The following is a 115,343-nucleotide window of genomic DNA, read 5'->3' as shown; positions in this document are numbered from 1 at the left end:
TGGCGTGAGCGATCGTGATTATTTGCTTGAACTTATGTCGAGCTTTTCTATCGCAATGATGCACTTAAGTAGATTAAGCGAGGAACTTATACTTTGGAGTAGCCAGGAATTTCAGTTTATTGAAATGGATGATGCATATTCAACAGGTAGTAGTATTATGCCACAGAAGAAAAACCCTGACGCTGCAGAACTTATTAGAGGAAAAACAGGAAGAGTTTATGGCTCCCTTTTATCCTTATTAACAACTCTTAAGGGTTTGCCACTCACATATAATAAAGATATGCAAGAAGATAAAGAGCAATTTTTCGATGCCCTAGATACGGTTATGGATTGTCTAGAGATAATGTCGAAAATGATTGACACTCTCCATGTTAAAGAAGATAACATGAAAGCAGCCATAAAAGCTGGCTTTCTAAATGCTACTGAGGTTGCAGATTATTTAGTCAGTAAAGGAATTGCCTTTAGGGATGCGCATGAAATCGTAGGGAAAATCATTATCTATTGTGAACAGAACAAGAAAGGCATTGAAGATCTAACAGTGGATGAATTAGCTACATTCAGTAGTAATATTTCAGATGATATCTATGAATATATCGATTATGATAATATCCTAAACAAAGGAAATAAAAAACAAATAAAGCAAATAATAAAATAAACTATTGATAAAAAATGGACTGCACATTGCAATGCAGTCCATTTTATCTATTAAAATAGTTGGTTAGTGTCCTACTTACTAAGCAACTATTATTCTAAAATCTTAGGGGCTAAACTGAACTCTACAATCTTTTTCGCCAAGATTTCTGTAGGATCAATCACTTTAATCCCGTCTACTTCAGTTAAAACAAGTGGAATTTCAGTGCATGCCGCGATGATTGCCTCTGCTCCTTGATCTATCACTGTTTTTGATGCTTGGAGCAATAACTTCTTTCCTTTTTCTAGCTTCCCACTTTTTACTGCATAGATTCCCTCCATCACATTTTCTTGTGTCAATTTATCGGGCTCTAGAACAGCAATTCCTCGTTCGTGTAAGGACTCTTGGTATAGATTCGTTGCCATTGTGCCGTCAGTAGCTAACAATGCCATTGTTTTGAAGCCTATTTTCTCTATAAATCTGACAGTTTCTTTTGGCATATTCATAAGTGGGATTTTGACCGAAGCCTGGATATCATCTACATAAAAATGAGCAGTGTTACAAGCTATCGCTATCCAATCTGCCCCAGCCGTCTCTAATCGTTTTGCAGATTCAATCATAAAAGGAAGAGGACTTGGTCCTTTTCCTACTATCGCGGATGTCCGGTCTGGTATTTGTGGGTAATTGTCAACAATCATATGAATGTGACCTTGGTCTACCTGGGCAGGTGTTAATCGAATGATTTTTGTCATTAAATCAACTGTTGCAAGGGGTCCCATTCCACCTATTATTCCTAGTGTTTTTGTCATGTTTTACTCCGCCTTATAAAAACTGGTTGTTGAAGATTTACTCCCAAATCCCCAACAACCAGTTCATTTAATTTAATTCGATAGATTTATACACTTACTTCATTCGATACTTTTAATTCTCGTTTTTCTTCAATGGCATTCACTACAACTGCAGCAGAAGCATCACCTGTGACGTTTACAGAAGTACGAATCATATCCAAGATTCGATCAATACCTGCAATAAGGGCAATACCTTCTACTGGAAGTCCAACTGAAGTAACGACCATCGTAAGCATAATTAAACCAGCTCCTGGTACCCCTGCTGTACCGATGGAAGCAAGAGTTGCCGTTAATACAATGGTTAACTGTTGTGCAAAAGAGAGATCTATACCAAAAAACTGTGCAATGAATAAAACACATACACCTTGATATAAGGCGGTTCCATCCATATTAATAGTTGCTCCCAATGGAAGAACGAAGCTGCTTACTTTTCTAGAAACACCGAGGTTTTCTTCCGTGTTTTTAATGGTTATTGGCAAAGTACCCGAGCTACTTGTTGTACTGAATGCTACCAAGCTAGCTGGTGCAACTCCTTTGAAAAACTTCAGTGGATTCATCTTTGCGAAAACCTTGACAGAGATCGAATAAGTGATTACAGCGTGAAGTATGCATCCGAGATAAACGACTAATATAACTTTTAAAAGTGGAAGAAGTACAGATACTCCGTATTCTCCGACAGTTGGTGCGATTAAACCGAAAACCCCGATTGGAGCTAACTTCATCACAATGGCAGTTATTTTATACATAATTTCAGCAAGTTCATCAAAGAAATTATAAACTGTCTTTGCCTTATCGCCCAAAATCGTAATACCTAGTCCGAGGAAGATGGCAAAGAAGATGATTTGAAGCATATCCCCATTTACTAATGAAGCAATTGGATTCGTAGGGATGATATTTAATAAGGTATCAATTACTCCTGGAGCCTCTGCTGGATCTGCCTTTTCCGTAGTAGCGACAATATCCAAGCCTTTACCTGGTGAGAAGATATTTGCAATAATTAATCCGATGGTTACTGCAAAAGCCGTAGTTAATAAATAATAGAAAAATGTAATTCCGCCCATTCGTCCAATCTTCTTAATATCCCCCGTACCTGCAACACCCACAACAAGAGAAGCTAGAACCAAAGGAACGATAATGAACTTAATCATACGTAAAAATAAATCACCAAGAGGTCTAACAACCTCAACGCTAGGCCCAACGATAGCCCCAACAATAATAGCTAGAATAAATGCAATTAAAATCTGTGAAAGCAAACCAATCTTTTTCATAATAACCTCCTTTTTAATTAGTCAAACAAGTCCTATCTTTGTAAAGATTCAGAAAGATAGAGTTAAAAAATATAAAAATTTATAAATTTCTTAATCTTTTTATATAAAAATTAATAGAAATAGTCAATAGTCTTTTGTGAAATAAATGGAAAACGAAGGTATAAAGGATTGGCTGTATAAAAAGTTATTGATTATATATAAAAAATTATATATATTTTAATTAACTCGACAATGGAAAGGAATTTTTTAATGAATTCAATACATGAACAGTACATTCCAGTAGCAGAGGTGATCGCCAAAACATTTGGGCATGATTGCGAAGTTGTTTTGCATGATTTAACTGTTCCTCAAAGCTCTGTTGTATACACTGTCAACAATCATGTAACCGGAAGGCAAGTGGGACAAAGCTTTAACCATCTCATTACGGATGTGTTGCTTTCTCAAAACTTTACGAATGATTATTCAGCAAATTATTATTTTCAGACTGAAGATGGTAGATTAATAAAATCTTCTACCTTGTTAATTAGAAATCCTGACAAAAAAGTGATTGGTGCACTATGTATAAATATTGATACGACTCGAATTACAGAAAATATCAACTGGCTAAGCAGCTTGATTCCTCAAAATCCTGACTTACCACCAAATCAACATTACCAGCGTGACCAAACGAATGAAACGGAGCATATACAGGAGATTGCTCATGATTTAATCGACAAAATTATTGGTAATAAGCCGGTTGAAAAGCTCAGACGTGATGAAAAGGTAGAGATGGTTCGGTTTATGGAGCAAAAAGGAATCTTTTTAATCCGTGGAACGATCGATAGAGTTGCGGAGAAATTAAATATCTCCAAAGTCACAGTTTATAGCTATATCGAAGAAATTAAAGAAAAAAGTAATAAAAGATAGGTTACGTACCTGTCCATTTACTATATAAAAATTTCTAAGCTCTAGGAGGAATTCGTATGAAGTTCATTTCAATTAAGGGTGCAAAGCCAAACCCTGGGCATTATTCCGCTGCAACACAAAAGGGCAATTTCCTCTTTATTTCAGGACAGCTTCCGGTTGATCCTTTTACAGGTGAAGGGACGAGTGGTGATATTACTGCCGAAACAAACCAAGTGTTGGCAAACTTAGACCATGTACTAGATTCAGCAGGTGCAAAGAAAGAGGATATCATGAAGGTCACCATTTATATTTCAGATATTTCGTTATGGGATACTGTCAATTCCATCTATAAACAGTACTTTGGTGACCATAAGCCAGCACGAGCTGTTGTTCCTACTAATCAACTACACTATGGATATTCAATTGAACTTGAGGCCGTTGCCTATATTGATTAAGAAAAGGAAGAGTGAAGATGAACTATATTTGTAAGGAATGTCATTCAACATATCCGTTGGAAAGTAATAAATGGAAATGTGATTGTGGAGGTCTACTAAACCTTGAATATGAGAAAAAGGCCGTTGATTTTACGGAAACAGCCACTTCTCGAAATCACTCTCTTTGGAAATATATCGATGCACTCCCCTTTGAAAAGGAAGATGTATGGCAGGAGATTACGCTTGGAGAAGGAGATACTCCACTTATCAAAATAGCTGAAAATGTCACAGCAAAGGCTGACTATTATATGCCTACGCTATCATTCAAAGATCGTGGTGCTGTCCTTCTCATTGCCATGGCGAAAAAGTTAGGTATTAAGAGAGTTGTTGCAGACAGTAGCGGAAATGCCGGAACTGCCATTGCGGCATATGGGGCAAGGGCTGGAATCCAATGTGATATTTTCGTTCCTGCATCGACCTCTAGTAAAAAAATAGCACAGATTGAAGCACATGGTGCGGTCATTCATAAGGTACCAGGAACGAGAGAAGCTACAGCGAGTGCCGCGATTGCCATGGTGGAAAGCACAGGTTCATTTTATGCAAGTCATATATATAACCCGATTTTTTGGGAAGGTACGAAAACGTATGTGTATGAAGTGTTTGAGCAGATGAATAACAAAATGCCTGAAGCGTTTATTATTCCGGTAGGGAATGGAACCCTCTTAATGGGAGCGTATATTGCTTTTCAAGAGTTAGTGGCAAATGGGCAAATCGAGAAAATGCCTAGAATCCTTGCCGTCCAAGCAGAAGCTTGTGCTCCAATAATGAAAGCCTTCGAGGAAGGTCAGGATGCGGTTGAACCTATTGAACATACAGGAACCTTGGCCGAGGGTATTGCAATTGCTGCACCGGCAAGAGGAACAGAAATCCTACAAGCGATACGAGCAACAGAAGGAGATATAATCGGTGTGTCCGAGGAAAGTATCATAGAAGCCAGGAAGCAGCTCGCATTAAAAGGCATTTATGTGGAGATCACTTCCGCGGCTAATTACGCTGGATACTTACACTATATTGAGAAATACCCTGAATTAAAAGACCAACAAATTGTTTTTCCTTTATGTGGGGCAGGTCTTAAAAGCAATTAGACTTTTACATTGAGAGAATCGATTTTTTTAAGGAGAGATAATGATGAAAAAGAATCAATTAGATACGCCATCCTTACTTATTGACCGTGAAATCATGATGGATAACATTGAACGAATGCAATCCTATGCTACTAAATATGGTGTTACCCTTCGTCCACATACAAAGACGCATAAAATGCCTGCTCTTGCGAAACTACAAGTAGATGCAGGTGCCAAAGGCATTACCGTCGCAAAGGTTGGAGAAGCAGAAGTCATGGCTGAAAATGGATTAAACGATATTTTTATTGCGAATGAAATCGTCGGGGAAGTTAAATTAAATCGCATCAAGAAGCTCGCAGAAACCATTGATATTTCCTTTGGTGTGGACAGTATTGAACAGTGTGAAACGATAGAAAAGGTGTTTGGTGACAGCAAAAAGCCAGCGCAAGTTCTGATTGAAATTGAAGTGGGGGAAAACCGCTCTGGAGTAATTGAAGAAAGCGATTATATACGTTTAGTAGAATATATTAAAAATTGCTCCCATGTGAATTTAAAAGGAATCTTTTCGCATGATGGCCACACATACAAAGCAAAAGACTTAGAGGAATGCCGCGAACTATACAACGCAGCGCAAAAACGTACTCTTCATTTTGCTCATCTTGCGCAAAAATTAGGCTGCCCATTGGAAACGGTCAGCATTGGTTCTACACCACCGCTCATGCATGATTTTGGAGTCATGGAGGGAGTAACTGAACTCCGTATCGGAACGTATATCCTTATGGATGTCTCACAAGGAAATGCAATTGGTACATATGATAGATGTGCAGCGAGTGTCCTAACAACAGTCATCAGTAAACCAACAAGTGAACGAGTCATTACCGACGTTGGGGCAAAAGGAATCACGATGCAGTCACGAAGCCAAGGAATTTGTGCAACTACTGGTTTAGGCTATATTAAAAACTACGGTGTACATATTGACCAAGTGTATGATGAACATGCAATCATCTATAATGAAGAATTCAGAAATCAAGTTGCAATTGGTGAAAAGCTTGAAATCATACCAAATCATATTTGCCCAGTCTGTAACCTCTATGATCACGCCTATCTAGTTTCTGGAGATGAGGTAGTAGAAGAAATTTCAATCTTATGTAGAGGGAAACTGCAGTGATGAAGGTATTAGAGATAGCTTAAACTATTGCTATTATTCTAGGAAATAAGAGGAAAGAGGGTGTGCCCGATTAGATGGGGCTACCCTCTTTCTATTTTAATCGTATAATTCCCAAGCTAACTTTAATGATTCGATAATATAATCTGCAATTTCCTCAACATCATGGTTGTCAGTATTTAATTTGGAATGGTGTAATGAATATATTTCTTGTCTTTCTCTAAATAGTTCTTCAATTTCTTGTAAAGTGCGACCTTGTAAAACGGGCCGGCTATCAATCAATATGTCGATTCTTTCCTTCCAAGAATCCCAGGAAACGTCTAAATAAAAGATAATACAGTTTTTCAAACAAATATCTCTAATCTCCTTTTGTAAAAAGGCACCACCACCAAGAGAAATAATTTTTAACTTTTGAGTGCAATAGTTTGATATAACTTCTTTTTCTTTTTCTCGAAACGCCTTTTCTCCAATTTGCTTAAAAATTTTTGAAGTTGGCATATTGTATTCTTTTTCAATCTCTTGATCAATATCTACAAAACTTCGAAATAATTTTTGGGCAACGAGTTTACCAATCGTTGTTTTTCCAACGCCCATAAAACCGATGAAAACGATACTCTTTTCTCTTAATGAAATACTTTGATTATTCACTTCGGCACTTCCTATTGTTAGTTTCATATACTTTAATGGTTTATTTTAATAAATACTATCATATGTTTTTTGATTTTCAAAAGAAAATATCAAATTCGATCTTGATTATTTTGAAAATTCATAATGGAACTTGATGGATTGAGCAAAGATAAATCTCTTTTTATTGCCTGAAAATTCTATTACAAGTTATACTTAGAGGGTGTTTAAAAACTCTAAATTCATTGGTTAGGGGAAGAAGAAATGAAAAAAATTCTGATGCTACATGGAATTAATCATAACATGTTTGGAAAAAGAGACCCTGTTCAATATGGTACGGTGACGTTAGAGGAAATTGATGCAGGACTTAAAGAACTGGCAAACGAGCTTGGCGTCGAGATCGAAAGCTTTCAGACCAATCATGAAGGTGAGATGTGCGAAAGAATCCATAGGGCTTATTTTGAAAAAAAAGATGCAGTGATGATAAATGCAGGAGCATGGACGCATTATAGTTACGGATTGAGGGATGCACTAGAGATTCTCGAAGTGCCGATCATTGAGATTCATATGTCCAATATTCATGCTCGAGAAGAATTCAGGCATCATTCTGTTTTTGCAGAAATTGCAAAAGGTCAAATTTGTGGATTTGGAATTGACAGCTACTATCTTGGCTTACGCGCGGCTGTATCACTGATTAATAAGTAGTTTTTTTACAACTGAATGAAAACCAAAAACGGCACTCAACGTCCTTCGCTGAGTGCCATTTTAATTAAAGTATCAACCTATTTGCCGATGAACATCTGTGTCCAATAGTTACCCTCTACATGTCCAACGCCAATGTGAGTAAAGTTTGAGCTTAAAATGTTCTTGCGATGCCCTTCACTATTCATCCACCCATTGACAACTTCTTGTGGGGAACGTTGCCCCTTCGCAATATTTTCACCAGCCGCACGGTATTGAATGCCAAATTGTTTCATCATATCAAATGGAGATCCGTAGGTTGGGCTTGTATGAGAAAAATAGCTATTCTTCTTCATATCAGAAGATTTTGTTCTCGCCACCTCACTTAATTTCAAATCAATTTTGAGGGGCTGTAAGCCGTATTTTGCACGTTCTTTATTTGTTAATGTGACAACTTCCTGCTCAAACTGGCTTAATGAATAAGTAGCTTGTTTTGTTGTTTCCTTTGTTTGTTCTGCTGGTTGCTGTTGGACAGGCTGTTGAGCAACAGGAGTTTCCTGAACAGGCTCTTCTACTTTTTGTTCTGTAGGCACTTTAACTGGTTGTGTAGGTTGCTCTACTTTCCCTTGAGTTTGTCCGTATTGAGAATAATATTTTTTTAGTAAGTTTTGAATGAGATCATTCCAATTTGTAGAGTTGTTAACAGATACAACATAACGACCTTCATATACATTTTTAGTAGAACCATCTACTTGTTCCGCAGAACTAGCTAATGGTCCAGTTACTAATAACGCACCTGCTACTGCTAAAGATAGTATTGTTTTCTTCATTTTTAGTCCTCCTTGTTGTGTATCAAGATACAATAAAATCATAGCATGTGATTTTTGTAATATTGGAGGAAGACATTTCCTTCTGTAACAATCCTACTATTTTAACAGCAAACGAGAGTTGAAAATAAATAGATTTGATGAAATGAGCTTGTTGTTCATTTTTGTCATTATAGGAAAAAACTACTCAGATATACCTATTGACAGGATTGAATCCAAGGTTGTTTTATGACGTATATTACTGAAAAATGACGAATATGACTTTTTGGGACATAGGGACAGGTACCGCGTCCCACCCGTGTTGTGGACTGGGATCACGCACCTGTCCCTAGTTAGATCAATCTTCTGAGTCATCTGCTTTTCTAGCAGCTGCATCGTCAGAGAATTTGTCAGAGAACTTGTCAGAGAATTTATCAGAGAATTTATCAGAACCTGATTGTTGAGATAGTGTTGTTAGACTTTCAGAAAATCCGGTTGAAAATGCTTGTGCAAAGGATTCAGCAATGACTGGTGCAAGCGCATTTAGTTGCGCTAATGCTGGATTGTTTTTTTCTGCTGCGGCTGCTTTTTTAATGCCTTCTGCAAAGGAGTTCGAAAAGGCCTCAGCAAATGCTGTTGCAAAGGAAGAAACAGAAGCTTCTACCAAATTCTTAACTTGTTCTCTATTGATTTTTTTATCCACAATAATCCCTCCCTTCAAATGGATTACTCTATCTTACGTATCCGTTCAATGACTGTACACGCCATTTACCTTACTGCAAAAACACATTTTTTTAACAAAAAGCTTTTCCTTTCATATAGTGAAAACAAAAATAGAATAGGAGGGGAAAACAGTGGAGGTTCGTACTCGAATACCTGAAAAGGATGATTCTCATATCATTGCAATGGGTTCTGCCATTTTTGGAGTTGATGCCGGGTTGATTGAAAATAGGTTGAACCTAGCGGAGGAAGTTTTACTCGTTTGTGATGATCAAGATAAAATAGTAGGCTTCTTAAGCTATCGCCTAAAAGAAAAAAATGAATTTTTCATAGATATGGTTGCTTTTGACCCATTCTATCAAGGTAGAGGGATTGCACAGTCTTTTTTGCCAACCTTACTTGATTATGCGAAAGACAAAGGAGCCTTAACAATTGGAGGAATGGTCTACAAAAAGAATGAGCGTGTTTTGAAATTATTCAAGCATTGGGGCTTTCGCATTAAGAGATATTATGTTGATACTGTCTATATAGAAAAGGTCATTTAGCAGGGGGGAAGTCATGAATATTGATTGTTCCAAGATGCTTATGGAGCATTATAAGCTAGTTTTGGAAAGCTACGAAATCATCCGTAAAACAAAACGTTCATTAGTAATAAAGTGTAGGACCAATCAAGGTCTTTTCATGTTAAAACAAGTATTGATAAGTTTTGAGAGGCTTCATTTTCTTTTGCAAGCAACGGAGTATTTAAGGGGAGTAGGCGTTCTCATTCCTAAACTAGTAAAAACGATACATCAAAACGATTATGTTAGATGGGAAGGAAACATCTATTATCTTCAAGAATGGGTACCGTCCGTCTCACCACTTGTTGTTTCAGTAGGTGACCTGATTGGACTATCAAAACAAATTGGAATGGTTCACAAGTTGTCGTTGAACTATCATTCTCCCAACGCACACATATTCTTTAAGGAAATCAACTGGGAAGATAATATGAAGCGGGCTCTTATCCTTTTGGAGGGAATGCGTCTGGTGAAGTCCAACAGGGAGGAGGTTGATTTCTTTTTAGATGCTGGGAAAAGGGTTGTAAACGAATTGGACAAATCATCCTCCTTTCAGTTTTTGAAGAACCTTCCTTTAGATGAACAGTTTTTGTGCCATAATGATCTCCACGTTGGTAATCTATTAAAAAGTGAAGCGGGGCTTTTTATCATTGATTGGGATTTAGCAAAATATGATATTCCTGCTAAGGACCTGAATGGAATAATCAAAATAATGGGGAAGGTAACAGGGAAGTGGGACAATGCTGTTTTCGAATCCATTCTAGAAGCATATACTCAAGAAAATCCAATAACCGATCAAATGGTATCTCTTCTTATTTTGTATCTCACATTTCCACATAATTCCTTACATCTATTTGTAAAAGAGCTTACTCAAACCGAATCCCCCCAGCAAATCCAATCACTACTCCAATTTGAAAAAGAAAAAACCGAATACTTGTTAAAGGGACAATGGGACAGGTACCGCGTCCCACCACTATAGGAAAATGGGACAGTGAACCTGTCCCTAAAATATGTCACGCATTAATTTTTCCGCAATTAATCGATATTTTTCTGCTTTAAAGTGAATTCCGTCATAAAGATTCCCGTTGATGGAAATATCATCACCATCTACATATTGAATTTTTTCTTCTTGGGCTAAGGATTTAATCGCCGTTGAGTAGTATACTTGTGTTTTCTTTCCGTTATTTTTGTTGTTCGTGATGGCTGTTGGGGAGATGACGACAACTTCAATCCCATTTTCTTTGAGTTTTTGTAGTATTTGTCGGTTGTTTTCTTTATATTGCTCAACAGGGACGGGGAGCGCATTTGGACTATATTTCATATGACCTCTTGCATCGTTTATACCAAACATCAAAATGACTAAATCCGGATGAATCGTAAGAACTTCCTCATCAACATTTTTTAGAGCTTGAATAGAGGTCCAGCCGGGATGCCCATTATTGATCACTTTTATTTTATTGTATCCGTACTTTTTTCTGAGTTGTGTTTCTAAGACTTTTGGATAAGGATTTTTAACCTGATTCACTTTGCCTCTAGTATCTCGTTCATATCCCCATGTAATGGAATCACCATAGGCGACAATGGTAACAGGTTGTTTATAAGTAAGTTTTTCAATAATTGAATACTCGTGTTCTGAAATGGATACTGGTTTTGCTGCTTTACTTTTCTGTTGAATGGTTAGCAGCACAACAAATACACATATAAGTGCAGATATAAAATAAAATAGGTAAATTTTTGGGGGATTTCTCATCTAAAATCTCCTTCACATTTGGGATGCAGGTTCCGCATCATACAGCTTTTATAGATTATCGTTTATGAACCTCTCCGTTATTACTATTTTAGCAAATACAAGAGATTTACCACATAAGAGAATTTGTATTTAATAATAAATTCTCTTTATATTATGTGGAATTTTAGATATAAAATTATACAAAATAGACAATCCATCAGCGGTGATTGGACTTTTGGTCAAAAGATATTAACCTATTTGCAGGAAGTCATGGTATGCCTGAATTCATTTCAGTGACAGTCGTTGCCATGCTCCACTTTTGGAAAAGAAATATGCTCCTCTCCATTGCAGGAGGAACAATCGTATATATGATCTTGGTTCAAATGATCTTTTAGGGACGCGGACAGGTACCGCGTCCCTATTTTTTGGGATTGATAAAAACGGGGACAATGAACCTGTCCCTCTGTCCCAGTTGACTAATGAAACATTATAAATTATGATTAGTGCATAATAATTCACTTAAAAGCATAAAAGCTTTAAAGTGATAAAGTATTTTGGGATCGATACTAGTTGACTGGTGGGGAAAATGGTGAAGTCAAAACTTACAATTTGGAAATCTATTATTCCATTGTTGGGATTAATTATAGCTGCGGCATGCTCGATCTTTATCTGGAAAGCAGGAATGAATTTTCCGTTACTGGTTGGAGTGATTTTAGCTTCCATCGTTGCGAGTAGCTGCGGATGGAGATGGAATGATATTCAACAAATGATGGTCAATGGAGTAACAAGGGCATTACCAGCAGTGTTTATTTTAATGGTCATCGGGACGATTATCGGTTCTTGGATTGCGAGTGGTGTTATTCCAACTATGATTTATTATGGCATTTCAATAATAGATCCATCCTGGTTTGTTCCGATTGTTGCTCTTGTTACGGGGATTGTTTCGATTACTCTAGGAACATCCTTCACATCGATCGCAACTGTAGGACTCGCATTCATGGTCATTGGTGAGGGGTTAGGATTTTCGCCAGCTCTTGTTGCGGGGGCAGTTATATCTGGTGCTTATTTAGGAGATAAGCTATCTCCATTATCCGATACGACCAATATCGCTGCTGCACTAGTTGATACGGATTTATTTAGTCACATAAAGCACATGCTTTGGGACACGATCCCTGCATTTTTGCTATCCCTATTATTATTTTGGGTGTTTGGTAGTTTTGAAGAGTCTAGCACGAGTTTTAGTTCTGGAACCATTGAAACTATTATGTCAGGTTTAGATCATGCTTTTGTAATTCATCCGTTATTGTTGTTGCTACCGGTTTTTACAATCTTTTTAATGCTAAAGCGGGCTCCTGCGTTACCTGCATTAATGGGTGTAGGTTTACTAGGAGCAGTTATAGCTGTTGTGGTGCAAGGAACCTCGGTCAGTTCAATTGTTCAGTTTATGACAAGTGGTTTTAGTATCGAAACTGGAGTAGGTGAAATTGATTCATTGTTAAATCGAGGCGGACTTGCTTCTATGCTTGGAACCGTCGGAATGCTTATGATTGCTACTGCCCTCGGTGGGATATTAGAAGAAACGGGAGCATTTGAAGTCTTAACAGGCAAAATGTTGAAGAAAGTGAAATCCACTGGTTCACTAATCGGTTCTACTCTTTTAACGACATTTGTTGTTGCGCTAGCAAGTGGTGCTCAGTTTTTGGCGATTATTCTACCGGCAAGGACCTTTGTACAGAAGTATAAAGATATGAACATTGATACGAAAAATCTTTCTAGAACAGTTGAGTCGATGGGAACTGTCGGAATTAATCTTATCCCGTGGAGTGTTCCTGCCGTGTTTGCCTCAAGCATTTTAGGTGTGAGTGCATGGGAGTTTATCCCATATGCATTCTTTATTTATCTTGTACCACTCGTAAATCTACTGTTTGGTTTTACAGGATGGACAATTGCTAGAAAGGATTACAGCCAAGAAAAAAAACAGGCACATGTAGAAAGGGAAGTTGTATCGTGAGTGAAGTCATTTTAAGTGTGATTGGTACTGCTCAAGATGGAGGGTTGCCACAAGCGAATTGCTTTTGTGAAAATTGTAAGAGGGCAATAGCGGATCCGAGGTTTAAAAGAACGGCCGCCTCCTTGGCGATTATTTTACCAGAAGAGAACAAATGGCATTTAATTGAGGCTACACCTGATTTGCGAGAACAAATGGCACGATTACAAATGAGATATGGGATGGAATCAAAGTTGATGAGTAGTATTTTTCTATCACATGCTCATATCGGTCACTATCCAGGTTTGATGTATTTAGGGAAAGAATCAATTAATTCCCGTCAATTGCCCGTGATGGCAGGAACAAAAATGAAAAAGGTGTTGGAAAATAATGCGCCATGGAGTCAGTTAACGACACTTGAAAACATTGTTGTTCAAGAAATCCATGATCGACAGCCTGTAAGCATTTCTTCGGAAGTTACAGTTACTCCGGTTATCGTTCCCCATCGAAATGAGTTTTCGGAGACTTTTGCTTTTTGGATCAAAGGTCCGAATAAAAAGGTTTTATTTATTCCAGATATTGATCGTTGGGATGAATGGGATATCGATATTCGTGAAGCGGCGAAAGAGGCAGACATTTGTTTTCTTGATGGCACGTTTCATTCTCCACAAGATCTAGAAAAGATTGGTCGTGATTATCGACAAATTCCCCATCCGGTCATGACGGAAACGATGGAACTGCTTCCAGATTTAGTAGGGGAAACGAAGATTTATTTTACACATCTTAACCATTCAAACCCGGTATTGCAAAAAGATGGAGCATTAAGAAAAGAAATTGAGGCAAAAGGTTTTTATATTGCTGATGAAGAGATGGAATTTAGAATATGATAAAAAAGATGTTCAAGAAGAAAATTTCCTTTTGAACATCTTTTTTTTGTAAAAAATGGTGGGACGCGGGTCCCCGTGTCCCTTTCTTTATTCCTCCAGCCATTTGTCTTCGACGAATTTGCGGTTCATGTCTTTGTTTAGTTTACGGTATTCTTTGCTTTTGAAGATGATGTCAAAATCGTAATCTGGTGGGTAGAGCTCTTCAGCGGCAATTTTCAGCTCCAATCTTTTATAATTAATCGTTCTTTTTTCTCCTTTGATTTGGACAATGTAATCACCACGATCGTTTGGTCCTTTGTACACAATGCCTGTTTCACCTGTTGCCAGGAGGAGGACATTATCGCCTTGGTTATAGAGAGTTGCTTTATTTACAGGTTGCTCTAGTTTCTGTTTTTCTACATTCCTTCGTGCATATTTATTTACAATGACCTGCCTTTGATAGGAAGGAGATTGTAATGTTTCGTGTGTCATGTTTTGATGAAAATCCTTTTGTTCTTGGTATGCTTTTTGATGTGCGCGTTCAAGAAGTGAAGGATGCATCCCTAGTTTTGCTGCGATATCGAACGCTTGACTCTGTCCGCTCCTTCCAAGTAAAAGTCTATACGTTGGTTGTAATGTGTCGATATCAAACTCCATTGACCCATTTAAAAAACCTTCCGTTTCATCGGCAAACTTCTTCATTTCACTATAATGGGTAGTCGCAAATAATGTAGCGCCTTTCTCATATAGTTGCTCTAATATAACAATGGCGAGGGCCATTCCTTCCCTCGGGTCAGTACCAGACCCAAGTTCATCGATTAATACGAGTGACGCATCGTTTGTCTTTTGTAAAATGTCAATAATATTTACCATGCGTGAGCTAAATGTACTTAAGTTTTGCTCAATGCTTTGACCATCACCAATATCGACAAAGATATGTTGGAAGATGGCTATTTCACTCCCTTTTTTGGCTGGAATAGGGAGACCGGATTGTGCCATTAAGGTTAGGAGCCCGACTGTTTTTAATGTCACAGTTTTTCCGCCAGTGTTTGGTCCCGTAATCACAAGGGCTCGTTCCTTTTCACCAATCGGAATCGTGAGCGGAACCGCCTTGGTTCCAAGCATTGGATGACGCGCTTCCATTAGTTGAATCCGAAATTCTTCATTGATTATAGGTATGTCTGCTTGAATCATTTGACTGTATTTCGCTTTTGCGAAAAGAACATCGTAGTGATGCATCGTCTCAATGGCAATCTGGATAACTTGTTCATATGAAAGAAACAGCTGAGTCAGTTCATATAAAATCCGCTCTACCTCAGTTTCTTCCGCAATTTTTATAAGTTCAATATCCTCCTGAATGGCACTTAATTCAACAGGCTCGATAAAGAGGGTGGAACCAGAAGCAGAAGTATCTAATATCGAACCCTGAATCTTCTTTCGATATTCTTTTTTTATGGCAAGAACATAACGACCTGACCTTTCAAAAACGTTCGTTTCTTGCAGATACGGTGAAATTCTTCCACTTTTCACTAATGATTGTGCTTTTTCCTTTAATTTATCTTGTAGAGTCGCAAGGTGCCTACGTAAATAGTTAAGGTCACTTGATGCGTAATCATCTACTTGGCCATTTCGTAAACAACGGCTAATTTCTGCTTCTAATTCTGATACATCACCAATCGATGAAGCATACATACTGACCATTGGACCGGCATATTCCTTATCTTTCATAAACTGCTTTAGCTTTTGGCAGTGGTCTAGGAATGAGACAATTTGCGTAAATTGGTCTACTTTTAGAGCCATACCTTTATTCGCTTGTGTAATGTAGTGCCCGATTTGATCCAACGAATGAATAGGTATACTTCCACTGATTGCTAGGATGTTCATCGCTTCTGAAATTTCATGTAAAGAAAGCTCGATTTTCTTTTTGTCTTTTATTGGTCTTAACGAGAGAAGTGTTTCTTTTCCTCGGATTGTTCTAGCAAATTGTGAGATCTCATTTAAAACTTGATAATACCCTAGTGCTTCCATTGTTTGAGTATTCAATGGTAAATCCTCCTTTTTAATATGTGTAAAATTTCATGAGGACTTGTTCACGAGGCCATATTCAAAAAGCCGTCATGAACAAAGCGCTCATGACGGCAGAAGATAGACCTTGTGCTTGAGATGTTTGACTGGTTTTAGACACAAAAAAACCATGACAAACATGCCATAGCAGGATCTATTTTTCATAGCTATGATGCGTGTTCTTAACTTTCCAAAAGAAGCCATAGTGAAATAAACATAGCGTTTGCTACGTTTTTGCTTCTTCCAGCTATCCAATTATGGATTAGTTAAGAACCACCGATAACATAAACTCATACTCCTTTAGATAAGGAATTTTTTTACTTACTCTTTCTTTATATCCTATGTTCAATTTAGAAGTCAAGTGCAAAAGAAATGCTCCAAGATATAATTGGGCAAATGAGGAAATATACACACGAAAGATATGGAGCTATGTTGAGCAAACTATGTTTGAGGGAAATGTGAAGTTCAAAAGCATTTCCTACACGAGGAGGTGGGATATTTGGCTGACAATAAACGAAATCGCGATGATATCAATACTGGTGAAGCATTAGGAACGGGTGCTGGTGCCACTGCTGGTGCTGTAGTGGGATCTGTGTTAGGGCCACTTGGAACTGTTGCGGGTGCTATTGCTGGCGGTGCACTTGGCAACAAGGCTGGCGAAGGTGCCGATGATGCTGCGGACCAAGAGGAAAAGTAAATGATACACCGATACTTAATTTAGATTCAGCAGAAATTAGACTCCCATGGCATGGGGGTCTTTTCATGCTGGAACAGATCTAACATTTTTCGATTAAATCACAGAGAATGAAGTTGAAAAATGTGTTGACAACGCAATAAAACAGGAGTAAATTCTCATTATTAATTCAAATAAATAATCCGAACACCTTTTATTCGCTGAATCATTTTGAGCGGGGGAACCAATTTTTGATAGGTAAGTCCTATCTTGGGGTGAATCTTACATAGTAAGAAGGGATACTCTCAATTCCTAATCCGACAGCTAACCCCGTAAGCGTTAAAGTATCCGTATCGAGAGAAAGGTCAAAGGTTTAGCCTAAGACCATTCTATTTGTGATGGTCTTTTTTGTGGTGTTATGGAGAGAAAAGAGGAGAACCTGTTGAAAAAGTCATTCGTGGTTATTGGATTAGGTCGTTTTGGAAGTACAGTGTGTAGTGAATTGATCATGTTAGGTAATGAGGTATTAGCAATTGATATAAATGAAGACAGAGTTAACAATATAGTAAATGATTCAACAACAGCATTAGTTGCAAATGCAACGGATGAAAATACGCTTAAATCCCTGGGAATTAGGAACTTTGATCTTGCCATAGTTGCTATCGGGGAAGATATGCAATCAAGTATTCATTGTACTTTATTACTTAAGGAGATGGGAATTAAGGTTTAGGTAAAAGCGCAAAACACCTACCATCAAAAGATTCTTGAAAAGATTGGGGCGGATCAAGTAATCCATCCTGAAAAAGATATGGGAATAAGGGTCGCTCACCAACTAAATTCTGAAAAGATTATTGATTTTATTGAGCTGTCTAAAGACTACAGTATTGTCGAGTTAAAAGCTACGGAAAAAATAAATCATAAAACGTTAGTTCAGTTGGATATACGTGCAAAGTATGGTTGTACAATACTAGCTATTAAAAGGGAGGACTTCATCAATATTTCACCTTTACCCAATGATATCATTCAACAAGGTGATACATTGGTGGTTATGGGAAGTAATTTAGATATACAACGTTTGGAAGAAAAAGGATTGTAGATTCATTGAATGATAGGAGTAGTGTGATAATGTATGAATATTAAAACACATATAAATTTGTCTCCTTACCAGCTTTTAATACTCATTTTTTTGTTTTTTATAGTAGTTGGTGCCATATTGTTAAAACTACCAATAGCAACAACTACATCCATTAGTTGGATTGATGCTTTATTTACAGTAACATCCGCAATGACCGTGACAGGACTCGTTGTAGTGGATACACCGGTAGCTTTTACGACGTTTGGTGAGATTGTAATCGTCTGTTTGATACAACTTGGTGGATTAGGAATCATGTCTTTTGCTGTCCTATTTTATATGATGCTTGGTAAAAAAATTGGTTTGAAGGAACGAATAGTTATTCAACAGTCCTTAAATCAGACTTCAATTGGAGGAGTTATTAAACTAGTTAAAAACCTGTTTATTTTTTCCATATCAATTGAATTCGTCGGCTTACTTATTTTAGCGATTAAATGGGTTCCTGAGTATGGATGGCAAAAGGGGATTTACTATAGTTTTTTTCATTCCATATCTGCCTTCAATAATGCTGGTTTTGCACTATGGTCAGATAATTTAATGTCATATGCAGGGGATCCAATCATAAATATAGGGATTAGCTTACTATTTATTACCGGTGGGATCGGATTTACGGTATTGATGGATGTGTGGCATACTAAAAATTTTAAAAAGCTAAGTTTGCACTCTAAACTGATGATTATAGGTACTTTTATTATTAATTTGGTCGCTGTATTTTTGGTATTTGTATTAGAGTATCATAATCCAAAAACATTGGCTGGTTTACCTTCATTGACAGAAAAAATATGGGCAGCCTATTTCCAAGGTGTTGTACCAAGAACGGCAGGTTTTAATACCTTTGATACAGCAGGCATAAACGAATCGACTGCTTTTTTAATGATCATCTTAATGTTTATTGGGGCGGGGAGCGCCTCAACAGGTGGTGGAATCAAATTAACAACGTTTCTTGTGATCATTTTTGGTGCTTTGTCCTTTTTAAAGGGTAAACAAGATGTCGTTATTTATAGAAGGACATTATCTGGAACAATTGTATTAAAAGCATTAGCAATTTCGACTATGAGTCTTTTATTTGTATTGGTAGCCGTGTTCATATTAAGTATTTCAGAGGATGCACCATTTTTAGTTTCATTATTCGAAGTAGTATCTGCTTTTGGTACGGCTGGAATGTCAATGGGACTAACATCTTCATTATCTTTTGTCGGAAAAGTAGTGATTATATTCATGATGTTCTTTGGGAAAATAGGACCGCTAACCCTTGCTTTCTCTTTAGCAAAACCTAAAGTGGATAAAATAAGGTACCCCAAAGAAGACATTCTAACTGGTTAACGAAAATTTTTAAGAGACCCTGAACCGTGAAAAAAAATTCCGGTTTCAGGGTTATTTTATTTATCTTGAAATAAAGCTGTTTACACTTCTTTACAATGGATTTTAATTTTTATATAAGGGCATTTCGTAAATGGTACATTCGTCACGTTTATTGTAAAAATAAGATTAATTTCAACAAATAAATGTTAATTAATTAAGGGAATATAAGAGTTTGTCAAAAAACAGTAAACAAGCATTTTTAGAGCGCCAAATGTGGTTAAATGGTTTTGTAAATTGGAAAGGAGGCTGGGCATGAGTCAGGTTGAGTTGACTGATATCTCAAAATCATACGATAAACAAAAGGATGTCTTGAATGGAATCAATGTTTCGATTGAGGAAGGTGAATTCTTCGTACTTGTTGGTCCTTCTGGTTCTGGGAAGAGTACATTGCTTCGGATGATAGCAGGGCTTGAAGACATTTCTGGGGGGATCCTCAAAATTAACAATGAAGTCGTGAACCATCTCCCACCAAAGAACCGAAATTTATCGATGGTTTTTCAAAATTACGCATTATATCCACATTTAACAGTTGAGCAAAATATTTTGTTCGGTTTAAAAGCTCGAAAAGTGAATAAACACGAACAGCAAAGAAGGCTTACTGAAGCGGCAGAAATGTTAGGCTTAAGCGAATTATTAAAGCGGAAACCTAGGGAACTGTCAGGAGGTCAAAGACAACGAGTTGCACTTGGACGTTCGGTTGTAAGTCATGCCCCTCTATGTTTAATGGATGAGCCGCTCTCTAATTTAGACGCAAAGCTTCGTGCAAACATGCGGGTTCAAATTCGAAGATTGCAGAAACGCTTGGGGTTAACGATGATCTATGTGACTCATGACCAAGTCGAAGCAATGACGATGGGTGACCGGATTATGGTCCTAAATGACGGAAAGATTCAACAAGTGGGAAAACCTATTACCTTATACAATGAACCGGAAAATTTGTTTGTTGCATCTTTTATCGGCTCCCCAAAAATGAATCTAGGAAAAGCCGTCATATCGGAAGATCGCACAGAACTCATAATAGAAAATCAATTACATATACCCATAAATCCTATGATGGTTAAGGATTTACCTAGAACTCAGAACCTCGTGGTTGGAGTCCGAGCAGAGCATTTATTTTCAGGCCTTGAAAAAGAAGAGCACCTTACATACTTAGAAGCTGTGAATGTTGAACAGTTAGGGAATGAAACATCGGTTTCTTTTGATGTTGGTTCGGAATTATGGACGGCAAAATGGCCAGGACAGTGGAACATCCATTTTGGACAAATGGTTCCTGTGCAAATTTTACCCCAATACCTACTATTCTTTGATGGAGATTCAGGCAAGTTACTTAAATCTGCTGAACTTGGGAAGAAACAAGAGGTTGTAGCGATATGAGTATGATCAGTCCAATCATTGAAAATAATGAAACCTTTACTATTCAAATTGAGAAAGCAAAAAGGCAAAAACGGATTTCTAGTTTACTTAAAGGAATTTTATTTCTATTACCATCGATTGTTTTATTTAGTGTTTTTGTGTTTTACCCCTTGTTTAAGACCATGTATTTAAGCTTCTTTTTGACAGATGCAAAGGGAGCGACAACCGTATTTGTTGGTTTGGAAAACTATTTGTATATGTTTTCAGATCCTATTTTTCTAAAAAGCTTTAAAAATACGTTTTTGTTTGTGCTTTATACGGTACCTATAACGGTTGTGGTTAGTTTGTTTTTAGCTGTCATTTCCAATGAAAAACTAAAGGGGATTGGCTTTTTTAGAACCATTTTTACCTCAACCATGGGTGTATCGGTTGCAGCAGCATCTGTATTTTGGCTGTACTTGTTTAACCCGACAATGGGTTTTTTAAACCAAATTCTTACTATTTTTGGAGCGGAGTCGATTGGCTGGCTGACTGATCCAAAATGGGCAATGATTGCGATTGCGGTTACTACGATTTGGATGAATATTGGATTTACATTTTTAATTTTGTTAGGTGGATTACAATCCATCGATACCTCTTTATATGAAAGTGCTGATATTGAAGGGTCTGGTTATTTTTATAAGCTTAGAAGAATCACAGTTCCAATGCTTTCACCGACCTTATTTTTTGTGATTACCGTATCGATTATTAATTCATTCCAAACATTTGGTCAGATCGATATTTTAACCCAAGGTGGACCAGCAAATGAAACGAATTTGATTGTATATTCCATTTACCGTGAGGCATTTGTGAATTACCAGTTCGGCTCAGCTAGTGCCCAGGCGATTGTGTTATTCATTATTATTTTATTGATGACAGCACTGCAATTTAAGCTGGGTGAGAGGAGGGTCCACTATCAATGATGATGTCAATGGGAAGAAAAGTCATCTTCTATCTTTTATTGACTGTTTCAGCGATTCTAATTGCCGGACCGGCGGTAATGGCGATTGTCATGAGTTTTATGACGAACCAAGATATTTTAACGGCGAGTTTGCCGACCACACTAACAGCAGATAATTATGTTGCAGCTTTTGAACGATTTCCTTTAATTCAATATTTGATTAATAGTTTTGTAGTGTCGATTGTGATTATGCTAGGACAATTGGCATTATCGAGTCTAGCTGCCTATGCCTTTGTATTTTTAGAGTTTAAGGGAAGAGATGTTTTATTTTATCTTTTTATTGCGACAATGATGGTTCCCTTTGAGGCATCGATTATCCCGAACTTCCACATAATCCGTGATCTAGGGTGGCTAGATCATTACACTGGGCTAACGATTCCATTTTTCGCAACAACCTTTGGAACATTTTTGCTCAGACAGAACTTTAAACAAATTCCTAAAGAATTAAGGGAAGCAAGCCAAATAGCCGGGATTGGTGATTTCAAATTTTATTTAACAGTTGTACTACCTGTAACAAAGACAAGTTTAGTTACATTGGGAATTTATGGTTTTTTAACATCGTGGAATATGTATCTATGGCCACTATTGGCGACCACCAACGATACGGTTCGTACGGTACAAATCGGCTTAAAGCAATTGCAAACACAGGAACAATTAAATGATTGGGGCGTCATCATGGCTGGTGCCGTGATCGTGATCATCCCGACATTGATTTTGCTTTTCCTAGGACAAAAGAAGCTTCAAACAGGTTTAACAGAGGGCGCTGTAAAATAACAGTTTCCTCGAAAATATACCAATTAAAAAGGAGCAATTAAAAATGAAAAAAATCTTAATGATCCTTGCATTAGGCTTCGTTCTACTATTAGCAGCATGTGCAGGAGGTGAATCCACAGCAGGAGAAGGTGAGCAAAACACTGGCTCAGGAAATGGATCAGATTCTGAAGAAAAAAGTGAAAAACAGACCGTCACATTCTGGCACTCCATGGGTGGAGCGGGTCAAGAAGCATTAAACAGTATTGTAGAAGACTTCAATAACTCACAAGAAGAAATTCAAGTAAATGCGGAATACCAAGGTACCTACGATGAATCATTAACAAAATTCAATGCTGTTGCTGGTACTGATAGTGCACCGACGATGATTCAAACCTTCGAAATTGGAACAATGTCTATGATTAATAGTGGAAATATCAAACCGATTCAGGAATTAGTAGATGGGGATGGGTACGATATGAGTGGATTAGAGGAAAACATTATTAATTACTATTCATTAGATGGAAAGTTTTATTCAATGCCGTTTAACTCGTCTACACCCGTTATGTATTATAACAAGGATGCATTTACTGCGGCAGGTTTAGATCCAGAAACACCTCCAGCAACTTATGAAGAAGTAGAAGCTGCAGGTAAAGCCATTGTTAAATCGAATCCAAAAATGAAAGGCTTCGCGTTACAAGCATATGGCTGGTTATGGGAGCAATTATTAGCCAATCAGGGTGCGTTATTATTAAATAATGATAATGGTCGTTCAGATACACCAACTGAAATTGGGTGGACTGAAGAAGAAGGAAAGTCCATTTTTGAATGGGTTAAGCGAATGGTAGATGACGGTACATTTGCGAATTACGGAACAAATGGGGATAATATGGTTGCTGGATTCCTAGCCGGTGATGTCGCTATGTTCTTACAATCTTCAGCAAGTGCAAGAGATGTTATCGATAATGCTCCTTTTGAAGTAGGGATTGCCTTCCTTCCACACCCTGAAAATAAGGACCGTGAAGGGGTCGTCATTGGTGGAGCAAGTCTTTGGATGATCGATGGAAAACCAGAAGCAGAAACAAATGCAGCATGGGAATTTATGAAATATCTACAAACTCCTGAAGTTCAAGCGAAATGGCATGTTGGTACAGGGTATTTTGCCATCAATCCAGCTGCATACGAGGAACAACTGGTAAAGGATGCCCATGAGGAAAAACCACAATTACGTGTAACAGTTGAGCAATTACAAGCAACTAAATCATCATTTGCGACACAAGGTGCTTTAATGGACATGCTTCCACAAGGAAGAAAAGTCATGGAAACAGCCCTTGAATCCGTATATAATGGCGGATCTGTCGATGAAGCCTATAAAACAGCCGTAGACCAATTTAATAAAGCAATCGAACAAGCAAACAAAGCACGAGCAAAGTAAATGAAATGGGACACGGGGACAGGTACCGTGTCCCACCATTTTTTTAATAAGGATTGCATATAAATAATCAATAAAGATGTAAGGAAGGGAAGGGTTATCATGACGAAAATTTATGGTCACCGCGGAGCAAAGGGGATTTATCCGGAAAATACGTTACTTAGTTTTAAAAAAGCGATTGAGCAAGGTGTTGATGGGTTGGAACTTGATGTCCATTTGACAAAAGACGGGGAAGTTGTTGTGATCCATGATGAAACCCTTGACCGGACAACAAGCGGAGCAGGTTGGATTAAAGATGTAACCTTAGTTGAAATCAAAAAATATAGTGCTGGTAAACCATTTACTCATTTTGGCGAATATGAAGAAGCATGGGACAACGAACAGGTTCCAACCCTAAAAGAAGTTCTAGAACTATTGTCTCCTTATGATATTGAGCTTAATATCGAACTAAAAACAGGTTCAGTACCTTACGAAGGAATTGAAGAGAAGGTTCAAAAGGTTGTTGAACAATACGCCAAAAATCGGAAGGTGATTTATTCTTCGTTTCACTTGCCCACAATTATAAGAATGAAGCAGATTGATCCAAGTGCCAAAATAGCATGGTTACTTAATAATAGTATTTCCCTTCCTTACGATTATATTAATGCTCTAGAACTGGAAGCACTGCATTTAAACAAATCCATTCTTTTACCTAAGACAGAAATTTTTCAGCAGTTACTGGAAGTAAGTAAACAATTCCCAATGCATGTACCAATCGAAGTCATTCATTATCTCAACAATCGGGCAAATGAGGACTATGGGTCATGCTTGCAAGGTATGTACGATAAAGTAAGAGTTTGGACTGTCAATGAGCCAAATGAAATCGAAAAATTACTAAAATTGCAAGTCGATGCGATCATTACCGATTATCCTGAAAGGGCAATACGAATAAGAAATCAACAAGTGAATTTTGTATAAAGAAGTTAAAGGGGACGCGGGGACAGGTACTGCGTCCCACGTTTTTTTACTAAATGCCTTTTGGGACAATGAACCTGTCCCACTGTCCCGCATATTAAAACAAATTATAAGAAATAATAGGATAGGTAAGATATTGGGTTTTACTCTACCACTTAAAAAAATTCATTGGAAAAGGAGACTGGAAAATTGTCAAATGTTAAATTAGCAGTCATTTTTTACAGTATGGGCGGCACAAATTATCAGTTATCAAAATGGGCTGAAGAAGGAGCTAAAGAAGCTGGGGCTGAAGTTAAAGTATTAAAGGTCCAGGAATTAGCTCCTGAGTCTGTCATTCAGGGAAATGAAGTATGGAAAGCAACAGTTGAAGCAACGAAGGACGTTCCAGTAGTTACATCAGATGATATTGAATGGGCAGACGCCATTATCTTTAGTGTTCCTACACGCTTTGGAAACATGCCTTCACAAATGAAACAATTTCTTGATACTCAAGGTGGACTTTGGGCTACTGGCAAAACGATTAATAAAGTTGTAAGTGCGATGACGTCTGCACAAAATCCGCATGGTGGACAAGAAGCGACAATCCTTTCGTTATACACAAGTATGATGCATTGGGGAGCGATTATTGCTGCACCTGGTTATACAGATCCAATCATTTTTGGAGCTGGCGGAAATCCATATGGAACAAGTGTGACAGTCGGTCAAGATGGAAAAATGATTGAAGACGTACAAGGGGCAGTGAAACATCAAGCAAAACGTACAGTTACTGTAGCGGAATGGGTAAAAAAAGCAAATCAATAAACAAGAAAAAAATAAATTTGAGACCTTGAATTGGTATAGTCGGGGTCTCTTTTTCGTGGGTTGATATGGGTAAAGTTTACAATTCCTCAAGCTTATGCAACATTAACACAGCACTTCGCAAAGGAAGAAAATATGCTGTTTCCGTTAGCAGAGAAAATATTGTCAGTTGAAGAAATGGATGAGATAGCGCGGATGTATAGAGATTAAAGAGATTAAAAAATGGTGACCTCGAATTCAATAAAGGATTCAGATAAGTACCAAGGATTCTATCATCAATACCCAAACCCATATTCTCAACCATGACTAAATAACTAAAAGTTCCCTCTTTTAAAAATTTTTGGATAAAGTAATTGACAGATAGTAAAATTCCGTGTAATTTAATATCAACAAACAACAACTTAATTACGAATTGATTCTTATCCAGAGAGGTGGAGGGACTGGCCCGACGATGCCTCGGCAACAGACATTTTGTACTGTGCCAATTCCAGCAAGCGTTAAGCTTGAAAGATAAGAAGAGTGTATTTGAACTATGCATGTATGCCCTCTTCTTGTTAGAAGAGGGTTTTTATTTTGGCAAAATGAACAATTGTCATACTGGTCAACCAACCGCAATGGCACAATACACATCTTTTATAAGGAGGAGTGACATGGCAAAACTTGATGAATCCAAAGTGAAACATATTTTATCAACCTTGGAGAACCTGGAATTTGGATCTGTTGTGATTACCGTCCACAATGGAGAAATCACCCAAATTGATGCGACGGAAAAGAAGCGTTTTTCCATACAAAAATCTACATCATCCCAAATACAATCAACGAAAAAAGAATAAGCCGATTAGACGACTAAAGGCATCTTTATTTTCAAAGCGTCCATTTATGACGTTTTGGATAAAGATGCCTTTTTCTATTACCTTTTTTCAATGGAAGGGGTAGGTTGGTGTTCCAAACTCATTCGAGAATGATTTCAATAAAAAAGAAAGGATGATCAACATGAGCGAAATCGTTATTTTATCGGGAAGTCCATTAGTTAGTTCTAGAACGGATTTGGTTCTACAGTTTATAGGGAAAAAGCTTAAACATGAAGGTTTTTCAATCACACATGTATCCGTGAGAGATATTCCTTCTGATGACATATTCAATCTGAAGTTTGATAGTCCAGCCCTTAAGGAGCTCACTTCACTAATCCAAGGGGCTGAAGGTGTGATTATAGGGTCCCCTGTTTACAAGGCAGCTTACACAGGAGTTCTGAAGGCTGTGCTAGATTTGCTTCCACAAGATGTGTTAGCTAGAAAACCGGTTTTACCAATTATGACTGGCGGAAGCCCTGCACATCTCCTAGCGATTGACTTCAGCCTCAAACCTTTACTAGCAGCATTAAAGGGGCAAAGCTTACAGGGAGTTTACTTCCAAGATTGCCAAATCGATAAAGCACAGGTAGTGAACCCAATTATCGATGTGAATGTTTTAGAAAGACTGAAAAAGGAGCTTTATTACTTTATTGAAGCAGTTAATCAGAATAAAGATTTTGCTTTGAAAAATTAATAAAAAAGGAGCTAACAAAAATGACTAACAAAAGAATTTATTTAAATGCATTTGATATGAACTGTGTGGGGCATCAATCCCCAGGACTGTGGACGCATCCCGAGGATCAATCCCACCGCTATAAAGATAGCGAGTATTGGATTGAATTGGCGAAGCTTTTAGAAAAGGGTAGATTCGATGCTATTTTTCTAGCAGACGTACTAGGCCCTTATGATGTGTATCAAGGCTCCCGCGATGCCGCTATCCGTCAAGGGACTCAAACTCCTGTTAACGACCCATCACTTGTTGTGCCATTAATGTCAGCTGTGACAAAGCATTTAGGATTTGGAGTCACGGCATCTGTCACACATGAGCATCCTTATACATTTGCTCGGAGAATGTCGACACTGGATCATATTACAAAAGGGCGTGTAGGCTGGAATATTGTTACTTCTTATTTAAAAAGCGCCGCGGTGAATATGGGATTGGAAGACCAAATTAAACATGATGAACGCTATGATATTGCCGAAGAATATTTACAAGTTTGCTATAAATTATGGGAAGGCAGCTGGGAAGATGATGCAGTTTTATTAGATAAAGAGAATCGCATTTTCGCTGACCCTAGCAAGGTTCATGACATCAAACATGAAGGTAAATATTTTAAAGTTCCGGGTGCACACCTATGTGAGCCTTCCCCACAAAGAACGCCGGTACTCTTTCAGGCTGGAACCTTCACAAAAGGTCGCGCTTTTGCTGGTAAAAATGCGGAACTGATCTTTATTGGGGCACCGACTAAAAACGCTGCTAGGCATTCTGTAAAAAAACTCCGTGAAGAGGCAATAAAGGCAGGTAGGACACCAGAGGAAATAAAAATTCTTACTTGTATTACTCCAATCGTGGGTCGAACTGAAGAGGAAGCACATGAAAAGTTCAATGAATATCAAAAACATGTAAGCTATGAAGGGGCACTAGCACTTCTTGGTGGCTGGACGGGAATCGATTTTTCAGAATATGGTCCGCATGAAAATCTTAAGTTTGTCAAAAATGATGCGATTCAATCGACAGTCGAAAATTTTACTAGAATTGATTCCGATAAAAATTGGACGATTGATGAAATTAAAAAATATACGGGAATAGGTGGATTGGGTCCAGTAACTGTCGGAAGCCCAGAACAGGTTGCAGATGATTTGGAAAGTTGGATTAAAGAAACTGGAGTAGATGGGTTTAACATTGCGTACGCGATTACTCCTGGTACATTTAAAGATTTCGTAGAACTTGTTGTGCCAGTATTACAAGAAAGAGGTCTGGTAAGAAAAGAATATGAAGGTGACACATTAAGAGATAGCCTATTTGGGAAAGGAAGCCAACTACCTGCCCATCATCCCGGAAAACAATATTCAAAAACACCAGCACTAACAGTTAAATTATGAAAAGTAAGGGAATAAAGGAGCCACAGGAACCGTCCCTGTGGCACCTTTTATCTAACCAACTTCCTTCGATTGAAGTAGACAACGCCCAGAACAATGATGAGTGCAGATCCGATTACATAAATGCTATAGTGGTTCATCATCATTTCAACCTTCATCCAATTCTTACCCAGTTCATGTCCTAATGTGATAAAAGTAAAGCCCCAAAAGATTGCTCCGGAGTAGGCGAATAGGGCAAATCTTTTAAAGTGTAAATTATTTAATCCGGCGAGGTAAGCTGTAATATGACGAACACCAGGTATAAAGTAACCGATAAATAATAAATACGGGCCAAATTTATTAAAAAGCTTACTCGTTGTTTGAATTCTTTTTTCGGTTAGATGAAGTTTAGGCCCAAACTTCCGCAGAAATGGAATTCCTAATTTTATCCCTAAGTAATAGCTGATTGTGATACCAATAATCGATCCAACCGAAGCGCTTAATAAAGAGAGGGAATATGACATTTTACCTTGATAAACGGTGTATCCCACATATGTAAGTAGAATTTCATCAGGAAGTGGCAATCCAATTATCCCTGCAGCCAACACGATGATTATGCCAAAGTACCCATAATGTTCCAATAAATAATAAAAATGCTCTCCCATATCCGATATCCCTTTCCAAATGCATTGTACACGGGCGCTCTTCTGGTGCCGCTAGGGCTAATGAATGACATCTGTTCACTCATAACTCCTAAGCCTATCATACTCTATTAAAGAGAGGGATGAAAGTAAGTTACCAAAGGGACGGTTCTTGTGGTTCCGTTGGTAGGCTTTGTTTTAAATCGGATGAATGAAACTTATTAAGATGCGATCACGTCTAAAAAATAAAAAGGGGTGCTCCATGCGTATATTAGCTTGCGGCGTTCTATTAACCTGTTCATTTTTATTTTTAGTAGTAACTAGCGTATCGGCCACAAGTTGGGCGGAATTAGAGCTACAAGAGGTACTCGATCGCGCAGAAGTAATTGTGATGGGGCAGTTATGATTTTTCCGGCAAGGCGAAACGCGGTGAGTCCGTTTTTCGCGGGAGAGAATTCAAGGTTAGCAGTGTGTATAAAGGGGATGTTATGAGCCCGTTAACGGTAGGGATCGATCCTTATGATGTAGGGAGGGTAGAGGAATTCCAAGATATGGGTGGCGTGTTTCTATTATTTTTAGAAGAAAGTGAGAATGGTAAATTACTTCTTCCGGTAGGTGGACCGAATGGCATGATAGAAGTGATGGGCGGAAAAATTGAGGAGCGGGATGATGAGAGAAGGGCTTTTTTCGAAGAGTTTTTAAACGAAACTCCAACAAAGACATTCGAAATAACAAATGTCGAACAAAAAGATAAGCTAAACTTTCCCTTATTTTTAATTGTAGCCGCATTTGTCATTTTATTCATTCTACTATATCTGAAAAAGAGAAAATCTATCCAATAATCCTCCCCTACAACTAATAAAACTACCCTCATATCGAATCGAGGGTAGTTTTAATCGGTTTAGACCATTACTCCACCTTTTCCCATGAAACATTGAAGACTTTTCTCCATAGTAAAAGCAAAATTAGCATGGCTAGGGCGAGATAAATATAGAGTCCATATGGGAAAAGCATACTGATTATATGTAGGCCAGCAAAGACACCGGCTACTAACATTAGCATAAAAATAATGACTCCATTGCCCGAACTATAAGTTTCAAACGACATGGAAAAAGGAAGGGACTTTTCCAATATAGCAAAGCAAATAACTGCATAGATCACCGCACTAACAAAGACAAGGATCAAGTCAGGTATAATCCTTACACCGTAAATGGGGATAAACACTATACAGAGTATGAAAAAAATGGGTACATATAGGTTAACAATAAAAGCCTTCATCGTTCCACTAAAAACGGGTTTTAGAGTTTTTAAAGGTATGAGTTTATAGATCCAAGCCCCTTTATGTGTTCCTGAGTACTTAAGGGTAATGATGACGGTGGGCATCATCAACAAGCTAAAATAGATATTCAAATAAGATTTGCCTTCTCTAAGGAGGTTAAAAGATTCCCAACTGAAATCATTCATATATGTGAATAAAAAAATAAAAGGGATCACAATCGAAAATCCTAAAGAAGGATAAACTTTTAATTTAAACTCTCTTTCATTTTTAAGCATGAGACTAGAAAACTGATAGAAAACTCTCTCCTCTTTTGTAGGACAAATCAATTTTTTAAAAGCTTCTCCCACTTTAAGCCGTTTTTTCATTCTCCCTTTATTATGTTGAGAAAGCTTTTGAAGATTTCTCTCAAAAGTAGGAGTTAGCTTTGCGTATATCCAAATCGAAGCAAATGGAACAAGTATACCTAGCCCTGCTAGTAAGAAATAAAAGGGTTGGGAGCTACCGTTCATGACCAGTTCCATAATAATACCGTACCAAATAGGAAAAACAAGAATGTGCCACCATGCTGGCTCAAGGCTAATCGAAAGGTCGACGATTTCAAAGGACCTAATAAGAAGCTGGTAGCCAATCATAATTGAAAAGGACAAGCCGATTTGGACATAATTAATAAGATCTTTGAGTTTTTCACCGTCAAAAAATTGAAGAATGATGAAATAAATTAACGCCGTCAATGCAATAATCAATAAATCTATCAACATGACATTTAAAACCGCAATAAGAAAAAACACAATGCCATGTCTAAAAAGACCTACCACAATCGCAGGGCCCGCCAAGGCAATCGTCATCAAAGATAGATAAATCACGATATGAGTGAGTTTCGCCGCACTGATTGTCTTGCGATCAATTGGCTTAGGATAGAGAATATTTCTGTCACGAATATCAAGGAGCACTGACGAAAAATTAGAAATCATAGAGGTCATTAAGAAAAAGGTAATCAATCCAAAAACAAGGCTCATCTGAAAAACATAATTGTCCCCCATAATGGTAAAAGGAATTAAAAAGAGCCCGAACAAGACATAAATCCACAAGGATAACATGTAATGATTTTTATCTTTTTTTTCCTTCCTATTATTTTGTGAGAAAATGGTCGGGACACGGCGTCGGTCCATTACGAGTTTCGCCTGGAGAATTTTTCGCATCGTTCGATAATCAATCCCAAATCGAGTAAAGACTTTTTCAATACGATCCAGTAGCTTTAAAGAAGGAAAGTCCTGCATATCACACCTCACCAACTATCGATACAAAACGTGATGCAAGTTCTGTATGCTCGTTGAATCCGGTCAATTGGTTGAAAATCCCTTCTAAAGAACCTTCCTTATTTTGTACCTTTAATTCCTCAAACGTACCGTCAGCCGCAATTTTTCCATCATGGAGAAGGACGATTCGGCTACTTATTTTTTCAACAACATCCATGATATGTGAAGAATAAAAAATCGTTTTTCCCTGCTGTGCCAGCTGCGCCATAATCTCTTTGAAAATCATAACACTGTTTGCATCAAGTCCGTTTATCGGTTCATCAAAAAAGAGAAGTTCTGGATTATGTAATAAGCTTGAAATAATGAGTAGTTTTTGTCGCATTCCTTTTGAATAGGAAGCAATTCGAGAATGATACACCTCACCAATTCCAAACAACTCCATTAGGTTTTTTGCTTTATAGTCAGCTAAATCATAGTCGAGACCATATAATTCACCAATAAAAGTGAGGTACTCTTGCCCGGTTAAACTGTCATAGACATCGGCAATTTCGGGCACATACCCAATTTTTCGTTTATATTCCATATTTCCGTCTAAAATACTTTGACCGAAAATCCTTACTTCACCCTGAAAGTCTTCTTCAATCCCTAATATGATTTTTACGGTCGTGCTTTTTCCAGCCCCGTTTGGCCCGATATATCCAATGATTTCTCCCTTATTTACTGTAAAAGAAACCCCTTGCAGAACAGACTTGCTGCCATACCTTTTTTGTAAATTAGCAATCTCAACAATGGCTCCAGTCATTCCATCAACTCCATAACTATTAGTTTTTTCCTATTTTACCATATTTAGAGAATAAGATTTGGAGAAAAGGGACAAGACAGGTACTGTGTCATGCCAAAGCACACCTTTGAAACCACAGGGACGGTTCCTGTGGCACCTGGAACCACAAGAACCGTCCCTGTGGCCCCGCGGCCCCGTGACCCAGTAGTTCTACAAATGGATTTCGTTTCTTTTTTGTTGTAACATGAGGGATAGTGTATGTATAATTTGGGTGAGCGTTTTTCATTGTTAAATGATAAATAAATGCCAATAGTGTGCTAAAATACACGCTAGATAACTTGTACATGTGTTATTCTTAATATATATATCATTGTTGGAGGTTTATAAAAAATGCAACGAACTATAGATGATGAAAAAAATCCGAAAAAGCCTGTTCCTGCAACATATTCAAGAACAAATCCATTTCCTGCAAAGGTTCTAAAGAACATCAACTTAAATGGAGAAGGTTCAAATAAGGAAACCAGACATATTGAATTATCATTAGAAGGATCAGGATTTTCATACATTCCTGGTGATACCCTCGGAATTGCGCCTACCAATGATCCAGCATTAGTCGCAGCCATTCTTGAAGAAATGAAGTGGGATGCAGAAGAGATTGTAACTGTTGGTCGTCAGGGAGAGTCCATGCCACTGAAAGAAGCACTGGAAACATACCTTGATATTACGCTACTTTCAAGGAAAATGTTACAAACTGCAGCAACATTCACAGATAACGAGAAACTCCACAATCTTGTGGAAGACGCAGCAGCGGTTAAAGAATATTGCGATGGCCGTGACCTACTTGATATGTTACGTGATTTCGGCCCATGGAAGGTTCCTGCACAAGAAATCGTTGCTTTATTACGAAAAATGATACCAAGACTTTATTCCATTGCAAGTAGTTTAGCTGCACATCCTGATGAGGTTCATTTAACAATCGGTGCTGTACGTTATACGGCGCATGGACGTGAACGCAAGGGAGTTTGCTCCGTTCAATGTGCGGAACGCGTTCGGGAAGGTGATACACTTCCAGTATTTGTTCAGATCAATAAGCACTTCCATTTACCTGAGACTCTTGATAAAGATGTGATTATGGTTGGACCTGGAACTGGTATTGCGCCATTCCGTTCATTTATTGAAGAACTTGCTACAAAGAAAGCGACAGGTCGTTCTTGGTTATTCTTCGGAGATCAGCATGAAGCGACTGACTTCTTATATCAAGATGAATTGGAAAAATACCAACAAGACGGCATTCTAACGAAACTTGATGCTGCATTTTCTCGTGATTCTGATCAAAAAGTATATGTGCAGCATAAGATGCTTGAACATAGCAAGGAATTATTCGAATGGATTGACAATGGTGCTTATTTCTATGTATGTGGAGATAAAGACCATATGGCAAAAGACGTGAACGAAGCCCTCCTTACTTTAATTGAACAAGAAGGCGGTTTGGACCGAGAAGCGGCAGAAGTTTATTTAAAAGACATGAAAACAGAAGGACGTTATCTACGTGACGTATATTAATAAATAGATTGAAAATAGCCCTTCACCATGTGTGAGGGGCATTTTTTTGGCTAAACGTTTAGAAAAGGAGCAGGGTCATTATACAATTCCCCCTGACCCAGAAACGCCTTCAATTCCTTCCTAGCCCGGTAGATTCTTGTTTTAACCGTGCATGGCTTAAGGTCGAGGATGTGGGCAATTTGGCTTTCTTTTAAACCATGCCATATTTTAAGAGTGAGTACGTCCTGGTATTCTTGTTTCAGCTTACGAGTAGCTTGATAGATTTGCTCCATTACAATGTTCGTCTCAACTTCTTCCTCCACATTTTGCTTCATTGTTTTCCCCAGGCATTCGATTAATTCATGGTCCATTGGGGTCCCTTTCTTATTTCTTTCCATTCTGACAAAATCAATTGCTGTTCGTGTTGCGATGGTAGACAGCCAGGCTCCTATTTTACTTTCGTCTTCAATGGTATCCATTTTATTGATCGCTTTAATAAATGTTTCGTGAACGACATCTTCCGCTAGATGGATATCCCTCGTGATCGAATAACTAATTCGAAACAGCCGAGAATTGTATGCGTGATAAATCTTTGAAAATTCCATAGAAATACACCCCCCTTGTGGTTTGAGACGAAGGATAGGTTCTGTTCCGTGTGGGTCAATGAACCTGTCCTTCTGTCCCATTACATGAGTGCCAATGTGATTTTGACTTTGAATAGATCGCCGTCTGTTTCGATTTCGAGAGTTCCGTGGTGAAGGTCGACGATGGATTGTGCGATGGCAAGTCCGAGTCCAGAGCCGTCCGTGTGTCGTGAGGTGTCACCGCGTTTGAAACGTTCGAAAAGCTCGTCGCTATTTTCACTTAGTTCGTATTTTGACACATTTTTAAACGTAATAATGGCTTGTTCTTCACTTGTGTCTGTCGAAATATAGACACGTGAATGTTCTAGTGAATATTTAAAGATGTTTCCTAGTAGGTTATCGAAAACACGCCACATTTTTTGTCCGTCAACAAGTGCGTAGAGTGGCTTCTCGATGTTTGTCACACGGAATTGTAGGTTGGATGCGTTTATCGTATCATCATGTTCAGCAAGCGCTTGTTGTAAAAGCTGAACGAGGTCAACTTTTTCCAAGTTTAATTCAATATTTCCACTAGCCATCTTTGAGACCTCAAACAAATCATCAATGAGCACCTTTAATCGTTTTGATTTACGGTCAATAATTTCAAGATAGGCGGCACGGTCATCATCCGATAGATTTTGAGTTTTCATTAACTCCGTATACGTAATAATCGATGTTAGTGGGGTACGGAGGTCATGACTTACATTTGTAATGAGTTCTGTTTTTAACCGTTCGCTCTTTGCTTGTTCATTTTGAGACGTTTTGACGCCATGCTTTAACAGATTAATATTACCTGCTAGCGTTTCAAACACGGATTTCCCATTGACAGGTAGGTCCTCGCCTAATTTTCCGGCGGCTAGTTCATTTGTCTTCTCGACAATTTTATTAAAATACCCCAGTTTTTTTACTAGGGTTATGAGAAGTGGAATTCCTACAACCCCAAGAAACAGCACATAAAAAAGGATAAAAACAGGGTTTAGTAAAATGAAAACAACTCCAAAACCTAAACTAAAGACAATGACGAGTATGACAAAAAACTGTGTCCCAGTACTTTGATTTATAAATGCTTCCTTAAGGCTTTGCTTTCCTTTTTTAAAAAGGACGATCATTTCTTTTTTTGCTTTGCTGACAAGGCCATTTTCCCATTCAGTCTTTACGTTTTGCCAATCCTTTAATTCTGTAAAAAGGTATTTTCCTTGAAGGTAAGTCAAACCTACAAAACAAGATCCTATGATGAGAACGACACCGGGTTCAACTGCACGATAAAGATTAAAAGTGTATAGAATAGAATAAAAGGCATCCACAGCAAAAAATAGACAGAAAATCGAGATTAAGCCTGTAAGAATAAAAAAGATTACACGTGAATCAATGGGGAGCTTATTGTAATAAGGTCTCCATTTTTCGATTTCAGCTCGAACAGCTTGCACCTTTTTACCAAGGACATAGCAAATAAGGAATGATAGAATGCTTGCTATTGCAGTCACTAGTAAAATTAATTGACTTTGTTTAAAGGTGTTATATTGAATCATCAATGGATTTGAGGCAGCAAGGGTTACCGGTACTGCAATTTTACCTTCAAGGATTCCAATATCATTAGGAATGATTGACTCGAGCAATTCAGAATCATGATAGGGACCCAGATGAATAAAATCTTCCCTTGTAATGGTGTAATCCTTAAGAAAATAAGTGCTTTCTTCGGTCATAGCCGTTTCGATTGAATCCTCATTTGTTCGTTTAATATTCGTATAAATTTGGCGTGTTGTAGGGTTTTTGAAATAATAGAGGAACTTCTTTTTTAAAGTGTCATATTGAGATTTGTACCCATCTTTTGCTTTGTAAAATTCCTCGATCTTTTTTTCTTTTTCCTTGATAATTTTATTTTCTACATAGTTGTCGCTTTTGAAATTCTTCGTAATGTCTTCAATCTTTTGATCCCGTTCTGCTATGTATGTGTTTGCTATATCTTGATAATTGGCGTCCAGGGCATCCTGAATTCGTTCTTTGTATTGTAAGTTGATGTTTTCAATCTGCTCAGGAAGGTCGCCATAACGATAGCGATGCTCGTTGATTTCATCTTCTGTCACGACTATCGCTTCTTTGGCTTCCTCTACTGTCATATCATAAAGCTCATACATGCTCACATAACCAACGAACTGTCCAAGTTCTTCTTGAAAGTAGGGAGTGTGAAAATAATCTTGATAGATATAATCGCTGCCATTGGCGATAACGGACAAGAGCCCACCTAGCCCAAACGTATATAATAGGGCGATCAAACCAATCGTCATTTTACCTTTCCATTTTGTAGCCAATGCCCCATACCACCTTTAAATATCTAGGATTTTTTGCGTCAATTTCAATTTTTTCTCGGATTTTCCGGATGTGGACTGCAACCGTGTTTTCCGCGTTATAGCTTGGTTCCTTCCATACCCGTTCATAGATTTCAGTGATTGAGAACACTCGCCCAGCATTGGTCATAAGCAATTCAACGATTTTATATTCGATCGGAGTGAGCTTTACAGGTTCGCCGTGAACAGCCACTTCTTTTGCATTTTTGTCGAGTGTCAACCCATTAAGGTCAATCACTTTGTTGACACCTTCATAAGTACCAAACGTAACATATCGCCTCAACTGTGATTTTACTCGTGCAACTAGCTCCATTGGGTTGAACGGCTTTGTCACATAATCATCAGCGCCAACCTGTAGACCCAGAATTTTATCGGTATCTTCACTTTTTGCACTTAAAATGATAATAGGAATATTATTCGTTTCGCGGATTTTAAAAGTTGCGGAAATCCCATCAAGTTTAGGCATCATCACATCTAAAATAATTAGATGAACCTGGTTTTCATGTAAAATCTCCAATGCTTCGATTCCATCCTTCGCTTTTAACACTGTGATTCCTTCATTTTTTAAGTAAATCTCAATCGCATCTCGAATCTCTTTTTCATCATCAACAACTAGCACAAAATAATGATCCATTGTTCACCCAACCTTCTCAGCCGCTTTCATTGTTTCTATCATAACCGGTAAATCTTAACATTCCATATCAAAATATCTTAAGAATTTCTTAATATTATTTAAATCAATAAAAACTCTTTGTTTATTCATAATTTTAAACTAGAAAACTAGGGGAGTGTAGAAAAGTATGTTATGAGAGGAAATAAAAAAGGCCCAAATTGAAGTGGGCTCTTTGATAGAAGGCTATATTTCTACAGCGCTATTATTATAGATCTCGCAGAATAGCTCCAGGTACTTTTTCCAACCATTCTTTGTTAATAAGGAATTTCGTAATCTTTTCCGACAAGGCGCCAGCTTTGGCGATTTGTCCAATATAGGCTGCTTTTTGCTTTAGAGTGGGGATTATTTGTAATCAAAAAAGACCGGGTAAAACCCGGTTTTTTCAGTTATCTATATTGCTCAGAAACCTTTTTATCCGCTAAAAATCCTGAGATAGCAAAGGATGAGGCACCTAGGGCGCAAGAGTGTTTGCCTAGTTCGGAGAAGCGGATTTCTGTTTTGTCCTTATGATAGGGTAACAACCGTTCAGAGAGGACATGTTCAATTGGATTTGTAATCCAATTTTTAAATTGTGAAATGCGATTACCGATAATTATCACTTCTGGATTAAATGTATTAATAATATTTGTGAGTCCAATTCCAATATTTTCACCAAGCGTATTTAATAATTGGAGAATAAAAGGATTGCCTTTAATAGCTTCATTAACCAACCCGTTAAAATCCAGTTCAGAATTTCCTTTGGATGAGTTTTTTGCATCATTAAGGATTACTTGTTCAGATGCATATAATTCCCAGCAACCTCGGTTTCCACAAGAGCATTTTCGCCCATTTGCTTCTATCGTTATATGCCCCATTTCACCTGAGATACCACTTACACCTGTATAAAGTTTATTGTCGATGATGATGCCTGTTCCTATACCGATACCAATACTTACATAAATCATATTGGATATATGCTTTCCAGCACCGTACAATTGCTCACCATGTGCCCCCGAATTTGCTTCGTTTTCAATAATCGTCGGAATGTTAAATTCCTTTTCGATAATTTCCTTAAGGTTGACGTTGTTCCAATTCAGGTTTGGTGCAAAAAGTATTTGTTTATCTTTGTCAACGATCCCAGGTACACCAACCCCGATGCCAACAACTCCATATACACTGTCGGGGGCTTTCATAAGAAGTGTTTGAATAACGGATTTAAGACTTTCTACTACTTCAATAAATTCACGCTTCTCAATGGGGATGTGAACTTCCTCCATCTTATTCCCACTTAAATCTGTCAAAACACCTAAAATATAATTGACTCCTAAATCAACACCAATCGAATAACCGGCATGACTATTAAAATAAAGCATAACTGGTTTTCGACCACCACTTGATTGACTTGCACCAATTTCATAAATCAATTGTTCATCGATTAGTTCAGCGACCATTGTAGAAACGGTTGCTTTGTTAAGACCAGTATTTTTCGATATTTGGGCACGAGAAATCGGTCCTTTGCCGACAATTGTTGTAAAAACGATTGACTTGTTTATTTGTTTAACCAGTGATTGATCCCCGGTCAGTGGCCGTTGCATATTTACCCCTCCTACATCACCAGATTTTAAGGTTTTCTAAAAAATAGGTACACTTTGTTTAACCATTGTATAAAACTTTCATAAAATCTACAAATTTACTTGGATTGTTAAGAAGGATAAACCATCCATTGAATTAAGTCCCAAATTTAGAATATCACCATTTGGAGACGTTTTCAATTGTTTATTTTAAATAGTTGACAACGCTTTATTGCCGAATTATACTAAGTTTAAAGGTTAAACAAAGTTCAACCGAACATTCAACTAGAAACAAACTATAGGGAGTTGATGAAGGAAATCAAACCTAATCATATTTTAATCTATTCATTTAATGAAGTGGACAAGCAATCCATATAAAGAACTACTGAAAGTAAAAAAACATAAAATAGGAGCTGATTTAATATGAAAAAAGTAAGCGTTTTAGTAATTGCGATGCTCTTGATGCTTTTAGCTGCTTGTGGAGGCGGGAATTCTATAACCGACGAATCAGCACAAGGTGGAGAAAAAACAGACGCTTCGGGTAAAGAAACAGTAAATATCTGGTATTACTATTCGGGGAAACAACAGGAACTTTTTGATGATTTAATTAAACAGTACAATGAATCACAAGATCAATATGTTTTAGAAGGTGAATATGTTCCGTTTGCAGATACGAAGAAACAACTATCAATTGGTGCTGCGGGTGGTACTTTGCCTGACTTGGTCATCATGGACGTTGTAGATAATGCAGCCTTTGCAGCGCAAGGTGTTTTAGCTGACATTACCGATAAAGTAAACGAGTGGGGAAAAGCAGATACTTTATATGAAGGTCCACTTAAATCGGCAATGTATGAAGATAAATATTACGGTTTACCTGTTGGAAGTAACGCGCTAGGACTATTTTATAACGAAGATCTATTGAAAGAAGCTAATATTGAAGCACCTCCAACTACATGGGATGAGCTAGTTGAGGTTGCGCAAAAGTTAACAAAAGACGGAGTGAAAGGTTTTGCAGTATCAGCTGTTAAAACGGAAGAAGCAGCATTCCAGTTCTATCCATTCTTACGTTCAGCTGGAGAAGATTATGATAGTTTAGATTCAGAAGGAGCAATTGAAGCATTAGAGCTTTACAAAACCTTAATTGACAATGGTTCAATGGGTTCTAACGTAGTAAATGCAACACAAGACGATCTAGCAAGACAATTTTCGAATGGACAACTTGCAATGATGGTAAACGGTCCATGGAACATTGAAAGAATTAAAGGTGAAAATCCTGACTTAAACTTTGGTACTACTCAAATTCCAAAGGCTCCAAACGGTGAGTTTGCTTCCGTACTTGGAGGAGAAAATATCGCCATTATTAAGGATAAAAATATAGATGGTGCATTTGACTTTATTACATGGTTATTAGAACCTGAGCGCCTAGAGACGTTCTCTGCTGAGACAGGCGTATTTCCAGTCATCCAAGAAGTTCTTGAAACCTCTGATTTCTGGAAAAATGATAAGCACTTAAATGGATTTGTTCCAATAATGGATGGTGCTGAACCACGTGGTCCACATCCAGAATGGCCAGCCATTTCTGAAGCAATACAAATTGCTGTACAAGAAACATTAACAGATACTAAATCTGCTGAAGACGCTCTAAAAAATGCAGCAGAAACAGTTGAAGGGATTATCAACAAGTAAAAATAAGATCCCTCTGGTTTCAGGGGGATCTTTCTTATTCAACCAACTAAGGAGGGAAACTCCATGATTAAAAGCAAACGTAACGGAGGCTATCTATTCGTTCTCCCAGCAGTCATCTTTATGATGATCTTCATTGGATATCCACTGATCTACAATATTATCTTGAGTTTTCAAAATGTAGATTTAGCAGCATTAACTTCAGGTAACAAGTCCTTCGTAGGCTTTGATAATTATAAACAATTATTCAGGATGGAAGTATTCGGAGTTTCTGTGAAAAATACAATCATCTATACAATAGGCAGTGTTGTTTTCCAGGTTGCACTTGGATTCTTTCTTGCTTTATTCTTCAGTATGAAATTTCGTTTAGCTCCATTCTTACGAGGCGTGATGATGGTCGCGTGGCTCATTCCGCTTACAATTACAGCTTTATTATTCAAGTTTATGATGGGTGAAAGCGGCGGAATTATCAATGAAATTCTCATTACATGGGGCATTACAGATAACCCTGTTCAATGGTTATCAGATCCCAAAATTGCATTATGGAGTGTCATTATCGCAAACATTTGGGTAGGTATTCCATTTAATATGCTATTACTTTCAACGGGATTAAGTAGTTTACCAGATGATGTGTATGAAGCTGCAAGCCTTGATGGAGCAAACTGGTTCCAAAGACTTATTCATATTACACTTCCACTTTTAAAACCAGTTATTCTAGTTGTGCTAATGCTAGGTTTCATCTACACATTCAAAGTATTTGATTTAGTATACGTTATGACTGGCGGAGGTCCAATCAATTCTACGGAAGTTCTATCAACGGTTGCATATAGATTCTCATTTGATGAATTTAAATTTAGCTTAGGTGCGGCGGCAGCGAATATATTGTTCCTAATTCTATTTGTAGTCAGCTTAATATACCTAAAATTCATTAAAGACGATGAGGTGGCATGATGAGTAAAAGAAGAGAAATGACATATAACATAGTAGGAATACTTATCGTTCTTGCCTTTTTATTTCCTGTATTTTGGATGATTGTAACAGCGTTTAAATCGCAGGCTGAAATCTTCCAATCACCACCAACATTTTGGCCACATGATTTCCAGTTTGATAGTTTTGTAGAAATCTTTAAGGACAATGTTGGGCAATACTTCCTAAATAGTATTGCAATCTCAGGTTTATCGACGATTATTGTTCTTTTGCTAGCTGTACCATCTGCGTATGGCTTGGCAAGATTTGAAATTAAGGGAAAAGGACCGATCATCTTATTCTTTTTAACAACTCAAATGTTGCCAGCAACAGTTGTTTTAACACCATTATTTATTATGTTTAATAATTTTAGTTTGCTAAACACGTATTGGGGACCTGTATTTTCTTGTGCAACACTTGGAATTCCGTTCTCAATCTTGATTTTAAGAACATTCTTTATGGGGCTTCCTAAAGAACTTGAAGAAGCAGCAAAAATTGATGGGTGTAGCCGAATTGGTTCCTTCTTGAAAATTATCGTACCGGTTGCACTTCCAAGCATCATCGTTTGTGGTGCGGTATCTTTCTTCTTTGCTTGGGGCGACTTGATTTTCAGTATGACATTTAACCGTGACCAAGGTTTATGGCCATTAACAGCAGGTATTTACAACTCAATCGGACGTTACGGTATCGAGTGGAATAACTTGATGGCGTTTGCGACTGTTTCAATTTTACCGGTTATTGCGATCTTTGTAATTTTACAAAAACAAATTGTAAAAGGCTTAGTAAGCGGCTCAGTAAAATAATAGAAGGGAAGTTTTTCAAAAATGAAATTTACAAATGGTTATTGGTTAACAAAAGAGGGATATGAGGTTCATTATCCTCGCAGTGTGCGTGATATTCAAGAGGTAGAGGACGGATTAATTTTATATGCACCATGCAAAGATATCAGACATCGTGGTGATACTTTAAATATTGCACTTCTTACAATTAAATTATCATCTCCAATGGAGAATGTAATTCGTGTTCAAACATGGCACCATCGTGGTGTAAAACCAAAAACACCTAATTTTGAAATCAAACGTGATAAAGCACCATTTACTATTGAAGAAAACGAGAACGAGATCTATTTTATAAGCGGTTCTTTAAAAGTAAAAATAACAAAAGATGATTTTGGCATGGTGTATTACAATGGTAACCAAAAGTTAACTCATACTGAGGTAAAAGGACTTGCTTGGATTACTGGACCAAATAAAAATACATTTATGAGAGGTCAGTTGAACCTTAACGTCGGCGAGTATGTATATGGTCTCGGAGAACGTTTTACTCCATTTGTGAAAAATGGACAAACCGTTGATATTTGGAACCGTGATGGTGGAACAAGCTCAGAGCAAGCATATAAAAATATTCCGTTTTACGTGACAAACAAAGGCTATGGTGTATTTGTAAATCATCCTGAAGGGGTAAGCTTTGAGGTCGCATCCGAAGCTGTTTCAAAAACACAATTTAGTGTTGAAGGTGAGATGCTAGATTACTATCTTATTAACGGACCAACCCCTAAAGAAATTATTCGAAATTATACGGAGTTAACTGGAAAGCCTGCACTTCCACCTGCATGGTCATTCGGTCTTTGGTTATCTACATCATTTACTACCAATTACAATGAAGAGACGGTGACTCACTTTGTCGATGAAATGGCAAACAGAGGAATTCCATTAAGTGTCTTCCATTTTGACTGCTTCTGGATGGAAGAGTTCGAATGGTCTAATTTCGAATGGGATAAAAAGGTTTTCCCAGACCCAGAAGGTATGTTAAGAAGATTGAAGGAAAAGGGTCTCAAGATATGTGTGTGGATAAATCCATATATCGCACAAAAATCTCCACTATTTGATGAAGCAATGGAAAAAGGCTATCTCATTCAGCGTACCAATGGCGATGTTTGGCAATGGGACTTCTGGCAATCTGGAATGGGAATTGTTGATTTCACAAATCCAGATGCATGTGAATGGTATGCATCAAAATTAAAAAGATTGATAGATATGGGTGTAGATACATTCAAAACGGATTTCGGCGAAAGAATCCCGACAAAAGATGTTGTGTTTGCTGATGGATCTGATCCAAAACGTATGCGTAATTATTATACTTTCAAATATAACGAAGTCGTATTTAATCTATTGAAGCAGGAAAAAGGGGAAAAAGAAGCGATCGTCTTTGCACGTTCTGCAACAGCGGGTGGTCAGCAATTTCCAGTACACTGGGGTGGTGACTGTGAAGGAACATATGAATCCATGGCTGAGAGCTTACGTGGCGGTTTGTCCTTGATGATGTCAGGATTTGGTTATTGGAGTCATGATATTGGTGGCTTTGAAACACTCGCAACTCCGGATCTATTCAAACGCTGGGTAGCTTTCGGACTACTGTCAAGTCACAGCCGATTCCACGGCAGTAACACATACCGTGTACCTTGGAGATATGATGAAGAATCTGTAGATGTAACAAGACATTTTACTAAGCTTAAAAATAAAATAATGCCATACTTGTTTAATGCTGCAAACGAGAACCATGAGACTGGCATTCCGGTTATGCGTCCAATGGTAATGGAGTTCCCAAATGATTTAACTTCTCATGTACTTGATACTCAATACATGCTAGGAGAGTCAATCCTAGTAGCACCAATTTTTAACGAAGAGGGAACAAGTTCCTACTACCTTCCAAAGGGAAAATGGACACATTTATTAACTGGTAAAGTTGTAGAGGGCGGCGAGTGGAGAAATGAAACATATAATTACATGAGCCTGCCATTGTTTGTAAGAGAAAATACAATTCTTCCCCTTGGTGAAAATGACATACGCCCTGATTATGACTATGTAAATAACGTGACATTCGCTTTATATGAGTTGCAAGAAGAAAAAGAAGTAAAGACAACAGTACGGGACATCGATGGTAATATCGGAGCTTCTGTATCTGTAGTGAAAAATAACAGTACCATTACATTTACAACAGATATCAAAGAAGCTAAACCATACTCTATTCTACTTAAGGGATATAACTCTATTACATCTGTTTCTGCAGGTGAGTGGGAAAAAGTAGAGGATGGCATTCGCATTCGACTAAGTGAACCAGTTAAAACAGTAGTAATTGAATTATAAAAAACACTAAAAACAATCACCTATTTTTAATGAAACTAATACTAGGAGGAACACCCCATGGCTTATTTCGAATCAGTAAACAAAATACAATACGAGGGACCAAAATCAACAAATCCTTTTGCATTTAAATATTACAATCCAGAAGAGAAAATTAATGGTCAAACAATGGAGGAGCTTCTTCGTTTCTCAGTAGCCTATTGGCACACATTTACTGCTAATGGTTCAGATCCATTTGGAGTTGGCACTGCAATCCGTCCATGGGATCACTTAACAGGACTAGACTTAGCAAAGGCGCGCGTTGAGGCATCATTTGAGCTTTTTGAAAAATTAGATGTTCCATTCTTTGCATTCCATGATGTTGATATCTCACCAGAAGGAAGCACATTGAAGGAAACAAATGAAAATCTTGATGTCATTGTAGCGATGATTAAAGATTACATGAAAACTAGCAAGGTTAAATTACTTTGGAATACAGCAAACATGTTCACAAATCCACGGTATACACATGGTGCTGCAACTTCTCCAAATGCAGATGTATTTGCTTATTCTGCAGCAAAAGTGAAAAAAGGCTTAGAAGTTGCAAAAGAACTTGGCGCTGAAAACTATGTATTCTGGGGTGGACGTGAAGGCTACGAAACATTATTAAATACTGATATGAAGCTTGAGATGGACAACTTAGCTCGTTTCTTCCACATGGCAGTTGACTATGCGAAGGAAATTGGATTAAATGTACCGTTCTTAATCGAGCCTAAGCCAAAAGAGCCAACAAAACATCAATATGATTTTGATGTAGCAACTGGTCTAGCATTCTTGCAAAAATATGACCTAACCGATTACTTCAAGTTTAATATTGAAGCAAACCACGCAACACTTGCTGGTCATACTTTTGAACATGAGTTAAGAACAGCACGTATCAACGGTATGCTTGGTTCAGTTGACGCAAACCAAGGAGATACATTGCTTGGTTGGGATACAGATGAATTCCCAACAGACCTTTACTCAAATACATTAGCTATGTATGAAATCTTGCAAAATGGTGGACTTGGTAAGGGTGGTCTAAACTTCGATTCGAAGGTAAGAAGAGGCTCATTCGATACGGACGACTTATTCCATGCACATATCGCAGGTATGGATGCATTTGCAATCGGATTAAAAGTGGCGAATAAATTAATTGAGGATAAAGTTCTTGATAGCTTTGTTGAAGAGCGCTATAGCAGTTATACTAAGGGTATCGGCTTAGATATCGTTGAAGGAAAAACTAACTTCCGTGAACTTGAAGCATATGCACTTGGGTTAACAGAAATCAAAAATACATCAGGTAGAACGGAACGTCTAAAAGCATTAATAAATCAATATCTATTAGAAACTCTTTAATTCATAAAATGTGCTGGAACTATCATATTCCAGCATATTTTTATAGTAAAGGATGATACGGATGAAATATGTAATCGGTGTAGATCTTGGAACAAGTGCGGTAAAGATTTTACTTGTGAATCAAAATGGAGAAGTGGCAAGCGAAGTATCGAAATCATATCCCCTCATTATTGAAAAATCCGGTTATAGTGAACAAAATCCAGAAGAGTGGGTTGAAAAAACAATAGCTGGCCTTAAGGAACTCGTTGATCAATTTAATGGAGATATCAAGGACATTGAAGGGATTAGTTTTTCTGGACAGATGCACGGACTTGTTCTACTAGATAAGGAAAATCAAGTATTGCGAAATGCTATTCTTTGGAATGATACAAGAACTACAAAGCAATGTAAGGAAATCTATGAAACTTTCGGTAAAGATAGATTATTAGAGGTAACAAAGAACCCAGCTTTAGAAGGGTTTACGCTTCCGAAAATTCTATGGGTAAAAGAAAATGAGCCTGAAACTTTTGACCGTTCCAGCGTCTTCATGCTCCCTAAGGACTATTTACGCTACCGGATTACGGGTGCTGTAAATATGGAATATTCTGATGCAGCTGGAACTTTGATGTTGAACGTCGCAAAACGTGAGTGGAGTCAGGAAGTGTTAGAGATTTTTGGTCTATCAACTGAATTCTGTCCTCCATTAGTGGAATCACATGCATTTGTAGGCACGATTACAACTGAATTTGCCGAAGCAACTGGTCTATCTAGTGAAACCAAGGTCTTTGCTGGCGGCGCAGATAATGCTTGTGGTGCGATTGGCTCAGGCATTTTATCAGAAGGAAAGACCCTTTGCAGCATTGGAACATCTGGTGTTGTGCTATCTTATGAAGAACGTAATGACCTCGATTTTGAAGGAAAGGTTCACTATTTTAACCACGGCGAGGAAAATACGTATTATACGATGGGCGTAACACTTGCAGCGGGTTATAGCTTAAGCTGGTTCAAGGATACTTTTGCAAAAGAAGAAGCATTTGATCAATTTTTAGATGGTATCGATGAAGTTCCTGCTGGCAGCAACGGATTATTATTTACTCCTTACATCGTTGGCGAGCGGACTCCACATGCAGATTCAAATATTCGTGGCAGTTTCATAGGTATTGATGCAGCCCATGAAAGAAAGCATTTTGCACGCGCAGTCCTTGAAGGTATCACATTTTCGTTAAATGAGTCGATTGAGATATTTAGAAACAGTGGCAAAACGATTGATACCATCATTTCAATCGGTGGCGGTGCGAAAAATGAAACTTGGTTACAAATGCAGGCTGATATTTTTAATGCGAAAATAGAAAAACTAACTTCTGAACAAGGTCCTGGAATGGGGGCTGCCATGCTTGCTGCATATGGATGTGGCTGGTTTGAATCATTAAAAGAGTGTGCTGACGCATTTCTTCAAACCTCAAAAACATATGAACCGATTCCAGAAAACGTGGAAGCATATCAAAAGTTATTTGCTATGTATCAACAGGTCTACACACAAACCAATGGCCTCAATGAGCAATTGAGAGAGTTTCGAAAATAAAATGAACCCCACAGCACCGTGGGGTTCTTTAAGGAGAGATACCTGTGAACTATCGTAAACTAGGAAACACTGGGTTAGAGTTTAGTGAAGTTAGCTTTGGAACATGGGCAATTGGCGGTGCGTGGGGAAAGACAAATGATGCTGAGGCACTGAAATCTTTGGAATTCGCCATTGACCAAGGTGTTAACTTTTTTGACACAGCCGATGTATACGGTGACGGTCATAGTGAAGAACTGTTGGCTAAAGCAACAAAGGGCAAGGAAGATCGCATACATATTGCGACAAAATTCTGTCGTCAAGGGGATATTTTCGACCCGAAAAATTATAGCTACGAACAAGTAAGCCGTTACTGCGAAGATAGCCTTCGTAGATTGAACCGAGAGGCAATCGACCTGTACCAAATTCATTGTCCGGCGACCGAAATTTTACGCGATGGCAGTGTGTTTGAAGTTCTTGATTGCTTGCAAAGCGAAGGGAAAATTCGTCACTATGGGGTAAGTGTGGAAACTGTTGAGGAAGGGTTAGTTTGCTTGGAAAATCCGAACGTGAAGAGCCTGCAGATTATTTTTAATATGTTCCGCCAAAAGCCGTTGGAAGCCCTGATTCCAGAGGCTTACAAAAAAGATGTTGGCCTACTTGTCCGATTGCCACTTGCGAGCGGTTTACTTACTGGTAAATATACAGCAAATCATGTTTTTGAAGAAGATGATCACCGTCGCTTTAACGAAAATGGCGAGTCATTCAATGTTGGTGAAACGTTTGCTGGTCTTGGTTTTAAAAAGGGTGTGGAACTCGCAGACCAATTAAAATGGATTGCAGAAGGACGTACCTCAATGGCAAGTGCAGCCCTTCGTTGGATATTAGATCACGAAGAGATTACTTGTATTATTCCTGGATTCAAAAATGTCAAACAGGTTCAAGATAATTTAACTACATTGGAAACAAAACCTTTTTCATCTGAAGAAAAGGAAAAGATTCAGCGCTTCTACCATGAAAATGTCAAAGATTTTATCAGAGGTGCATATTAAGAGAAAGGTCATTCTAATCCTTATTTAAATCATTGAAAAAAAACAAAACTCCAGTTATCTTAATTAAATTTTTTAAAAGGTATTGACTAAGTAATCTAAAATGTTTTAACATTCATATTAAATACTTTAATAATGCGATTCTTCTTATCAAGAGAGGTGGAGGGACTGACCCTACGAAACCTCGGCAACCAGCATATGAATGCCCGGTGCCAAGTTCAGAGGAAGTATTTCTATTCCGGAGATGAGAAGGTGGACGAACGAATATGTATGATGTATGTTCTTGTTCCCCTTCTGTTTTCTTTCAGAAGGGGTTTTTAATTTGAAAAAGGCCAATTATAGGAAAACATGAATTTTTCAAAAAAATACATTGACTGTAAAAATGATGTATTCTATAATACTTTATATGGTTGAAGAATTAACGCGTTAGCGCGTCATTTTAATAGAATTTTCTTATCCAGAGAGACTGAGGGAACAGGCCCGTAGAAGTCCAGCAACCTTCAAGTGAAAGCTTGAAAAGGTGCTAATTCCTGCAGATGCAAAGGCATCTGAAAGATAAGATGAGGCCCCCTCTTCTTATGTTGAGGGGGCTTTTTATTTACATAAAGTAAGCAGGTAATCAACTAATCAAGAAAACTCACAAAAAATCAAATTTGGGGGATTAAACAATGACAAAACAATATGAAACGTATGATGATGAGACAATACTTTTACATGGAGGTCAATCTCCAGATCCGACAACAGGTTCACGTGCAGTGCCGATTTATCAAACTAGTTCATTCGTGTTTCATAATACAGATCATGCTCAAAGTCTTTTTAGTCTTGATGAGTCAGGTAATATTTATTCTCGAATTGGTAACCCGACTGTTGATGTGCTTGAGAAACGGATTGCGTTGTTGGAGGATGGTGTCGCAGCTGTAGCAACATCTTCAGGAATGGCCGCAATTGCTCTATCCATTATGAACGTCGCACAAGCAGGAGACGAAATTGTAGCAGCTTCAAATTTATATGGAGGGACTTACAATCTTTTTGCCGTTACACTTCCGAAATATGGAATCAAGACTCATTTCGTTGATCCAACTGACCCTGAAAACTTTAGAAAAGCCATTACGCCGAAAACAAAGGCCGTATTTGCTGAAACGATTGGAAATCCAAGCTTGCATGTTTTAGATATTGAAGCAGTATCAGCGATTGCACATGAAAATGGAGTACCGCTCATTATTGATAATACATTTGCTTCTCCATATGTTTGTAAGCCAATCCAATTTGGTGCTGATATAGTGGTTCACTCCGCAACAAAGTGGATAGGTGGTCACGGAACTACAATTGGTGGGTTAGTCGTTGATGGAGGTCGTTTTAATTGGAACAGTGAAAAGTTTCCTGGATTTACAGAGCCAGATCAAAGTTATAACGGAATTAAGTATGCGAATGAATTTGGAACTTTAGCATTTAGTACAAAGCTTAGAGTGCAGCTATTAAGAGACTTTGGTTCATCTTTAAGTCCGCATAGTGCATTCCTATTGATACAGGGTCTTGAAACATTACACTTAAGAATCGAAAAGCATAATGAAAATGCGCTGAAAGTTGCAAAATTCTTAAAAGACCATCCTGCGGTTGAATGGGTTTCATACCCTGGTCTAGAAGAGCATCCAGCACATGAACTTGCGAAAAAATATTTACGAACTGGCTTTGGTTCTATCGTGAACTTTGGCATTAAGGGTGGTAGAGAGACTGGTAAGAAAGTAATTAATAACATTGCGTTATGGTCACATGTGGCCAATGTTGGAGATGCCAAGTCACTTATTATTCACCCAGCATCAACAACTCATCAGCAGTTAAGTCCGGAAGAGTTAGTAAAAACAGGAGTAAGTGAAGAATTAATCCGTTTATCGGTTGGTATTGAATCTTACCGTGATTTAGTTAATGACTTGGATCAGGCTTTTTATGAAGCGACTGGTATCTCATCAAAAGGTGAACAAAAAGGCGAAACAGCAGTTAATGATGAGGGAGTCATTCGCTGGGCACTCCAGTCAACATTTATTCGTGAAGAAGTAGAAGGAAAGGAAGTTCAGCGAGCAAAAACAATTGCTGTCGTTGGACTAAGCGGTAACCCTGCTCGTCCAAGCTATAGACTTGCGCGAAAAATGCAGCGTCTAGGTTATAAAATTATCCCGGTTAATCCAAGAGAAACAGAAGTACTTGGGGAACAGGCCTATCCAGATTTAACATCTATTCCGGTTAAGGTTGATATCGTTCAAGTATTCCGCAGTCCTGAGGCAGCGATTGGAGTTGCAGCAGAAGCAGCAAAAATTCAACCAAAAGTATTTTGGCTACAAGAAGGGGTTATTTCCCCAAGGGCAGTGGAAGTTGCGAAAGAAGCAGGTTTAGAAGTTGTACAAAACAGATGTACCTATAAGGAGGCACAACGTCTCAGAGGTGCTATTGTTACGTATGCCTGTGAAATTTAATTGAGAAAAATTCCCCTACCTCTTTAGGTAGGGGATGATTGTAAAGAGAATCTATTAAAACATGAACTAAGGGATGGGTGTAGCGAGAGTAATGCTTCTCTTAGTATGAGGGAGGAATAGAAAATGACAACACAACACAGCTTACTAGAATCCAAGGTTCTATGGGAGCCAAGTGAAACTTGGGTCTCACAGTCAAATTTGATGAAATTTTCTCAAAAGGTCGGTTTTCCACTCCTACCCTATGAACGCTTTCATCGCTGGTCGGTCGCTCAACCTGAATCATTCTGGTCAGCAGTATGGGACTTTTCAAATGTAATTGGAGATAAAGGAGAAAGAGTCGTAGTTCCTCCAAGCGATGGTGGAATGTTAGGTACACAATGGTTTCCTGATTCTAGTATAAATTTTGCAGAAAATATACTACGTGGTGACGATTGGCAAACCGCGGTTATTGAATCAGATGAAAACGGCGTCTCTCAAACGATCACAATGGGAGAACTGCGTAATAGGGTTGCACGGGCCCAGTTTGGGTTAAAGAGTTTGGGAGTAAGTGCTGGTGATCGTGTTGCTGGAGTTGTAACAAATAGGATTGAAGCGTTCGTAGCCTTATTGGCAACCACTTCATTAGGTGCAGTTTGGACATCATGCTCTCCTGACTTTGGTCCAAAAGGGATTATCGATCGTATTGGGCAAGTTCATCCAAAGGTATTAATTGCAACTTTGGATTATCAATATAACGGAAAGTATTATGATATTCGAGAAAACATTTCAGCTGTAAGTGAGGTACTTAACGATGTTTTCGCTATCGTGACTTTATCTGAGAGTGCAGATATATCGATTAATCAAGAAACGAAAGTGATGAGCTGGCAGGAGCTATGTCAAAATGAATCATCTCATCTGGAATTTACCCGTGTTCCCTTCAATCATCCGCTTTACATCCTTTATACTTCGGGGACTACTGGGCTGCCAAAGGCTATTGTTCATTCAGTTGGCGGTACATTAATTCAACACTTAAAGGAACATCAGTTACATTGTGATTTAAAATCTGGAGATGTCTTGTTTTGGTACACAAATACGGCATGGATGATGTATCCTTGGCTGTTATCTGGATTAGCAAGCGGTGCTGCCATTCTTCTCTATGATGGGTCACCAATACCTAAGGCGAATATAGGGATCCTTTGGGAAATCTCAGAAGAAATTGGGCTTACCCATTTCGGAACGAGCCCGAAGTATTTAGACACCTTGATGAAGTCAGGTTATCAGGTGGGGCAGAAACATAAACTTTCTTCTTTACGCAGTATTCTTTCTTGTGGAGCACCTTTATCGGCAGAACAATATGACTGGATTTATAGTGACATTAAGCAGGATATCATGTTGGCTTCGATTTCAGGTGGTACCGAAATCATCGGATGCTTTGTGATGGGTTCTCCTGTACATCCAGTAAGACGGGGGGAAATTACCTGTAAAGCACTTGGTATGGCAGTAGATGTCCTCGATGAAAGAGGAGTATCTGTCATCAATGAAAAAGGGGAGTTAGTGTGTACAAAGGCTTTTCCTAGTATGCCAATTACATTCTGGGGAGAGGACGGAGATGAGCGCTATTTTTCCGCCTATTTTGCTGAACGTCCTGGTATATGGTCCCATGGTGACTTCGCTGAACAGACAATAGAGCAAACATTGGTTATTTACGGAAGAGCAGATACTACGCTTAATCCTGGCGGTGTCCGAATTGGAACTGCTGAAATCTATCGAGTTGTGGAGCAGCTTCCTCAGGTACAGGACTCAATCGTTTTTGGCTTCCCTGTCGACAATGATGAGGAGATCGCACTGTGTGTCGTCACCGAGGATGGATCATTGGATGATACATTAGCGAATTATATTCGTAAGGAAGTTAGGGAAAAAGCTTCACCGCGGCATGTGCCAAGACGTATTTACTGTGTGAAGGAAATTCCATATACGATCAACGGCAAAAAGGTAGAGGGGGCAGTTCGTTCAACGGTGCTTGGACACCCAATTAAGAACAGGGGCTCACTTGCCAACCCTGCATGCCTAGAAGAATTTAGCAGCTTGTCTGAAAGGAGTTTCGTATAATGGTTAAACGCCGAGTTCCAAAAGGTGCAATTATAGGGATTGGAGAGCTTACTCCAGTCCGCTATAGCGAGGGTGTGACAACTCTTGCATTAATTGCCGAGTCAGTAAGGCTGGCTATTCAAGATGCCGGAATTGAAAAAGACGAGATAGATGGTTTATTAATTGGCCCCCAAGTAGGCGAAACTCCACAGCATGTTCCAGCTACTGTTGCGGAATACCTTGGTCTTGAACCGACAATGTCAAATGTAGTTGATCTTGGAGGCGCCACGGGTGCGGGAATGATATGGAGAGCGGTAGCTGCAATAGAAGCGGGAATGTGTGAAACAGTTGTATGTGTGCTTGCAAATATCAACGAAAAGGGAAAAGCCTTACGTTCACCAAACCGTAATCCCATTCGAGAATTTGACGTTCCATTTGGTGCTTCTGGCGCAAACACTTCTTATGCGCTGTTAAAGCAACGGCACATGGCCGAGTATGGATCGAAACAAGAAGATTTTGCACTCATTGCTCATTGGGCACGAAAAAATGCGCAGCTCAACCCAAAAGCCATTACATACGGAAAACCAGCCTCAGTTGAGGACGTGTTGAATTCTCCGCTAATTGTGGATCCCTTGCATTTATTTGAAATCGTAATGCCTGTAGCAGGTGGGGCAGCGGTTGTTGTTACCTCCGTTAAAAATGCCTCTAAGGGAGGACATCCTCCAGTTTATTTGCTAGGGGCGGGTGAGAAAATCACTCATAGAGCCGTCAGCCAAGCCCCTGCATTGGAAAATGCTCCACTAAGCTATGCAATCCCAAGAGCATTGGACCAAGCGGGATTATCCGTGCAAGACATGAATTTATTGTCTATCTATGATTGCTATACGAGTGTAGTTGCACAAACATTAGAAAATGCCGGTCTATGTGCACCTGGAAGATTTGGTTCCTGGATGAAGGAGCATTCTTTCGGTCATGATGGGGATTGGCCACTTAACACACATGGTGGGCAACTAGGTTTTGGTCAGGCAGACCTTGCAGGAGGAATGTCGCATATAATCGAAGCGGTTCATCAATTGCGACATGAAGCAGATTTGCGACAAATTCCAAATGCACATCATGCTCTAATAACAGGGAATGGAGCTACATTGAGTGAAGCTGCTGCATTGGTCTTGGGGGTGGAAGCATGATCGAGAAATTTGAAAAATTAACGGTCCCAGGTCCAACAATTACACCAATCACCAAGCCGTTCTGGGACGCGGTGGCTCGTAAAGAATTTATTTTACAGAAATGCTGTGATTGTGGTGAATGGGTATTTTATCCTCGTTCCCATTGCCCGCATTGTTGGAGTAATCAATTAGAATGGAAAATAGCTTCAGGAGAAGGAACGTTAAAGACGTGGAGCATTGTACACAGACCTGGTCATCCAGGGTGGGCAGCAGTTACACCTTATGCATTAGGGGTTGTTGAATTAGAAGAAGGTCCATCGATGCTGACACATCTATTAGTTGATTCTGATCAAGAATTAAAAATCGGGCAGCCACTGAAAGTCAAATATATAAAATGCAATGATGTGTGGTTGCCATTTTTCGAAAGTAAGGAATGAAAATCGTTTTAAGAACTATTACACCAACGTAAACAGGGAGGAAAGTCGATGTCTACAGCTCCAGTACTTCAGGAGGATATAAATACAGAGAAAAAGGGTTTTTCTAAAGAACATCGCAAGGTCGGTTTGGCTAGCTTTATTGGTACTACAATTGAATGGTATGATTTCTACTTATACGGTACAGCTGCGGCTTTAGTATTTCCAGCATTGTTTTTTCCGACTTTCGATCCTCTATATGGGACATTAGCAGCCTTTGGTTCATATGCTGCAGGATTTATAGCACGACCATTAGGTAGTATGGTATTCGGTCATTTCGGCGATAAAGTTGGCCGAAAAAAAATGCTGACATTGTCTCTGTTATTAATGGGAATAGCCACATTTTTGATGGGACTGATTCCATCCTATCAAACGATTGGATTGATGGCTCCACTATTAATAAGTCTTCTACGCATTTTACAGGGATTTGCTGTTGGAGGCGAGTGGGGTTCAGCGGTGGTAATGGCTGTTGAACATGCTCCGAAAGGAAAACGGGGGTTATACGGTAGCTTCCCACAAATGGGAGTTCCTGCTGGTCTGCTTTTATCCACATTCGTATTCTCAATGGTAAATAACAGTATGTCAAATGAAGCTTTCCTTGCCTGGGGCTGGCGTATTCCATTTTTACTCAGTGCGGTACTTGTCATTATCGGACTTTGGATTCGCTTAAGAGTAAGTGAATCGCCTGTATTTGAGGATTTGGCAGAAAAGAAACAGTTAGAGGAAAAGCCTGTACTCACTGTACTACGTACCCAGAAAAAACCATTATTCTTAACGATTGGTATGAAATTAGTTCAAAATGCAACCTTTTATATCTATTCTGTTTTTGTGCTAACGTATCTCGTAGGTACGGTTAATGTCGATCGATCCATTGGTCTGAATGCAGTTATGATCTCTTCAGTAGTTGGGTTTGTGACCATGCCACTATGGTCCTATTTATCTGATAAGATTGGCCGTAAACCCGTCTATTTGGGTGGAACAATAGCGACGACGCTATTCATTTTTCCATTTTTCGCGCTGATGGATACAGGATCGGTAATTTGGATTACAATCGGAATCGTGCTTGGATTGAATGTCATACATGACTCTGTCTACGGACCTCAGGCAGTATACTACTCTGAGCTTTTTGGGTCGAAGGTTCGTTTAAGTGGTGCTTCCATTGGTTACCAAATTGGGGCTATCTTAGCAGGTGGATTTTCCCCTCTAATTGCGACTTGGTTACTAGCAAAATATGATGGGCAAAGCTTACCAATCATTCTATATTTAGTCGCATTAGGTGTGATAAGCATTGTTGCAACGTTATTCGCACGGGAAACGTACCGTGATTCACTAACCCAGTAATTTAGTTTAGTTTCAAATAATCTCCTAAAAGGATGGGTGATTTCGTTGAAGAAAACTGTATTAATTGATGGAGTTCGTTCTCCTATTGGACGGTTCAAGGGAAGTTTCAGCAGGAATACAGCAACTGAACTAGGTACGGCTACAGTTTCAGAGCTTATTCGCCGTTATCCTGTAGCCACCAAGGCAGATGGTGTTATCCTTGGTCAAGTAATACAGGCTGGGCAAGGGCAAAATCCAGCACGTCAAGTGGCGGTCAACGCAGGAATTGATATAAACACACCTGCATTAACATTAAACAGCGTATGTATAGCTAGTTTAGCAGCTGTTTCTGATGCCGCACGCCGCATTGAGAGAGGAGAAGGGGACCTATTCGTTGTTGGTGGGTTTGAATCAATGACAAATGCTCCTCATGTATCTAACCTTAGAAGAGAAGTGAAAATGGGTGCTGTTGAATTCTACGATACTTTGAATGACGGATTGTGGTGTGCACTTTCTGATCAATCCATGGGCGGGTTATCTGAAAAAACGAATCGGGAATTGCAAATTAGCCGAGAAGAACAAGATGAATATGCTCTACTCTCCCAATTAAGGGCAGCAAAGGCACAAAGTGCTGGAGTTTTTAAGGATGAAATAGTTGGAGTGAATGTTTCAGATCACCTTATCACCGAGGATGAATGTATTCGGCCTCAAACCTCCATTGACAAGCTACAAAAACTTCTTCCAGCATTTGAAGACGGAGGGACTATTACGGCTGGAAATGCTAGTCAGATGTCTGATGGCGCGAGTGCAGGTCTACTTTCTAGTTTAGATACATGTGAAAAAATAGGAAAGTCACCGCTTGCAACAATTGTTGATTGGTCATTTGTAGCAGGGCCAGATCCATCCTTGCATCTTCAGCCAGCAAACGCAATACGGGCTGTATTGGACCGTACAAATTTACGTCTTTCAGATATTGATTTGTTCGAAATAAATGAAGCTTTTGCAAGTGTCGTTATCGCTAGTCAGCGCGAACTAGGGCTACCATCTGATGTAGTGAATGTGAATGGAGGAGCGATTTCTCTGGGGCACCCTCTAGGTGCAAGTGGCTTCCGGCTAGTGTTAACTCTTGCTCATGAACTGAAACGGCGCGGAGGAGGCAGAGGGATTGCATCCATGTGCGGCGGTGGAGGTCAAGGAGCAGCCATCTTGATAGAAGTAGACTAAAAATAGGAACTAGATATAAAGAAGAACACTCGAATGTGTAATGGAGAAGTTTAGAGATGATTTTCGAAATGAAGGCGTCTGTCCTTAGGGGCGGATGCTTATTTCTTTAAATCTTTTTATTCGCAATAGTGTTATAATTAAATAATTATTTTGATTTTTACTTTTAGAGGTGCATCATGTCAAAACGCATAGTCATTTATTTAGGGGGGTTAGCTCTCACCGCTCTTGGGATTGCGATTATTATTCTATCATTTATTGGGGCGGGCCCGTGGGATACGGTGGCGGTTGGACTAAACATCCATTTGGGATTAACCATAGGTACATGGTCAATAATAACGCAGGTGATTTTTACGGGAATCACCTGGATCATTGAAAAAACAAGATTGCGCATTGAGTCAGTCATTCCCATTCTTATTCGAAGTGTGTTTCTCGATATTTGGTTTTACTTTGTCCTAAGGAATGCCGACTTTTCATCTTCCTGGGAGTTGCAGTGGGGGAGTTTCGTTGCAGGGCTTATTTTTGCCGGTGTAGGGATTGGAATATATATGGAGGCAAATTTACCAAAAACGCCAATTGATGGAATGATGGTGGCAATATCCAATAGATTTGGTTGGAGCTTTAATATAGTAAGAATGGGTATTGAAAGTACAGGTGCCGTCTTTGGGTTTATTTTAGGAGGACCAGTAGGGCTTGGTACGTTAGTTATCGCATTGTTATTAGGCAAAATCATTCAGGTTGTCAATAATAGAATGAAGAGAATCATGCAGGTGTCGGACACGACTGTTTCTATTTAAAGGTACTCAAACCAGCAACAATTTGATAAAATGAACAAGAATCTAAACTTGAGGTAATGTTATGTATCCGTTAACAAATTATATTGAATTTAATAGAGAAAAATGGGCGACACTACGCAATAAAACTCCATTGTTGCTATCAGCAGAAGAGCTTGAAAGTATTAAAGGCATTAACGAAGAAATTTCACTTCGAGAGGTAGAAGAAATCTATCTACCATTGACTCGCTTAATCAATTTAAAAGTGGAAGCTTCGCAGCAGCTAGAAGGAGTAACGAACTCCTTTTTAGACTATAAAGCTAAAAAAATTCCATATATTATTGGGATTGCAGGAAGTGTTGCAGTAGGAAAAAGTACCGCAGCGAGAGTACTTCAAACTCTATTATCACGATGGGATAACCATAAAAAAGTAGGGTTAGTTACAACGGATGGATTCTTATATCCAAATGCGACTTTAGAAAGCAAGGGATTAATGAGTCGCAAAGGGTTTCCTGAAAGTTATGATACTCAAAAATTAATACAGTTTATGATGAAAGTGAAATCTGGCAAACCGAAAGTAGAAGCACCACTGTACTCCCATTTAACGTATGATGTGCTGAAAGATAAGGTAGAAGTGATTGATCGACCAGATATTTTAATCGTAGAAGGGATTAATGTTCTGCAAGTGAGCAAATCCCATTCTGTGTTCGTTAGTGATTTCTTTGATTTCTCCATTTATATTGATGCGGATGTACGGAATATTAAAAAGTGGTACATTGAACGATTTTTGACGCTACAAAAAACAGCTTTTCAGAATCCAATGTCGTATTTTCATCGTTACATGAGTTTAACAAAGGAAGAAGCTGTCCAAAAAGCAACCGATATCTGGGAAAAAATCAATGCGAAAAATTTACGAGAAAACATTCTACCAACTCGCCGCCGTGCCAAAATCGTATTAAAAAAAGGTGAGAACCACTTAATGGAGAAAGTCTATCTGAAGAAATTTTAACATGGGACAAGGGGACAGGTTCCCTATCCCAGGACTCAAAAAAAGCATGGTCTCACCCATGCTTTTTTATACGTGTTTTTCGAATATCAATTCAAAATATGTTGCCACACCAGAAGGGCCGGTAGGAGGGGTTAACACCTGTACAAGTCTCCAGCCATCCTTTGCATGTTCGTGAACAATCTCATGATAGTCTTGCTTAGGCTTCGATTCTAGAATCCCTTTTAATTCTAACTTTATAAATTTGTATTCATACATTGGATGTACCTCCCCAAAAATTAAACTATATTAGTATTACGATTTAATATGAAAATAGTTTCACTTTTTCAAGTTGATGGAAAAAACCACGAGTTTATCTCATTCTGCGACAGAATTTGGGACGACGGACCTGTCCCTCTGACCCACATCACTGGACAGGCACCCCGTTCTTTCTTATTCTTATAATGGAAGATAAAGTTCAGAAAGAATGGAGGATGATGATGGAACTTAATAAACCATATTTATCAAGAAAAAATGGAGACTTATGGCTTACCGAAGATGAATACGATAACCTAAAAGTCATCTACCGGATTAAAGATGTTATTTTTGATCAACAATCATCTTTCCAGGATGTGATGATTCTGGATTCCTATCATTTTGGAAGAATGCTTGTGTTAGATGGTATTGTCCAAACGACTTCGGTTGACGGACATATTTATAATGAAATGATTTCGCATGTGCCAATGTCGATTCACCCAGCCCCCAAAAAAGTGTTAATCATTGGTGGCGGGGACTGTGGAGTCGCAAATGAAATTTGCAAGTACGATGGAGTCGAGCACATTGATATGGTCGAAATTGATGAACTCGTTGTAAAAACATGTATCGAGCATCTACCTGATGTATCAGGCCAACTGGCAGACCCACGTGTTCATTTTGTTTTTGATGATGGAGTAAAATTTGCTGCAGGCAAGAAACGTGAGTATGACTTAATCATCGTAGACTCATCTGATCCAATCGGACCCGCGAAGGTATTATTCGAAAAAAACTTTTATCAAAGTTTGCATGAAGCACTAAAAGAAGATGGAATCATGGTTTGCCAAAGCCAGTCTCCAATTTTTCATGCGGACGTTATGAAACAGTCGTATACACGAATTTCTGAGCTTTTCGAAGAGGTCAAAATGTATACGGCCGTAGTACCTACTTATCCTGGAGGACTTTGGAGCTTCACCATTGGAGCCAAGCAACATATTCAGCCGAACCCAAGTAAGGTTAACGATAAAGAAACAAAGTATGTGAACGAGCAAATTGTAAATAGCTGTTTTTCGTTGCCACAATTTATAGCAGAATTATTATAATTTATAAAGACATCTCCAACGTAAAAATGGAGATGTTTTTGTTCCTATTAAGTGAGCAAACTATTCCTATACGAACATACCGATGTAACATTTTAAGGGAAAATAAAGTCTAAGTTTATATAGAAAAAATAGAGGGAGGTAGCCTATGCACAAAAAGAAATTACGATTAGGAATGATTGGTTTACTTTCCGTTGTCTTAGTGATCGGGTTAGGATATTTCATTTTTTATAAAGACCAAAGTCAAGAAAGTGAACAGACTGAACCTAGTGAGGAGATAGTTCAGCCTAATGGCAGTGATGAAATAGAGAAGGAGCCGGAAGAGAAGCCCGAGGAAAGTTTAGATACCATTGAGCGGGTGAAAGAAGTTTTTTCTTTAGCGAAAACAGGGAAAGTTCCTCAGACATCTTTTATCGCGGGCCAGACGAAATATGACGAAATACAGGATCAGTGGGGTAAACCACAAACAATGGATGCAACGACGATTGGAGATTTCGCGGTTTATCCGGACCATGATGTGACAATTGGGATTAAGAATCAACTTGCATTCGATATTCGCTCTTACGATCCTGGTTTGAGGGATATTCATTTTGAAGATATAAAAAATGCAATGGATGAACCAGATGAGATCAAGTATTTTCAGGATGAAAAGGTGAACCAAATTATTTTAATCTATCAAGTGAGTCCTACATTTCAGTTGAAGTGGATTTTACCTAAACCGACTGAACAGGAGCCGAATCCGATTGTTCATCATATTTCAGTCGTGACAGACGTTCAACAATCGGTTGATGAGGATGAGAGCTTAAGTTTAGATAAAAAAATTGGGCAAATGATTTTTGCAGGAATTACCGGAACAAAAATGAATTCGAAGATGAACGAATTAGTTGCCAACTACCATGTCGGGGGCATTATTTTTAATGGTGACAATTTAGAAAGTCCAAATCAAACCGTTACCTATGTAAATCAAATCAAGAAGGCAAATGAAAGCGACATTCCATTGTTTTTTGGTGTTGACCAGGAGGGTGGACGAATTTCGAAGCTGCCAGGGGGGTTACTTGATTTTCCAACCAATTTAGAAATTGGAAAAAGAAATAATCCGTCGCTGTCTTTTGAAATCGGCACACTACTTGGTAAAGAGTTACAAGCATTTGGTTTTAACGTGGATTTTGCCCCGGTGCTTGATGTCAATAGTAACCCGGATAACCCGGTAATCGGGGATCGTTCTTTTAGCAGCAACCCGGATATTGTGAGCAGTCTTGGCATTCAAACGATGAAAGGGCTGCAATCGCAGTCAATCGTTTCGGTAGTTAAGCATTTTCCTGGACACGGGGATACGCGTGCTGATTCCCATCTAGAGTTACCTAAGGTGAATAAAACGCGGGCTGAGCTTGAGAGTCTAGAGCTTATTCCATTTCGTGAGGCCGTAGAAGAAGGAGCGGATATGGTGATGATTGCTCATATTTTAGTACCGAGTCATGATCAAACCTTCCCATCCTCCATGTCAAAAAAGATTATGACGGATCTTTTACGAAATGACCTTGGCTTTAAGGGAGTTATTATTACCGATGATCTGACGATGAAAGCAATCACCAACGAATATGATATTGGTGCGGCGGCTGTTCAGTCCATAAAAGCAGGAAGTGACATTGTCATGGTGGCACATAATTATCAGCATGTAGTCGCTGTTCGAAATGCAATCAAAAAGGCAGTTATAAACGGAGAGATTTCTGAGCAAAGAATTGATGAGAGCGTAGGCAGAATCCTACAACTTAAAGAAAAATATAAATTGAGCGACTCACCAGTTGGGCCTGTGAAAATTGATGTTTTGAACCAAGCAATTGAGCAGGTGCTATCAAGGTAGTAAGCGAGAAACGAGATGGAGTTAGTTCTATTCCAGAATAGAGCTAACTCTATTTTTATGTAAGAATGTAAAGGAAACTTGACGTAAAGGAAGCTTTACATTATGATAAAAATAGAAGAGGTGGTGAATGGGTTGCAAAATAAAGTTTCAGAGTTTAGAAAGAAACATGGATACTCCCAGGATCGCTTAGCTGAAAAATTGGGTGTTTCGAGACAAACGATTATTTCGATTGAAAAGGGAAAATACAACCCTTCTCTTCCTTTGGCATTGATAATGGCTGAAGTTTTTGAGACAAACGTGGAGAACATTTTCATTTTAGAGGAAGAAGATTATAAATAAGGAGGCAAAAAATATGGGCAATTTAAGAATTCCATATATTGTTTTAGGTATTTTGTTTTCTGTGATGACGGGATTTGTGGTGTTTGTTGGAATCATGGCGAAATCGACACCCGCACCAATGGTTTATATGACACTAGCGATGGCAGTGATGAGCTTTTGCTTGGCTTATTTGTATCCACAGTTTAAGCAAAAGGATGAGCGCATGAAACTCATTCGGGAAAAAGGAATGTTCGCTTCATACTTTGCAATGATTTTCTATCTAGTCGTATTTAATATAGGACTTCAATTTGAATTCTTCGTAGTTTCCGCAGCACAGCTTATCAATATCCTAACAGCCTTAATAATTTGTACTGTATTTATCTCCTTCGTGATTTATTCAAAAATATACTAAATATAGTTGACTGCACTTGTTTTGGTGCAGTTTTTTTATATTCAAAAAAGCGAAATTTGATAACTTTTGAAACCAAATGAACTTCCAGTCGTAGTAATAGGAAAGGTGTTGGGAAAAAATACTAGAAAAGAGGGGATCCAAGTGGAACCACATGAGATTCGTAGAATGCGGATGAATCAGCTTATGTTGGCCAATGGGACAATGTTAATAGTGATCGTCATCATTTTCACCCTCATAAACATTTTTACCATTAAAATGCCCCATTTTTTCTTTGTAATCGGGGTTGTGATTCTCTTTCAAGCTATTTTTGGATTTATAAAAGGAGATTCAACGAAATCATTCATTCCGATTCTTGAAAAAGTAGCAAACTATGAAAAACAAAAAATGGGTGGAGAGTGGTCAAAGTCTCAAAAAGTAGGCAATGGATGGAGTCTTGCGCTGAGTGCCGTCATGTTTCTCCAATTTTATATGACTATTGATTTTGAGGATTATTATTTTCAATTCGAACCGATTCTATTGCTTATTATGGCCATGATCATTTTTGTTTTACTAAACACAGTAATGTTATTGCATTTTAGAAAGGTTGATCGTTCAACATCTGAATCGGAAATGAAGGGCTACACTCTGAAATCAAACATTGGCGCTGCCGTAGGTGGTGTTGTATTCGGTTTGGCGATGTTTGTAATTATCATTTATTATGTTATTTCGTAAATTTGATAGACATGTAATAGGATATAAGAATGGAGTGAAAAGAATGGATGAAAGAACTCAGGAATTAATTGATTTGACAAAGAAGAGATTTGGCTTGTGGGATTATTCACTAGAAAGATATAGTTATAATCGAAGTGTAAATATCTTCAATGAGACTGTTTACACATTATCAATGGAATGGTTTCCTAACGTTGTTCTGGAACCAGTTGATGAAGATGAGAATCCAGACGGTACAGCCGTAATTGAAATCGATATTCACAGCCGTAAGTTTCAGAGTGCTATTTTCGTAATGGGTCAGACATTCGCAAGGAATGGGGTAACCTTTGCTAGTAAAAATGACATCATCAAATGGATTGAACAGGAAACAGGATTAAGATATAAACAGCAATTTCAGCTTCGCAAGGAAGAAAAGGGAGAGTTGCACTTTAGTGAATGCATTGGCGGTGTTGATGTTTCTCCTTCTGGAATGATTGAAGTCAAATTTAATCAAGATGGTAAACTTACGTTGTTTTCAGTTCATGGTCATTTTCCCTCTACAGAAAGGGTCAAGATAGAGCCCTATACATTAACCTTTGAAAAAATAGAGGAGAAAGCTAAGGAACAATTGAAGTTACTGGAATTTCCATTATTTGATCAACAACGATTAGTGGCGGCATATGCTGTGGAAGAGATCTATGTTCGAAATGATCAAATTTCCACCATCCCTTTTGAGCCAATCGTGGATGTGAAAGGATATCTGAAAATAGATAAAACTTTGTGTTGGGATGAGCCACTTAAGACTACGTTTGATCGAAAAGAAATAAAGTGGCATGAGGAGATTACAGAAGAACAAGTCTTTTCAAGCGATCCTTCTCCAGATTCCCTACCAATTACGGTTGTTGAGCAAGAAAAATGTGTGATCGAGGTTACGAATCTTTTAAGAAAAGAATATCCAAGTGATTCAGGTATCTGGATTTTAAAATCCCTTCATCGTGAAAAGGGCTATATTCATGCGATATTGAGAGCAACTGAGCAGGATAGCCGCGTATTTCAGCGAAAAGTGAATATAATGATTGATTCCAAGAGCCTTCAAGCTGTCAATTATATGGACAACTTGATGATGTTAAAGATGTTCGATGAATTTGAAATACCTGAGAAAGTCGTAATCAGTAAGGATGAAGCCTTTGAAAAACTAAAAGGAAAGTTCGAGCTAACTCCTTATTATGTTTATGATTTTGACCAAAAGCAGTATGTGCTTTGCGGAAAAATAGATTGCCAGTTTGGAGTAAACGCAACAACAGGCGAAGTTGTTGGATTGGAAGAATTGTAAAAAGAACACGGGGGTGGTCTGTGTCCCCAAATTATTAATCTAAGGACAAGAACCCCCTCCGAACTACTCTATCAGTGAACGATATTTTTCAATCACGTCTTTTGTTAAGATTCCTTCGTTATAAAAATGATTTGCATAAACACTTGCCATCATTTCATTTTCTTCGGTAATTGTCATCTTAGTCATAACACGATTGATTATTTCCGCAAATTCAAGTGGGTTAGCATACATCGTATTCCATGCTCGTACTTGCAGCTCCAAATTATCGCATAGTGCTGCTTCTTCGATTTCATCCATTGGTAATGGTTCATCCAAATGTGCATATGGGTCCTTATATATATCAGTATAGATAAACTGAATTGGATTGACCTCTTCTAAATCGTAAGTAAAGGACTTATTCCCGATTGTCACAATCACTTCATTTTGTGTAACCTCAAGCTTTCCGTTTTCTAATGTAATAGGTTCAGAGAGGGATTGGATGGCACATGTCACATGTGGAGTATGTAGCCAATAGTGATAATCCGGATCTAATTGTGCAAGATAATCCTCAAACGGTGTCTCTTCTAGTTTTTCTTCATGATGTAATGTAGTATATTGAGACGGACGATAATAATAGCATGCATCCAAACTCCTCATGAAAATCGTCCATTCACTATCAGGGCCCTCGAACAACACACGAAAGGCAAAACCATCCTCTGTTTTCTGCAACTCGTAATAGATAATCCAATGCCCAACCTCTAAAGGTATTTTAAATTCCTCGGCTAGCACATTTTCAAAAGTGAACTGAATAAGTGCTTTTGTTGAAAAACCTCCGTCTGTATTGATGTATAGCTGAAGTGTATCGCCTTCACGTACGATGCGATCAATGGTTGAATCGTGCAAACTTTCCTCAAAGACATCCTGGACTTCCTTTGATAAAAATGTAACAGCATTTGCTGTTTGCTCATGGGCTGAATCTAAAATGTGTTCAAATTCTTTGTCCGATTCACGCATCCATTGTAGGTAATCATTGCGAACAGATTTCGGCAATATTGGCTGATTTAAAGTACCATTCTTTACATACGGAATGAAGCGGTCTGGCAAAATCTGTAGGAGTACCTCTTTAGCTTCCTCAAGTTCTTCTTTTAGACGAGAGATAAGATCTTCGCCGTCTTCTTCTGCCTGTCTTAATGAAAATTCCCAGTCTTCGTCAGATTCGTGAATCGGTAGAGTATTGCATGATGAAAACTTCTCTTTCGCTTGTTTCGTTAGATTCCACATAGCCTCACCCCAATGTAGTTTATGAGATAAGTATACAGGATTTATCTATTTGGAGATAAGAGAGATTCGCGTTGCCTTAATTGATGCTAGATGTTGACAAAATTTCATCAGCGATAACACAGCTACTCCTTCTGTTACCTCATTTGGTAGATGTAATGTTTGTCCACGATGGAGCCTCTATCTCCCACTAAAAAATAGGTTACCTTCACGGTTGTATTTGCATAGGATAATTTATCAAATTGTGGAGGGATCATGAAAAAATGTATTATGGACCTAATAATATGTATCACAACCACCATTATCGGGACTATGTGAATGTACCGATGAATTACTGGAACTATTGGGGATATTATCAAACTCCGATGCACAGAGAACCAATTGATTTCAAAGATCATGGAAAAAGACCATATGTAGTCAATATCAATGAAGCTTCAAAACTTAACAATACGTATCGAACAGCGATTTGGACAGGGAAACACTTACAAGTAACGTTAATGAGTATTAACGTTGGTGAAGATATTGGACTGGAAGTGCATCCGCACGTTGACCAATTCTTACGTATTGAACAAGGGCATGGCATTGCTCAAATGGGGAATAGAAAAGACCATTTAACCTTTGTACGTGAAGTCAATGATGATTCGGCCATATTCATCCCTGCTGGTACGTGGCACAATGTCACGAATACAGGAAACATCCCATTAAAATTATATTCTATCTACGCACCTCCAAATCACCCATTCGGCACGGTCCATAGAACGAAAATGGAAGCTGAACAGCAAGAGCATCATTAAAAATGAAGTATTGCGACATGCTCAACAAAACGAAAGGGAAGGTTCCTTCATATTTCAGAAGTAAACCTTCCCTTTTCTGTTACCATCAACTGTGATTATGAAACGTCTCACTATACAACATAAAATCCTCAATTTTATCCATATTCGGTTCAAAGCCAATACCTGGACCGTTTGGAACCTCAATATACCCGTCCTTCATCGTAACCTCAGGGGCAATAATATCTTCTTTCCAATAATGGGCGGATGGGGCGGTATCTCCAGGTAAAGTGAAGTTTGCTAGACTCGTAATCGCGATATTATGTGCTCGCCCGATTCCAGCTTCAAGCATTCCACCACACCACATCGGAATACTGCTTTTCGAACACAGTTCATGAATTTTTAAGGATTCAGTGATTCCGCCAACCCGTCCGATTTTAAGATTCATGATTTTGCCACTTCCAATTTCAATTGCTTTTCGAACATCCTCTGCCGTATGGATCGATTCATCAAGGCAGATAGGGGTCTTCAATTCTTTTTGAAGTCTTGCATGATCAATTAAATCATCATAGCCGAATGGCTGCTCGACCATCATCAGATTGAACTCATCCAATTGTTTAAGGTAGGGGATATCATCAATGGTATACGCGCAATTTGCATCTGCCATAAGCGGAATATCAGGAAACTCCTGGCGAACTGCTTTCAAAATATTCATATCCCAACCAGGCATAATTTTGACTTTAATGCGCTTGTAGCCCTTTGAAACAAAGCCTTCAATTTTTTGAAGGAGTTCTTTTTCAGACTTTTGGATGCCAACACTTACTCCGACTTCAATTTTATCCTTTACACCGCCAATGGCTTTTGCCAAAGAGATTCCCTGCTCCTTTGCGTACAGGTCCCATATAGCGCCATCTAAGGCAGCCTTCGCATTATAGTTTCCACGTAAATCCTTGAAGGCTTTTGACACATCGTCAGGATGTTGGATCTCAGTCTTCATAAGCTTTGATATTAAAATATCCTTAAGCATATGCCAATTGGTTTTAACCGTTTCTTCATGATAAATCGGAATGGCATCAGATACGGTTTCCGCCCAACCAGAGAGGCCACTTTTTGATTTCACTTCTACTAAGATAAAGTCTTTATCTGCTAATGTTCCAACACTCGTTTTAAAAGGATGAAGCAATCGCATTCTCATATATCGCAAAATAATACGTTTAATTTCCATTCTTGAATCTCCTCGTACACATTATTTTTCTAAAAGATACATGTATTCCCCGTTATTTTCAGGGTTCTTCACTAAATCTGTGACAACCCAACCGTGCTCCAAATAATGAGTAAACACCCTTTTGGTCTTTTCTCTCCACTTTAACGCAACATCAAAGTTCGTTTTCTTTATTTCTTGAAAATTACCTGGCACTGGAACGAACAATGCCTTACTGGATTCTTCCAAATTTATTTCAAAAGGAGTTAAACATCCATCTACAAATCCGGTTTGGATTAAGACAGGAGCTTTATTTATATCGAGATCTCTGTTCTCACGTTCCTTTCCGATAACAGACCATTCTACTACGAAACGATCCGTGGAAATACCATCGTTCATGCCATCTGTCATTTCTCCATAGGCATTTTCGATATAAGCGGTACAGACTGCGCCTAATTTATGTAGGTTCAAATTACCGTTCACCGTTTCAAGAGGGTCATAGGTCCAAGAGATTAAATCATATCCTTTTTCGGCTGCCAATTTCCTTTGTTCATGTTTTAATTTTTCACCGATTCCTAGCTTCCGATAATCAGAGTGAATTCCAAGACTATGAGAGACTAGATAGGGCTTTTTTCCATCAAAGCCTGGAAAACTATATTGGAAACCAATGAGTTCATCCTTATAAAAAGCAGCTAAAATAAATCCACCGTTTTTAATGGTAGCGGCTGTATGACTGATAGGGACCGTGTCCTCAGGGCTCCAAACCATAGATTCTAATTTGTGAACCTGCTGCAATTCTGAAATGGATTTTACATTCTTAATAATCATAGTTGACGAAATATCATGTTGCATCGTTTTCCTCCTAAATTCCGACTCTAAGTTTTAAACTACTACCTATTATTATAAATGAAAACAATGAATTATCGTATTTATTAAAAGAGGGGAGACATATACGAAAAATAGCCATAAAAAAAGTGCTTGCATTCCATAGGTTTATGGAAGAAGCACTTTTACGTTATTTATCTAAGAAAAATAAACTAATTTCCGGTACAAAACTAATAATGATAATGTCTACGATTAACATAATAAGGAACGGAATGATCGCCCGGACCACTTTTTCTAATCGTAAGTTAGCGATATTAGATGCAACGAATAAGTTAATTCCAACCGGTGGTGTGATGAAACCAATTGCTAGGTTAACAACCATGATAATCCCAAAGTGAACCGGGTCAATGCCAACGGCTGTAACAACTGGTAGCAAGATTGGTGCCATAATAATAATCGCAGCGGATGTTTCCAAGAATGTACCTACGATTAATAGAATGACGTTAATAATAATCAATACGATAATCGGATTTGATGAAATTTCAAGTAGTGTATTGGTAATTTGGAGTGGAATTTGTTCCCTTGTTAAAATAAATCCAAAAATCGATGCACAGGCAATAATGAACATAATAACCGCTGATGTAACAGCTGATTGAATAAAAATCTCCGGTAAGTCTTTCCACTTTATTTCACGATAAATAAATAGACCAACAATTAAACCATAAACGACAGCTACAACGGAAGCCTCGGTCGGTGTGAAGACACCTCCGTAGATACCACCAAGAATGATAACGGGCATTAAAATAGCAAGGATTGCTCGATTAAAAGAAGTGAAAACATCGCGCATTGAGCTTTTTTCTTCTTTCCCATACCCGCGTTTTCGAGAAATAAAGTAAGCAACCAAAATTAAAGAGAGCCCAACAAAAATACCAGGTAGGATACCCGCGATAAATAAATCACTAATCGAAGCTCCTGCGATCACACCGAATAAAATCAATGGAACACTTGGTGGAATCATAACTCCAATCGTTCCACCGGCTGCTTGAATAGCGGTGGAAAAGCTTTTATCATAGCCTTTTTGCACCATGGCTGGAATCATGATGGCACCAACTGCTGCTGTTGTTGCCGCACCCGATCCTGAAATGGCAGCAAAGAACATACATGTTACAACGGAAACAATCGCTAGACCACCATGCATTCTTCCAACAATCGTCATTGCAAAATCAACTAGCCTTTTCGAAATTCCGCCAACCTCCATTAGCTTACCAGCAAGGATGAAGAAGGGGACAGCCATTAATGTAAAAGAATCTGTTGCTGTAAACATTTTTTGGACAATAACCATTAATGGTACGTTATCTTGAATCATGAGTACAATCATAGAGGCGAGTCCAAGAGCAATTGCGATTGGTATATTTATAAAGAAAAGAACAAGTAAAATTCCAAATAGTAACCAAGCCATTAGTTCTTCGCCTCCTTATTCCATTCTGAAATGACAACATAAAGCAAATTGATAATGAATAGGATGCTAGATATCGGAATGACTGTATAGATATATCCCATTGGTATCTGGAGGACAGGAGATTTCTGAACCATGCTACGTCCGATAAAGTCAAAGCTATGAACAATAACCTGCCAAAAGAAAAAGATCACAAGAATGCTAATAACCACGTTAAAAACTTTCTTTACAGTTGGTCCAAAAGCATCGTAAAGAATTTCGACCCCAGGGTGTGCCTTAACACTCATTCCGTAGCCTGCTCCAAGGAACGTGGTCCACACGAGTAAATAACGCCCTAGTTCCTCAGTCCATGCTAAAGGCTGCTCAAGGACAAATCGGAAGAGGACCTGTAAAAAAACAACTACAACTAAAACAAAAAATAGGACGATTAGTATCCACTTAAAAATTCCATTTATAAAATCTACTAGCTTTTTAATCACCTGTATTTCCCCTTATGGTAAAAAAACTTGGATTGTGCGGAGCACTCACCAAGTTTTTTTATTTAGATTAATTACCGTTTAAGATGGCTTCGATGTTTTCTTTACCAAAGTCTTTTTCGTATTTTTCATATACAGACTGAATGGCATCACGGAATGGTTGTACATCAACATCTTCGATTACTTCCATGCCCGCGTCTTTAACAACCTGTAAAGAATCTGTGTCGGCTTGTGTACTTAGTTCGCGTACTTTGTCACCGGCAATTTTTGCTTCTTCCTTAAGAATGTCTTGGTATTCAGCAGGAAGTGTATCCCAAACAGATTTACTAAACATCACAACAGCAGGTGAGTAAATATGTCCTGTTAACGTCATGTATTTTTGGTTTGAATCATAAAGCTTATACGTATCAGCAATGATTAATGGATTTTCTTGTGCGTCAACTACGCCTTGTTGAAGAGCAGTTAATGCTTCATTCCAAGCCATTGGAGTTGGTTGTGCACCGAGTGCATTGAATGCATCAAGGTGAATTTGGTTTTCTTGAGTACGGATTTTTAATCCTTTTAAGTCTTCAGGTTTTGTAATAGGATGCTTGCTGTTTGTGATATGGCGGAAACCATTTTCAGCCCAAGCAAGACCTACAAGTCCTACATCTTCCATACCAGCTAAAAGATCTTGACCAACTTGTCCATCAAGAACACTGTATGCATGCTCTCTTGATTCAAATAAGAATGGTAAATCAACAATACCGATTTGTGGATAAAAGTTTGCAATTGGTGCTGTTGATGAAATGGACATATCAGCAGTTCCAAGTGTAAGTGCTTCTGTTAACTCTCTCTCTGCACCTAATTGGTTTAGTGGGAAAATTTCGATGTTCACTTTTCCATCTGTACGTTCTTTCACGTTTTTCGCTAAATCAAGTAATGCAAGGTGATAAGGGTGCTCTTCTGTTTGAGAATGCCCCGCCTTAAATGTGTATGTTTTTCCATCGTCTTTAGCGCCCTCAGATGCTGATGAGTCGCTTTCGCTATCTTTGCTGGATTCAGTACCTCCACATGCTGCTAAAACTAAAGCAAACACTAGAAAAAGTACCATCCATGAAAGTTTTCTTCCTTTCACGATAAAGCCCCCTATTGTCAGAAAATTTTATATGATATTGAACATTATAACACCTTTTTTTTATTTTTCTACAATATTTCATGTTTTTTGATAATTTTTTTCGTGAAAGCGTTAAAGTAGGAGAGTTTTTAATTGGAGTGTTAAAATATTATTTTTAAATAATATTTTGGGGTATAAGTCTTAAAAAAAGGGAATCGTACAATGACGATTCCCTTTCCTGTTATTTACCAAGACTTTGTAAATACTCAACTAACACATTAATTTGATTATCATCTAGTGTGTCCTTAAATGGAGGCATTCCGGCGCTACCATTTATAATTTGATTGAGCAGTTGATCCCTATCTTTCAGCATGTCGCTCTTCTGTAAATTTGGTCCATTATGACCGCCTTCACCATTGTCACCGTGACATGCTAAACAGTTGTTTTTATACACATCCGCGCCTTGATGTACAGATGATTTGTCTCCTTCTTCTGCATCCTGCTTCTTATCGGTAGCAGCAGGGTCGTTTGCTGTTGGTGAAATGTTGATTTTATCTTCAGGTATATCTTCTAGGGATGCATAAGCGCCTTCTAGTGAGAAGGTGTAAATCTTGTCACCATGTGTAGTCCCTGCAAGAGAGTTACCCGCAGCAAAGATCGAGATATATTGCTTTCCATCAATTTCATAGGTGATAGGAGGTGCGTTTGCTCCTGCATCCATTTTGAAGTCCCATAATTCATCCCCATTAGTGGCATCGAATGCAATGATTCTTCCATCGTTGTGTCCTGCAAAAAGAAGATCTCCTTTTGTAGTCAATAGTCCACTATAGGCAATTTGATCCCAATGTTTTTGCCATACAATTTTATTTGTTTTTATATCCATAGCTGTTACAACACCGCGGCCAGGGGCACCATTTACCGGCTGCCATACACTTCCAAGCCATACTTCGCCTTCTTTGTAATTGTTTGCCTCATCATCTTCACGATGTGAGTATGAGAAATACGTATCGTTTGCTAATAAATAGAAGAGTTCAGTATTTGGATTATATGCCGAAGGTGGCCAGTTTGCTCCACCTTGTGGGGACGGTTTTAGGGTTACCAGTTCGTCCCAGAAAGGTGTGAAGATGTTTCCAATTTTTCCTTTCCAATCGCTAGGAAAATCCTTTTTGACATCTTCCTCTGTTACTCCCTGAGGGATAAAAGCATCCCCGACAGGGAACGGCTGAGTTGCTGCTGTTTTTTGTCTTTCATCCTGTGGAACGGGCTTTTCTTCAATTCCGACAAGTGGCTTACCATTAGTTCGGTCTAAAATATAAAGCCAGCCCGTTTTACCAGCTTGTGCAATCCCTTTTCTCTGTTTTCCATCCATTTCAACATCAAAAAGAACAACAGGGTTTGGCGCATCCATATCCCATATATCATGGTGAACTTCCTGGAAGTGCCATTTGTATTCACCTGTTTTTGCATCTAAGGCGAGCACAGAATCAGCAAACAAATTGTCTCCTTCACGTTTGGTTCCATCAAGGTCTGGAGATGGATTACCAGTAGAAAGATAGAGGAGTCCTAGCTCTGGGTCGATTGCAGGGGTTTGCCATACAGCTGCTCCACCTCTTTTCCAGGAATCATTATCCTGTGGCCAGGTGTCATGTCCAACTTCATCAGGTCCTGGGACGGTATGAGTTTTCCAAACTTGTTCTCCCTTCTCCGCATCGAAGGCAGCAACAAATCCACGAATCCCATATTCACCACCAGCAACTCCCGTATATACCATTCCGTTATAATAAAGTGGAGCACTTGTAATGTTATATCCTTTTTCCCAATCCTCTACTTTTGTTTCCCAAATAATTTCGCCTGTTTTTTGATCCAAGGCAATTAACCTAGCATCTAACAGTCCAACATAAACCTTTCCATCTCCTAATCCAACACCTCTACTTGTCCAACCACAGCAGACAGTATCTAGATTTGCTGCTAATTCAGGACGGTATTCCCAAATTAATTCACCCGTTTTTGCATCGATGGCTTGAACGTCATCAGCTCCTGTAATGGTGAACATGACTCCATCATAAACGATTGGCGTAGCTTCACCTGAGTACTTAAATTCATAACCGGAACCTAAACTTGTGACCCATTCAGCTTTTAAACTTTTTACATTTGATTTATTGATTTTATCTAATGGAGAGTACCTTCCATTAAAGATACTTCCACCGTTAGTGATCCAGTCACCTGATGGTGCAGCCGTTAAATCATCAGCCGAAAATTTAGGAGCTAATTTCCCTGGATAATCCTTGTGCTGTACTGAAAAATGCTTGCTCTTGTCTACCTTTTGATTTTCTTTCTCTTGGTTTTCAACGCCTTGTTCCGCCTTTTCTTCGTCGCCAATATTATTTGAAATAATTACACCGGCTCCGATGGCAATCACAAGAAGTATGGCGATGATAATCCAACCAAATTTTTTCATGCCTAAAAAACTCCTTTCTATAGTGATAATGGTGATAATTGCTAAAATAACTTTTTATAATTTGCCCGGCTTTAAATAAAATAATCCGTTATTGAGATAGAATTTGATGGAGAATTTAAGCTGTATTACTAATATTCCAAACGAAACAGGGAAAACTTTCTTGAATGAATTTGTAAGCAATTATCTTGTCATGTTACTTAAGCTATGTTAATTTTAAGTTATGTAACATTAGCAGGAGGATAAACCGATGGAGTTTGTCGATCCAATTAGGGATGTAAACAAAATTAATGAAATCAAAACTGTATTAAAAAAGCAGTCCCAAAGAGACCTTTTGCTTTTTGTATTCGGGATAAATACAGGAATTAAGGTAAGTGATTTGCTTTCATTACGTATCGAGGACGTATGGGATGATTCAGGAATGAAGGAATTTCTATATGTGAAGGATAGTGGGGAACTAAAAGCCTACTATTTAAACAATATGATAAAGAATGAATTGAGTGAGTATTTACGCACGATTGAGTGTAAAGGCAGTGATTTTTTATTTAAATCAAAGAAGGATAATCAGCCAATCTCTAGGCAACAGGCCTATCGGATCATAAACCATGCTGCTAGAGAAGTAGGGATACCTGGAAAGATTGGAACACATACACTTCGGAAAACATTTGGTTATCATGCCTACCTAAAAGGCATTGCGATATCCATCCTAATGGATATATATAATCATCATTCCCCATCAGAGACATTCAAATATATCGGAATCAATAAAGAAGAGAAGAACTTAGTGAAAGTGGATGTAAACCTATAATCTTATTCAGCGGTTCAAAGACAAAAAGCGTCACGGCCTGATGTCTTCGTCTTTGTGACCCACATCGTGTGGGCCTAAAAAACCTCCACCAAAGAGGTGGAGGTTTTATAAGAAGTTATCATCATCTATATTTGGATTCATATCTACATTTGTAAAATCGGTTACGATATCATCATTCACTTGGACCTGTAAGGTCTTTTGATCCTTCATAAATTTAAAAATTCCATTATTAAAATCAGTGCCAAATTCTTTGAAGAAGATTCCTTCATAGATCACGTCTTTTGTATGTTTAAAGATAAGACGATACTGCTTATCTTCTTGGACTAAATATGCACGAACTCCTTTTTCAAATTGACCTTCCGTATATTTAAGGTAACGTGCAACTGAAATGATATGGAGGTCAACAAAAGGAATTTCTTTTAATAGTGAGTTAATAATTGACCCTTTTGCAATTTGCTCCCAACGACTTTGGGCGGTTTGCCCAAGTATGATTTGAGTAACGTTTTTTTCTCTAGCAACATCTGCAATCACTTTTGAGATGGGTCTTTTTTCATTGTCCTTAATAATAAACGCATCCGCACTATGTTGATCAGCGAGTTCTTTCCATCTCTCAATGTAGCTTACCTTTTCAGGATCGAGGTCATCGAATGGCTTTGGATCCACGGTTAGGATATAGAGCGGACAATCTAGCATATTTGCAATCTTGCAGCCGCGTTGGATGAGACGTTCACCATTTGGTCCATAATATACACAGACAAGAATACTCTCGTCCATTCTTTCTTTTATCAATTTCATTAGTACTCACCTCAGAGTTGATGTGAAATCATTGGCCTAGCCAATTTCCATTTCATAAATACCTAGAAAATAAGGAACTCTTATAGAGAGAAGCCCCTTAATTTAGCTGGGCTTACATTTAACACACCACCTAAAAAAATAAAAAAATGTCTTTATATTTATAAACTATGTATGACTATATCGCATGCTACAAAATGAGTCAATCCATTAACGTGATTTGTAAAAATTATCCGTATTTAAGGAGGGGATTCCATTGTATTGGTTCCAGTTTTTAATCATGTTACCATTTATTTTTGCCGTGTTTGTTCCTATATTATATAAAACATTTACCCCGAGAATTCATACAGGCTGGTTCGTTCTTTTCGTGCCAATTCTGATATTTTCTTATCTTATAACATTTATTCCCACTATTGCAAACGGGAATACCATCATCTCAAGCATTCCTTGGATGCCATCCTATGATATCAATTTTACTACCTATATCGATGGCTTAAGTATAATTTTTGGTTTGTTAATAACCGGTATAGGTGCTTTGGTCATTTTATATTCCATTTTTTATTTATCGAAAGAGCGGGAGGCGCTCCATAACTTTTATGTATATTTACTGATGTTTATGGGCGCGATGCTCGGTTTAGTTTTCTCAGATAATGTGTTTGTTTTATATGTATTTTGGGAAATGACAAGTGTGTCTTCCTTCTTATTAATTGCATACTGGTACGAACGTGAAAAATCACGATATGGTGCGCAAAAATCAATGTTGATTACGATTTTTGGTGGTTTAGCGATGCTTGCAGGTCTTGTTATGATTGCGAGCAGCTCTGGAACGTACAGTATTCGTGAAATGCTGTTAAATGTCGATGTCATAACGTCCAGTGCTTTATTCATCCCGGCGATGGTATTAATCCTACTCGGTGCGTTTACAAAATCAGCTCAGTTTCCGTTTAGTATTTGGCTTCCAGATGCGATGGAAGCTCCAACACCGATCAGTGCATACTTGCACTCAGCCACAATGGTAAAGGCGGGGATCTATTTAGTCGCGCGACTAACGCCTATTTTTGGTGGCTCTAATGTTTGGTTTTGGTTGGTTACAGGTGTCGGATTAATTACGCTGCTTTATGGATCTGTCAATGCGGTGAGGCAGACGGATTTAAAAGCACTTTTAGCTTATTCGACTATCAGTCAATTAGGTTTAATTATGAGCCTTTTAGGTCTTGGTTCTGCTGCCATGTATTTCGGATTAGGGGACGAGACTGTCATTTATGGTACAGCCATCTTTGCAGCCATTTTTCATTTAGTTAATCATTCAACCTTTAAAGGAAGTCTCTTTATGGTAATAGGGATTATTGACCATGAAATGGGGACTCGTGATATTCGAAGACTTGGTGGGCTCATTCATCTAATGCCTATATCTTTTACACTTACCGTAATAGGCGGCTTTTCGATGGCAGGATTGCCTCCATTTAATGGTTTCTTAAGTAAAGAAATGTTTTTTGCAGCGGTAAATAACGCTGCAAACATGGATTTTTTCCACATGGGTACAATTGGGATACTTATTCCGATTATCGCATGGATTGCAAGTGTCTTTACATTCATCTATTGTATGATCCTTGTATTTAAAACGTTTAGAGGGAAATATAAACTCGACAATGATCGTGTTGTCCATGAAGCACCACTTGGCATGCTGATTTCACCAATTATCTTAGGCTCGCTTGTGGTTATTGGATTCTTTTTCCCGAATCTCCTTTCAAATTATTTATTAAAGCCAGCATTGACTTCCGTATTACCTGTGCTTTCAGAGGCGGAAGTAGTGGATCTCAAAATAACAGCTTGGCATGGTTTTTTAAGCCCAGAGCTATGGATGACAATCGGGGTTGTTGTATTGGGGACGTTTCTCTATCTCAATCTTAGGAAGTGGTACAAAGTTTATAACTCTTACCCACAGTCCCTAACAATCAACAATCTTTACAATCTTGCTTTAGATAAAATGGAGCAGATTTCTGGTTTAATCACAAACTTTTACATGACCGGTTACATTCGAGACTATCTGGTTTATATCATTGGCTTTTTGATTTTAGTTGTCGGAGGATCTATCTGGTTATTGGATGGAGTATCGTTTGATTCGTCAAATGACGCACCGGCTACGTTTTTCGAAATAGCCGTTATGATTGTTGCAGTTGTTTCAGCGGGTACAGTGTTATTCTCAAAATCAAGAATTACGTCAATTGTTGCGGTAGGAGCACTTGGATTTTTTGTATCGCTATTCTTTGTATTATTCCGTGCACCTGATTTGGCGTTAACTCAACTAGTTGTGGAAACCGTGACAACAGCTCTTTTTCTATTATGTTTTTACCATTTACCGCAACTACGGAAGGAAATTAGTCGAATTCCTTTTAAGTTAACAAATGCAATTATTTCCATTGGAGCAGGAGCGGTTGTAACAATCGTGGCTTTATCTGTGAACGGAAATCGACTTTTTGATTCTATTTCAAGCTACTATGAAAATGCATATGAGCTTGCGGGTGCAAAAAATATCGTTAATGCCATCCTTGTTGATTTCCGTGGGATTGATACGATGCTAGAGATCCTTGTTTTAAGTATTGCAGGTCTCGGTGTTTATTCATTAATCAAACTACGTTTAGCAAAGGAGGGATCAGATGAAAGAGCCGAATGATGTCATAATACGAAGCGTAACAAAGGTTGCGGTAATTATCATTTTTACATTTGCCATCAACTTGTTTATTTCGGGTCACCATCATCCCGGAGGTGGATTCATTGGAGGTTTAACATTTTCGGCGGGATTGGTTCTTCTGTTCCTCACTTATGATATTGAAACGGTTCGAAAAAATCTGCCTCTCGATTTTAAAGTGGTTGCAGCGATTGGGGTCTTAATCGCAGTTGGTACAGGACTTGGCAGCATCCTGTTTGATGCTCCATTTTTAACACAAACCTTTGGATATTTTGAACTTCCTGTTTTCGGAAAGACGGAGCTCGCTTCAGCTGTTTTATTTGATGTAGGTGTCGCCTTGGCAGTTATAGGAACATCGCTCACAATTATTATGAGTATAGGTGATGACAGGTAATGGAAACTTTAATGTCAATTCTAGTAGGAATTTTATTTGCAATCGGGATTTATTTGATCTTAACGAAAACTCTATTACGAATCATTTTAGGAACCTCTATACTCGGTCATAGTGTGAACTTACTCATTATTACAATGGGAGGGCTTGAAAAAGGTGGACCGCCTTTGCTGGGAATAAAGGGATTATCCTATGTTGATTCATTGCCACAGGCACTACTTTTAACAGCAATAGTTATCAACTTTGCAACAACAGCATTATTTTTAGTGCTAAGTTACCGTGCATATAAGGTTTTAGGCACGGACGATACAAGAAGCTTGAGAGGTAAAAACGATGGGTAATTTAGTTATTTTTCCAATTATCATTCCAATTATTGTTGGGATGATTATGGTTATATTTCGAAAAAATATACGGCTGCACAGGGTGCTTAGTCTTGTTGCAGTAACCAGTATTTTCATCATTTCTCTGGTGCTGATGCATCGGATTGAAATAGAAGGTATTCAGGTTCTCCAATTAGGTGGTTGGGAAGCCCCGTTTGGGGTAAGTATGGTTGCCGACATGTTAGCTGTCATCCTTGTCATGGTCACGAGTATTGTGGCGTTCTGTTGTCTAATCTATGCGTTTAAAACAATCGGGGAGAAAAGGGAGTTATTTTATTTTTATCCGCTCTTTTTGTTTTTGATTACTGGTGTAAATGGCTCTTTCCTAACTGGAGATATTTTTAATCTGTTTGTTTGTTTTGAAGTCATGCTTGTATCTTCATATGTCTTGATTTCGTTAGGTGGTACGAAAATCCAACTTCGCGAATCTATCAAATATATTTTAGTGAACTTAATATCGTCATTTTTATTTTTAGTGGCAGTTGCCTATTTATATGCGATGACAGGGACATTGAATATGGCTCATTTATCTGTTCGCATTGCTGAGGTTGGTCAAGATGGTGTCATGACAACTGTAGCGATTTTATTTTTAATTGTATTTAGTTTAAAAGCTGGTTTGTTTTTATTCTTTTGGCTACCAGGCTCATATAGTGCTCCACCAACAGCGATTGCAGCTATCTTTGCAGCACTTTTAACAAAGGTAGGAATTTACTCAATCATGAGGGTGTTTACGCTTGTGTTCTACCATGAGCCAGAGGTGACCCATTTAATGATCGGGATCTTAGCGGCGATTACGATGCTACTAGGCGCATTTGGTGCAGTCGCCTATTGGGATGTTAAAAAAATCATTACCTACAATGTTGTCGTGGGTGTTGGCTTTATATTAGCGGGAGTCGCTTCGCTAACAGCAGAAGGAATCACAGGTTCCATCTATTATTTAATCCACGATATGATCGTGAAGGCGCTCATCTTTTTATTAGGCGGAACCATTATTTATTTCACGGGGACTAGTAATTTAAAAGAGTTCAGTGGAATCATGCGGCTACAACCGAAATTCGGCTGGATGTTTTTTATCGCAGCATTGTCTCTTTCGGGTATACCACCCCTTAGTGGGTTTTTAGGAAAAATCTTTATCACAGAGGGAACGTTTGCCTCCGGTTATTTTTGGCTAGGTGGAATTGGATTGCTCAGTAGTTTAATGGTTCTTTACTCTATTATGAAAATCTTTATGGTTGGATTTTGGGGATATACGGACGTTCCTAAAGAAAGTGAAACCAAATCATTAACAGGTATGTTACTACCAATGGGCATTCTTACAGCTTTAACGATTGCACTTGGAGTAGGGGCAGAAGGGATTAGCGAGTATGTTGATCTTGCGGTGGAAGTTATTATGAATCCAAACATCTATATTGACGCGGTATTGGGTGGAGCTTTTGTGGAATAGAAGAATGCAAGCATTGTTTCACACGGTTTGTTTATAAAGAAAGGGGTGGTATCAATGCCCATGCAAGTACTAATCAATTTGCTTATCGGTTTTATTTGGATGTTTCTCCAGGATAGCTGGACCATTCTCACCTTTTTTAGTGGTTATTTGTTTGGTTTAATCGTACTTTTTATCTTACGGAGATATTTTCTACATCAATTTTATTTGGTGACTTTACTTGCCATTGTTAAGTTATTTCTCGTCTTTATTCATGAGTTATTCACTTCAAGCGTGCTAGTGGTAAAGCAGGTTATGCGACCAAGGATCAATATTACCCCGGGCATTTTTACCCTAGAGACAGATTTGGAAGGGGACTTGGAAATAACCTTGCTCGCAATGTTATTAACCTTAACTCCAGGTTCAGTTGTTGTGGAAGTTTCACACGATGAGAAAAAGTTTTATATTCATGCAATGGATATTCCTGAATCAAGTGATGCTGTGATACGTTCAACAGCAAAATTTGAAGAGGCAATTAAGAGGGTGACGCGCTAATGATCAAAACAATTTTAATCATTTCAATGGCATTTTTGACATTTGCTATTTTTGTTACAATATATCGCTTAGTAAAAGGGCCATCTGCCTCTGACCGAATTCAGGCTCTAGATGTATTAGGAATCAATATCATTTCGGGGGTTGCCATTTTTTCAGTGTTTTTAAGGAATACCGGATTTTTTGAAGTGATTTTATTAATCGGGATCCTTTCGTTCATTGGAACAATTGCCTTTGCGAGATTTATTGAAAGAGGTGTGGTCATTGAGCGACGTAAACAATCCGATTGAGGTACTAGAAGTCATTGCGGCATTATCGATTTTAGTTGGGACCATCTTTAGTTTTTTTAGTGCAGTTGGACTGATCCGGCTACCAGATTTATACTCACGTGCCCATGCAGCCTCAAAGAGCTCGACGATGGGGGTTTTATTTACATTAGTTGGGACATTTCTATTTTTTATCATGGAAGGAACATTTAGCATTCGCCTATTTCTAGGAATCTTCTTTGTATTCCTTACCGCCCCAGTCGCAGCGCACGTCATCGTCCGCTCCGCCTACCGCTCCAAAGTCCCCCTTGCTCCACAAAGCGTCCAGGACGACCTGAAGGGGATCATCGAAATCGAAGGGGAGAGGGAACAATAAGGGATTAGGGGGCCACGGGGCCAAGGGACCAAAGGAAGCCAAGGGGACGGTTCTTGTGGTTCCAGTGAAAATGCTTCGGGACCAGAGGGACGGTTCTTGTGGTCCAAGTGAAATGTTCAGGCACTGTGTTTGATGAAGGACTAAACGGATCGAAGTTGAGGCTGGAATGTCCTTCATAAGCCCGATGAAGGACTAAACGGATCGAAATTGAGGCCGGAATGTCCTTCATAAGCCCGATGAAGGACTGAACGAATCGAAGTTGAAGCCGGAATGTCCTTCATAAGCCCGATGAAGGACTAAACGAATCGAAGTTGAAGCCGGAACGTCCTTCATAAGCGCGATGAAGGACTAAACGAATCGAAATCAATGCCGAAGATTAACAGCGTAGATTTTATTTTGATAAATTGCATATTTGCTCGTAGTTTGTCGCCTCAGTATTAGCAGGATCAAGGGGGATTTTCACTATTAAGTAAAATTATGAAACTTGTTTAACCCTCTTACCCGTTTGATAAAATTTTCTAGTGCTTTTTCCTCGGAATCGAAATCTTTTTCAGAAATAGCATTGGCGCGTTCGTCTGTTGTGGAAACCTTCCAGGTATTACCCTGTTGCCTGATTAACACTTCGTTCGGACTAATTTCATGATCGTTAAACCAGTTAAAGAATTGTAGATTCTCGTTATTAATTATTTGCATGGCATCTTTTTTCGTCATTATGAACACATCTCCTCTAAGAATGACTAATAAGGAGTTCAGGGCTAGAATTATAGGTTCATCTATTTTATAAATAACTCGATATCTTCATCGTCAAATTTTTCATGAAGAAGACCCTGCTGGATTAGTTTTTGTTCAAGTTCCTTAATTAGATGCAAAGAGTAAGTCAAACGATACATGACAAAAATGCCTCGATCGATACTCAGCGGCATAGTGGTGAAGCTTTTTTGATTATTGCGATTCATATAACTGATTAGCATATTATTATTAGTATCTATTTCACTATATATAGTCTGTGGATTTTTGGTGTTGAATGTATAAAGACTGTTTGGTACTCCCAGTTTTTGAAAATAGGAAATAAGCTCATTTATATTGCTAAAATCATGAACAGGATTATCCCCTGGAAAAATGTCATTGAAATAGAACTTTTTTAATAAGTTAATTAAGAAATATTTGGTCGCGTTTGCTTCATTATTAAATGTAACAATTCCCTCTTTTTCAGGACCGGGCCGTCCTTCAAAGTTCATCTCAGAATACTCAATCGTATTTCCGAATTCAAGCTGAGCGTAATTTACGTAAGGTGATTTTACTTCTTTTAAAATATGATTATCAAAGCTTACTTCAATACCTACATATTTGCATATTTGGATCAATTGGTTTTTATTCATTTGCTTCATTCCTTTTATTATTTGATATATCCATATTTGATTAGGTTTTCTACTGTTGCAGGTACTTTGTTTCCGAAGTCATCAAAGATTTCGATTTTTGAATAGTATTGAGTGCCTCCGCCAACTTCATCAAACCAAGGAGCTATTTCTCCTGCACGCACGTCAAATTCCCTGATAATCGTATATTGTTGATATGGCTGTTGCGTCATATGCGGTGGTAAGGCTCTGCTTTCATAGCTAGATCCTGCAGGGGAGAAGTATTGACCACTGCCATTACTACCATATCGGTCAATTTCTGCCCCAGGTTTTAACGTCTCAATATGATATTCACCATTTTTAAATCCATCAATATTTGGGTCTCCCTTTGTACCTGGCCAGTTTATTGCACCGGTTTCCTGATTATAATATTTAGGGTTATCATAAACGTCTTTATACTTTAAATATAAATCATCATCAGGGCGATGTGTCCAGCCATCTAATTTTGCACGTTCTGCTGGACTAATTGTATCTGGAGTACGTGGTTTTTCATGATAATCAGGTTTTGAAGACCCCCCGATATCATCAACAACCCTAACCCCACCGACCTCCTCAACAACTTTTGCACCTTTAGTCAATTTTACCGCTTTATCTACACCTTTTGTACCCACAATTGCGAGGGCAATTTCTCCAAAAGCACGCCCAAACCAATTTCCTCTGCTTTCGGCATCACCGTTGATAACATCTTCGTTCCATGATGTTTTGATTGCATCCCATATTCCTTTTGCGGTTTCGACCGGGTGTTGGATGACATGTACGAGCCCTTTAAAGGTTTCAACAGGATGGGTGATAATGTTCCAAATTCCTTTAACTGTGTCTACACCGACGTCCCAAAGACCAGTTGCAAATCCTTTTACGGAGTTGCCCACGACCCCAAAGAAATCCCCAACCGATTCCCAAAATGATTTTTTTGGAGGCTCGGTTAATTTTTGTGAATTGGAGTTTACTTGCTTATCCGCTTGTTCATACCGAGCTACACTATTATCCACGAAACTATGTAGTTGGTTGAGGCGCTTTTCCAAATCATGGATGGAGGAGGCCATACTACTTAAATTTGCACCAATACCTTGCCTACTCGTGATTTGGCTGTCAATCGTATGGCGTAGACTAGAGAGGCGACTCTGCGTATCTGTCAAATCGGAAGTGATTCCTTTTAGCCGACTGTTTGAGGAACGGACACTATTCACTTTAATGTCAATTTGAGCCATTTCTTTACCTCCTTTCGTGAATCCTTATCGGAACATGGAGTTTAAATCATCTATGGTTGTTCGAATATAAAAGGGCTCGGTTCCGTTAATGATAGAATTTGTTAGTGGTAGATCCTCAACCAGGATAAGTATTTCAATTCGTTGCTGAGAAGTTTCATTAGCCGCTTTATATACCTGTAATAATAGTTCCTCGGCAATTTCCTCTTCTTGATCTAGGCTAAGTCCAATCAAAGGGATTGGATTACTTGATCTAGAGGGATTATAAATATGTGTAAAATAAGCATTTTTGATAGTTGGAAAGTTTTTTAGTTTGCTGGAAATAGCCTCAAGGAATTGTTGTGGGATCTCTGTAATCTGATTCGTTAGGAAATTCTGTTTTTCTTCAAGGTCTAACTCCTCAAAAAAGTAATGAAGAATTCTTCCGTCACGTAACGTTTCTAGTTCCTCTTGGATGATCTTTTTACTGATATCAAAACCAGGATTTAGCACCCATGGTATCTCAGGTTCGACTAACTGCAAGAGATTACGTGTTGTAATTTTTATATACTTATATTTTCCTTTATAAATCTGGTTAAACTTCTCGATACTGGAGTAAACAGGTAGGACAAGTTCATTATTTACTTCGATATGTTTCAACTGGAGAATGGGCTCTGAAGTTTTTTTATCTGAAGACACTGTGCCGATTACAACAATCTCTAAATTCACAAAAACTTTATAAAAATAATAACGCTTCATCGGATTCGTAATGGCTTCTGACAGAATGGTATCAAATGGGTCGATGGATTGTTTTTTCATTTTTTGAACATACACGCTCCAATTTAGGTTTATGGTAATATTATACAATCCAATCGGAGGTAAAAGTAGGGAATAAAGAACTAGGTAAAATGGCATATTTTCTCAACGCGGACATCCAATTTTTGTACCAAATAATCAATTAACACACATTAACCAGTTTCCGGTCATAAAATGTATAAAAGCAGGTCGACAAAAGACTGGAAAGTTGTGATATGGATTTATGAAAAACAATTCAAACCATCACTTCTTATTTAAAAATCTAAGGGAAAAACGAATGTCATTTGAGCGAGTTTTTGAGCATATAAAAGAGTTCATGCGATCCGAACCTAGTGGAAAATATAGGCTCATCATTGGTACAGATTCCCAAGTACATCCAAGACAAACCACCTTTATAACCGGTGTTGTAATACTTAATGAAGGAAAAGGTGTGTGGGCATGTATTCGAAAAGTGGTTGTTCCAAGAAAAATGGAACATTTGCATGAGCGAATTTCCTATGAATTATCCTTATCAGAAGAAATTGTTTCATTATTTACTGAGGAAAAGAAAAATCAACTAATCGATATTGTGCTGCCACATGTTTACGATGGCGCTTCATTTACAATGGAAGGGCATATCGATATTGGGGCAGGGAAGAGGAACAAAACACGTGAATTCGTGAAGGAAATGGTCACACGAATGGAAGCCATCGGCGTGGAGCCTAAAATAAAACCAAACGCATTTGTGGCTTCATGCTACGCAAACCGTTTCACTAAATAAATCAGTTGAGGTGGGAGTACCCGCCTTTTACAGTAAAACGGAATCGGTGCCTGGCACCCAGCAAATTAGCAATCTCGCTGGGAATCAGGCACTGATTTTTGCGTTGGATTAATCTGCTGGGGGATACGTGGGATGAAGACTCAAACTCCCTCAATCCCACCGCACCCAATAAAAATGACAAAACGGCATCCGAAGTCAACTAAAATCAACTTTTCGAATGCCGTCAAAATAATACAAATGTATTAGTTATTAATATACTTTTCGAATACTTCACCAAAGTCTTTTCTGTGGTATTGATTGCGTGCTGAGGACAGCCAGGAGAAACCGTATTCTGTCAATTGTTTGTATTCCTCAGCCAGACCGACATCCGAAGTTCTTGAATTATGCAGTACCGTTACTGCTTTATCTAAGCTATTAACCGCCATATCGTACATAACGCTGTTTTCATGGTTAATTTCGGATATATACACCAGGGCTTTATACAAGTCATTTAATTTTTCAAGCTGTCTTTTATCGACGTCAATACTAAAGGCTTGGTTTCCTAGATTGAATTTTATCTCGATATCTAAGTCGACTCTACCAGCTGTTTCAAGGAACACGTTTGTAATTTTATGCTGTGAATATGGATAGCGCTTTAATACCCTTTTTGAAGAGACAGCATTCGCACCATCAACATGGATGAATGCTATGTTTGTAAAGCAATACTCATCAGCCTTTGTTTTAATTAAAAAGTATATCTTCTCATTATCCTCATGACGTATGTAATCATCTGCGTCCGTCTTGTCATAATCCTCAGGGCCAATAATTTTTCCAATGTCAGATAAACCTAATGCATCTGCTGCAAATTTTTTTAACATGAAAACTCCCCCTTCATCTCACTTCTTATTCCGACTTCATTATATCGTGTTTATTGAGTGATTATAACCAGAAATTTTACGACTGAAATACTAGGAAAAGAACAACTAAAAACGGGAGGAGTAACAGTTCTTGTTGAGTCTCTCAAGCCTTCTTTTGCTTTTTAATGAAATGACGAATGAGACTAATGACGAATAGCAAAGGGATGTAAATGAAAAGAAATAACATACCATTATATTTAATCATTTTGGAAATTAACTGTGTGTAAAACATATCGATCAGGATGCTATTAGTGAATAAATAAGCAACTAGAAAAAAGAATAAGATGTAAGTCGATTTTATCTTTGGAATTGTAAGTTTGATAGCCCTGACTGCAGACCAAAGGTAAATGCAGATGACGGGTATAATAACTAAGAGCCATGTGAATATAAAAATAAACTCAAATCGCTCCAAAAAAGGAAATTGAATAATCTTAATCATGGTTAAAGTTGGCCATGTTAAGTGCTGCAATTTTCCTTGAGAAAAGAACATGAACGTAAGAATGGTAATCCCAACATATAAAAGGGTTGTGTATAGTAAAGCAATATGCCCCCATTTGCTCGCTTTTGTCCCATTTTTAATGAAAGGGAAATAAACCAGTGCTGTTTCAAAACCTAAAAATAATGGAACAGATTCAGTAGCAGATATCAAATAGTCTTGTACATTATATTGGAAGAGTGGGAAAACATATGTTACTTCGGCAAAGCCAATTAAATAAAAAAAGGATAAGGTCAAGAAACCAGGTATAATCACTCCCCAAAATGCAATTCCAGTGATAACTCGAAATCCCCCCGAGACGAGATAATAAATAAGGCAACATAGAAGAAGAGCATACTCCCAGCTATTAATTCCATCGAATACCCAAATTTGGAGGGCATCAATATAGGAATACAAGACTCCTAATCCAGCTAAAGAAAAGTAAACAGCTAAACCAATGTTTAATGCTCCCCCTAAATATTTTCCAAAAATGTCTTTATGAAATGAAAGAATATCCCCAGCGGTGGATTGTTTTAGGATAAATAACATCATAAAAAACAAAAGATGGAGGCTTAAACCAAGGATCAGTATAGAGACCCATGCATCATGACCAGCTCCGTTAATCACATTTCCTTGGTATCTTAGTACAGTAATTCCAGTTTGAGAGGCGTGAATTAAAAAGAAAAGAAAAAAGGGTGATACCAATTTATTTTCACTTATTCTACTGTTCATTTTTAACCATCCTCGTCTAGCTAGCCTTGAAGGCCGGAATGTATAATCTCTAAATGCACATCCACATTGATAGGTAAAGAAGGGTATTGTTCATAAAACGAATCTTCCTTCCAGTTTCTATCCTGAGATCGAACGATATTTCCAATACCTAACGGATCAACTCCATTTTCTTTAAATGTATCCAAAAGGTTCTCCGTGTCTTTTTTTACATTTTTTGCAATCATTTCCTTGATAACCTTAATATCTTCTGGGTTCTCTAAATCAAATCGTTCAGGACGATCAGTGATACTCCAGATAAGATCCAATCTTAGATTTAATTGTTGCTTATCTTTTATCCACTCCCACGATTTTTTACTTCGAAACCCCCGAATAATAATGTTTTGCTTCCGATCTTCATGATCGTAGTCTACTTCATAAGTTGCCTGTGTTCGAAAATCCTCTAGAATGGAGAAAATAAACGTTTCTCTTATATTTAAGTGAAGCTTGAGCTTATCATCTTTGAAAATACCAACTTTATCTACCTGGAGCTTATCATCCTCGTCTATCGTTAGCATTGGTACATACGGATCCAATCCTTCGCCGTAAAAATGATTTAAGAAGACATGAAGGTTCATGCGTGGGATCAGTTGTCCCGTCATATTATGTTTAATCTGATCAGCTAATGTCAGGTCACCCTGTTTTTTAAAGGTCTTAAGGGTTTCTTCAGCGCTGTGTGTAGAGACAGCAATTTGGATATTGGTCGCTATTTGTGGTTGAACAAGAAGTCGATCTACCACGTCACGAATGCCCGCTTTTGCAAATTCATTGCCAATTACTAAAACCCTTATTTTGGCTAACTCAACGGGGGTACTCGTGTGGGTCCCCATCCTGGGTGATAACAGAGCAACTGCGTCTGATTTCTCCTGTAAATAATGAATTTTAGTACTACTCTTACTATGGGTGTATTCAGGAAATAAGGCGGATCCAATTATTTCTCCGTTATCACCTATATCAAATCCAAAAACATGGACAATGCTCAATTTATCGACAATTTTCGTTCTTGAACAGCCTACTAGACTAGCTAGACAAACAAAAACTAAGACAAATATGAAACTTTTTCTCCATTTACCCATTTTATCTCTGCTTTCTTATATAAAAATTTATTCTGAATTCAATCCATCCTCAGGATCTTGGTCATTAGCGGAAGCAAAGCGTTCTTTGCTCAATGGTCTAAAATACAGCGGACGTGAATTTAGATTTGTAAAGTCAGGTCTTATGAAAGATCCAAGTGCCCACCCTTTTCTATATGGATAAAGTGGCACCATATATGGCACCCCCAATGATTTTAATCGAGTTAAATGACCGATTAGAAAAAGAATTCCCACATAGATACCTAAGCCTCCCCAAATGGCGGCGCAAATTATAAACGGATATCGCAACATTCTGACGGCAGTAGACATTTTATAAATGGGCGTTGTGAAGGAAGCTAAGGCTGAAAGAGCCACAATAATTAATAAAATATTACTGGTTAATGCGGCTTCAACAGTAGCCTGACCAATTACAATGCCTCCAACAATCCCTAGTGTTTGTCCAATTTTAGTGGGTAATCGCGCTCCGGCTTCCCTGAGAAGATCAATAGTTACTTCTAAGAATAAAACTTCAATAACGGGAGGAAACGGAACATTGGCTCTTGAATTGATAATAGGGCCAAGTAGGTCCTTAGGTATAACCTCGAAATGGTAAGTTAAAATGGCTACATAAAAGGAGGTCGCAAAGATAGAAAAGATCATTCCAAAGATTCGTATTAATTTAAAAAAAGATGCAATCAAAGATGGAAGATAAAAATCCTCTGGATTTGAAAAGAAATCCATTAGATTTACAGGACCAATCACAGCGTAGGAGGACTTATCACTAATCAGGACAATCTGCCCTACTAAAAGTGCTCCAACGGTTCGATCTACTCTCTCAGTAGAAATAAATAAAGGAAATGGTGAGGTTGAATTATCAGATATCATTTGTTCCAACTGAGTATTATCAAATATCGTATCAACGTCAAGATCAAGTACCCTTTGTTTTGCAGTGTTTACATACTCTGGATTCGTAACGCCATCTAGGTATGCAATCACAACCTTTATTCTGGACCTTGTACCAATGACCATTTCTTCAAAAATAAGATCAGGAGAATCTAGATGTTCTCTCAGCATATGAAGATTTGTCCCAATATCTTCAATGAACCCAACCTTTGGTCCAATTACGCTAAATTCATTTTGTGTATCATTTGTTTCCCGTTGCCCTAATCTCGCATTTCCGATGTTAACTAGAATGAATTCATCCATTTGATTTTTGAAGGATAGGGCAACGCACCCTTGATGAAAAGCTTCTTCAATTTTCTGAGGGTCTGTTAAGAGGGTAACTTCCTCTATTGGGATAATATTTTTCAAATCAGAGAGATTTTCTATGTCTACAGCCTTTTCCTTTAAAAATGGCAATAAGGATTGGTGCAGAATTTTGCTATCAACTAATGTTTTAAAATAACTTAGTACAATCTTATCGTTATTCTCAATAGGTGTGATTGTTGAAAAGTCACTCGATTTTTTTGCCTTGTTGATTACGTCTTCTATTGTGTTTTCAACAGTTTCATAATTTTTATCTAACTGTTTACTTTCTTTCTTTTTTCGAAACATACCTCCACCCAACCCTATACGAATAATTCCATATTCTTTCTGAATAGTATTTAACAACAAAGAAGGGAATATTCACCATTTTACTCTTGTCTGTTATTATGAAGGCTTTCGGCAAAAGACCAAAGGATGTGAGATGTACTGAATAGCCGCAAAAAGTGGGATTCAGACGCAAATCCACACCAAGATTCCCCATGGTGATGCAAAACGAATTAATGTTAATACTTTCTAGGGTTGTAGGAATTCCAAATTTGCTGTTTGTGCTTTATACTTGGTTAGTATGCTGTAAAATAGGATAGAAATGAACTATACCTATATGTAAATACCAAAATAAAATGTGAAAACCGACACTTCAATATAGATAGGTAGTTTTAAGAGGAGGAACAGCAATTGGCAGTAACAAAACCAGAAACGATGATTGTTGAAATTAAAAGTTTAGATGAAAAGGGTTCGGGCCGGGCAACAGCGTGGCGTGAGAATGAGCATGGGAATAAAAAGAAGCTAAAACTTACCATTCCACAAACATTAATTGGCGAGCAAGTGCGTGTGACTGTTGACCAGCCAGATCGCAAGCGCTGGAGGGCACCGGTTGATGAAATCCTAACATCAAATGAACAAAGACTTGCACCACCATGTCCTCATTTTGAAAAATGTGGTGGCTGTGTGTGGCAGCATTGGGATTACAAAGGGCAGCTCCAGTACAAGACGGACTATGTTAAGCGACAAGTGGAATCACAAGGTTTCAATCCTGACCTTGTGAAAGACACCATTGGAATGGACGAGCCTTGGCATTACCGTAATAAAATGGAATTTACCTTCTCACCTGAAGGGGCATTAGGCTTGCATGAACAAGGAAATTTCAGAAAAATTATTTCACTTGAAACCTGTTTAATTGCAGGAGAAAAAATGGTAGAAGGTGCAATGGAAGTTGCGCAATGGGCAAAGGATCATCAGCTATCAGGGTATAACAAAGATCAGCACGAAGGACTTCTTCGCCATCTTATGGTGAGACAATCCTTTGCTACTGGTGAAATCATGCTTGCCCTTTTTGCAACCGAGGCACCAGAGGGACATCTTCAAGGAGCAGCGGATGATTTAGTAAAACGCATTGAAGAAAAATTCCCAGAGGTAAAAAGCTTATTATGGCTTGAAAATACAGACTGGGCTGACCGTACCCAATCTGAAAAAACACATGTATTAGCAGGTCGCGATTTTATCTACGACGAAATGGACGGGTATCGATTCCGTGTCTGGTTTGATACATTTTTCCAAACAAACCCAACTCAAGCTCAAAAATTGGTCGACCTTGCAATTGAAATGGGTGAGCCAAAGAAAACAGAAAAAATGATCGACCTTTTCTGTGGGGTTGGAACATTCTCACTTCCATTCGCAAGTCGAGTTGAAAAGCTTGCTGGAATTGAAATCGTTGAAAGTTCAATTGAATCTGCAAAACGCAATGCTAGTGACAATGGTTTATCAAACACATACTTCTTAGCAAAAGACGCAAGAAAAGGAATCGATGAGGTGCTTGAAAGCTTCGGAAGACCTGAACTCCTCCTGCTTGATCCACCACGCTCAGGTGCTGGTGGCAAAGTGATGAGAAGAATTGGCCGTTCACAGCCAGAAAGAATCGTCTATGTTTCCTGTAATCCTGAAACGTTCGCAACGGATATTAAAGAGCTCGAACCATTTGGATATACATTAAAAGAAGTGCAGCCAGTGGACCTATTTCCACATACAGTCCATGTAGAAGCGGTGGCATTGCTTGTAAGAGAAGAAAATTAAGTGCTTTCTCCCAGTAGGTTAAAATATGCCTTACTGGGGGAGGCACTTTTTTTAATCATAAAAATATGAAGGACACTCCTATCCTACACATCCCCTCATAAATTTTTCAAAAGTAATAAATACTACAATTATTATCAAGAATCACCGACTGGAGGTCACTATGTCGAAAAAACAGGGTTTATTAAAGAATGGAAACAAGTCATCTTTGATTGCGTCCATTGTGAACACAATTATTGCAATAATTAAAGGAGTTGCGTTTTTCTTCACGGGGAATGTTGCGATGTTTGCAGAAACGATGCACTCTCTAGGGGATGCGGCCAATCAATTTTTCGTGTTTATAGGTAGTGCCTTAAGTAAAAAAATGCCGACTGAAAACTATCCAAATGGTTTTGGTCGTCTAGTCAATCTGGTGTTACTGGGCGCCGTTCTTATTGTTGGCATTATGAGTTATGAAACAATCAAAGAAGGATTTCTTCATATTCAACACCCAACTGAATCAAAAGGTATTGCCATTAATCTTTCTGTTTTAGGATTAGCTGCGATCTTAGAGTCATACGTTCTTTTTAAGGCAATGAAGGAAGTTCTACACGAAGCACATGTGGAGGCAAGCGGATTTGCAGCTGTAGGGAAAAGCTTTAGTTATTTAGGCAAAGCAACGCCTGCAACAAAGCTTGTGTTCATGGAAGATTTGGTAGCAACCCTTGGTGGACTTATAGCGATCATCGGGATTTTACTCTCCTATTATGGAGGATTCCATGCTGCGGAAGGAATTGCTTCAATTATTATTGGGATCATGATGTTTTATGTTGTAGGTAAGGTGTTTTTAGATAATGCAAAAGGGGTACTTGGTGAAGCAGACGAAGACCTTGAAAACAAGATTGCTGGGTTTATTTTTACTAATCCAGAAATTAAAGATATCAAAACCTTATTTGCAATGAAAGAAGGGGAGGATTTCCATATCGAAATGAAATTAGAAATTGAACCAAATTTAACGGTTAAAGAAGCATTTCAAATAAAAGACCGCATTGAAGAAGAAATACATACAATTAAAGGAGTGACTGACGTTATCATCGAATTCGTGGAAGATGACGGAGTGAAGACATGGTCACAAGGTCTTGTTACAAACTAAAAACCGGAATCGATAGAGATTCCGGTTTTTTCTATTTCTCCTGTGGAGTAGCAGTCTTTTTCTTATGTTTTGGTTTTAAATATAAACCAAGTTCCTTTTTCTCTTTTGTTAATGAGCGATACAGTGAAATCATCATCAGTACCATAATAATAGAGAATGGAAAAGCAGCTGCTATAAGAGCATTTTGTAAGGCTTGTAAACCACCACTGTATAATAAAATTAAAGCCACGGTTGATTGTAAAATGCCCCAAGTTAGTTTTACATTGTTTGGTGGTGTGAGTGATCCGTATGTTGTTTGCATTCCTAGAACAAATGTTGCAGAGTCAGCAGACGTAATAAAGAATGTCGCTACAAGGATAATTGCAACCACCGATAAAATAACGGATAGTGAAGATTGGTTAAAGATTGCGAAGAGGACCTCTTCTGTTGCAAATTGTGAAAGGTCAACAATACCTTCCTTTTGAACTTCGATTGCGGAAGTCCCGAATACAGCAAACCATAAAAAGCTTACTAGAGCAGGCAGCAATAAAACACCTATAATAAATTGGCGAATCGTCCTTCCTCTAGAAACACGTGCAATAAAAATACCTACAAATGGTGACCATGAAATCCACCAAGCCCAGTAGAAAATCGTCCATCCGTTAATCCAAGAACGATGTTCCTCATTTAAAGGAGCAATTCGGAAGCTCATTTGTACAATATTTTGTATATAGCCACCAATCGAATCTGTGAACATGTCAAGAATTAGTACGGTAGGACCTGATACGAACATTAAAATGAGCAGGGCAGTTGCTAAAATCATGTTTGTATTACTCAAATATTTTATACCCTTACTTAATCCAGACCATGCAGATATCATAAATAAGACGGTAACAATCGCAATAATGATAAATTGAACGAAGAAATTATTAGGTATTCCCAGTAGAAAAGATAGCCCTCCATTGATCTGTGCCGCTCCAAATCCTAATGTTGTTGCAACACCAACAACCGTTGCAAACACGGCTAACACATCAACTAGTGTACCTAGTTTTCCTTCCATTGCCTTTTTTCCTAAAACAGGTTTTAGCGTTGCTGAAATAAGACCAGGTTCGCCTTTTCGGAAATTGAAATAGGCTAAGGCAAGGGCAACAAGGGCGTATACTCCCCATGCATGAATCCCCCAATGGAAAAATGTATAGCGCATCGCTTCTTTTTGGGAAGCATTTGTAGCCCCCTCTGCCAATGGTGGAGTCAGATAATGGGAAAGGGGTTCTGCAGCGCCCCAAAAGACAAGTCCAATTCCCATCCCTGCACTAAACAACATCGCAAACCAAGAGATGTTTGAATACTCGGGTTTTTCATCTGGTTTTCCGAGTCGAATGGTGCCGACAGGGCTAAAAATAAGAAAAATACAGAATATCACTATGATTGTCACCAAAATGAGGTAATACCACCCAAAGGCGGAAGTGATAAATTCTTGAATATTACCTGTTACATCTTCGAAACTTTTTGGTGCAGCAACACCAAAGATAACAGCCGCGAGTGTAATTGCCACTGAAATCCAAAAAACATTAGATATTTTTTTCATCATAAAATCCTCTCTTTATCGTGCTTATGTATTCACTATCTTTCCCACTCTCAAAAAAATTAGCTCTTTTTAGGGTAACAAAGATTATCAATTTTCGCCAACCATACGAAAAAAAGTGGAAATTATTAAATGAATAGTAAATAAAACCCTATTAAATGAAGGCGCTGCCAATATATGAGAGAAAATATAGGAATAATCAGTCGAATTTATGATATTATTATCATAATCATAGTGAAAAATGTCGTTTTATATATTAAAGATGAACGTAAGGAGACTTTATGATAGGATTTACGCATTTAAAAGGCAAACTGAATAGCGACATAATCCTATTAGTAGCCTTGATGGGATTGGTCCTGCTCGCCTCTCATTTCAGAATATCACTTTTGTATGGGATTACATTTTCCTTTGCGAGTATTTTTCTATTCCTAATACTTCGCATATTTGGCTATTCCGCTGCGATAGTAACGGGGCTTATCACAATCCTCTTTACTATCATTTTTTCAAACAGTCCATTTTATGCAATTGTTATGCTTGTTGAAATCATTTTTGTTGGTGCATTTTTCTGGCGTGGTCGAAAAGCAAAAATGTTTTTCGTTGATGTGCTTTTTTGGCTGGTAGTTGGAGTAGTGTTGTTATTTTTTATCGGTCGGGAAACATTGTCAGGTACTGCCCTTTATTTTTTAGTATGTAAAGATATTACGAACGGATTATTCAATGTATTAGTAGCAGATGTGTTATTAGCCTATTTTCCATTTTATAAATTGGTTAAAAAGAACCGACTCAGTAAAAATAATGTGTCCATTCATCAGTTTTTATCCCAGATCACCATTTTCACCATACTCGTTCCGTTTTTTATAAGTGTCATTACAAATACAATAAATACGTTTGATCTCATAAAAAAAGACTTAAGTGTTGTAGGCGAAACGAGAGTTAATCGGATTGAAAATGAATTTCTTCAGTTGGAAAGAAGCAATGGGATAATTGATAGGAAACAAATTGAAGATATTTTATGGCGCAATACGAATAAAGAGAGCGATATTATCATCATTGATCATTCGGATCAAATCATTGCATCGACGACTTTGATGAATTTTGAGTCTGAAAAATATGAGATTCGGGAGATTTCGCCAAAGCTTTATGAGGCCTTGCCAATTGCTACGAATGATGTACAGCCGATTACAAGATGGAATGATGCGTTCTATTTTTATACGAGGGATACAGATTCATTTCGAATTATGTTACTTTTCCCTATTGCCCAATATCAACAACAGATTTTTAATACTTCCATTGATCAGTTATTATACTTACTTATTCTTGCATTGTCAGCGATTCTATTTGTGATGTTCATAAGCCGACTTCTCACGAACAACTTAAGGCAGCTTACAACAATCACGACGGGCTTACCACAAAAGCTTCGTAGCTTAGAAAATATAGAATGGCCGCAAAGCACGATTTCAGAGCTTCGCGTTTTAAGTAAAAATCTAAAAAAGATGGCGGATAAGCTGAAGGAGCTTTTCCAAGAAAGTATCGAAATGAATATCATTCTACGAGAGCAAACGACAAGGCTGAAGGAATCAGAGGATCAGCTTCATAAGCTTGCCTTTTATGATAGCTTGACATATTTGCCTAATCGCTATTTTTTCCAAAAATACGTCCGAGAGCAAATCTGTAATAATGATGATAATCAACTTGCGATTATCTTTATAGACCTTAACCAATTTAAGCAAATCAATGATACTTTAGGGCACGAAGCTGGGGATATGCTTCTAAAAGCAACAGGGTATAAACTTAAGAAATTACAAGAAGAGAACAGACAGGTTTTTCGACTTGGAGGGGACGAATTTGTAGTCGTACACTCGGTTGAAAATAAAGAGGAAGTACATGGAACATTAGACTTAATCGTTAAAGAATTTTCATCCTATTTTACAATAGATGGCCAAGATCACTACATCACCGCAAGTGTCGGGGTAAGCATGTACCCCGAGGATGGAGAAGACTTAGATACATTAGTGAAATATGCAGATATTGCGATGTATATATCGAAGGAAAAGGGTGGAAACACTGTTCAGTTCTTCGGTGAATCGATGAAATATAAATTCCAGGAGCGTCTTATCATTGAGAATTCCTTGCGCACTGCAGTCGATAAAGAAGGATTTGAACAGTTTTATCAGCCAAAAACATTTGCAGGTAAAATTACAAGCATTGAAGCCTTACTTCGTTGGAATGATCCTGTTTTAGGTGCCATTTCTCCTGGGGTCTTTATTGAAGTGGCAGAAGAAATCGGACTGATTTCACAAATTGACGAATGGTCCCTTGTTCAGGCATGCAAGCAGAATAAACAATGGCAGGTTGAAAATCTTTTACATGTTCCGATTTCTGTAAACCTCTCAGCAAAGCACTTCCAACAAGATTATCTTGTTACCATGATCAAGAAGTCTTTGGAGACATCTGGTTTAGATCCAAAATATTTAAAACTTGAAATTACCGAAAGTGTGTTTATTTCGGACCAACTACAAGTTGCTGATCAGATTCAAAAGCTGAAAGAGCTGGGCGTTCAAATTTCTATTGATGATTTTGGAAAAGGATACTCCTCCTTGTACCAATTATTAAAGCTTCCGCTCGATGAAATTAAAATTGATCGAAAATTCATCCATGATATCGATAAAGATGAGAAAAAAGCTTTATTGGTCAAGTCAATTTTTGATATTGCACACGGGCTTAAGCTAAATGTGGTTGCAGAAGGTGTAGAAACCTGGGATGAGTGTAGAATGCTTGTGGATATGGGCTGTGATGAAATACAAGGCTATTTATTCAGCCGACCGATTAGCAAAGACGATATGGTGGAATTTATTCAGGAAAAAATTCCAGGATAGATCAAGAAAAGGAGGTTCCGATTGGAGCCTCCTTATTGCTATAATGTAATATTTACATCTCCGTTTTCACTAATTTCAACAGTCGTGTAGCTTTCAAATGTCGACATTTCGGTAATGTCATGCTTTTCCTCACTTGCAAAACTCTCCATATATCGTTGATATGTCTCAGGGTCCTTTACGATGTGGTAATAATACGTCATTTTTCCATCGTTATCACTATGCGTACGTAAGAAAAACCTGTCTTGAAACTCGTTTTTAAACCATTCTCTCGCTTCCATATGATTCGAAAAATCCGGCATGTTTTCATAAATAGATGGTATGTCAATATTCATGCTGATTCACCCCTCATGAAATTTTCGGTTGTGAATTAGTATGTCCATCTATTTACAACGCATCCAAAGTTCTTACACCCCTGGTTTCAGGTTCTGTTCAGTTTTAATCTTTTTTTCAAAATCATGTCGTTCGATTAAAAGGGAGACTAAAATACTACCAACAATTGCCCATAATGGTGCACCGATGTTAAAGAAATTTACACCTGACATGCCAATAATGAACGCGAAAAAGGCGCCCATTTGAAATTTGCTATCTGAAAATGCAATCTTCAAGGAACTTAAAAGAACACCAATCATCGCCAAACCAGCAATCGTACTGACGATCACACCCGGCATCGCAATAACAAATGGAACCACAAACGCTGCAAACACACCAAAGCTCGCAAATAACACACCATTTAGAGCCGATGCGGCATACCGACCTTCTTTTTTACCTGACTCATCAGAAGCACAAATGGCAGTCATCGGTCCCGCAGTATTAATGGCATGAGCCCCGAAAAATGAAGCGAAAAAACCTAAAATAGACCCAAAAACAGCCATCTCACTACTTGGCGGCTTAAAACCCTTCGCCATCAGAATTCCAGTCGTTTGGGCATTCTCTGTACAGATAATTAAGATGGCAAGCGGTATAGAAAGGGAAATGATCGCATTTACACTGAATGTTGGTATTTCTAGTTGGGGAAGCACAAACGAACTTTGAACATTTGAAATATGAAATTCATGTATGACTATGGCGAGAAGCACAGATACAACTAATGCTGATAACACAGGTGGTACCTTTTTTACATAACGGGAGGAAAATAGATAGACGATGATGGCAGCGCCTGCTAATAGGGGAGAAACTTCAACAGATGTAATCATCTCAATCGCAAACCGCATCATGACACCTACAATCATCCCCATAACAATAGGAACAGGTAACCAATTCATGACTTTATCAATTAATCCGGTAGCACCAAGTATAAGGACGATTAGATTGGCAACAAGATAGGCACCAATTGCTTCTGGTAAGGAAAAATGTGACAAAGCACCTGCAACTAAGACGGCACCGGCGATTGAGTAAGCCCCGGCAATAGGTTGCTTATATTTCAAGGATAAAAATAATCCCAATAATCCCCCAAAGAAATACACGGCAAATAACCAGCTGATTGTTTGCTCATGGGTTAACCCACCACTTGATGCACCTCCAATTATAATGAGTGCAGGACCTGTACAACCGAAAATAGCTGCGACAACACCTGAACTAATGGTGTTGATATTTAGATGTTCATATAGATCTTTGAATCTCCTATTCCCCTTCATAGAACCCTCCTTAAATATTCTTAATATTCATTTTTTAATATGGAATTAGTTCCATAATAACACAGATTAGAAGTAAAAATTACGTATTTTTTACGGACGTACAAAAAACCTCCAAAAAGGTAGAAAGAAAGAGCATATAAGAGAAAGAAGGTTATTTCCTTTTAAAAATGAGAAAAAGACAGATTTGATAATTTAAAAAAGATTCAGTATATTTGTAATTAATTACGAAAGATTTAAAAACGTAATACATAATCCGGGAGGTAATAAGAATGACGACAACAGTAAACGAAACAAAAACACTAACTGTAAAAAAAGCGAATGGGATTGCTGAAGTTCACATCCACGTGAACAAAACAAATTCCTATGACCTTGATTATTACAAAGAATTAAATGCGGCAATCGATGACATCCGTTTCGACAATGACATTAAAGTTGCAGTATTAATGAGTGACATGCCAAAATTCTTCTCAGCGGGTGCAAATATCAACTTCTTAAAATCAGCGGAGCCACGCTTTAAAACACAATTTTGCTTATTCTGTAATGAAACGTTAGACAAAATTGCACGTTCACCACAAATCTGGATTGCTTGCTTAGAGGGGCATACGGTTGGTGGCGGATTAGAAATGGCTCTAGCTTGTGATTTACGTTTTATGGGGGACCAAGCAGGAAAGATCGGACTTCCAGAGGTTTCACTAGGTGTATTAGCGGGAACAGGTGGAACTCAACGCCTTGCTCGCCAAGTGGGACATTCTAAAGCACTAGATTTGAACATCACTGGTGAAACATTATCTCCTCAAGAAGCATTAGATATTAACCTAGTAGATCGTATATATCCACAAGAAGAAACAAGAGCAAAAACATTAGAATATGCACAAAAGATTGCGAGCAGCGCTACTTACGCAACATCTAACATTAAGCTTTCGATTATGAATGGAAAAGAAATGCCACTAAATGTAGCAATCCGTTACGAAGGGGAGCTTCAAAATCTATTATTCCGTTCACAGGATGCCCAAGAAGGCTTAAGTGCATTTATTGAAAAGCGCGATGCAAATTGGAGTGGGAAATAAAGTCAACTAAATCAAAGGCGATATTGGAAATTCCGATATCGCTATTTTAAAATAGCCAAGGCTCGGCGAACTTCCGCGAGTCTTTTTTAACAATAGGAGGATATAGTGTGAGATCAAATGAATTTCAAGTCATCGTAAACTGGGGAGATACCGACAAGGCGGGGATTGTGTATTATCCTAATTACTTCAAATGGTTCGATATTGCGGGACACCAATTTTTTAGAAGTTGTGGATTATCTCCAAACACATTAGAAGAAGAACGACAAATTATCCTGCCAATGCTTGATGCAAGATGTAGCTTTGAAAAAACATTGTTATATGATGATATTATAACGATCCGAACAGAGGTTGAAGAAATTAAAACAAAAACAATTAAGCTACGGCATGAGGTGTATAGAGGAGAAACAAGAACGGGGCATGGGTATGAGATACGTGGATGGGTAAAACAAACGTCAACAGAAATTAAAGCGGTACCAATACCTGAAGACATACGCTCCATTCTACAAGAGGACCTCCACACAAATGAATCAGGAAAAAGACCGCTTTTTAATGCATAATTTCCAAAATCCTCTATAATAAAAATTAACAATATTGAAATATAACAAAAAATAGTAAGCGTGGTGACTTTGATGAAACCTAGATCCTTGATGTTCACATTATATGGTGAATATATTAAATATTATGGGGGAGAAATTTGGGTTGGTAGTTTGATTGAACTCATGAAACAGTTTGGGGTATCTGAATCGTCGGTGAGGGGGGCGATTTTTCGGATGGTCCAAAATAACCTGCTGGAAGTGAGAAAAGTAGGGAAGAAGAGCTATTACTCCGCAACTTCTCAAGGGAGAGTTGACGAAGGGGTTAGTCGGGTATATGCCACTCAAAATCATATGTGGGATCAGAAGTGGAGAATCCTTACCTATTCGTTTCCGGAAGAAAAGCGCGAAATCCGTAATAAAATTCGTAAAGAACTAATTTGGACCGGATTTGGTAACCTCACAAATAGCACACTCGTGACGCCTAATCCTGTTGAGGATCAAGTGAAAGAAATGATCAGGGTGTACGGAATTGAAGAATACGCGTTTTTATTCACATCGTCTTCAATTGTAACGCATGACAATCAAAGCATTATCGATATAGGCTGGGACTTAAATATGGTGAGGGATGAATATCAAACTTTCATAGATAAGTTCACACCAAAATTTGAAGAACTACGAGAAAAAGCGTTAAATAACACATTGAAGGATGAGGAATGTTTTATTGAGCGAACTGTACTTGTGCATGAGTACCGGAAATTTCTTTTCCAAGATCCAGGTTTTCCAAGGGATTTGCTTCCTGAGGGCTGGATTGGCATAAAGGCGCGGGAACTATTCTGGAATATTCATCAGCTTCTATCCATCCCATCTATTCGCTACTTTGAGTCCGTTTTTGAGGGAGTACCGGATCGTGAAATTCATATCGAACGTGATAAAGCACTCAATCCATTTGGAGAGATCTATATCTAACTGAGGTGAGCCATGAATATTGAAAAAATTGAGTTTGGTGGCTATCGGATTGGAATCCCAGTTCCATTTCCGATGAAGTATGTTTATTGCTATCTTTTTAAACAGAATGATGGGTATGTCATGATTGATGTAGGATTAAATTATCGGGCCGCGAGAGAAGCATGGCAAGAGGTGTTTGATCGTCTTGGAATCACTCCTCGTGATATTCATACAATTTATCTAACCCATTTTCATCCAGACCACTCCGGACTTTCCGGCTGGATGCAAGAGCAGTCAGGCGCTGAGCTTTATATGAATGAAATAGATGCTAGGATGATTGATCGTGTTTGGGGTGAGGGCAGCAAGCAGGTTGCGAGAATGAAAGAAATGGTATTGCAACATGGAGTCCCAGAAGATCTAGCAGATGGGATCGCGGACCATATGGAAAAGCTCGGTCAAAATGTGCTTCCATTGCCTGTTGCAAAACCAATTAGTGATACGATTGAGTTTGGCGATAAACAATGGATCGTCATCCATACCCCTGGTCATAGTGAGGGGCATGTTTGCTTTTTTCAAGAAGAAGAAGGCATCTTAATTGGTGGCGATCATATTCTCGAAAAAATTACTCCGAATATTAGTGTTTGGCCAGGTGCGAGCCAGCACCCGTTGCATGAATATATAGACTCCTTACGTAAAATTGGTCAATATCCAATTAAGAAGATTTACTCTGCTCATCACTCACCTGTTCTCAATGTAAAGGAACGAATTAACGAGCTCATCCAGCATCATGACGAGCGCCTCGCTTATATTGAAAGCTTGGCAGACTATAAAACGACGTACGAGATCGCAAAGGAGTTGTTTTCTCATCGAGAGCTCAATCCCCATCAATGGCGCTTCGCTATCGCCGAAACAATCGCTCACTTAAACTATTTAGAGCGAGAGGGAAGAAGTGTGAAACAAGGGCAGCATCCGATTATTTATGTAAATGGTGGTCGAAATTAATCTGAAAAATACTAAAAAAGTGGGAACCCCGAGGTTGTTATGATAGCAATCTTGGGGTTTTTGTTTGGTTAGATTTTATTCTGATTTTCGTGATGAAGGGGAAAGGGGTGCGGGCGGCATGTGGTAAATCCCTTTCATCGGGTTGATGAAGGGGAAAACGGTGCGGGCGGCATGTGGTAAATCCCGTTCAACGTGTTGATGAAGAGGAAAACGATGAGTGGACTGGCAGGTAATCCCGTTCATCGGATTGATGAACGGGAAAACAGTGAGTGGTCCGACGCGTAATCCAGTTCAATTGTGTATGAAGTCACAAATAAACCTGCACGATGCGCGAAAAGGTCTTCATAGCCTCGATGAAGTCCCGAACGAACTCGCACGATGCTTGAAAAGCTCATCATACCCCCGATGAAGACCCGAATGAAGCTGCACGATGTGCGAAAAGTCCTTCATAGCCTCGATGAAGTTCCGAAAGAACCCGCACGATGCGCGAAATGTCCTTCATAGCCTCGATGAAGTCACGAATGAACCTGCACGATGCACGAAAAGGTCTTCATAGACCTGATGAAGTCCCAAACGAACGAACCTGTCCCCCCGCACAAAAAGGTCTTCAAAGCCCAACCGAACTAAAACAACACAGCCCCCAAACGTGCCCCCACCTACCAACCCCATCACCCCAACAAACCCAGTATTTACCCCACCTCCCCATCCCATCCATTACGATTTTAAAATTAACGTCTAAAAAACAACATAAACATGTTGACAAACAATTTAAAATATTCTATATTACATATTATAAACGATAGTTTAAAAAACGTAATACAAAGAGGTGTTCATGGATGAGTATAAAGGAAGCTGAGGTATTACTGGAAAAGGTTCAAAATGGTTTTATAGTAGAGCGCATGGAGGATATGAATGACGAATATTTGAAAGCACTGAAACAAACGCTTGCGATTGTTGGAGATACAGAACTTCTTAGCGTCCCACCACTATTAACAGTCTACGATCAAGCCCCAAACTTAAACTATAAAATTACCGCTCTAGCAGTTATGCAAGATGAAATCGGTCACGCCCATATCGCATACCGCTTGCTGGAAGACCTTGGTGAAGATGTAGATGAGATGCTTTATCGCCGACCGGCGAACCGATGGAAAAATCCATATGCATTTGATTTTAAATTAGACAACTGGGTTGAATTAGGTGTCTTTAATGGATTGTTTGACCGTTCTGGATATACGCTTTTGGGTGATGCGTATGAACATACTTCCTATGGTCCTTGGAAGCGTGCACTCGTAAAGGTTGATAAGGAAGAATTGTTCCACCTCCGAAACGGGGAAATCATTATGAGAAATGCGATGAAGAAGCCTGAAACAGCAAAGCAAGTACAAGAGGCTGTGGATTGGATGTTCTTGATGGCACTCGAATTCTTCGGGGTTGCCGATAATCTTAAGAGTCGTTCAGCACAATTGGATTACCGACTAAAAGGTCGCACCAATGATGAATTAAGACAAAAGTGGTTATCAACTGCTGTTCCATTCTGTGAATCGATTGGAATCAAGGTTCCGGCTCATTACGATGAAGACCAAGGTAAATATGTCATTGATGTTCCATTTCCATGTAAATTTGATGCTGAAAATAAAAAATGGTTAACAGACCAGCCAGACACATGGGAAGGGGCAATCGAACGTTTTAAGCAAAGAGGTCCTCAAAATATGGAGTTTGTTGCTAGAATCCAAAAGGGAGTTTGGGAGTTAGAACAAATGAGAGCAGAGGAGGCATAAACATGAGCGGAATTATCCAAAGCGAAAAAACGACTACTAAATACTGGGATGCTCTAAAAGAAGTAATGGATCCCGAGTTTCCAATCAGTGTTGTAGATATGGGTTTGATCTATAACATCACCCAATTTGGAAGCGACTTAGAGGTTGAAATGACGTATACCTCCACTGGATGTGCTTGTATGCAGTGGATTGAAAACGATATCAAAGAGCGTTTGCTAAAGGAAGCTGAGGTTGAAAATGTGAAGATTCAGGTTGTATGGGATCCACCTTGGACAACGGCAAACCTAAGTGAAGAAGGTAAGAAAAAGTTAAAGCACTGGGGGGTAAGTTCATGACAGTAGAAGCAGCAACGAAACATGATTACCTTCTTCTCACTCGAATCAATCGTGGAGATGAACTTATTCATGTGGGGACATTCAAAGCAGTGAATGATGAATTAGCAAAAATTTATGCGCAGCATATTTACGATGAAGAAGACTGGGTTGAAATGTACGTAGTGAAAAAAGAAAACCTTGTTTGTGTTCGAAGCCCAGAACCATTATTTGCAAAGGAGTGAGAAGGTTGACTAATGAACATATCTCGTTAATAGAACTAGGGGAAACCATTGCAGATAATAAATTTATTTTAGGTGACCGCTTAGTTGAAATCGGTATCAGTGGTCCTACATTAGAAGGAACACTTTCATCAATCGCAATGGCTCAGCAGGAACTAGGTCATTCTAGACTTTTATATCGATGGGTTTCTGACCTAACAGGTGTGAAGACGGAAGTGAAGGATCAAACAGGAAAGGCATTTCAACAGAATGTAAAAATTGGGAACTGGATTGAACTCATCGCCGGGCTTTATGTCACAAATGTTGCGGTAGATCTAGTGATGAAGGCAATGATTGAAGCAAATAACCCGAATGTGAACCCACCTTTTACGAAAATGCTAAAGGAGCAGCAGGAGCATCTCATCTATTCAGAGAGCTGGTGTGAACAGCTGTTACTTGATCAAGGTTCTATTCCGAGAAGATGCCGAGAAGCAATTGAGAAAACGGCTCAGGAAGCAAAGGAATGGTTAATTAAAGTAGAAAATGACATGTATCTCGTTACAGAAAACATTATTCCAAAGGATTCAAGATTAGTAGAACAATTCAATGCAACCATTCAAGAAATTTCAAGGGAAGCGGCGAAGCAAAATGTCGGCTAGTAAAGAGAACGTCCAATGTTCATTTTGCTCATCTAATGATGTAAAGAAGATCTCATCCTTTGGTACAGCCCAATTAGTTCGCCAATACTACTGTAACGAATGTAAAAGCGTATTCGAATACATTCGATGGCAAAAGGAAGACGCGGCAAAGTAAAATAATTGTTCAAAAAGGAGGATGAAGAGGACCGAGAATTTCAAGGCGGTGCAGCTTTGAGTACCGGAGCGTATGCAGTTAATACGTGAGGAACGGAGAAGCAAGCCAACGAAGAAATTCGATGCGTCAAATTCACCGGACTTTTTGAACATCCTCTAAAAGGGGTCGAAAACATGCAAATTAAAAAGATAGGTGTTATTGGTTCTGGGACCATGGGAGCAGGGATTGCTCAGTTACTCGTTCAAAATGGATACCCTGTCATACTCTTTGATATTGACGAAAAAACGGTGACCCGAGCAAAAGAATCAATAGAATCAAAGCTTGATAGATTAGTTGTCAAAGAAAAAATAAGCCTTACCACCTCAGAACAAGCAAAATTGAATTTGGCTACCACAACGGATATGAACTCATTTGCCGACTGCCAATTGGTGATTGAGGCAGCGCCGGAAAAGCTGGAAATAAAACGTTCCATCTTTTCACAACTGGAAGAAATCTGTACGAAAGATTCGATTTTGGCATCGAATACTTCCTCACTTTCGATTACAGAAATCTCTGGACAAAGCGCAAATCCAGAACGAATCGCCGGTTTGCACTTTTTTAACCCGGCACCAATCATGCCCCTTGTAGAAGTAGTAAAGGGATTAAAAACAGCTTCCTCAACTGTTGAAACCCTAGTAGAATTTGCAAAAACGATTCACAAAAATCCAGTAATGTGCAAGGATACACCAGGTTTTATTGTGAACAGAGTAGCAAGACCATTTTACAATGAAGCATTACGAATTATAAATGATAGAATCGCCTCGGTCGAGCAAATTGATCGAATTATGAAACGCGCTGGGAATTTTAAAATGGGACCTTTCGAATTACAGGATTTAATCGGGATTGATATCAATTTCGCAACAACCAAATCGGTATATGAAGGGTTTCACGGAGAAAGTAGATTCCGTCCTCATTACTATCAGGAGCGAATGGTTCAATCAGGTAGTTTAGGAAGAAAAACAAAAGGAGGGTTCTTCGAATATGACAACTAAAACAATCGTCATTGTAGGGGATAATTTACTTGCAAAAGAACTCTCCAATTCCTTTCGAGCCGCGAATGTTCGCCTAGTTGATCCAAAGCGAATGGATGAAGAAGTCGATGCTGTGATTGAAACGACCAACCTTGATAAGGATGAAAAGAAACGTCAAATTCAAGAAATTGAAGCAAGTGTACCCCCTACCACTTTAATTTTATCCACTACTCTTGGTGTGACAGCCACTGAGGTTGCTTCGTGGCTGAACTACCCTGATAGAGTAGTAGGGTTTGGGACATTTGCGAATTTTAAAGAAGGTAACTTAATCGAAGTGGCATTGCCATTACAGACTGACCCAAGATATATGCATGCTGCTGCAGACATTTTTTCATTGATTCATCAAGACATTGAGCTTGTGGAGGATGAAGTAGGCTTTGTGTTCCCAAGAATTTTAGCAATGATTGTTAATGAAGCGGCGTATGCATTAACGGAGCAAACTGCAGAGGCGGAAGCCATCGATGTCGCGATGAAAAAAGGCACCAATTATCCAATGGGTCCGCTTGAGTGGGCAGAGAAAATTGGGTTAGATGACGTATATGCCGTATTAAGTGGATTATATCGAGAACTAGGGGAAGAGCGTTATCGCCCAGCTCCGCTTATCCGAAAGCTTGTGTACGCCGGATGGATTGGTGGAGAATCTGATAGATGCTTTTACCATTATCAAAACCGAAACAAGGAGCTTTCAATATGAGAGAAGCAGTCATTATAGATGCTGTTCGGACACCAATTGGGAAACTTAACGGTTCACTTACAAGTGTACGACCAGATGACCTTGCAGGACATGTGATTAAACAGCTGATGGCTCGCGTGGATCTTGATCCGTCATTAATCGAAGATGTATTTTTCGGGTGTGCGAATCAAGCGGGGGAAGATAATCGAAATGTGGCGAGAATGGGATTACTTCTTGCCGGACTCCCTGTCTCCATTCCCGGGGTAACGGTCAATCGCCTTTGTGGCTCAGGGCTAGAGGCAGTGAATCAGGCCGCATCTGCAATTAAATCAGGATTAGGAGACGTCTTTATTGCAGGTGGAACTGAAAGTATGACTCGTGCACCTTACGTCATGATGAAGCCCCATGTGACAAATGCGAAAGGGAACCAAACCTTACATGACACGATGTTAGGCTGGCGACTGGTCAATCCTGTGATGAATGAAATGTACCCTCCTATTAGTCTAGGAGAAACCGCAGAAAATGTCGCAGAAAAATATGGGATTTCAAGAGCAGAGCAGGATGAGCTTGCCCTTTTAAGTCAGCAAAGGGCTGCAGCAGCGATTCAAAGTGGAAGATTCAATGATGAGATTGTGCCTATTGATATTCCGCAGCGAAAAGGAGAACCGCTTCTTTTCAAAGAGGATGAGCATGCACGACCTGAAACCACATTGGAAACATTAGCGAGGCTAAGACCTGTTTTTCGAAAGGATGGAACTGTAACCGCAGGGAATTCATCGGGGATCAATGATGGTTCAAGTGCTATTCTCGTCATGGAAGAGGAACTCGCTAAAAAGCTTGGATTAAAACCGATTGCAAGAGTGGTCACTTCTGCTGTTAGTGGAGTTCATCCAGATTATATGGGGATTGGTCCAGTTCCAGCAACTAGAAAAGCATTGCAAAGAGCGGGTCTAACCGTTCAGGATCTAGATTTAATTGAAATAAATGAAGCATTTGCAGCACAATCTGTTGCATGTATAAGAGAACTAGAGCTTGATATGGAAAAAGTAAATGTCAATGGTGGTGCGATTGCATTAGGACATCCACTAGGGTGTAGCGGTTCACGAATTGTTACAACACTTGTTCATGAGATGCAAAAACGTGATGTGCGTTATGGATTAGCAACCATGTGCATTGGCGTTGGCCAAGGAATCGCAACGATTATCGAGAAAATGTAAGGAGTGAAACAACATCTATGGTTCAATTAAAAGAAACGTACCAACTATTGATTAATGGAGAATACTCAAATAGTAGCAACAATGAATTTTTTGAAACCTATAACCCAGCAACTGGTGAGGTTATAGCGAGAGTCGCTAAGGCAACGAAGGAGGATGTGGATCGTGCTGTTGACGCAGCTAGAAATGCATTTGAAAATGGTAAATGGCCGAAGATGCCTCAAGCGAGAAGAGCCAGAGTTTTAAACAAAATTGCTGACATCATGAGGGAACGCTTCAATGATTTGGTCGAAGCGGAAGTATTAAATAGTGGAAAAACGGTGGCGGCTGCAAAAGGACAAATTGGTCAGGCGATTGAAGACTTTGAATTTTATGCGGGAGCTATTACAACCTTTGGCGGACGTACAAACCCGGTTCCGAATGGATTTTTTAACTATACAGTGAAAGAACCAGTAGGTGTTTGTGCACAAATTATTCCGTGGAACTACCCATTAATGATGGCTGCGTGGAAAATCGCACCTGCCATTGCTGCGGGATGTCCGGTTATTCTAAAGCCAGCATCACATACACCAATTACTGCTTATATGCTTGCAGATATATGTCATGAGGCAGGCGTTCCAGCGGGTGTAGTGAATGTGATTACAGGAAGTGGCTCTGTAATCGGTCCATACTTAACGACTCATCCTGGTGTAGACAAGGTTGCCTTTACAGGTGAAACGGAAACAGGAAAAGACATTATGGCAAAGGCTTCTACCAACCTAAAGCGAGTTACTTTAGAGCTAGGTGGAAAATCTCCTAATATCGTTTTTGATGACGCGGACATTGAAGGTGCAGTAGTAGGGTCTATTTATGGAATTTTCTATAACACGGGTCAATCCTGTGAAGCTCGCTCACGGTTATTTGTTCATGAAGCCATTTATGATGAATTTGTCGACAAATTTATTGAAAAGGCTAAAAAACTGAAGGTTGGTGACCCATTCGATAAGGAAACGCATATGGGAGCCCTGATTTCTAAGGATCATGAAGACGTTGTCGATGGCTATGTAAAACTTGCTATTGAAGAAGGCGGAGAAATTCTTTTTGGAGGAAAAAGACCAGACGGTAGCGAATTTGATAAAGGGTATTGGTATATGCCAACCGTTATCGGAAATGTCACGAATGATATGAGAATTGCTCAAGAAGAAGTATTCGGCCCAGTCGTTGTGATTATGAAATTTAAAGATGAAGACGAAGTGCTCAAATTATCCAATGACTCCATTTTTGGCCTTGGTTCGGCTGTATGGACGAAAGATCACGGAAGAGCACACCGAATAGCTGAAGGAATTCGTGCAGGTATCGTCATGGTGAACTGTCCAATTTCAGCCTTCCCTGGAACACCATTTGGTGGATATAAGCAATCAGGATTTGGAAGAGAGTTAAGTGTCGAAACCCTTGAACTATATTCAGAGACAAAGAGTGTTGTCTCTTATAATGGAGAACGTCCACTGAATATTTTCAGAATATAATTTATTTAAATAAATTTCAAATTAAAATATCGGAGGAATGTAAAATGACTGTTAATTTAGAAACGAAAACACTTACGGTGAAAAAAGCGGATGGTATTGCAGAAGTCCACATGCATGTAAACAAAACAAATGCTTATGATCTTGAGTATTACAAAGAGCTAAATGCTGCAATTGATGACATCCGTTTTGACAATGACATTAAAGTGGTTGTTTTAATGAGTGATATGCCGAAGTTCTTCTCAGCGGGTGCAAATATCAATTTCTTAAAATCAGCAGAGCCTCGTTTTAAAACACAATTCTGCTTGTTCTGTAATGAAACGTTAGATAAAATCGCTCGTTCTCCACAAATCTGGATCGCATGCTTAGAGGGTCATACGGTTGGTGGCGGATTAGAAATGGCTCTTGCATGTGACTTGCGTTTTATGGGCGACCAAGCAGGAAAAATCGGACTTCCAGAAGTATCTCTAGGTGTATTAGCAGGAACTGGTGGAACTCAACGTCTTGCTCGTCAAGTGGGGCACTCTAAAGCTCTTGATTTGAACATCACTGGTGAGACATTAACTCCGCAAGAGGCATTATCTATTAAACTAGTAGACCGTGTATTCCCTCAGGAAGAAACACGAGCAAAAACGTTAGAATATGCACAGAAAATCGCGAGTAGTGCTACTTACGCAACTTCAAACATTAAACTGTCAATCATGAACGGAAAAGAAATGCCACTTAACGTAGCAATCCGTTACGAAGGTGAGCTTCAAAATCTATTATTCCGTTCACAAGATGCTCAAGAAGGATTAAGTGCATTTATCGAAAAGCGTGAAGCTAACTGGAGTGGAAAATAATTACGATTGTCCGATAAGAGATTGCAAGATGGCGAAGCTGCCATCCTACAATTAGGCTAAAAAACACTATATTCATAGTGCTAATAATTATAAATACAGTCGGTTTACTAATTGCTAGAATTTCAGAATAGTATCAAATCAACTACAATCATTTTCATTCATCATTGCGGCTAAAATGCACTATTAATACAGTGCATATATCAAATATCATCTACGAATGACTCCGAAAAAAGTGGAGGTAAACAATTACCTCCACTATCTGAAATTTTTACTATCCACAAGATAGGTAAGGAGGAAGAATGTGATAAAAGTAGCTTCGGATTTAAAAGGAATTGCAACGAAGTACAATGCTGCCGATCGATTTATTGAAGAAAATGTACGAAATGGACGAGGAGCAAAGGTAGCGATTGTAAGTGGAGACGAACAAGTCACTTATCAAGAGCTTCTGAATCGTGTTAATCAGTTTGGAAACGCTCTCAAAGAGTTGGGTGTTCAAAATGAAAACCGCATGCTATTGGTTCTGCATGATACTGCCGAGAATATCGTATCCTTTTTCGGTGCAGTAAAAATTGGTGCCCTTCCAATCCCAACTAACACCATGCTACAGCCTCAAGATTATGAATATTTATTAAACCACAGCCGCTCAAAGGTTCTTGTCATTCATGAGGATCTCTGGAGCAAAATTAAGGCAAATAGAGATCGATTTGTCTTTCTTCAACATGTTATCGTCGTCACAGAAAACACATCCGTAGATGCAAATGAAATTGATTTCCATGAACTACTCCATAATAAGTCAACAGAACTTGAGACATTCATGTCTGTGAAGGATGATCCAGCATTTTGGTTATATAGTTCTGGTAGTACAGGAAATCCAAAAGGTGTTATTCACCATCAACGAAGTATGGAGGCAGCGTATAACACGTATGCGAAACAAGTTTTAGGGATGAATGAAAATGATATTACCTTTTCAGCTTCAAAGCTCTTCTTTGCATATGGACTTGGAAATGGAATGTATTTCCCATTAGGAGCTGGAGGTACGACTGTTTTATTAAAGGATCGTCCTACACCTGATAAAGTGTTTGAAACACTTGAAAAGACGAAACCTACCATCTTTTTTGGGGTTCCAACGCTTTATGGTAGTTTGATTAACTATGTAGAGCGTACAGGTAAAATTCCTGACCTATCTTCTGTAAGAGTTTGTGTATCAGCGGGTGAAGCACTCCCTGAAACATTTGTGAACAAATGGAAAGAACTTTTTAATCTTGATATTTTAGATGGAATTGGGTTAACAGAGGCCCTACATATCTTTATTTCAAATCGAGTTGGAGACATTCGCCCTGGAAGTACTGGGAAGCCAGTCCCTGGCTATGAGGCGAAAATAGTCAATGACGAAGCCAAAGAAGTTGGTCCAAATGAAGTTGGTGACTTAGTCATTAAAGGCGAGAGTCTAACTGGTGGATACTGGGCCAATATCGCTGAAAATCAGAGTAAGTTTCATGGTGAATGGATGTACACAGGGGATAAATATTATAAGGATGAACAGGGTTATTTTTGGTATTCAGGACGATCTGATGACATGCTGAAGGTCAGTGGAATTTGGGTATCACCTGTTGAAGTAGAAGCAACTCTACTTAAGCATGATTCCGTCCTTGAGGTTGCGGTAATCGGTGTAAAGACAGAGGATAACTTGGATCTTCCAAAGGCTTGCATTGTTCTGAAAGAGGATGTTGTCCCGTCTGAAGACTTAAAAGCAGAATTAAAAGCTTATGTAAAAGCAAACCTAGCACCTTATAAGTATCCAAGAATCATTGAGTTTATGGATGAAATCCCAAAAACGGCTTCTGGTAAAATGCAGCGGTTTAAATTAAGACAATAATTAGATGTTTTATATGCGAAAGTGAAATTAACATAATATATTTAATCACCTTGGTTTTACATGACCAATCAATGTACCTGACTTTAATAAATGGTGTGATTTACCATATATACTGATAAAAAAGAGGTCGTGATGGAATAGATACTCGACTTTTGTCGAGCCTTTGTTCCATCCCTCCTCCATTTTTTTATGTCTTATCACGGAAAATTTATTACGTTTTTTAAATGAAAGTTGCAAATAGGTATTGAATATTCGAATAGTAATAACTATAATAATATTCAGAATATTACTTTATTCAGTACGCAATCCCTACTGAATAAATTAATAGCCTCCGGCGGATGCCACGATTTTTCAAAGGAAGTTTTTCGAGCTTGCTCGAAAAAAATCAGGCGCAAATACGCCAAGGCGTATTTGATTAAGTGAAAGGGGGAATCCCCGTACATAAAACTTTACGAGAATAACCACCAAAGAGGGTCAGATGATTATGCTTTCTAAAAAAAGGGAGGTTTACTATGAAGCTAGTAAAGAGAAATTGGTTGATTATGTTGGCGTTTGTTCTATTACTTTCAGCATGTAGCTCAGGAGCAATCAGTACGACTACAGATAAAAATAAAAAAGAGGAAAATGAGGAACCGACAACTTCTGATTCTACAAGTGACGAGCCTATTAAAATTGGAGCGTTATTACCATCAACAGGTGTATA

General features: G+C 38.5%; 107 protein-coding genes, 2 pseudogenes and 4 riboswitches (2 of these 113 cut by a window edge). Of the genes and pseudogenes, 75 read left to right on the top strand and 34 right to left on the bottom strand.

Going from position 1 to position 115,343, the window contains the following annotated elements; genetic code table 11:
* On the top strand, positions 1-655 hold the end of the coding sequence (gene argH, locus ABC371_RS01145; RefSeq protein WP_412895182.1) for an argininosuccinate lyase. The gene continues 674 nt to the left of window position 1, outside the view; 655 of the gene's 1,329 nt are visible here — the last part of the coding sequence; the start codon falls outside the window, past its left edge; it ends in the stop codon at positions 653-655.
* Positions 656-744: 89 nt separating this feature from the next.
* On the opposite strand, the gene cuyB is transcribed toward argH, so the two are convergent.
* Complete coding sequence (gene cuyB, locus ABC371_RS01140; protein WP_412895181.1) at positions 745-1,440, bottom strand: cysteate racemase; 696 nt, start codon at positions 1,438-1,440, stop codon at positions 745-747.
* An 86-nt stretch (positions 1,441-1,526) separates the two neighbouring features.
* Positions 1,527-2,747 carry a dicarboxylate/amino acid:cation symporter gene (locus ABC371_RS01135; protein WP_412895180.1) on the bottom strand — a complete coding sequence of 407 codons (1,221 nt, stop codon included), beginning with the start codon at positions 2,745-2,747 and terminating at the stop codon, positions 1,527-1,529.
* Positions 2,748-2,996: 249 nt separating this feature from the next.
* Here ABC371_RS01135 and ABC371_RS01130 point away from each other — a divergent pair, with 249 nt between their 5' ends.
* The 4 genes from ABC371_RS01130 to ABC371_RS01115 are packed head-to-tail and all read left to right on the top strand — an operon-like array spanning position 2,997 to position 6,358.
* On the top strand, positions 2,997-3,653 hold the full coding sequence (locus ABC371_RS01130; RefSeq protein ID WP_412895179.1) for a helix-turn-helix transcriptional regulator: 657 nt from the start codon (positions 2,997-2,999) through the stop codon (positions 3,651-3,653).
* A 56-nt stretch (positions 3,654-3,709) separates the two neighbouring features.
* Entirely contained in the window at positions 3,710-4,087 is a 378-nt protein-coding gene (locus ABC371_RS01125; RefSeq protein ID WP_412895178.1) for a RidA family protein, read from the top strand.
* A gap of 17 nt (positions 4,088-4,104) precedes the next feature.
* A complete protein-coding gene (locus ABC371_RS01120; protein WP_412895177.1) occupies positions 4,105-5,211 on the top strand; it encodes a threonine synthase in 1,107 nt (368 codons plus the stop codon).
* 43 nt (positions 5,212-5,254) lie between these two features.
* Entirely contained in the window at positions 5,255-6,358 is a 1,104-nt protein-coding gene (locus ABC371_RS01115; protein ID WP_412899239.1) for a D-TA family PLP-dependent enzyme, read from the top strand.
* A gap of 96 nt (positions 6,359-6,454) precedes the next feature.
* On the opposite strand, the gene ABC371_RS01110 is transcribed toward ABC371_RS01115, so the two are convergent.
* A complete protein-coding gene (locus ABC371_RS01110; RefSeq protein WP_412899238.1) occupies positions 6,455-6,949 on the bottom strand; it encodes a shikimate kinase in 495 nt (164 codons plus the stop codon).
* Positions 6,950-7,243: 294 nt separating this feature from the next.
* Between ABC371_RS01110 and aroQ the strand changes: the two genes are divergently transcribed.
* Complete coding sequence (gene aroQ, locus ABC371_RS01105) at positions 7,244-7,684, top strand: type II 3-dehydroquinate dehydratase (RefSeq protein ID WP_412895176.1); 441 nt, start codon at positions 7,244-7,246, stop codon at positions 7,682-7,684.
* 77 nt (positions 7,685-7,761) lie between these two features.
* Here the strand turns inward: aroQ and ABC371_RS01100 are convergent, their stop codons facing one another.
* Both ABC371_RS01100 and ABC371_RS01095 read right to left on the bottom strand, forming a co-directional pair.
* Positions 7,762-8,490 (bottom strand): CAP domain-containing protein, encoded by a 729-nt coding sequence (locus ABC371_RS01100; RefSeq protein ID WP_412895175.1) that lies wholly within the window; start codon positions 8,488-8,490, stop codon positions 7,762-7,764.
* Positions 8,491-8,824: 334 nt separating this feature from the next.
* Positions 8,825-9,169, bottom strand: a complete 345-nt coding sequence (locus ABC371_RS01095) for a hypothetical protein (RefSeq protein WP_412895174.1) — start codon at positions 9,167-9,169, stop codon at positions 8,825-8,827.
* A 151-nt stretch (positions 9,170-9,320) separates the two neighbouring features.
* Here ABC371_RS01095 and ABC371_RS01090 point away from each other — a divergent pair, with 151 nt between their 5' ends.
* Positions 9,321-9,731 (top strand): GNAT family N-acetyltransferase, encoded by a 411-nt coding sequence (locus ABC371_RS01090; RefSeq protein WP_412895173.1) that lies wholly within the window; start codon positions 9,321-9,323, stop codon positions 9,729-9,731.
* A gap of 13 nt (positions 9,732-9,744) precedes the next feature.
* Positions 9,745-10,722 carry a phosphotransferase gene (locus ABC371_RS01085; protein ID WP_412895172.1) on the top strand — a complete coding sequence of 326 codons (978 nt, stop codon included), beginning with the start codon at positions 9,745-9,747 and terminating at the stop codon, positions 10,720-10,722.
* 24 nt (positions 10,723-10,746) lie between these two features.
* Here ABC371_RS01085 and ABC371_RS01080 read toward each other — a convergent pair whose 3' ends face one another.
* Positions 10,747-11,493 carry an SGNH/GDSL hydrolase family protein gene (locus ABC371_RS01080; RefSeq protein ID WP_412895171.1) on the bottom strand — a complete coding sequence of 249 codons (747 nt, stop codon included), beginning with the start codon at positions 11,491-11,493 and terminating at the stop codon, positions 10,747-10,749.
* Between the two features lie 193 nt (positions 11,494-11,686).
* On the opposite strand from ABC371_RS01080, the pseudogene ABC371_RS01075 reads away from it, so the two are divergent.
* The 3 genes and pseudogenes from ABC371_RS01075 to ABC371_RS01065 form a co-directional block, all read left to right on the top strand.
* Positions 11,687-11,867: pseudogene (locus tag ABC371_RS01075) on the top strand (branched-chain amino acid transporter permease); the annotation flags it as partial.
* A gap of 194 nt (positions 11,868-12,061) precedes the next feature.
* Positions 12,062-13,483, top strand: coding sequence for a Na+/H+ antiporter NhaC (gene nhaC / locus ABC371_RS01070; protein WP_412899237.1), 1,422 nt, complete (start codon positions 12,062-12,064; stop codon positions 13,481-13,483).
* Positions 13,480-14,346, top strand: coding sequence for an MBL fold metallo-hydrolase (locus tag ABC371_RS01065; RefSeq protein WP_412895170.1), 867 nt, complete (start codon positions 13,480-13,482; stop codon positions 14,344-14,346). The genes nhaC and ABC371_RS01065 overlap by 4 nt, the downstream gene beginning before the upstream one ends.
* An 87-nt stretch (positions 14,347-14,433) precedes the next feature.
* On the opposite strand, the gene ABC371_RS01060 is transcribed toward ABC371_RS01065, so the two are convergent.
* Positions 14,434-16,368, bottom strand: a complete 1,935-nt coding sequence (locus ABC371_RS01060; protein ID WP_412895169.1) for an endonuclease MutS2 — start codon at positions 16,366-16,368, stop codon at positions 14,434-14,436.
* A 520-nt stretch (positions 16,369-16,888) separates the two neighbouring features.
* On the opposite strand from ABC371_RS01060, the gene ABC371_RS01055 reads away from it, so the two are divergent.
* The 12 genes and pseudogenes from ABC371_RS01055 (at position 16,889) to ABC371_RS01000 (ending at position 28,797) form a co-directional block, all read left to right on the top strand.
* Positions 16,889-17,086, top strand: coding sequence for a hypothetical protein (locus ABC371_RS01055; protein ID WP_412895168.1), 198 nt, complete (start codon positions 16,889-16,891; stop codon positions 17,084-17,086).
* 185 nt (positions 17,087-17,271) lie between these two features.
* Positions 17,272-17,416: riboswitch (cyclic di-AMP (ydaO/yuaA leader) on the top strand.
* 88 nt (positions 17,417-17,504) lie between these two features.
* Positions 17,505-18,158, top strand: a pseudogene (locus ABC371_RS01050) (potassium channel family protein).
* Positions 18,159-18,191: 33 nt separating this feature from the next.
* Positions 18,192-19,517 carry a TrkH family potassium uptake protein gene (locus tag ABC371_RS01045; RefSeq protein ID WP_412895167.1) on the top strand — a complete coding sequence of 442 codons (1,326 nt, stop codon included), beginning with the start codon at positions 18,192-18,194 and terminating at the stop codon, positions 19,515-19,517.
* A 291-nt stretch (positions 19,518-19,808) separates the two neighbouring features.
* Positions 19,809-20,930, top strand: a complete 1,122-nt coding sequence (locus ABC371_RS01040) for an ABC transporter ATP-binding protein (RefSeq protein ID WP_412895166.1) — start codon at positions 19,809-19,811, stop codon at positions 20,928-20,930.
* Between the two features lie 2 nt (positions 20,931-20,932).
* On the top strand, positions 20,933-21,871 hold the full coding sequence (locus tag ABC371_RS01035; protein ID WP_412899236.1) for a carbohydrate ABC transporter permease: 939 nt from the start codon (positions 20,933-20,935) through the stop codon (positions 21,869-21,871).
* 2 nt (positions 21,872-21,873) lie between these two features.
* On the top strand, positions 21,874-22,683 hold the full coding sequence (locus tag ABC371_RS01030) for a carbohydrate ABC transporter permease (protein ID WP_412899235.1): 810 nt from the start codon (positions 21,874-21,876) through the stop codon (positions 22,681-22,683).
* 43 nt (positions 22,684-22,726) lie between these two features.
* A complete protein-coding gene (locus ABC371_RS01025) occupies positions 22,727-24,094 on the top strand; it encodes an ABC transporter substrate-binding protein (protein ID WP_412895165.1) in 1,368 nt (455 codons plus the stop codon).
* A 99-nt stretch (positions 24,095-24,193) separates the two neighbouring features.
* Positions 24,194-25,048, top strand: a complete 855-nt coding sequence (locus tag ABC371_RS01020) for a glycerophosphodiester phosphodiesterase (RefSeq protein WP_412895164.1) — start codon at positions 24,194-24,196, stop codon at positions 25,046-25,048.
* A 186-nt stretch (positions 25,049-25,234) separates the two neighbouring features.
* A complete protein-coding gene (gene wrbA / locus ABC371_RS01015; RefSeq protein WP_412895163.1) occupies positions 25,235-25,846 on the top strand; it encodes an NAD(P)H:quinone oxidoreductase in 612 nt (203 codons plus the stop codon).
* Between the two features lie 413 nt (positions 25,847-26,259).
* A riboswitch (SAM riboswitch) is annotated at positions 26,260-26,360 on the top strand.
* 133 nt (positions 26,361-26,493) lie between these two features.
* The gene (locus ABC371_RS01010; protein ID WP_412895162.1) at positions 26,494-26,676 is read left to right on the top strand and encodes a YezD family protein; all 183 of its coding nucleotides are present in this window, start codon (positions 26,494-26,496) and stop codon (positions 26,674-26,676) included.
* Between the two features lie 160 nt (positions 26,677-26,836).
* Positions 26,837-27,388 (top strand): NADPH-dependent FMN reductase, encoded by a 552-nt coding sequence (gene ssuE / locus ABC371_RS01005; RefSeq protein ID WP_412895161.1) that lies wholly within the window; start codon positions 26,837-26,839, stop codon positions 27,386-27,388.
* A gap of 20 nt (positions 27,389-27,408) precedes the next feature.
* Positions 27,409-28,797: an LLM class flavin-dependent oxidoreductase gene (locus ABC371_RS01000; protein WP_412895160.1), complete on the top strand. Its 1,389-nt coding sequence runs from the start codon at positions 27,409-27,411 to the stop codon at positions 28,795-28,797.
* 47 nt (positions 28,798-28,844) lie between these two features.
* On the opposite strand, the gene ABC371_RS00995 is transcribed toward ABC371_RS01000, so the two are convergent.
* Positions 28,845-29,438, bottom strand: coding sequence for a DedA family protein (locus tag ABC371_RS00995; protein ID WP_412895159.1), 594 nt, complete (start codon positions 29,436-29,438; stop codon positions 28,845-28,847).
* A gap of 464 nt (positions 29,439-29,902) precedes the next feature.
* On the opposite strand from ABC371_RS00995, the gene ABC371_RS00990 reads away from it, so the two are divergent.
* A complete protein-coding gene (locus tag ABC371_RS00990; protein WP_412895158.1) occupies positions 29,903-30,256 on the top strand; it encodes a hypothetical protein in 354 nt (117 codons plus the stop codon).
* 67 nt (positions 30,257-30,323) lie between these two features.
* Here ABC371_RS00990 and ABC371_RS00985 read toward each other — a convergent pair whose 3' ends face one another.
* Both ABC371_RS00985 and ABC371_RS00980 read right to left on the bottom strand, forming a co-directional pair.
* On the bottom strand, positions 30,324-31,970 hold the full coding sequence (locus tag ABC371_RS00985) for a hypothetical protein (protein WP_412895157.1): 1,647 nt from the start codon (positions 31,968-31,970) through the stop codon (positions 30,324-30,326).
* 1 nt (position 31,971) lies between these two features.
* Positions 31,972-32,751 carry an ABC transporter ATP-binding protein gene (locus tag ABC371_RS00980; RefSeq protein ID WP_412895156.1) on the bottom strand — a complete coding sequence of 260 codons (780 nt, stop codon included), beginning with the start codon at positions 32,749-32,751 and terminating at the stop codon, positions 31,972-31,974.
* A 369-nt stretch (positions 32,752-33,120) separates the two neighbouring features.
* On the opposite strand from ABC371_RS00980, the gene ABC371_RS00975 reads away from it, so the two are divergent.
* A complete protein-coding gene (locus ABC371_RS00975; protein ID WP_412895155.1) occupies positions 33,121-34,293 on the top strand; it encodes a diflavin oxidoreductase in 1,173 nt (390 codons plus the stop codon).
* A 50-nt stretch (positions 34,294-34,343) separates the two neighbouring features.
* On the opposite strand, the gene ABC371_RS00970 is transcribed toward ABC371_RS00975, so the two are convergent.
* The 4 genes from ABC371_RS00970 to ABC371_RS00955 all read right to left on the bottom strand — a co-directional run bounded on the left by ABC371_RS00970 (position 34,344) and on the right by ABC371_RS00955 (position 39,487).
* Entirely contained in the window at positions 34,344-34,877 is a 534-nt protein-coding gene (locus tag ABC371_RS00970; protein ID WP_412895154.1) for an RNA polymerase sigma factor, read from the bottom strand.
* A gap of 80 nt (positions 34,878-34,957) precedes the next feature.
* Positions 34,958-37,204 carry a sensor histidine kinase gene (locus tag ABC371_RS00965; RefSeq protein ID WP_412895153.1) on the bottom strand — a complete coding sequence of 749 codons (2,247 nt, stop codon included), beginning with the start codon at positions 37,202-37,204 and terminating at the stop codon, positions 34,958-34,960.
* Entirely contained in the window at positions 37,182-37,874 is a 693-nt protein-coding gene (locus tag ABC371_RS00960; RefSeq protein WP_412895152.1) for a response regulator transcription factor, read from the bottom strand. Before ABC371_RS00960 ends, ABC371_RS00965 begins: the two co-directional genes overlap by 23 nt.
* Positions 37,875-38,299: 425 nt before the next feature.
* On the bottom strand, positions 38,300-39,487 hold the full coding sequence (locus tag ABC371_RS00955; RefSeq protein WP_412895151.1) for an ROK family transcriptional regulator: 1,188 nt from the start codon (positions 39,485-39,487) through the stop codon (positions 38,300-38,302).
* Between the two features lie 399 nt (positions 39,488-39,886).
* On the opposite strand from ABC371_RS00955, the gene ABC371_RS00950 reads away from it, so the two are divergent.
* From ABC371_RS00950 to coaA, 15 genes are all read left to right on the top strand, one after another.
* On the top strand, positions 39,887-41,149 hold the full coding sequence (locus ABC371_RS00950; RefSeq protein ID WP_412895150.1) for an ABC transporter substrate-binding protein: 1,263 nt from the start codon (positions 39,887-39,889) through the stop codon (positions 41,147-41,149).
* Positions 41,150-41,212: 63 nt separating this feature from the next.
* Positions 41,213-42,097 (top strand): carbohydrate ABC transporter permease, encoded by an 885-nt coding sequence (locus ABC371_RS00945; RefSeq protein WP_412895149.1) that lies wholly within the window; start codon positions 41,213-41,215, stop codon positions 42,095-42,097.
* Positions 42,097-42,915: a carbohydrate ABC transporter permease gene (locus tag ABC371_RS00940; protein ID WP_412895148.1), complete on the top strand. Its 819-nt coding sequence runs from the start codon at positions 42,097-42,099 to the stop codon at positions 42,913-42,915. The genes ABC371_RS00945 and ABC371_RS00940 overlap by 1 nt, the downstream gene beginning before the upstream one ends.
* A 21-nt stretch (positions 42,916-42,936) precedes the next feature.
* The gene (yicI, locus tag ABC371_RS00935; protein WP_412895147.1) at positions 42,937-45,258 is read left to right on the top strand and encodes an alpha-xylosidase; all 2,322 of its coding nucleotides are present in this window, start codon (positions 42,937-42,939) and stop codon (positions 45,256-45,258) included.
* Between the two features lie 57 nt (positions 45,259-45,315).
* Positions 45,316-46,632: a xylose isomerase gene (gene xylA, locus ABC371_RS00930; RefSeq protein ID WP_412895146.1), complete on the top strand. Its 1,317-nt coding sequence runs from the start codon at positions 45,316-45,318 to the stop codon at positions 46,630-46,632.
* Between the two features lie 61 nt (positions 46,633-46,693).
* Positions 46,694-48,193, top strand: coding sequence for a xylulokinase (xylB, locus tag ABC371_RS00925; RefSeq protein ID WP_412895145.1), 1,500 nt, complete (start codon positions 46,694-46,696; stop codon positions 48,191-48,193).
* Between the two features lie 44 nt (positions 48,194-48,237).
* Complete coding sequence (locus tag ABC371_RS00920; protein WP_412895144.1) at positions 48,238-49,221, top strand: aldo/keto reductase; 984 nt, start codon at positions 48,238-48,240, stop codon at positions 49,219-49,221.
* Between the two features lie 141 nt (positions 49,222-49,362).
* Positions 49,363-49,469, top strand: a riboswitch (SAM riboswitch).
* Between the two features lie 199 nt (positions 49,470-49,668).
* Positions 49,669-49,780: riboswitch (SAM riboswitch) on the top strand.
* Positions 49,781-49,886: 106 nt separating this feature from the next.
* On the top strand, positions 49,887-51,686 hold the full coding sequence (locus tag ABC371_RS00915; RefSeq protein WP_412895143.1) for a PLP-dependent aspartate aminotransferase family protein: 1,800 nt from the start codon (positions 49,887-49,889) through the stop codon (positions 51,684-51,686).
* Between the two features lie 123 nt (positions 51,687-51,809).
* Positions 51,810-53,774, top strand: coding sequence for an acetoacetate--CoA ligase (locus ABC371_RS00910; protein ID WP_412895142.1), 1,965 nt, complete (start codon positions 51,810-51,812; stop codon positions 53,772-53,774).
* Positions 53,774-54,940 (top strand): thiolase family protein, encoded by a 1,167-nt coding sequence (locus ABC371_RS00905; RefSeq protein ID WP_412895141.1) that lies wholly within the window; start codon positions 53,774-53,776, stop codon positions 54,938-54,940. The genes ABC371_RS00910 and ABC371_RS00905 overlap by 1 nt, the downstream gene beginning before the upstream one ends.
* Positions 54,937-55,356 (top strand): Zn-ribbon domain-containing OB-fold protein, encoded by a 420-nt coding sequence (locus ABC371_RS00900; protein WP_412895140.1) that lies wholly within the window; start codon positions 54,937-54,939, stop codon positions 55,354-55,356. Before ABC371_RS00905 ends, ABC371_RS00900 begins: the two co-directional genes overlap by 4 nt.
* Before the next feature lie 48 nt (positions 55,357-55,404).
* Positions 55,405-56,733: an MFS transporter gene (locus ABC371_RS00895; RefSeq protein WP_412895139.1), complete on the top strand. Its 1,329-nt coding sequence runs from the start codon at positions 55,405-55,407 to the stop codon at positions 56,731-56,733.
* 45 nt (positions 56,734-56,778) lie between these two features.
* The gene (locus ABC371_RS00890; RefSeq protein WP_412895138.1) at positions 56,779-57,936 is read left to right on the top strand and encodes an acetyl-CoA C-acyltransferase; all 1,158 of its coding nucleotides are present in this window, start codon (positions 56,779-56,781) and stop codon (positions 57,934-57,936) included.
* Between the two features lie 176 nt (positions 57,937-58,112).
* Positions 58,113-58,730 (top strand): YczE/YyaS/YitT family protein, encoded by a 618-nt coding sequence (locus ABC371_RS00885; protein WP_412895137.1) that lies wholly within the window; start codon positions 58,113-58,115, stop codon positions 58,728-58,730.
* Between the two features lie 61 nt (positions 58,731-58,791).
* On the top strand, positions 58,792-59,715 hold the full coding sequence (gene coaA / locus ABC371_RS00880) for a type I pantothenate kinase (protein WP_412895136.1): 924 nt from the start codon (positions 58,792-58,794) through the stop codon (positions 59,713-59,715).
* A 66-nt stretch (positions 59,716-59,781) separates the two neighbouring features.
* Here the strand turns inward: coaA and ABC371_RS00875 are convergent, their stop codons facing one another.
* The gene (locus ABC371_RS00875; RefSeq protein WP_412895135.1) at positions 59,782-59,970 is read right to left on the bottom strand and encodes a DUF4177 domain-containing protein; all 189 of its coding nucleotides are present in this window, start codon (positions 59,968-59,970) and stop codon (positions 59,782-59,784) included.
* A 218-nt stretch (positions 59,971-60,188) separates the two neighbouring features.
* Between ABC371_RS00875 and speE the strand changes: the two genes are divergently transcribed.
* The 6 genes from speE to ABC371_RS00845 all read left to right on the top strand — a co-directional run bounded on the left by speE (position 60,189) and on the right by ABC371_RS00845 (position 65,654).
* Positions 60,189-61,046: a polyamine aminopropyltransferase gene (gene speE, locus ABC371_RS00870; protein ID WP_412899234.1), complete on the top strand. Its 858-nt coding sequence runs from the start codon at positions 60,189-60,191 to the stop codon at positions 61,044-61,046.
* A 145-nt stretch (positions 61,047-61,191) separates the two neighbouring features.
* Positions 61,192-62,904, top strand: coding sequence for a beta-N-acetylhexosaminidase (gene nagZ / locus ABC371_RS00865; RefSeq protein ID WP_412895134.1), 1,713 nt, complete (start codon positions 61,192-61,194; stop codon positions 62,902-62,904).
* A gap of 132 nt (positions 62,905-63,036) precedes the next feature.
* A complete protein-coding gene (locus tag ABC371_RS00860; protein ID WP_136379678.1) occupies positions 63,037-63,243 on the top strand; it encodes a helix-turn-helix transcriptional regulator in 207 nt (68 codons plus the stop codon).
* Between the two features lie 13 nt (positions 63,244-63,256).
* Positions 63,257-63,634 (top strand): permease, encoded by a 378-nt coding sequence (locus tag ABC371_RS00855; protein ID WP_412895133.1) that lies wholly within the window; start codon positions 63,257-63,259, stop codon positions 63,632-63,634.
* Positions 63,635-63,775: 141 nt separating this feature from the next.
* The gene (locus ABC371_RS00850; RefSeq protein ID WP_412895132.1) at positions 63,776-64,345 is read left to right on the top strand and encodes a hypothetical protein; all 570 of its coding nucleotides are present in this window, start codon (positions 63,776-63,778) and stop codon (positions 64,343-64,345) included.
* 43 nt (positions 64,346-64,388) lie between these two features.
* Positions 64,389-65,654 (top strand): hypothetical protein, encoded by a 1,266-nt coding sequence (locus tag ABC371_RS00845; RefSeq protein WP_412895131.1) that lies wholly within the window; start codon positions 64,389-64,391, stop codon positions 65,652-65,654.
* 63 nt (positions 65,655-65,717) lie between these two features.
* Here ABC371_RS00845 and ABC371_RS00840 read toward each other — a convergent pair whose 3' ends face one another.
* The gene (locus ABC371_RS00840; RefSeq protein ID WP_412895130.1) at positions 65,718-66,914 is read right to left on the bottom strand and encodes a DUF4085 family protein; all 1,197 of its coding nucleotides are present in this window, start codon (positions 66,912-66,914) and stop codon (positions 65,718-65,720) included.
* A gap of 260 nt (positions 66,915-67,174) precedes the next feature.
* Between ABC371_RS00840 and ABC371_RS00835 the strand changes: the two genes are divergently transcribed.
* Positions 67,175-67,705: a cupin domain-containing protein gene (locus tag ABC371_RS00835; RefSeq protein ID WP_412895129.1), complete on the top strand. Its 531-nt coding sequence runs from the start codon at positions 67,175-67,177 to the stop codon at positions 67,703-67,705.
* Between the two features lie 85 nt (positions 67,706-67,790).
* Here the strand turns inward: ABC371_RS00835 and menC are convergent, their stop codons facing one another.
* From menC to ABC371_RS00805, 6 genes are all read right to left on the bottom strand, one after another.
* A complete protein-coding gene (gene menC, locus ABC371_RS00830) occupies positions 67,791-68,906 on the bottom strand; it encodes an o-succinylbenzoate synthase (protein ID WP_412895128.1) in 1,116 nt (371 codons plus the stop codon).
* Positions 68,907-68,927: 21 nt separating this feature from the next.
* Positions 68,928-69,734, bottom strand: a complete 807-nt coding sequence (locus ABC371_RS00825) for a GNAT family N-acetyltransferase (protein WP_412895127.1) — start codon at positions 69,732-69,734, stop codon at positions 68,928-68,930.
* A 163-nt stretch (positions 69,735-69,897) separates the two neighbouring features.
* Complete coding sequence (locus tag ABC371_RS00820; RefSeq protein ID WP_412895126.1) at positions 69,898-71,166, bottom strand: TRAP transporter large permease; 1,269 nt, start codon at positions 71,164-71,166, stop codon at positions 69,898-69,900.
* A complete protein-coding gene (locus tag ABC371_RS00815; protein WP_412895125.1) occupies positions 71,166-71,642 on the bottom strand; it encodes a TRAP transporter small permease in 477 nt (158 codons plus the stop codon). The genes ABC371_RS00820 and ABC371_RS00815 overlap by 1 nt, the downstream gene beginning before the upstream one ends.
* Positions 71,643-71,709: 67 nt before the next feature.
* On the bottom strand, positions 71,710-72,756 hold the full coding sequence (locus tag ABC371_RS00810) for a TRAP transporter substrate-binding protein (protein ID WP_412895124.1): 1,047 nt from the start codon (positions 72,754-72,756) through the stop codon (positions 71,710-71,712).
* Between the two features lie 220 nt (positions 72,757-72,976).
* Positions 72,977-75,193: an outer membrane protein assembly factor BamB family protein gene (locus ABC371_RS00805; RefSeq protein WP_412895123.1), complete on the bottom strand. Its 2,217-nt coding sequence runs from the start codon at positions 75,191-75,193 to the stop codon at positions 72,977-72,979.
* Between the two features lie 247 nt (positions 75,194-75,440).
* Between ABC371_RS00805 and ABC371_RS00800 the strand changes: the two genes are divergently transcribed.
* Positions 75,441-75,998, top strand: coding sequence for a tyrosine-type recombinase/integrase (locus tag ABC371_RS00800; protein ID WP_412895122.1), 558 nt, complete (start codon positions 75,441-75,443; stop codon positions 75,996-75,998).
* Between the two features lie 105 nt (positions 75,999-76,103).
* On the opposite strand, the gene ABC371_RS00795 is transcribed toward ABC371_RS00800, so the two are convergent.
* Positions 76,104-76,793, bottom strand: coding sequence for a universal stress protein (locus ABC371_RS00795; protein ID WP_412895121.1), 690 nt, complete (start codon positions 76,791-76,793; stop codon positions 76,104-76,106).
* Positions 76,794-77,046: 253 nt separating this feature from the next.
* On the opposite strand from ABC371_RS00795, the gene ABC371_RS00790 reads away from it, so the two are divergent.
* The 7 genes from ABC371_RS00790 to mnhG are packed head-to-tail and all read left to right on the top strand — an operon-like array spanning position 77,047 to position 82,864.
* A complete protein-coding gene (locus ABC371_RS00790) occupies positions 77,047-79,464 on the top strand; it encodes a Na+/H+ antiporter subunit A (RefSeq protein WP_412895120.1) in 2,418 nt (805 codons plus the stop codon).
* Entirely contained in the window at positions 79,448-79,873 is a 426-nt protein-coding gene (locus ABC371_RS00785; RefSeq protein ID WP_412895119.1) for a Na(+)/H(+) antiporter subunit B, read from the top strand. The genes ABC371_RS00790 and ABC371_RS00785 overlap by 17 nt, the downstream gene beginning before the upstream one ends.
* Complete coding sequence (locus ABC371_RS00780) at positions 79,873-80,211, top strand: Na(+)/H(+) antiporter subunit C (protein WP_412895118.1); 339 nt, start codon at positions 79,873-79,875, stop codon at positions 80,209-80,211. Before ABC371_RS00785 ends, ABC371_RS00780 begins: the two co-directional genes overlap by 1 nt.
* Positions 80,204-81,694 carry a Na+/H+ antiporter subunit D gene (locus ABC371_RS00775; RefSeq protein WP_412895117.1) on the top strand — a complete coding sequence of 497 codons (1,491 nt, stop codon included), beginning with the start codon at positions 80,204-80,206 and terminating at the stop codon, positions 81,692-81,694. The genes ABC371_RS00780 and ABC371_RS00775 overlap by 8 nt, the downstream gene beginning before the upstream one ends.
* A 54-nt stretch (positions 81,695-81,748) precedes the next feature.
* Positions 81,749-82,225: a Na+/H+ antiporter subunit E gene (locus ABC371_RS00770; RefSeq protein WP_412895116.1), complete on the top strand. Its 477-nt coding sequence runs from the start codon at positions 81,749-81,751 to the stop codon at positions 82,223-82,225.
* Positions 82,225-82,512 carry a Na(+)/H(+) antiporter subunit F1 gene (locus ABC371_RS00765; RefSeq protein ID WP_116352755.1) on the top strand — a complete coding sequence of 96 codons (288 nt, stop codon included), beginning with the start codon at positions 82,225-82,227 and terminating at the stop codon, positions 82,510-82,512. The genes ABC371_RS00770 and ABC371_RS00765 overlap by 1 nt, the downstream gene beginning before the upstream one ends.
* Complete coding sequence (mnhG, locus tag ABC371_RS00760; RefSeq protein ID WP_412895115.1) at positions 82,487-82,864, top strand: monovalent cation/H(+) antiporter subunit G; 378 nt, start codon at positions 82,487-82,489, stop codon at positions 82,862-82,864. The genes ABC371_RS00765 and mnhG overlap by 26 nt, the downstream gene beginning before the upstream one ends.
* Positions 82,865-83,329: 465 nt before the next feature.
* Here mnhG and ABC371_RS00755 read toward each other — a convergent pair whose 3' ends face one another.
* From ABC371_RS00755 to ABC371_RS00740, 4 genes are all read right to left on the bottom strand, one after another.
* Entirely contained in the window at positions 83,330-83,575 is a 246-nt protein-coding gene (locus ABC371_RS00755; RefSeq protein ID WP_412895114.1) for a hypothetical protein, read from the bottom strand.
* Between the two features lie 62 nt (positions 83,576-83,637).
* On the bottom strand, positions 83,638-84,243 hold the full coding sequence (locus ABC371_RS00750) for a hypothetical protein (protein WP_412895113.1): 606 nt from the start codon (positions 84,241-84,243) through the stop codon (positions 83,638-83,640).
* A 17-nt stretch (positions 84,244-84,260) separates the two neighbouring features.
* Positions 84,261-85,487, bottom strand: a complete 1,227-nt coding sequence (locus ABC371_RS00745; protein WP_412895112.1) for a glycohydrolase toxin TNT-related protein — start codon at positions 85,485-85,487, stop codon at positions 84,261-84,263.
* A gap of 24 nt (positions 85,488-85,511) precedes the next feature.
* A complete protein-coding gene (locus ABC371_RS00740) occupies positions 85,512-86,282 on the bottom strand; it encodes an enhanced serine sensitivity protein SseB C-terminal domain-containing protein (RefSeq protein WP_412895111.1) in 771 nt (256 codons plus the stop codon).
* A 274-nt stretch (positions 86,283-86,556) separates the two neighbouring features.
* Between ABC371_RS00740 and ABC371_RS00735 the strand changes: the two genes are divergently transcribed.
* Positions 86,557-87,039 carry a ribonuclease H-like YkuK family protein gene (locus ABC371_RS00735; protein WP_412895110.1) on the top strand — a complete coding sequence of 161 codons (483 nt, stop codon included), beginning with the start codon at positions 86,557-86,559 and terminating at the stop codon, positions 87,037-87,039.
* A gap of 242 nt (positions 87,040-87,281) precedes the next feature.
* Here the strand turns inward: ABC371_RS00735 and ABC371_RS00730 are convergent, their stop codons facing one another.
* From ABC371_RS00730 to ABC371_RS00715, 4 genes are all read right to left on the bottom strand, one after another.
* Positions 87,282-87,896 carry a PH domain-containing protein gene (locus tag ABC371_RS00730; protein WP_412895109.1) on the bottom strand — a complete coding sequence of 205 codons (615 nt, stop codon included), beginning with the start codon at positions 87,894-87,896 and terminating at the stop codon, positions 87,282-87,284.
* 142 nt (positions 87,897-88,038) lie between these two features.
* Positions 88,039-89,142 (bottom strand): GerAB/ArcD/ProY family transporter, encoded by a 1,104-nt coding sequence (locus ABC371_RS00725; protein ID WP_412895108.1) that lies wholly within the window; start codon positions 89,140-89,142, stop codon positions 88,039-88,041.
* 20 nt (positions 89,143-89,162) lie between these two features.
* Positions 89,163-90,254, bottom strand: coding sequence for a Ger(x)C family spore germination protein (locus ABC371_RS00720; RefSeq protein WP_412895107.1), 1,092 nt, complete (start codon positions 90,252-90,254; stop codon positions 89,163-89,165).
* A gap of 27 nt (positions 90,255-90,281) precedes the next feature.
* Positions 90,282-91,805: a spore germination protein gene (locus ABC371_RS00715; protein ID WP_412895106.1), complete on the bottom strand. Its 1,524-nt coding sequence runs from the start codon at positions 91,803-91,805 to the stop codon at positions 90,282-90,284.
* A gap of 411 nt (positions 91,806-92,216) precedes the next feature.
* Here ABC371_RS00715 and rlmD point away from each other — a divergent pair, with 411 nt between their 5' ends.
* Both rlmD and ABC371_RS00705 read left to right on the top strand, forming a co-directional pair.
* Positions 92,217-93,587 (top strand): 23S rRNA (uracil(1939)-C(5))-methyltransferase RlmD, encoded by a 1,371-nt coding sequence (rlmD, locus tag ABC371_RS00710; RefSeq protein ID WP_412899233.1) that lies wholly within the window; start codon positions 92,217-92,219, stop codon positions 93,585-93,587.
* A gap of 160 nt (positions 93,588-93,747) precedes the next feature.
* Positions 93,748-94,716, top strand: a complete 969-nt coding sequence (locus ABC371_RS00705) for a cation diffusion facilitator family transporter (RefSeq protein ID WP_412895105.1) — start codon at positions 93,748-93,750, stop codon at positions 94,714-94,716.
* 31 nt (positions 94,717-94,747) lie between these two features.
* On the opposite strand, the gene ABC371_RS00700 is transcribed toward ABC371_RS00705, so the two are convergent.
* Complete coding sequence (locus ABC371_RS00700) at positions 94,748-96,283, bottom strand: glycine betaine uptake BCCT transporter (protein WP_412899232.1); 1,536 nt, start codon at positions 96,281-96,283, stop codon at positions 94,748-94,750.
* Between the two features lie 278 nt (positions 96,284-96,561).
* Between ABC371_RS00700 and ABC371_RS00695 the strand changes: the two genes are divergently transcribed.
* Complete coding sequence (locus ABC371_RS00695) at positions 96,562-99,156, top strand: EAL domain-containing protein (protein ID WP_412895104.1); 2,595 nt, start codon at positions 96,562-96,564, stop codon at positions 99,154-99,156.
* A gap of 38 nt (positions 99,157-99,194) precedes the next feature.
* Here ABC371_RS00695 and ABC371_RS00690 read toward each other — a convergent pair whose 3' ends face one another.
* Both ABC371_RS00690 and ABC371_RS00685 read right to left on the bottom strand, forming a co-directional pair.
* Entirely contained in the window at positions 99,195-99,488 is a 294-nt protein-coding gene (locus ABC371_RS00690) for a Rieske (2Fe-2S) protein (RefSeq protein ID WP_412895103.1), read from the bottom strand.
* 72 nt (positions 99,489-99,560) lie between these two features.
* Positions 99,561-100,790, bottom strand: a complete 1,230-nt coding sequence (locus ABC371_RS00685) for a benzoate/H(+) symporter BenE family transporter (RefSeq protein ID WP_412895102.1) — start codon at positions 100,788-100,790, stop codon at positions 99,561-99,563.
* Between the two features lie 269 nt (positions 100,791-101,059).
* Between ABC371_RS00685 and ABC371_RS00680 the strand changes: the two genes are divergently transcribed.
* From ABC371_RS00680 to ABC371_RS00610, 16 genes are all read left to right on the top strand, one after another.
* A complete protein-coding gene (locus tag ABC371_RS00680; protein WP_412895101.1) occupies positions 101,060-101,857 on the top strand; it encodes an enoyl-CoA hydratase/isomerase family protein in 798 nt (265 codons plus the stop codon).
* Positions 101,858-101,964: 107 nt separating this feature from the next.
* On the top strand, positions 101,965-102,414 hold the full coding sequence (locus tag ABC371_RS00675; protein WP_412895100.1) for an acyl-CoA thioesterase: 450 nt from the start codon (positions 101,965-101,967) through the stop codon (positions 102,412-102,414).
* A 72-nt stretch (positions 102,415-102,486) separates the two neighbouring features.
* The gene (locus tag ABC371_RS00670) at positions 102,487-103,359 is read left to right on the top strand and encodes a PaaX family transcriptional regulator (RefSeq protein ID WP_412895099.1); all 873 of its coding nucleotides are present in this window, start codon (positions 102,487-102,489) and stop codon (positions 103,357-103,359) included.
* Positions 103,360-103,371: 12 nt separating this feature from the next.
* On the top strand, positions 103,372-104,340 hold the full coding sequence (locus ABC371_RS00665) for an MBL fold metallo-hydrolase (protein WP_412895098.1): 969 nt from the start codon (positions 103,372-103,374) through the stop codon (positions 104,338-104,340).
* An 836-nt stretch (positions 104,341-105,176) separates the two neighbouring features.
* The gene (locus ABC371_RS00660) at positions 105,177-106,118 is read left to right on the top strand and encodes a Phenylacetic acid catabolic protein (RefSeq protein WP_412895097.1); all 942 of its coding nucleotides are present in this window, start codon (positions 105,177-105,179) and stop codon (positions 106,116-106,118) included.
* Between the two features lie 2 nt (positions 106,119-106,120).
* Positions 106,121-106,453 (top strand): metal-sulfur cluster assembly factor, encoded by a 333-nt coding sequence (locus ABC371_RS00655; RefSeq protein ID WP_412895096.1) that lies wholly within the window; start codon positions 106,121-106,123, stop codon positions 106,451-106,453.
* Positions 106,450-106,674 (top strand): hypothetical protein, encoded by a 225-nt coding sequence (locus tag ABC371_RS00650; RefSeq protein ID WP_412895095.1) that lies wholly within the window; start codon positions 106,450-106,452, stop codon positions 106,672-106,674. Before ABC371_RS00655 ends, ABC371_RS00650 begins: the two co-directional genes overlap by 4 nt.
* Positions 106,675-106,679: 5 nt before the next feature.
* Entirely contained in the window at positions 106,680-107,309 is a 630-nt protein-coding gene (locus tag ABC371_RS00645; RefSeq protein ID WP_412895094.1) for a Phenylacetic acid catabolic protein, read from the top strand.
* Positions 107,257-107,463: a PaaD-like zinc ribbon domain-containing protein gene (locus ABC371_RS24710; protein WP_459562740.1), complete on the top strand. Its 207-nt coding sequence runs from the start codon at positions 107,257-107,259 to the stop codon at positions 107,461-107,463. The genes ABC371_RS00645 and ABC371_RS24710 overlap by 53 nt, the downstream gene beginning before the upstream one ends.
* A gap of 173 nt (positions 107,464-107,636) precedes the next feature.
* Positions 107,637-108,494: a 3-hydroxyacyl-CoA dehydrogenase NAD-binding domain-containing protein gene (locus ABC371_RS00640; RefSeq protein WP_412895093.1), complete on the top strand. Its 858-nt coding sequence runs from the start codon at positions 107,637-107,639 to the stop codon at positions 108,492-108,494.
* Positions 108,484-109,227, top strand: coding sequence for a 3-hydroxyacyl-CoA dehydrogenase family protein (locus ABC371_RS00635; protein ID WP_412895092.1), 744 nt, complete (start codon positions 108,484-108,486; stop codon positions 109,225-109,227). Before ABC371_RS00640 ends, ABC371_RS00635 begins: the two co-directional genes overlap by 11 nt.
* A complete protein-coding gene (locus tag ABC371_RS00630; protein ID WP_412895091.1) occupies positions 109,224-110,423 on the top strand; it encodes a thiolase family protein in 1,200 nt (399 codons plus the stop codon). Before ABC371_RS00635 ends, ABC371_RS00630 begins: the two co-directional genes overlap by 4 nt.
* A 17-nt stretch (positions 110,424-110,440) precedes the next feature.
* Complete coding sequence (locus tag ABC371_RS00625; RefSeq protein ID WP_412895090.1) at positions 110,441-111,925, top strand: aldehyde dehydrogenase family protein; 1,485 nt, start codon at positions 110,441-110,443, stop codon at positions 111,923-111,925.
* 44 nt (positions 111,926-111,969) lie between these two features.
* The gene (locus ABC371_RS00620) at positions 111,970-112,764 is read left to right on the top strand and encodes an enoyl-CoA hydratase/isomerase family protein (RefSeq protein WP_412895089.1); all 795 of its coding nucleotides are present in this window, start codon (positions 111,970-111,972) and stop codon (positions 112,762-112,764) included.
* Between the two features lie 301 nt (positions 112,765-113,065).
* A complete protein-coding gene (locus ABC371_RS00615) occupies positions 113,066-114,640 on the top strand; it encodes a benzoate-CoA ligase family protein (protein WP_412895088.1) in 1,575 nt (524 codons plus the stop codon).
* A gap of 512 nt (positions 114,641-115,152) precedes the next feature.
* On the top strand, positions 115,153-115,343 hold the 5' end (the start) of the coding sequence (locus ABC371_RS00610; RefSeq protein ID WP_412895087.1) for an ABC transporter substrate-binding protein. It continues 1,048 nt past the right edge of the window; only the first 191 of its 1,239 coding nucleotides appear in the window; it begins with the start codon at positions 115,153-115,155; its stop codon lies beyond the right edge, outside the window.

This window comes from Bacillus jepli (genome assembly GCF_047238305.1).
GTDB lineage: Bacteria > Bacillota > Bacilli > Bacillales > Bacillaceae_L > Ferdinandcohnia.
Note: the sequence above shows the minus strand (reverse complement) of the source record. Positions and strands in the feature narration are given on the sequence as shown.

Excerpts from the sequence above, each read along its gene's own strand:
- ABC371_RS00940 (WP_412895148.1), top strand. The coding sequence starts at position 42,097 with ATGAGTAAAAGAAGAGAAATGACATATAACATAGTAGGAATACTTATC.
- ABC371_RS00825 (WP_412895127.1), bottom strand. The coding sequence starts at position 69,734 with ATGCAACATGATATTTCGTCAACTATGATTATTAAGAATGTAAAATCC.
- ABC371_RS00695 (WP_412895104.1), top strand. The coding sequence starts at position 96,562 with ATGATAGGATTTACGCATTTAAAAGGCAAACTGAATAGCGACATAATC.
- ABC371_RS00915 (WP_412895143.1), top strand. The coding sequence starts at position 49,887 with ATGACAAAACAATATGAAACGTATGATGATGAGACAATACTTTTACAT.
- ABC371_RS00955 (WP_412895151.1), bottom strand. The coding sequence starts at position 39,487 with ATGCAACGGCCACTGACCGGGGATCAATCACTGGTTAAACAAATAAAC.
- ABC371_RS00805 (WP_412895123.1), bottom strand. The coding sequence starts at position 75,193 with ATGAAAAAATTTGGTTGGATTATCATCGCCATACTTCTTGTGATTGCC.
- ABC371_RS01100 (WP_412895175.1), bottom strand. The coding sequence starts at position 8,490 with ATGAAGAAAACAATACTATCTTTAGCAGTAGCAGGTGCGTTATTAGTA.
- ABC371_RS00670 (WP_412895099.1), top strand. The coding sequence starts at position 102,487 with ATGAAACCTAGATCCTTGATGTTCACATTATATGGTGAATATATTAAA.
- ABC371_RS00730 (WP_412895109.1), bottom strand. The coding sequence starts at position 87,896 with ATGTTAAAAAAATTTGCAGCAGATGCATTAGGTTTATCTGACATTGGA.
- ABC371_RS00620 (WP_412895089.1), top strand. The coding sequence starts at position 111,970 with ATGACTGTTAATTTAGAAACGAAAACACTTACGGTGAAAAAAGCGGAT.
- ABC371_RS01040 (WP_412895166.1), top strand. The coding sequence starts at position 19,809 with ATGAGTCAGGTTGAGTTGACTGATATCTCAAAATCATACGATAAACAA.
- ABC371_RS01115 (WP_412899239.1), top strand. The coding sequence starts at position 5,255 with ATGAAAAAGAATCAATTAGATACGCCATCCTTACTTATTGACCGTGAA.
- ABC371_RS00735 (WP_412895110.1), top strand. The coding sequence starts at position 86,557 with ATGTCATTTGAGCGAGTTTTTGAGCATATAAAAGAGTTCATGCGATCC.
- ABC371_RS00985 (WP_412895157.1), bottom strand. The coding sequence starts at position 31,970 with ATGCAGGACTTTCCTTCTTTAAAGCTACTGGATCGTATTGAAAAAGTC.
- ABC371_RS00680 (WP_412895101.1), top strand. The coding sequence starts at position 101,060 with ATGACGACAACAGTAAACGAAACAAAAACACTAACTGTAAAAAAAGCG.
- ABC371_RS00800 (WP_412895122.1), top strand. The coding sequence starts at position 75,441 with ATGGAGTTTGTCGATCCAATTAGGGATGTAAACAAAATTAATGAAATC.
- ABC371_RS00980 (WP_412895156.1), bottom strand. The coding sequence starts at position 32,751 with ATGACTGGAGCCATTGTTGAGATTGCTAATTTACAAAAAAGGTATGGC.
- ABC371_RS24710 (WP_459562740.1), top strand. The coding sequence starts at position 107,257 with ATGCAACCATTCAAGAAATTTCAAGGGAAGCGGCGAAGCAAAATGTCG.
- ABC371_RS00750 (WP_412895113.1), bottom strand. The coding sequence starts at position 84,243 with ATGAATAAAAACCAATTGATCCAAATATGCAAATATGTAGGTATTGAA.
- ABC371_RS00840 (WP_412895130.1), bottom strand. The coding sequence starts at position 66,914 with ATGTGGAATCTAACGAAACAAGCGAAAGAGAAGTTTTCATCATGCAAT.
- ABC371_RS00715 (WP_412895106.1), bottom strand. The coding sequence starts at position 91,805 with ATGTTTCGAAAAAAGAAAGAAAGTAAACAGTTAGATAAAAATTATGAA.
- ABC371_RS01045 (WP_412895167.1), top strand. The coding sequence starts at position 18,192 with ATGAATATTAAAACACATATAAATTTGTCTCCTTACCAGCTTTTAATA.
- cuyB (WP_412895181.1), bottom strand. The coding sequence starts at position 1,440 with ATGACAAAAACACTAGGAATAATAGGTGGAATGGGACCCCTTGCAACA.
- ABC371_RS01110 (WP_412899238.1), bottom strand. The coding sequence starts at position 6,949 with ATGGGCGTTGGAAAAACAACGATTGGTAAACTCGTTGCCCAAAAATTA.
- ABC371_RS00895 (WP_412895139.1), top strand. The coding sequence starts at position 55,405 with ATGTCTACAGCTCCAGTACTTCAGGAGGATATAAATACAGAGAAAAAG.
- ABC371_RS00745 (WP_412895112.1), bottom strand. The coding sequence starts at position 85,487 with ATGGCTCAAATTGACATTAAAGTGAATAGTGTCCGTTCCTCAAACAGT.
- ABC371_RS01125 (WP_412895178.1), top strand. The coding sequence starts at position 3,710 with ATGAAGTTCATTTCAATTAAGGGTGCAAAGCCAAACCCTGGGCATTAT.
- coaA (WP_412895136.1), top strand. The coding sequence starts at position 58,792 with ATGTATCCGTTAACAAATTATATTGAATTTAATAGAGAAAAATGGGCG.
- ABC371_RS00835 (WP_412895129.1), top strand. The coding sequence starts at position 67,175 with ATGTATTATGGACCTAATAATATGTATCACAACCACCATTATCGGGAC.
- ABC371_RS01000 (WP_412895160.1), top strand. The coding sequence starts at position 27,409 with ATGACTAACAAAAGAATTTATTTAAATGCATTTGATATGAACTGTGTG.
- ABC371_RS00685 (WP_412895102.1), bottom strand. The coding sequence starts at position 100,790 with ATGAAGGGGAATAGGAGATTCAAAGATCTATATGAACATCTAAATATC.
- speE (WP_412899234.1), top strand. The coding sequence starts at position 60,189 with ATGATGGAACTTAATAAACCATATTTATCAAGAAAAAATGGAGACTTA.
- aroQ (WP_412895176.1), top strand. The coding sequence starts at position 7,244 with ATGAAAAAAATTCTGATGCTACATGGAATTAATCATAACATGTTTGGA.
- ABC371_RS01030 (WP_412899235.1), top strand. The coding sequence starts at position 21,874 with ATGTCAATGGGAAGAAAAGTCATCTTCTATCTTTTATTGACTGTTTCA.
- ABC371_RS00945 (WP_412895149.1), top strand. The coding sequence starts at position 41,213 with ATGATTAAAAGCAAACGTAACGGAGGCTATCTATTCGTTCTCCCAGCA.
- ABC371_RS00705 (WP_412895105.1), top strand. The coding sequence starts at position 93,748 with ATGTCGAAAAAACAGGGTTTATTAAAGAATGGAAACAAGTCATCTTTG.
- ABC371_RS00700 (WP_412899232.1), bottom strand. The coding sequence starts at position 96,283 with ATGAAAAAAATATCTAATGTTTTTTGGATTTCAGTGGCAATTACACTC.
- rlmD (WP_412899233.1), top strand. The coding sequence starts at position 92,217 with ATGATTGTTGAAATTAAAAGTTTAGATGAAAAGGGTTCGGGCCGGGCA.
- ABC371_RS01085 (WP_412895172.1), top strand. The coding sequence starts at position 9,745 with ATGAATATTGATTGTTCCAAGATGCTTATGGAGCATTATAAGCTAGTT.
- ABC371_RS00770 (WP_412895116.1), top strand. The coding sequence starts at position 81,749 with ATGCCCATGCAAGTACTAATCAATTTGCTTATCGGTTTTATTTGGATG.
- ABC371_RS00720 (WP_412895107.1), bottom strand. The coding sequence starts at position 90,254 with ATGGGTAAATGGAGAAAAAGTTTCATATTTGTCTTAGTTTTTGTTTGT.
- ABC371_RS00665 (WP_412895098.1), top strand. The coding sequence starts at position 103,372 with ATGAATATTGAAAAAATTGAGTTTGGTGGCTATCGGATTGGAATCCCA.
- ABC371_RS00690 (WP_412895103.1), bottom strand. The coding sequence starts at position 99,488 with ATGAATATTGACATACCATCTATTTATGAAAACATGCCGGATTTTTCG.
- ABC371_RS00995 (WP_412895159.1), bottom strand. The coding sequence starts at position 29,438 with ATGGGAGAGCATTTTTATTATTTATTGGAACATTATGGGTACTTTGGC.
- ABC371_RS01130 (WP_412895179.1), top strand. The coding sequence starts at position 2,997 with ATGAATTCAATACATGAACAGTACATTCCAGTAGCAGAGGTGATCGCC.
- ABC371_RS00885 (WP_412895137.1), top strand. The coding sequence starts at position 58,113 with ATGTCAAAACGCATAGTCATTTATTTAGGGGGGTTAGCTCTCACCGCT.
- ABC371_RS01010 (WP_412895162.1), top strand. The coding sequence starts at position 26,494 with ATGGCAAAACTTGATGAATCCAAAGTGAAACATATTTTATCAACCTTG.
- ABC371_RS00990 (WP_412895158.1), top strand. The coding sequence starts at position 29,903 with ATGAGCCCGTTAACGGTAGGGATCGATCCTTATGATGTAGGGAGGGTA.
- yicI (WP_412895147.1), top strand. The coding sequence starts at position 42,937 with ATGAAATTTACAAATGGTTATTGGTTAACAAAAGAGGGATATGAGGTT.
- ABC371_RS00725 (WP_412895108.1), bottom strand. The coding sequence starts at position 89,142 with ATGAACAGTAGAATAAGTGAAAATAAATTGGTATCACCCTTTTTTCTT.
- ABC371_RS00650 (WP_412895095.1), top strand. The coding sequence starts at position 106,450 with ATGACAGTAGAAGCAGCAACGAAACATGATTACCTTCTTCTCACTCGA.
- ABC371_RS00950 (WP_412895150.1), top strand. The coding sequence starts at position 39,887 with ATGAAAAAAGTAAGCGTTTTAGTAATTGCGATGCTCTTGATGCTTTTA.
- ABC371_RS00780 (WP_412895118.1), top strand. The coding sequence starts at position 79,873 with ATGGAAACTTTAATGTCAATTCTAGTAGGAATTTTATTTGCAATCGGG.
- ABC371_RS00660 (WP_412895097.1), top strand. The coding sequence starts at position 105,177 with ATGAGTATAAAGGAAGCTGAGGTATTACTGGAAAAGGTTCAAAATGGT.
- ABC371_RS00740 (WP_412895111.1), bottom strand. The coding sequence starts at position 86,282 with ATGAAAAAACAATCCATCGACCCATTTGATACCATTCTGTCAGAAGCC.
- ABC371_RS01135 (WP_412895180.1), bottom strand. The coding sequence starts at position 2,747 with ATGAAAAAGATTGGTTTGCTTTCACAGATTTTAATTGCATTTATTCTA.
- ABC371_RS00820 (WP_412895126.1), bottom strand. The coding sequence starts at position 71,166 with ATGGCTTGGTTACTATTTGGAATTTTACTTGTTCTTTTCTTTATAAAT.
- ABC371_RS00855 (WP_412895133.1), top strand. The coding sequence starts at position 63,257 with ATGGGCAATTTAAGAATTCCATATATTGTTTTAGGTATTTTGTTTTCT.
- ABC371_RS00900 (WP_412895140.1), top strand. The coding sequence starts at position 54,937 with ATGATCGAGAAATTTGAAAAATTAACGGTCCCAGGTCCAACAATTACA.
- ABC371_RS01025 (WP_412895165.1), top strand. The coding sequence starts at position 22,727 with ATGAAAAAAATCTTAATGATCCTTGCATTAGGCTTCGTTCTACTATTA.
- ABC371_RS00765 (WP_116352755.1), top strand. The coding sequence starts at position 82,225 with ATGATCAAAACAATTTTAATCATTTCAATGGCATTTTTGACATTTGCT.
- ABC371_RS00625 (WP_412895090.1), top strand. The coding sequence starts at position 110,441 with ATGGTTCAATTAAAAGAAACGTACCAACTATTGATTAATGGAGAATAC.
- xylB (WP_412895145.1), top strand. The coding sequence starts at position 46,694 with ATGAAATATGTAATCGGTGTAGATCTTGGAACAAGTGCGGTAAAGATT.
- ABC371_RS01120 (WP_412895177.1), top strand. The coding sequence starts at position 4,105 with ATGAACTATATTTGTAAGGAATGTCATTCAACATATCCGTTGGAAAGT.
- ABC371_RS00875 (WP_412895135.1), bottom strand. The coding sequence starts at position 59,970 with ATGTATGAATACAAATTTATAAAGTTAGAATTAAAAGGGATTCTAGAA.
- ABC371_RS00755 (WP_412895114.1), bottom strand. The coding sequence starts at position 83,575 with ATGACGAAAAAAGATGCCATGCAAATAATTAATAACGAGAATCTACAA.
- ABC371_RS00655 (WP_412895096.1), top strand. The coding sequence starts at position 106,121 with ATGAGCGGAATTATCCAAAGCGAAAAAACGACTACTAAATACTGGGAT.
- ABC371_RS00630 (WP_412895091.1), top strand. The coding sequence starts at position 109,224 with ATGAGAGAAGCAGTCATTATAGATGCTGTTCGGACACCAATTGGGAAA.
- xylA (WP_412895146.1), top strand. The coding sequence starts at position 45,316 with ATGGCTTATTTCGAATCAGTAAACAAAATACAATACGAGGGACCAAAA.
- menC (WP_412895128.1), bottom strand. The coding sequence starts at position 68,906 with ATGGAAATTAAACGTATTATTTTGCGATATATGAGAATGCGATTGCTT.
- ABC371_RS00785 (WP_412895119.1), top strand. The coding sequence starts at position 79,448 with ATGAAAGAGCCGAATGATGTCATAATACGAAGCGTAACAAAGGTTGCG.
- nagZ (WP_412895134.1), top strand. The coding sequence starts at position 61,192 with ATGCACAAAAAGAAATTACGATTAGGAATGATTGGTTTACTTTCCGTT.
- ABC371_RS00635 (WP_412895092.1), top strand. The coding sequence starts at position 108,484 with ATGACAACTAAAACAATCGTCATTGTAGGGGATAATTTACTTGCAAAA.
- ABC371_RS00910 (WP_412895142.1), top strand. The coding sequence starts at position 51,810 with ATGACAACACAACACAGCTTACTAGAATCCAAGGTTCTATGGGAGCCA.
- ABC371_RS00970 (WP_412895154.1), bottom strand. The coding sequence starts at position 34,877 with ATGGAATTTTCAAAGATTTATCACGCATACAATTCTCGGCTGTTTCGA.
- ABC371_RS00975 (WP_412895155.1), top strand. The coding sequence starts at position 33,121 with ATGCAACGAACTATAGATGATGAAAAAAATCCGAAAAAGCCTGTTCCT.
- ABC371_RS00960 (WP_412895152.1), bottom strand. The coding sequence starts at position 37,874 with ATGGATCATTATTTTGTGCTAGTTGTTGATGATGAAAAAGAGATTCGA.
- ABC371_RS00845 (WP_412895131.1), top strand. The coding sequence starts at position 64,389 with ATGGATGAAAGAACTCAGGAATTAATTGATTTGACAAAGAAGAGATTT.
- ABC371_RS00640 (WP_412895093.1), top strand. The coding sequence starts at position 107,637 with ATGCAAATTAAAAAGATAGGTGTTATTGGTTCTGGGACCATGGGAGCA.
- ABC371_RS01035 (WP_412899236.1), top strand. The coding sequence starts at position 20,933 with ATGATCAGTCCAATCATTGAAAATAATGAAACCTTTACTATTCAAATT.
- ABC371_RS00795 (WP_412895121.1), bottom strand. The coding sequence starts at position 76,793 with ATGAAATTGATAAAAGAAAGAATGGACGAGAGTATTCTTGTCTGTGTA.
- ABC371_RS00775 (WP_412895117.1), top strand. The coding sequence starts at position 80,204 with ATGGGTAATTTAGTTATTTTTCCAATTATCATTCCAATTATTGTTGGG.
- ABC371_RS00905 (WP_412895141.1), top strand. The coding sequence starts at position 53,774 with ATGGTTAAACGCCGAGTTCCAAAAGGTGCAATTATAGGGATTGGAGAG.
- ABC371_RS01020 (WP_412895164.1), top strand. The coding sequence starts at position 24,194 with ATGACGAAAATTTATGGTCACCGCGGAGCAAAGGGGATTTATCCGGAA.
- ABC371_RS01080 (WP_412895171.1), bottom strand. The coding sequence starts at position 11,493 with ATGAGAAATCCCCCAAAAATTTACCTATTTTATTTTATATCTGCACTT.
- ssuE (WP_412895161.1), top strand. The coding sequence starts at position 26,837 with ATGAGCGAAATCGTTATTTTATCGGGAAGTCCATTAGTTAGTTCTAGA.